The following is a 114,022-nucleotide window of genomic DNA, read 5'->3' on the forward strand; positions in this document are numbered from 1 at the left end:
TAGACCAGCCCACTACTCAGGTGGCTCCGGTACGGCCTTACCCCGAGCGCACGGGGGCCAAGGGGTCGTTCATCTACAAGATGTTGACGACCACCGACCACAAACTGCTCGGCATCATGTACTTGGTTGCCTGCTTCGCGTTCTTCCTCATCGGTGGCCTGATGGCACTGCTGATGCGCTCTGAGCTGACCGTTCCGGGTCTGCAGTTCCTGTCGACCGAGCAGTACAACCAGCTGTTCACCATGCACGGCACCGTGATGCTGCTGATGTACGCGACGCCGATCGTCATCGGTTTCGCCAACGTCGTGCTCCCGCTTCAGATCGGCGCCCCGGACGTGGCGTTCCCGCGGTTGAATGCCTTCAGCTTCTGGCTGTTCGTGTTCGGCTCGACAGTGGCCGTGGCCGGATTCATCACCCCCGGCGGCGCCGCTGACTTCGGCTGGACCGCCTACACCCCATTGACCGACGCCGTGCACTCTCCGGGTGCGGGCGCCGACATGTGGATCCTCGGCCTGGCCGTCTCCGGTCTGGGCACCATTCTGGGTGCGGTCAACATGATCACCACCGTGGTCTGCCTGCGCGCTCCCGGCATGACGATGTTCCGGATGCCGATCTTCACCTGGAACATCCTGGTCACCAGCGTCCTGATCCTGCTGGCGTTCCCGTTGCTGACCGCCGCTCTGATGGGTCTGGAGGTCGACCGACAATTCGGCGCCCAGCTCTACGATCCGGCCAACGGTGGCGTGATCTTGTGGCAGCACCTGTTCTGGTTCTTCGGTCACCCCGAGGTCTACATCATCGCGCTGCCGTTCTTCGGCATCGTCTCGGAGATCTTCCCCGTCTTCAGCCGCAAGCCCATCTTCGGTTACAGCGGTCTGGTCTACGCAACCCTGGCGATCGCTGCGTTGTCGGTGGCGGTGTGGGCGCACCACATGTATGCCACCGGCGCGGTCCTGTTGCCGTTCTTCTCGTTCATGACGTTCTTGATCGCGGTGCCCACGGGTGTGAAGTTCTTCAACTGGATAGGCACGATGTGGAAAGGTCATATGACCTTTGAGACACCCATGCTCTTTTCCGTCGGCTTCATCATCACGTTCCTCTTCGGTGGTCTGACCGGCGTCCTGCTCGCGAGCCCGCCGCTGGACTTCCACCTGTCCGACAGCTACTTCGTCGTCGCGCACTTCCACTACGTGCTCTTCGGCACCATCGTGTTCGCGACTTACGCCGGTATCTACTTCTGGTTCCCGAAGATGACCGGACGCATGCTCGACGAGCGGCTGGGCAAGATGCACTTCTGGCTGACGATGATCGGCTTCCACACCACGTTCCTGGTGCAGCACTGGGTCGGTAACGAGGGCATGCCGCGTCGCTACGCCGACTATCTGTCGTCGGACGGGTTCACCACGTTGAACATCGTGTCGACAGTGGGTGCGTTCATCCTCGGTGCCTCGACGCTGCCGTTCCTGTGGAACGTGTTCAAGAGCTACCGCTACGGCGAGGTCGTGACCGTCGACGACCCGTGGGGCTTCGGTAACTCGCTGGAGTGGGCGACCAGCTGCCCGCCGCCGCGACACAACTTCACCGAGCTCCCGCGCATTCGGTCGGAGCGGCCTGCGTTCGAGTTGCACTACCCGCATATGGTGGACCGCATGCGCGACGAAGCCCACGTTGGCCAGAAGAGTCATAAGGCCGAAGAGATCAAGGAAGAGCCGTTGACGGTCGGAAGTCACGAATCGTCGGCCGAATCAGATTCCGGTTCGAACTGAGGTGACCACCGATATCAACCCCGGCCGCGCCGACACCGCGGGGCCGGAGGGTACGTCTGTGCTCATCACCGTGACCGGACACGACAAACCGGGCGTCACGTCTGTCCTGTTCGGGGCACTGTCCACCCGCAACGTGAGCATCCTCGATGTCGAGCAGGTGGTCATTCGCGGCCGCCTCACGCTCGGTGTCCTGGTTCGGTGCATCGGTGACAGCGAGGAGCTGCAGGAGGTCATCGAGCAGGCGATGGACTCGGTGGGCGTCGACGTCACCGTCGAGGTCGGCGCCGAGAACGGCGACCGCAGGCTCTCCACGCACGCTGTGGTTGTCCTCGGAAGTCCGGTCAGTGCAAAAAGTTTCAGTGCACTCGCCGGTGAGCTCGCCCGCCAGGGTGGCAACATCGATTCGATCCGGGGCATCGCTGACTACCCGGTGACCGGCCTGGAGCTGCTGATCAGTGTCGACCGCGACAGCGTTGCGGCGGACGCCGCGCTGCGTAAGGGGCTGGCGGGCGTCGCCAGCAAGTACGGCATCGACGTCGCGGTCGAGCGCGGTGGCCTGGCCCGCCGGGCCAAACGTCTCATCGTCTTCGACGTCGACTCGACGCTTATCCAAGGCGAGGTCATCGAGATGCTCGCCGCTCGCGCGGGCCGCGAAGCCGAGGTCGCCGCGGTGACCGAGGCTGCCATGCGCGGAGAACTCGATTTCGCCCAATCGCTGCACGAGCGCGTCGCGGCACTGGCCGGACTCGATGTATCCGTGCTCGACGAGGTCGCGAACGAACTGGAATTGACGCCGGGCGCGCGGACGACGATCCGGACCCTGCACCGGATGGGCTATCACTGTGGCGTGGTCTCCGGCGGGTTCCGCCAGGTCATCGAACCGCTGGCCCACGAGCTCGAACTCGACTTCGTCAAGGCGAACACGTTGGAGATCGCCGAGGGCAAACTCACCGGCAGGGTGGTGGGCGAGGTCGTCGACCGCGCCGGAAAAGCGAAGGCGCTCAGAGCGTTTGCCGACAGTGTTGGCGTGCCGATGGAGCAGACGATTGCCGTCGGTGACGGTGCCAACGACATCGACATGCTGACGGTCGCCGGGCTGGGTATCGCGTTCAACGCCAAACCCGCGCTGCAGGAGGTCGCCGATGCGGCCCTGTCGCATCCGTTCCTCGATGCCGTGCTGTTCATCCTCGGCGTCACGCGGGACGAGATCGAGGCCGCGGATGCGATCGACGGCGTCATGCGCCGGGTACCACTGAACTGACCATGGATTCGGAACCGGTCGACGCCTCGGAGGCCCACGACGCCGAAGCGCGGTCATCGACCTTCGCCGAACGATATGACCGTTTGGTCGGATACGTTGGTGGCCACAGTGATCCAGAGGATCCACGGCAGGTGCTCGCCATGCAGATGGTGCTGCACATACCCAAGGCGGAGCAGCCCGACCGGACAGATCTTCTCAATGCGGCGGCGTCGGCGGTCGCACTGCTGTGTCTGGACGAGCGCAGCGGTGGCGACGGCCCATGGGCGGGTCCGATGGATGCCTGGTGCGATGCGCGGATCAGGAAGATTGCGCGGCGTGCGCGCGGTGCTCACTGGGAAGCCGCGCAGGACGTTCCAGGGGTCACAGCAGGCTGTGGGACGGCGTCCGCCAGGGCCATCGTGCCGGGCCCGGTAGGAGAGACCGACAAACGCATCGCGCGCCTGCAGATCGGTGGCACCGAGATATCGGGGGAAGCAGCCGGCAGCCAGGCTCCGGCCGGGCCCATGCTATGGGTCAACCCCACGCTCGAGATGACCGTCGGCAAGCTCGCGGCACAGGTCGGGCACGCCTCGATGCTGGCCGTCAAACTGATGGACCGAGACCAAGCGGCCCAATGGTTTTCTGCCGGCTGCCCGGTGTCCGTCAGAGACGCGTCGAGAAGCGACTGGGATCGGCTCCTCACCGCAGATGCGGACGGAACGGCGGTCGCAGTCCGGGACGCGGGCTTCACCGAGATCGCGCCCGGTTCGGTCACCGTGATCGCCGAGACGAGCCGGGCGGCCCGGACGACGTCGGACTAATCTGGGCGTATGACAGATCTGCCGGAGTGGGCCGTCGACCTCGCATTGGAACCCCACCCCGAGGGCGGTTTCTACCGGCAGACCTGGGTCAGCGATCTGGCCATCCCGAAATCGGTGTTACCGGACGGATATCCCGCAGAGCGCGCCGCCGGTACCGCAATCCTTTTCTTGCTCTTGCCCGGCCAGCATTCTGCGTGGCACACCGTGCGCAGCGCGGAGATCTGGCTGCACCACCGTGGATCTCCGGTCGCTCTGGGGCTGGGTGGTCAGGGCAGTGCGCCGGCGGACGAACACACGGTGCTGGTCGGCTCGGACATCCTGGCCGGGCAGCGTCCGCAGTACGTGTTGTCCCCGGGCCAGTGGCAACGTGCCACCCCGCATGGTGACGAGCCGTCGTTGGTGAGTTGTATTGTCGTGCCGGGCTTCGATTTTGCCGACTTCACGATGGGCTGACGCCCCACACCGTCGCATACGGGATTCGCGGATTCGGCGACACTCTCGGCATCGGACGGTCAGTCGCCCCGCGGTGCGGCACGATAGGGGGGTGCGTGAAACGGACCCAGACCTGCTGATCGACTTCGAGGACGTGGCGTTGCGACGCGGCGGAAATACCCTCGTCGGGCCCATCTCCTGGAAGGTCGAGCTCGACGAACGGTGGGTCATCCTCGGCCCCAACGGTGCGGGCAAGACCTCCCTGATGCGGATGGCGGCTGCTGAAACCCACCCTTCCAGTGGCAGTGCGTTCCTGCTCGGTGAACCCGTCGGCCGCACGGAGGTCCGCGAGCTGACCACCAGGATCGGCGTCACCTCGGCGTTGCTCGGTGAGCGGATCCCGGAGCAGGAGATCGTCAGCGACCTCGTCATCTCCGCCGGTTACGCGGTGCTCGGCCGTTGGAAGGAGGCGTACGACGACGTCGACCGGGAACAAGCCCTCGAGATGCTCGAGTCGATGGGGGCGGAACATCTCGCCGACCGCACATTCGGCACGTTGTCGGAGGGCGAACGCAAACGCGTACTCGTCGCACGAGCTCTCATGATCAATCCGGAGTTGCTGCTGCTCGACGAACCCGCCGCAGGCCTGGACCTCGGCGGTCGGGAGGAACTGGTGGCCCGGCTCGCAGTCCTGGCCGCCGACCCCGACGCCCCGGCGACCGTCCTGGTGACGCATCATGTCGAAGAGATCCCGATCGGGTTCACTCACGCGATGCTGCTCAAGGAGGGTCTGGTCGTGGCTCAAGGCCTGATCGAAGACGTCATCACCGCCGAGAACTTGTCCAGCGCGTTCAGCCAGTCCATCGCTCTGGACAAGGCCGACGGCCGGTTCTTCGCCCGGCGGGCACGTGCTGCCGGCGGCCACCGGAGGCGCGCCGAATGACGTTCACCATCGTCGACGACCCGGAATCAGTTCCGATGCGCGACGCCGCGACTGTCGTGCTCGTACGGCCGGGGGCGAGCGCACCGATCGAGGTGTTCCTGATGCGTCGGGTGAAACAGATGGAGTTCGCCGGCGGTATGACGGTGTTCCCGGGCGGCGGTGTCGACCCTCGTGACGCCGAAGTCGATCTCGCCTGGACCGGTCCCGATGAGGACTGGTGGGCAGCACAGTTTCACACCGAGCCCGCGACGGCCCAGGCGCTGGTCTGCGCAGCGGTTCGCGAACTCTTCGAAGAATGTGGCGTTCTCCTGGCCGCCCGCTCGGACGGCAGCTTCCCCGACACGTCGCAACTGACGGCTGAACGCGCCGGGCTCGTCGACAAATCCCTGTCGTTCGCCCAGTTCCTGCGCGAGGCCGGCCTCTCGCTGCGTGCGGACCTGCTGCGACCGCTCGCGCACTGGATCACCCCGCTCGGAGAGAAGCGTCGCTACGACACCCGGTTCTTTCTTGCCGTCCTGCCGGAGGGGCAGACCGCCGACGGGGAGACCACCGAGGCGTCCGAGACCGGTTGGGCAACCCCTGCTGCGGCGATCGCGTCGTGGGACGACGGTAAACACTTTCTTCTGCCACCCACCTGGACCCAGCTCAAGGAACTGTCGAAATACGACAGTGTCGACGCTGCGCTCGCGGCCGACCGGGTGGTCGAGAGCATCACCCCGAACTTCGTATCCACTGGAGAGAAGGTTCGGATCGAGTTCGACGGCGAAGAGGAATACCGTCGGGTCAACGATCTCTTCTGACCCTCCGACCACCGCCGACCGGGCCCTTATCACCGCCGATCGTGCCCTTACCACCGCCGATCGTGCCGTTACAGACGTCCACTGTGCCGTTATGACGCTGGACCTGTCGGTGTGATGCTCGCTGTTCCACAGCGGGGCACGGTCGGCGCCCAAAAAGGCACGTTCGATGCCCGAAACGGCACGGTCGGCGCCCGAAACGGCACGGTCGGCGAACTCGGTCAGGCGTCGGGATCGGGTGTCGGTTCAGCACCTTCGCGTTCGTCGCGGTCGGCCCACTCGAGCAGGGTGTCGAGGCGGTAGGCGCGATCGTCGATTTCGGCGTGGAGGTCACCGAGTTCGGCGAAGCGAGCGGGCACGGTTGCGATGGTCAGACTCGGCGGGTCGACGTCGTCGATCTCGTCCCAGCTGATGGGTGTCGAGACGGTGCCTTCGGGGTTGCCGCGCACCGAGTACGCACTGGCGATGGTGTGGTCTCGAGTGTTCTGGTTGTAGTCGACGAACACGGCGCCGGGGTCGCGGTCTTTGCGCCACCAGGTGGTGGTCACTTCGCTCGGAGCCCTGCGTTCGACCTCTCTGGCGAAGGCATGCGCGGCGCGGCGGACGTCGGCGAAACCCCACTCGGGTTCGATGCGCACGTAGATGTGCAGACCTGATCCGCCTGACGTCTTCGGGAATCCACGTATGCCGAGCTCGTCGAGGACCTCGTTGGCGACGTGAGCGGTGCGCCGCACCTTGTCGAAGGAACAGTCGGGCATCGGATCGAGGTCGATGCGCCACTCATCGGGCTTTTCGGTGTCGAAGCGCCGAGAGTTCCAGGGATGGAACTCGACAGTCGACATCTGCACCGCCCAGATCACGCTGCCGAGTTCGGTCACACAGACCTCATCGGCGGTCCTGCCGAACCGCGGGAAGTAGATGTTGACGGTCTCGAGCCAGTCCGGGGCGCCCGCGGGGATCCGCTTCTGGTGGACCTTCTGCCCGGCGACGCCCTTGGGGTAGCGATGCAGCATGCACGGCCGATCGAGGAGCGCGCGCACGATTCCGTCGCCGACCGCCAGGTAGTAGTTGACGAGGTCGAGCTTGGTTTCACCGCGGGCCGGAAAGTACTCACGCTGTGGGCTCGAGACGCGCACCACGCGGCCACCGACCTCGATCTCGACTGCCTCACCGTGTGGGGTCGCTGCCATCCCCCGACAGTAGGGGATCACCGGTGCACCCGGTAGCCTGCGGAGCATGCCTGAGTTCGTGACGTTGCAGACCTCCGACGAGTTTCCCGGGGTCGCGACCATCCTGCTGAACCGCCCCCCGATGAATGCGCTGAGCCGGCAGGTCCAGGCAGAGCTGGCCGAGGCCGCACGGGAAGCGACCGTGCGCGATGACATCAAGGCGGTTGTCGTCTACGGCGGCCCGAAGGTCCTGGCTGCGGGTGCCGACATCAAAGAACTCAACGATCTGACGTTCTCCGAGGTCCAGAAGGTCGCAGGCCGCCTGCAGGCCGACCTCGGTTCCATCGCCGCCATCCCGAAGCCGACCGTTGCGGCCATCACCGGGTACGCACTGGGCGGCGGACTCGAGGTGGCACTCGGCGCTGACCGGCGGATCGCCGGGGACAACGCCAAGCTGGGAGTGCCGGAGATCTTGCTCGGCGTGATTCCCGGTGGCGGAGGTACTCAGCGCCTTGCTCGGCTGATCGGCCCCGCGAAGGCCAAGGATCTGGTGTTCACCGGGCGTTTCGTCGGTGCCGCAGAAGCACTGGAGATCGGCCTGGTGGACGAGGTCGTCGCGCCGGACGAGGTCTACAACGCTGCGCTCAAGTGGGCGTCGAAGTTCAATGGTGCAGCGAGCGTCGCGCTCGCCGCCGCCAAAGCCGCCATCGACGAAGGCCTCGACGTCGATCTGGCCACCGGACTCAAGATCGAAGAGCATGTCTTCGCGGCGCTGTTCTCCACCGACGACCGGAAGATCGGGATGGCATCCTTCGTCGAGAACGGCCCGGGCAAGGCCCAGTTCACCGGTAAGTAGCCTCCCTCTACGGAAAGTGGTTGTAGACCAATGACTTCGTCTCCCAGCGATCCCGCTCCCAACCCGCACGCGAGTGCCGATGAGGTGCAGGCCGCGCTCAAGGACACCAAGCTCGCCCAGGTGCTCTACCACGACTGGGAAGCGGAGACCTACGACGACAAATGGTCGATCAGCTACGACGAACGTTGCATCGACTATGCCCGCGGCCGGTTCGACGCGGTCGCCGGTGACCAGCCGTTGCCCTATGGGCGCGCCCTGGAACTCGGTTGTGGCACAGGATTTTTCCTCCTGAATCTCATGCAGGGCGGGATCGCCACCAAGGGGTCGGTCACCGATCTCTCGCCCGGTATGGTCAAGGTCGCCCTGCGCAATGCCGAGAACCTCGGCCTCGACGTCGACGGCCGGGTTGCCGACGCCGAGACGATTCCGTACGAAGACAACACCTTCGACCTCGTCGTCGGGCATGCGGTCCTGCACCACATCCCCGACGTCGAGAAGTCGTTGCGTGAGGTGCTGCGTGTCCTCAAGCCCGGCGGCCGTTTCGTGTTCGCGGGTGAACCGTCGACCATCGGCGATTTCTACGCCCGCTGGCTCTCGCGCGCCACCTGGGCCGCGACCACGAACATCACCAAACTCGGTCCGTTGCAGGACTGGCGCAGGCCGCAGGCAGAACTCGACGAATCCTCCCGGGCCGCAGCACTGGAAGCCGTTGTCGACATCCACACCTTCGACCCCGCAGATCTCGAGATGATGTCGCGGTCGGCAGGCGCCGTGGAGGTCAAGACCGCGACCGAGGAGTTCGCCGCAGCGATGCTGGGTTGGCCCGTCAGAACCTTCGAGGCGGCGGTGCCCCCGGAGAAGCTCGGTTGGGGCTGGGCCCGGTTCGCCTTCGGTGGCTGGAAGCGGCTCACCTGGGTGGACGAGAACATCCTGCGAAGAGTGGTGCCGCCCAAGTTCTTCTACAACGTGATCGTCACCGGTACCAAGCCGAATTGAGTTCCGTCTGAAGGCACAGAAGAAGACCCCCCACCATCTCCGGTGGGGGGTCTTTTTCGTCTTGGCGCGACCGATCAGACGTCCTCCGCGGTTAACGCATTGGAAACGAACGCCTCGACGCGTTGCCTCAGCCCTGCCACGGCCTCGGCTCGCAACGCCTCGAGGTCGGTGGCTTTGTGAAAGGCCGGCGGAAGTCGGCGAGCGTTCCGTGGACAGCTGAAGTCCTCGCACGCGAGGACGCCGATCGTGTCGCCGCGACGCCCGGCCTGCCCCGCCCGGCGGGTCGAGAACATCACTGCCGCGCTGGTGAGGTTGACGTCGCGGCACCAGGCGCACATCGCTCGCCTTTTTGGTACAGCGTCGGCCTGCGTCAGCAGCAGCGTGACGAGGTCGCCCTGATGGGGCACACAGATGTACCCGCGGCGCGGGATCTTGCGGTCCCGCCATCCGTAGAAGTCGAGAGCGTCGAAATCGGTCTCGGCGAAATCGGTCGGAAGAGTGACCCGCTTGATCTCGCTGCGCGTCGCGCCACGAAATGAGTCGATGATCTGTTGGTGAGTGAGGTGCTGCATGGTGCATCCATCCCGGCAAGCACTGCTGATGCGCATTACCTGCCATCGGAGAGCCGCGTCCGTGACGCGGTGAGTCGAATCCCCGACGGAGTCGGGGCGAGGACATGGCTGCGCAGCCGACCGGAAGGGACGGCTGCGGGGCGCGGTCATCTCGATGCGGCGCGCGGGGCGCCGGCACCTGCTTCGTCTCGGTGGATCACGTGGCCACCGTACCGCGGGGCGGGACGGTGATGCATCCCCATTACCGACCGCCGCCGACCATCACTCGAGCATCGCATCGGCATAGACGGCCATCGCGTCGCGGTAGTACGCCGCCAGCCCTGGGGCGATCTTGTCGTATGTAGCGGTGAACCGCGGATCATCGACGTACATGTCTCCCAGACACTTGAACGCTGTGGCGTCCGGGGTCCACATCGTGCAGATCGTCCGGTAGGCCGCATCGATCTCTGCCTGGACTGCGGGATCGCCGACTTCGGTTCCGGCGCCCATGAGTTCGGCCATGCGAATCATCGCGGCGGTCTGCTCGTGTTGTAGCCGCTCGATGTCCGCGGGTGTCATCGCAGCGGTACGGTCCTTCGACTCCTGCCACTGTTCGGGCCAGCGCTGCCTGGCCTCGTCGTCGTACTCGGTGGGGTCGAACCCTTCGAAGAGATTTTCCGGTCGGTTGATACGTGACATCTCGTTGTCTCCTGCGTGTTTTTCGAGTTCTTCGATGGTGCGCGCAACGGTGTGCGCCACCAGCGTGAGCCGGTCGCGTTCGCGCAGCAATCTCGCGTGGTGGCCGCGCAGGGCCTGCACCTGGTCGGACTGCTCGTCGAGTATCGCCTGGATCTCGGCGAGCCCGAGATCGAGCTCCCGGAGCACTCGAATCTGCTGCAGCCGCAACAGATCATCGGCTTCGTAGTAGCGGTAGCCGTTGCTCTGCACGCCGGCGGCCGGCAGCAGCCCGATCTCGTCGTAGTGACGCAGGGTTCGCGACGTCACGCCGGACATCCGGGCGACCTCCACGATCGACCACGACATGCGACCCACCTCCACCTGAACTCGGCCGGAATCTCCGACAATCATGACGGTAGACGTTGACGCCGCGTCAACGTCAACCCCGAAAATGGTGGGTTCTGGCGGCCGCCACCTGGGGAAACGCTCGCCAGAACCCACCAAGATCGGGTCAGCAGGTGGAGAGGACCTTCGTCATGGCGTCCTTTTCTGCAGCGGTGACCCAGAGTCCGTACCGGGCTTTGACGTCGATCTGCCTGCTGACGTAGGTACAGCGGTAGGCCTTGTTCGGCGGTAACCAGGTGGCGGTGTCGCCGTTGCTCTTCTGCTGATTCGTCGGGCCATCGGTGGCCTGGAGGTTGGCCGGGTCATTGGCGAAGTCGGTGCGCGTGGCCGTGTCCCATTGTGCGGCGCCCTTCTGCCAGGCGTCTGACATCGCGACCACGTGGTCGATCTGCACTGCGGGAGAGGTCTTTTCGCCACGGAGGAAGTCGATGGTCTTACCGGAATAGGGGTCGACGAGGACTCCGGAGAGCACCACGCACCCCCGGGACCCGGGTTTGACGGAGACGGCTGTGAGGTCGCGGCGCAAGATGTCGTTGCGGGTGTCGCACCCGTTGTGGCCGTCGGGGACGTTGACGTCGTCGGTCCAGGCCTGCCCGAACTCGCTGCGTTCATAACCGGTTCTCGGGGCGCGTCCCTTGACGTCGAGCGCGGCGAGTTGTGTCCGGGCCGAGGAGGGCGAGGCCGGGGCCGTCGGTGCGGCTGCCGTCGGCGATGAGAGTGGGGGAGAGGCTGATGTCGTCGGTGCCGCGGCCTCGTCCCGGTCGCCGCCTCCGGCGTTCAGGCCGGCCCAGGTCAGGCCGGCGATGACCACCAGCGCGATCAGCCCCACCGGCCCGGCGACCCGGCCTCGCGGACGGTGTGATCGGGGTTTGCGTCGGTTCACGTTCTCCTCTGTGGTGGCATCGATACTGTTATACCTGTGGGCTACGACTTCACGATCGACGACGTTGCATTCTTGCGTTCCGAATCCGGGCGCAGGGCTCTGGAATTCGCTGTTTCGCTTGCGCTCCAATCCGATACGATGCTCGCCGACATCGAGAAGCTGTCGCGCCGATTTCCCGACCATCAGGCTGCGCTGGCAGAGACCGTCACTTGTCGTCGTAAGGCGGCCGGGAAACTCCGCGATCCCGGACGGCTGTTGCTCACGAACGATGCGCTTCAACAGGCCACCGCGTATCCGGTTGCCGAACACCGTGCCGCCGAGATCGCGGACCGATATCCGGGTGCCACCGTCCACGATGTCACCTGTTCCATCGGCGCCGATCTCGCAGCGCTGACGGCGGCCGAAGGCATCGCCGGAGCGATCGGCAGCGATCTCGACCTGGTCCGGCTCGCGATGGCCGCACACAACGTCCCTGCCGCGACGCTGGCCCGCGCCGATGCGCTGACACCGACTTCCGACGCGGATGTCGTGATCGCCGATCCGGCCCGCCGCAGTGGTGGGAGGCGCAGTTTTCGGATCGAGGACACCGAACCTCCGCTCTTGGAGGTACTCGCGGTGTACGCCGGCAGGCCGCTCGTGGTGAAATCAGCGCCGGGCGTGGACTATCGGCTCCTGCGGGACCGATACGGATTCGCAGGCGAGGTGCAGTTGGTGTCGTTGAACGGGGGTGTCCGAGAGGCCTGTCTGTGGTCGCACCCCAGCCCCGGTGTGCGCCGCCGCGCAACGGTGATCCGCACGGGTGGAGGTAGTTTCGAGATCACCGACGCCGCCGACGATACGACGGATGTGGATGACGCCGGAACCTGGATCATGGATCCCGATGGCGCCGTGATCAGAGCCGGTCTGGTTCGCCACTTCGCAAAGATGCACGGTCTGTGGCAACTCGATCCGCAGATCGCCTACCTCAGCGGCGACGCACTACCGGTCGGGGAGCGTGGCTGGCGGGTGATCGAGCAGATGGGGTTCTCCGAGAAGAACCTCAAGCGACGACTGGCCGAATTGGACTGCGGCACTGTCGAGATCATGGTGCGCGGCGTCGACCTGGACCCCGATCGGCTGCGTAAGCGACTCAAGCTCACGGGGTCCCGATCGCTGGCAGTCGTGATCACCCGCATCGGCAGGGCCGGTGCGATGTTCATCTGCGAGGCCGGGGTGCGGCAGACCTAGTCTTTCCCGCACACGCTCCACCTTTACCAAGACGCGCCACTTATTTCTGGAGCGTCTTCGTATTTCTGGAGCGTCTGCGGGTGTAGGGAGCTCGCTACTGCTGCTTCGGCAGGTCGTAGAAGTAGACCTCGCCGAGGTTGGTGGCGGTGGCGACCTGACCGGACGCCGACACCGCGACCCCGGTGGTGAAACCGACCGAACCCGGAATGGCCAGTTCGCGTTTGGTGGTTCCGTCGGCGGCGTTCAGTTCCATCAGGGTGAGCACGTCCTCGCCAGGCTTCCGGACCACGGTCCAGGCGGTGCCGTAGTTGGTCAGCGCCGAGAGGCTGACCGACCGTAGATCGGTGCGCTGCCACACCGGGACCGCTTTGTCGCCTTCGTCTTTGAACGCCCTGACCGGGGAGTCGAGAACTCCGGTCGGTATGAGCAACCCGTCCGGTGTGATGGTCATGGTCGCGAACCCGTAGTTGTCGACGAAGTAGTCCCACTTCGGGGTCCCGGTCAAGGCGTCGAGTGCGTAGATGCTGCCGAGCCGGTTGAAGACGTAGACGGTGCGACGGTCCGCGGACAGGGTGGGCGGGCCGATGACACCGCCGGGGATCTCGGTCTGCCACGATTCCCGGATACCACGTTCACCGTCTTGCTCGGCGTATTCGTAACCGCGCACCTGGGAGGCGATGGCACCCTCGGGCCAGTAGTTCAGGTAGAAGCGTTCCCGATCCGAGTCGACGGCGGGCGGTGCCTGCACGGGGCAGCGAGGGCCGCCGGACACGCAGTCGCCGAGACCGTACAGCGGCTGGCTCGGATCGGCATCGGGACGTAGGCCGATGCCCGGTGCCGCGAGTTTGCCGGTCTGCGAATCGAACAGCAGGATCTGCCCCAGGTGACTGACCATCAAGACCAGACCGGGGGCCGCGAACTTCGCCGAAAGCGGGACCCCCACGGTGCCGAAGCGCCATCGGACGTCCCCGGATCCGGTGAGCCCGAAGAAGGTACCCGCCTCGCCGAGATAGATGTTCTCGTACTGGTCGACGAGCATTGCATTGAGCTGAACGCCGCCGGCGAGGTGCTTGCAGAAGTTCTTCCGGCCGGCACGGGGGTCGAACAGGAATGTATTGCACCCCGAATCGGTGCCGGCGGTGACGCCGACACTCGAGCGTCCAGAGATGGTCAGCGGAGCCGAGATCGGTCCTCCGACCGGCCGCGACCAGGACAGTGTGAGTTCGTCGCTGACCTCGGGGTAGACGAAGTTCGAGTTCTGGGCATTGCCGCCGAAACTTGACCACCCTGCGCTCGGGATCGAGCGGACGTCGTCGACGCCGTCCGAGCAGGAACTGATCAGCACCGCGAGTAGTGGCACCAGCACCAACAGGGCGCGTGTGGTGGTCCGGCGGCGCATCGTGCTCCTCATCGTCACTCGCACTTCTCTTCGATCGCCCGTGAGCCTATCGCGAACGACCAGCACGACCCGGAAACGGTGTCGATTAGTGTTCCTAGACATGACGAGCATGTGGAATGCCCCGCTCCATCGCCGATGGCGGGCAGGCCGGCGCCGAGACAAGGCGCAGGCCAGGTTCCTGACCCGGGAGTCGTTGCGCTGGGTGATCACCCATCGGGCGTACTCGCCCTGGTACCTCGTGCGCTATGCCCGCCTGTTGCGATTCCGGCTGGCCAATCCGCACGTGGTGCTGCGGGGAATGGTGTTCCTGGGCAAGGACGTCGAGATCCACGCGACCCCGGAGTTGTCGCGGATGGAGATCGGGCGCTGGGTGCACATCGGTGACGGGAATTCGATCCGATGCCACGAGGGCTCCCTCAAGATCGGTGACAAGGTCGTCTTCGGCGAGAACAACGTCGTCAACACCTACCTCGACATCGAGATCGGCGCGTCGACGCTGGTCGCCGATTGGTGTTACATCTGCGACTTCGACCACAAGATGGACGACATCACCGTCGCGATCAAGGATCAGGGGATCGTCAAGGGTCCGGTCCGGATCGGTCCCGATACGTGGATTGCCGCGAAGGTCTCGGTCCTTCGTAACACGGTGGTCGGCCGCGGGTGCGTGCTCGGTTCACACGCCGTCGTCAAGGGCGTGATCCCCGATTACTCGATTGCGGTCGGCGCGCCGGCGCGAGTGGTCAAGAACCGCAAGGACGACTGGGCCACGAACGCGCAGGAGCGCGCCGAACTGGAACGGGCCCTGGCCGACATCGAGCGCAAGAAGGCTGCTGCTAAGGGGGAGTGATGTCGACCGGCTTCGCCGGATCTCTCTCGGGTAGCGGACGTTCGACGATATTCGGCCGTCCCAGTGGACGGCGGATCCGGCGTTTGGCGCCGAGGTACACCCCGGCCGTGCGTTGGGCGACCTGATCCCACGCGAAGCCTTCCGCGACACGATGGCGTGCGGCGATCGCGCGATTCTGTGCGGCCTCGGGGTCGGTGAGGGTGCCGCGGATGGCTGCGGTCAGGCCCGTGACGTCGCCGGGGGCGAAGCTCATGCCGGTGACCCCGTCGGTCACCGCCTCGCCGAGCCCGCCTGCTGTGGAGGTCACCAGCGGTGCCCCGGTCGCCGCCGCCTCCAGCGCGACGATTCCGAAGGGTTCGTACCGGCTGGGGAGCACGATGGCGTCGCACCGGTGCAGCAGGGTGGTCAGACCTGTGCGGTCGACGCTCCCGACGAAGCGGACCGCCCGCGAGACACGATGTTTGCGGGCGACCTCCTGTAGCCAGGCCAGCTGGGTTCCGTCCCCGGCGACGGTGAGCGTGGTGCCCGGGTGCGTCCGCCGAACGCGGGCAAGCGCTGCGATCGCGTCCTGCAGGCCCTTCTCGTATTCGAGCCGGCCTGCGAAGAGGAGTTCTGGGCCACCCGTATGTCGAGTCCGCGAGGCGAACGGCCACGCGTCGACGTCGATGCCGTTGTGGATGGTGTGGATCTCGGCGAGTTCGGGCCCGAACAGCCGGTTGACCTCATCGTGCATCGACACCGAACACGTGATCAGAGCGTCCGATTCCGCGGCGAGCCACCACTCGACCGAATGGACCTGTTTGTTGACCCGACCACTGACCCACCCGCTGTGCCTGCCGGCTTCGGTGGCGTGGAAGGTACTCACCAGGGGGACGTCGAAGTGTTCGGCGAGTGCGATCGCCGGGTGCGCCACCAGCCAGTCGTGGGCATGGACGACATCGGGGATCCAAGGGCCCTTGGCACCAAGGTTTTTCGAGTCGCCGAGCGTCAAACCTGCGCGGATGAGTGAGTGGCCCATCGCCAGTACCCAGGCCATCATGTCCTCGCCGAACACGAAGTGCGGGGGATCCTCGGCGGCTGCGATCACGCGAACGCCTTCGCAGGCGCGGTCGCTGGCGGGATGGCTCAGACCGTCGCTGCCGCTGGGCTGGCGGGAGAGCACCACCACGTCGTGGCCGGCGCCCGCCAACTCCACCGCCAGGTGATGGACATGACGGCCGAGGCCGCCCACGACCACCGGCGGGTACTCCCAGGACACGATCAGGACTCTCATGCAACCCCCAGTCGGCGGGCGTCGAGGCCGGGGAAGAGATTGTCCGCGGCGTTCCAGCGCGTGGAGAGTTTGTCCGCCAGCTGTTCTCGGCCGCGATCGGCGGCGTCGCAGATCTCGCGAGTCGCATGGGCGTGGGTGTACAGCCGGTTGCGGGCGTAGTCGGCGGCAGTGTCCTTGGAGACCATGAACGGCCAGTCCGACGACGCCGTCAGCAGTGCCTCACGCAGAATCTGATCGCTGACCCGGTCCCGCGCCACCCGGCCGCGGTCTCCGCGCTTGGTGACGGTGGCGAGCGCGCTCTGCACGACCTCGGCATTGATCCGCACCAGGTCGGCGACCCCGGGTCCGTTCCACACGCGCCAATCCTTGCCCGATCCCCATGAGGATTTCTGCAGCGCAGCGGGTGGGCCGACGTATCCCTGCTCACGCGCGGTCTTGAGCGTGCCGACCCGGATACCGGCTTCGGGGAGTGCACGGAGCACTGCCTCGAGCCATTGCGGTCCCTCGTGCCACCAGTGCCCGAACAGTTCGGTGTCGAAGGCGGCCACCACCAGGGCCGGCCTGCCGATGCGAGCGTTCTCGTCGAGCAGGCGGGCACGGACGCAGTCCACGAAGTCGGCGACGTGCCGGGCCAGCACTGCCGTGGTGCGTTCGGGTTCGTACGGCTTCTTGTCGCCACCGGCGACCCCGCGGCCGGTGACCCTGGCCGGTTTGAGTCCGAAGTGATGGTCGTAGGTGTGGAAGTCGCGGTACGCCGCGTGGCCCGGGTAACCGGATTTCGGGGACCAGACCCGGTAGGACACCTGCAGGTCGCGGCCGAAGGCGATGACGTCGCTGTCGTGGACGGGTCTGCCCAGTGATGTATCCCCGTGCAGCGCAGGACCATCCACCATGAAGTGGCCCACGCCTGCCTGCTGGTAACCGGTTTCCATCCCAGGGGCGTAGGCACACTCTGGTGCCCAGATCCCGGTAGGTCGGGAGCCGAATCGCTGCTCGGCGTCCGCCAGGCCCTCGCGCAGTGAGAAGTCGCGGAGCCGCGGATCGAGCAGCGGGCCGAAGGGGTGGGCGAGTGGGCCACCGAGGAGTTCGATGGTGCCGGTGTCGACCATCGAACGGACCAGGGCCGAACCGCCGTGGCGCCAGTGGGTCTCGAAATCGTTGAGTGCCGCTGCCGCAGCACGGTATTCACGTTCGCCGAGGGTGTTGATCGTCGGTGCCGGCCGAGCGGTGGTGCCGGCCTCGTCACCGGCCACCGCCGCCTCACTCGCGCGCAGTTGCCAGTCGCCCAGCCATTGGTGCATCGCAGACAGGCAGTGCGGATCGTCGAGCTGGGCGGCGAGAACCGGGGTGATTCCGAGGCTCAGTTGGTCGGTGAAACCGTCCGCAGCCAGCCGGCGCAGCGCCGCGAAGACAGGTTGATACGACCCCGCCCACGATTGGTAGAGCCATTCCTCGCCGACCGGCCACCGACCGTGGTTTGCGAGCCACGGCAGGTGAGAGTGCAGCACCAGTGAGAACATCCCCGGCACCGGATGACCATCTGCGGTCAAGGTTTCACCGCGACGAACAGCAGGTCCAGGCTGGCCTCGAGGTCGCGATCACTGATGGCGAAGTCGGCGGTCCGGATGCCCGCGACGTCGGCGGTCAGCTCCTGTGGCCACGGCTGCCCCGACAGGGCCCGCTCGATCTGAGCATCGATGAACGACCCACCCCAGGTCGCATCGAGTTCGCGCAAAGTTGTGTCATGCGCCACACCGAGGGTCTCTGTCACGACCAGTCCGGCGGCGGTCAGGAGTTCCCGCAGTTCTTCCGGATCGAGCTCGCGGGTATGGAACGGATTGAGCGGGGTGTCGCGGCCGGGGGAGAAGGTGATGCGGTTGGGGGTGGAGATGAGCAGCTCACCGCCGGGGCGCAGCACCCGCAGGCATTCGGAGATGAAGGCCTGCTGGTCCCACAGATGTTCGATGACCTGGAAGTTGACCACGGTGTCGATGGAGGAGTCCGGCAGGGGCAGGTCGATCAGGTTGGCCTGGTGAATCGTCAGGTGTGAGTAGCGCGCCCGGGTGTGTTCGACCGCCGAGAGGTCGTAATCGACGCAGGTCACGGCGGTTGCGACGGTGGAGATGAGATTCGCCCCGTACCCTTCACCGGATCCGGCTTCGAGCACCACACGGTCGCGGCACCGTTCGAGGATGTACTCGTACGCCACCTCGTGCCGCCGGAACCAGTAGTTTTCTTCGGCTATGCCGGGCACCGTCCTTTCGCCGGTCAGCGCGAGCGTTTCCTGCTCTGTTTGCACTGGCTGCGGCGTTGAAATGGTGTCGTGTGATCCACGCGGTCCTCTGGCCATGAGGGGAGCCTAGTGGGCGGCGAACGAGAGCTGAAGCAGCAGCTAGAACCCGAGTACAGAACGCAGGAAGAACGGCGTGAATGTGACACACCTCATTGCGCGCGTAATCTGGTGTTCGACCTGGCATTAGGCCGCGCTAAGGTGGGTAAGACCCCGGAGTACTTACCGCTTAGTAAGTTCCTTTCGGTAAGTTGTCCAGAACCCTACGCAGGAGGTCGACGAAGACCCATGACAAACATTGTCGTTCTGATCAAGCAGGTCCCTGACACCTACTCCGAGCGCAAGCTCAGCGATGGTGACTACACCCTCGATCGCGAAGCTGCCGACGCCGTTCTCGATGAGATCAACGAGAAGGCCGTCGAAGAGGCGCTGAAGATCAAAGAGGCAGGCGAAGGCGAGGTGACGGTGCTCGCAGTCGGACCCGACCGCACCACCGATGCCATCCGCAAGGCCCTTTCGATGGGCGCCGACAAGGCGATCCACATCAAAGACGACGCGATCCACGGTAGCGACGCGATCCAGACCGCCTGGGTCATCGCCCGCGCCCTGGGCACCGTCGAAGGCGTCGAGCTGGTCATCGCAGGCAACGAGGCGACCGACGGCCGCGTCGGCGCCGTACCCGCGATCATCGCCGAGTACCTCGAACTGCCGCACCTGACCCACATGCGCAAGCTCAGTGTCGACGGCGACAAGCTGTCCGGTGAGCGCGAGACCGACGAGGGCATCTTCCACCTCGAGGCCACCCTCCCGGCCATCGTCAGCGTCGGCGAGAAGATCAATGAGCCCCGCTTCCCGTCCTTCAAGGGCATCATGGCTGCGAAAAAGAAAGAGGTTCAGGTTCTTTCGCTCGCGGACATCGGTGTGGAAGCAGAAGAGGTCGGACTGGCCAACGCCGGTTCGACGGTCACCAGCTCGACCCCGAAGCCGCCGAAGACCGCGGGCGAGAAGGTTGTCGATGAAGGTGACGGCGGCTCGAAGGTCGCCGAGTACCTGGTCGGTCAGAAAATCATCTGACGGCCGGCCACACCAACCATCGACCACAGTCCCAAGGAGTAATCACCATGGCTGAAGTACTTGTCCTCGCTGAGCTGGACGCCGAAGGTGCCCTGAAGAAGGTCACCTCTGAGCTCATCACCGCTGCCCGTGCGCTGGGCAGCCCGTCGGTCGTCGTCGCGGGTAAGCCCGGCACCACCGACAGCATCGCCGACGCACTGAAAGAAGCCGGCGCAGAGAAGATCTACGTCGCCGAGTCCGATGACGTCGCCGGCTACCTGATCACCCCGCAGGTCGACATCCTCGGCACCGTCGTGGAGCAGGCGTCGCCCGCAGGCGTGATCGTCGCCGCGACCGCGGACGGCAAAGAGATCGCCGGCCGTCTCGCGGCGCGTCTGGGTTCAGGCGTGCACGCCGACGTCATCGAGGTGAAGGAAGGCGGCGCCGGTGTGTACTCGATCTTCGGTGGCGCCTTCACCGTCGAGGCGACCGCCGGCGGCGACGTTCCGGTGTACTCGGTTCGTCCGGGTGCCGTCGAGGCTGCACCGCAGGCCGGAGCCGGCGAGCGCGTCGACGTCGAGGTGCCCGCAGCGCCTGAGAACGGCGTCAAGATCACCAAGGTCGAGCCCAACGTCGGTGGCGATCGCCCCGAGCTGACCGAGGCCACCATCGTGGTCTCCGGTGGCCGGGGTGTCGGCAGTGCCGACAAGTTCACGGTTGTCGAAGAGCTGGCCGACTCGCTCGGTGCCGCTGTCGGTGCCTCGCGCGCCGCAGTCGACTCCGGGTATTACCCCGGTCAGTTCCAGGTCGGTCAGACCGGCAAGACGGTCTCGCCGCAGCTGTACGTGGCGCTCGGTATCTCAGGGGCCATCCAGCACCGCGCAGGCATGCAGACCTCCAAGACGATCGTGGCGGTCAACAAGGACGAAGAGGCCCCGATCTTCGAGATCGCGGACTTCGGCATCGTCGGCGACCTGTTCAACGTCGCCCCGCAGCTGACCGAAGCGGTCAAAGCACGCAAGTGACACCGCTCGGCTGCTGACAGCCTGAACACTCGAACGACCCCCTGGCCACTGGCCCGGGGGTCGTTTGCTGTTCACGCACCTTGCATCGACGCGTCACGCCGCCGCTGCCGCGAGGTTCACCTGGGTCGATACACCTGTGCTCATGAGGACCAAAGCAGCACGTGAGTCTGCCGCACTCGTAGCCGGCACCGCCTACAGCCTGTATCTGAGCACCGACCTCCATGACATCGACACCATCGCCCGATTGCGTTATCGCGTCTTTTCGGACGAGCCCGGTTTCGCCACCGCGATGGCGGGCGTGACCGACGGCCGCGACACCGACCGATTCGACGAACACTGTGACCACCTGATCGTGCGCCACAACCTCACCGGAGAAGCGGTCGGCTGCTACCGGCTGCTGCCACCGCCCGGCGCCATCGCGGCCGGAGGTCTCTACACAGCAACGGAATTCGACCTCACCGAACTCGATGGCCTCGCTCCGCAGACCGTGGAGATGGGTAGGGCCTGTGTGGCGGCCGAGCACCGCTCCGGCGCGGTGCTGGCGCTGATGTGGGCGGGGATCCTCGTCTATCTGGAGCGCACGGACTACCGCTACCTGATGGGCGCGACGTCGGTCCCGGTCCTGCGGGACGTCGACGGCGGGGTTGCAGGTTCTCAGATCCGGGGAATCCGCGATTTCGTCTCCGATCGCCACCGCGGGCCCTGGCAGGTTCACCCCCACCGGCCGGTGTTGCTCGACGGCAAGCCTCTCGATGAGATAGCTGCCCCTACGCGGCTGGCGTTTCCGCCCCTGCTGACCGGATACCTGCGCATGGGTGCCTGGATCTGCGGAGAGCCCGCACACGATTCGGACTTCGGTGTCGCCGACTTCCCGACCGTGCTCGACCGCAGGCGGGCCAACACCAGGTATCTCGAACGTCTGCGCCAGATCACGGCAGGTGCGCGATAGTGGGCGCGCGAGCGACACACAGCTGGTTCCCGTCCAGCTCGTGCGACAACAGTTGCCTCGCCGATGAGTCGGTGGCCGGCCGGGTCCGGCAAGGATGGAGGGTGTTCGCTCTGCTGACCACCGCGGCCGTGGTGGTGTCGGTGGGGATGGCGATCGGCCTGCTGCCCCGCAGCGCCCGCGCGCGCTACGTCCGGACCGCTGCTCACCTGCTGATCAACTCGCTCGGCATGCGGATCGAGGTCTGTGATGAACGATCGAGCCACGTGGATCACCCGAGCCGGCACGATCGATCGGACCATGGTCTGATCGTGTCCAATCACATCTCGTTCCTCGACGTGCTCGCGATCGCCTCGGTGAGGCCGGCACGTTTTGTGGCGAAGGCGGAATTGGCAACCTGGCCGGTCATCGGCCCCATCACCCGCAGGCTCGCGGTGATCCCGATCCGGCGGGAATCATTGCGCGAACTTCCCACGGTCGTCGACACCGCACGCAGCGGTCTGCTCGCGGGGGACAACGTGGGCGTCTTCCCGGAGGGCACCACGCGCTGCGGGCGGGGCGGCGGCCGTTTCCGGCCCGCACTTTTCCAGGCGGCGGTGGATACGGGTGTGCCCATACATCCGGTGGTGGTGAGTTTCCACACATCCACCGGCGGGCTGAGCACAGCCCCCTGCTTCATCGGCGCCGATGACATCGCCGACACGATGCGCAGAGTCCTGGCGGCGAAGGGTCTGATCGTTCGAATACAGATGTGCGAGCAGCAGCTTCCCGGGGACGACCGTCGTGAGCTGGCGCTGCGTTGCGAACGGGCCGTGTTCGGCCATCCGGTCTCGCTGACCTCGGCGGACGCCACCTCGGTGGCCTTGGCGGCCTGATCCGGGTACGGCAGCGACCAGCGGGAACAGACCACCCGCCGATGTGGTTATCCTTGGTTGGTCATGTTCTCAGCCGATCGAAGCCCGATTTACCTCGACCACGCCGCCGCGACCCATATGGTTCCCGCCGCAGTCGTGGCGATGAGCCAGATCCTGGGCAACGCCGGTAACGCCTCCTCGCTGCACGGATCTGGTCGCCGGGCCCGCAGACAGCTCGAGGAATCTCGCGAATCGATCGCCGCGTCGCTGGGTGGGCGTCCGTCCGAGGTGATCTTCACCGGCGGTGGAACAGAGAGCGACAACCTGGCCGTCAAGGGAATCTTCTGGGCCCGCAACAAGCCCGACGCCGCACGACCGAACGGCAGGCCGCGCATCATCGCCTCGGCCATCGAGCATCACGCGGTGCTGGACCCGGTGCTGTGGCTGGCCGATTATGCAGGCGCGGAGGTGACCTGGTTGCCTGTCGACAGTCGTGGACTCGTCGATCCCGCGGACCTGCGCGCCGAACTCGCCGGGCGCGCCGACGAGACGGCTCTGGTCAGCGTGATGTGGGCCAACAACGAGGTCGGAGCAGTCCAGCCGGTCGTCGAACTCGCCGCGATCTGCCGCGAGTTCGGTGTGCCGATGCATTCGGACGCCATCCAGGCTGCCGGCCACCTGCCGATCGATTTCGCAGCGAGCGGCCTTTCGGCGATGAGCGTCGCCGCCCACAAATTCGGAGGTCCCCACGGTATCGGTGCGCTGATGCTGGGTCGGGATGTCGATTGTGTACCGCTGTTGCACGGAGGCGGACACGAACGTGACGTCCGGTCCGGCACTCCGGATGTGGCAGCTTCGGTCGGAATGGCTGTAGCGCTTGATCATTCGGTTCGGGAGCTGACCACGACGATGCCTGCGGTCGCGGCACTGCGGGACAGGCTCTTCGACGTGCTCACGCGGTCCACGGATAACTGCGTGATCAACGGGCCGCTCGGCGATGACAGACTGCCCGGCAACGTGCACGTCTCGTTCCCCGGCTGCGAAGGTGATTCGCTCCTGATGTTGCTCGACGCCAACGGCATCGAGTGTTCCACGGGGTCGGCGTGCACGGCGGGCGTGGCGCAGGCCAGCCACGTACTGACCGCAATGGGTGTCTCGACTGCGCGCGCCCGCAGCTCGCTGCGGTTCTCGTTGGCCCCGTCGACGACCGCAGAGGAGATCGACGCCGTCGGAGCGGTCATCGGCGAGGTGGTGTCCAGGGCACGGGCGGCAGGAATGGCGACGGCTATGGCAGGAGAGCGCTGATGCGGGTACTGGCGGCGATGAGTGGCGGAGTCGACTCTGCCGTGGCGGCGGCACGTGCCGTCGACGCCGGTCACGACGTGGTCGGCGTGCATCTGGCGCTGTCCACCGCTCCGGGCGCCCTGCGCACCGGTTCGCGGGGTTGCTGTTCACGCGAAGATGCCGGAGACGCGCGCCGCGCCGCCGACGTGCTCGGAATCCCTTTCTACGTATGGGATTTCGCGGACCGCTTCAAAGACGACGTGATCGACGAGTTCGTGGCGGCCTATGCGGCCGGGCAGACGCCCAATCCGTGCCTGACGTGCAACGAGAAGATCAAGTTCTCGGCATTGTCCGAGCGTGCGATCGCGCTGGGATTCGATGCCGTGGCCACCGGACACTACGCGCGGCTCGAGAACGGGGAACTCCGCCGGGCCGTCGACGAGGACAAAGATCAGTCCTACGTGCTGGCTGTGCTGACCCCTGAGCAGCTCGCGCGCGCGATGTTCCCCATCGGTGACACCCCGAAGGAACAGATCCGCGCCGAGGCGGCAGCCCGCGAGCTGTCGGTGGCGAACAAGCCCGATTCCCACGACATCTGCTTCATCCCGACCGGCGACACCCGAGCCTTCCTCGGTGCCACCATCGGTGTCCGGCCCGGCAAGGTGGTCGACGCCGACTCCGGCGCCGAACTCGGCGATCACGAGGGTGTGCACGGATTCACCATCGGCCAGCGCAAGGGGCTGGGTATCGATGCCCCGGCCGCGGACGGCAAGCCTCGCTACGTCACCGAGATCGACCCGGATTCCGGCACCGTCACAGTGGGATCGTCTGAGCACCTGCAGGTCTGGACGATTGTGGCGCGCCGTGCCATCTGGACCTCGGGCACGACGCCGACCGAACCCTTCGAGGCGATGGTCCAGGTCCGCGCGCATGGTGGGCTGGCTCTCGCAGACGTCGAACCGATGGACGGCGATGGCACCGATGGCGTGGAGGGACCGGCCTTCCGGATCAGGCTCCGAAGCCCGCTGACCGGAGTCGCGCGTGGGCAGGCGGCAGTGCTCTACCGGCCCGACGCCGACGCGGGCGATCTGGTGCTCGGCAGCGGCCGGATCGCGGTCACCGGTTCGGTCCCAGGCGAACTCGCCACCAGCGCGGGCACGTGAGTTCCATCCCGGTGGGCACCGGGACCGGGGTCGGGTCGATGCCGGGTCTCGACCCTCTTCGAGCCGCCGAGATCAGCGTCGGCGAGTGCGAATTGGCGTTCCTCCCCGAACTGCCAGCACGTGGGCTCGGGGCAGACATGGTCGGCCGTGCGGCGGCCCTGCTCGTCGACATGCCGATGGACTATGCCGCCTCGGGGTACCGACTGTCGGCCAGGCAGTCGGTCATGGGCAGGCGAAGTCGTGACTTTCTCAGCGCCGACCTCGACGCATTCGAAGAGGCGTGGGAGAGGACGGGCCTGCGAGGCACCGATCGGACGGTGAAGGTGCAGGCCTGTGGGCCGTTCACTCTCGCGGCGTCGGTCGAACTCACCAACGGGCACAAGATCCTGCACGACCGTGGCGCCTGGACCGATCTCGTCGAGTCGCTGGCCGAAGGCCTCCGTGTGCATGCCGGTCAGGTCGAGAAAAGGACGGGCGCCACGGTGGTCGTGCAGATCGACGAGCCGATGATCAGCCGGGTGATCGAAGGTTCGGTGACTCCGCTGACGCGGTTCAACATCATCAACCCGATCCCCGAGCAGGTGCTCGCCGAACAGTTCGACAACTTCATGACCGTGGTCGACAGGCCTGTGATCCTGCATGACTGCTCGGCGAACGTTCCCTGGAATCTGCTGGCACGCACTCGTTTCACCGGCGTCAGCGTCGATCTCGCGCAGATACGGACGGCAGACCTCGACGGCATCGGTCAGCTCCTCGACGAGGGCCGGGACGTGATCATCGGGGCAATACCCGGAACCGCCCCGGACCCCTTACCCGCGGCAGAGCAGGTCGCTGCCGCATGTGCAGAACTGACCGACCGGATCGGGCTGCCGCGCACGGTGCTTGCCGAGCATGTCGTCATCAGTCCGGCCTGCGGCCTGGCCAGGGCGGACGAAGAATGGGCCAAAACAGCTCTCACGTTGTGTTCGACTGCGGCGCAAGGGCTACTGGCAGACCCGACCGCGGTGTAGAGCCCTCGCCGGGAACATTTCACCGCCGAGTCGACTCTGACCTGTATGAGCTTTCACGAACGGACCTGCGGTCGCCCGTCGAGGTGCCGCCCGCGCCGCCGGTCAGGCGGCCGAGCGCTTTTTGTACCAGAGCCACCCTGCGGTCACCAGTATCGCGCCCACCAGCGAACCGATGATGCCGCTGGGCCGGAAATCGAGGCCGTCGCCGGCGATGAGGCTGATGAGCAGACCGCCGATGAATGAGCCGACGAGGCCGGCGACGATCGCCAGGCTCCAGTTGATCCGGCCTTCGGGTCTACCGACGATGAGTTGGGCGCCGGCGCCGATCAGCATGCCGAACAAGATGAGACCGATGATGAGCATGCGAGGAGTATATGCAGGTGAGGTCGGGTGTCCTGTCGCCGCCACACCCGATGATCAGCGAAGTTCGGCGGGTCGTTCTCCGTCATCGAGGCGGGCGATCAGCTTTTTGGGGGCGATCAGGCGGTAGCTCGCGTCGAGCAACTCCGCCACCTCCCGCCAATCCGGCTTCTTCGACAGGTCCAGACCCAGCCAGCCGTACGGACCCACATATGCCGGATAGAAGAACCGGGCATCCTGCTCCAGGGCGGCGCGATCGTTCTCCCCGACCTTGAACAGCAGGGAGGTCTCGAACTGTGGCCCGCCCTTGACCCCACCGCCGTACATCCCGAACATCTTGCCGCCGCGAAAGGTGGGCCGACCGTGTGCGACGACCTCCGTCGCGTCGGGGAACGCGAGTGCGACCTCGCGCAGTCGGTTCAGGACCGGGTCGTCGTCGGAGAACATGATCGGGTGCGGCATGGAACCAGGGTAAAAGACCTCGGATGATCTGTCGGTCCACTCGACTATCTTGGTTGAGTGGCCGACAGTGCAGATATCACCGAAGACACGCCTGCTGAACCGACGCCGTCCGCGGCCAGGGAGACGTGGTCGAAGCTGGCGGAAGAGCTGCGTGATCACCAGTTTCGCTATTACGTGAAGGATGCGCCGGTCATCACCGACGGCGAGTTCGACACGTTGCTGCGCAACCTCCAGGCGCTCGAAGAGCAATACCCGGAGCTCGCCGTCGCCGATTCGCCGACAAAGCTCGTCGGTGGTGGTTTCGCGACCGAGTTCAAGGCGGTCGATCATCTCGAACGCATGATGTCGTTGGACAACGTCTTCGACGCCGACGAGATGCGGGCGTGGGTGGCCAGGGTGGAGGCGGACGCAGGCACCGGCCTGGACTACCTCTGTGAACTCAAGATCGACGGGGTCGCACTGAGCCTGGTGTACGAGAAGGGTGTCCTGGTGCGCGGCACCACCCGCGGCGACGGACGAACGGGGGAGGACGTCACCCTCAATGCCAAGACCATCGACGACGTCCCGCACCGACTTTCCGAATCGGAGGAGTACCCCATCCCCGACCTGCTCGAGGTCCGTGGCGAGGTCTTCTTCCGGGTCGAGGACTTCGAGGCGTTGAACGCGTCCCTCGTCGAGGCAGGCAAGGCGCCGTTCGCCAACCCCCGCAATTCTGCCGCAGGTTCCCTGCGACAGAAGAACCCGCAGATCACTGCACGGCGCCGGCTCGGCATGATCTGCCACGGGCTGGGGCGCCTGGAAGGCATGACGCCGAAGACCTTGCACGACATCTATCTGGCGCTGGGGGCCTGGGGGCTGCCCGTGTCGAAGCACACCACCAAACTCGTTGGCGCCGATGCCATCCTGGAGAAGATCGAGTATTGGGGCGAACATCGCCACGACGTCGAACACGAGATCGACGGCATCGTGGTCAAGGTCGACGACTTCAGTCTCCAGCGCCGCCTCGGGTCCACGTCGCGAGCACCACGGTGGGCCATCGCCTACAAGTACCCGCCCGAGGAAGCGACCACGAAGCTGCTCGACATCCTGGTGAACGTCGGCCGAACCGGCCGGGTGACCCCGTTCGCTTCCATGACCCCGGTGTTGGTGGCCGGATCCACCGTCTCGATGGCAACGCTGCACAACGGATCCGAGGTCAAACGCAAAGGCGTGCTGATCGGTGACACCGTCACCATCCGCAAGGCGGGCGATGTCATCCCGGAGGTGCTGGGCCCCGTCGTCGATCTGCGAGACGGCACCGAGCGCGAGTTCGAGATGCCGACGCACTGCCCTGAATGCGGCACCGAGTTGGCGCCGCAGAAAGAGGGTGACGCCGACATCCGTTGCCCCAACAGTCGATCCTGCCCGGCGCAGCTACGTGAGCGGCTGTTCCACATCGCCGGCCGCGGTTCCTTCGACATCGAAGCGCTGGGTTACGAGGCGGCGTCGGCGTTGTTGACCAACAATGTGCTCGACAACGAGGGCGATCTGTTCAGTCTCACCGAGGACGACCTGCTCAAGACCAACCTGTTCACCACCAAGGCCGGCGAACTGTCGGCCAACGGGAAGCGGTTGCTGGCCAACCTCGCGGCCGCCAAGAAGGTACCGCTGTGGCGAGTGTTGGTGGGTCTGTCGATCAGGCATGTCGGGCCGAGTGCAGCGCGGGCGCTGGCCACCGAGTTCGGCAATCTCGCGGCGATCGAGTCCGCGACGGTCGAACAGTTGGCTGATGTCGAGGGTATGGGAAACACGTTGGCGCAGAGCGTCGTCGACTGGTTCGAGGTGGATTGGCACCGGGAGATCGTCGAGAAGTGGCGTGCCGCGGGCGTGCAGATGGAGGACGAGCGTGATGCATCCATCCCGCGCAACCTCGAGGGTTTGAGCATCGTCGTCACCGGGTCACTGCAAGATTTCTCGCGAGACGGGGCGAAGGAAGCGATCCTGGCCCGCGGCGGCAAGGCGTCGGGGTCTGTGTCGAAGAAGACCGCGTTTGTCGTCCTCGGTGACTCGCCTGGTTCCAAGGCCGCCAAGGCGGAGCAACTCGGGGTGGCGATCCTCGACGAAGACGGATTCAAGAAACTGCTCGCCGAGGGGCCCCCGGCGGTGGACGATCAGGACGATATCGATGCAGAAGGCGCCGAGGCCTGACGTCTGCTTCCCAGGCCGACCGCCTAGGGCGTGTCTCCCGAAGGTGCACTAACTCGCGAGTCCGTGGTCGCGACAGCACTGACGGAGTCAGGCTGTGTACAAGCGCGCTAGATGGGAATGTCCGACGGCTTCGAATGCCTGGTCTCCCACCATGAACGCCCAAGCTGCGGTGCCCACCGCTTCGGCCACGTTCATCCTGCGCCACATCCCTCGGTCTCGAGGATCGCTGCCGTAGCCATCCAGGAAGGCCGCCTCTAGGGCTGGGTCCGAGAGGAAGTCTTGACGACCTAGACGGACGAAGTCTTCTTCCGGTACCCGGAAATCGAATCGCCCAAGGTCGATCACCCGCAGCACGCCACCGTCATTCAGCCAATTCCTGGGTTGCCAATCACCGTGGGTCGGTACTGTCATCGCTCCGCCAGTTGGCCACCCTGCCAACTCGGAACGCACTCGTTTAACTGTCTCCGACGCAATGCGATGAGGCATATCCAGGAAGCGGAGGACACGTTTGCGCAGGTTGTCGTTCCACTGAAGGTCAAAAACCTGTTGTTGAGAGTGAAAGTCGGCCAGCCTTGTCCCAGCTTGCCGATACATATCCGGATCCTGTTGGGCCGACGAACCCTCAACGAGAATGCCCGGCAAGTACGTCGTGACCAGCACTCGGGCAGCCTCGTCGGCGCCGATAAGCCGAGCCGCATGGCCCTTGGAGACCCACGGCCCCGTCCAGCGCCGGTGAGCTCGGATCTCCCGAGCAATATGCCCGTTCTTCTCTCCGCCGGCCTTCACAATGAAGCGCGCAGCTTGCGACTCGACCTCAATCACAACGGTGTCGGTCTGCCCCCATGAATGGTCAGCGATGACACGTACTTCGCCAAGCCAACTATTCACGCACGCACGCTGTTCGACGCTCAGTGCCCCTGCGTCAGTAATCACAACGCAACACTAAGTTGTGCCTCTTAGTCGGCGTAGCCAAGTCAATGTTGCAGAGGGTGACTACGGCGCGGTAGGCGATCGCAAAGTTGTCGTACCGGGTGGCCAGGGTCGGGCTACTGCTTGGCCAGTGCGAAGAATCCCTCGACGACGTTTCGGTCGAGTAATTTGGAAGCCGCCAAATAGAAGAAGGAAGCGTCCGCACTTCCGCTTGGTCGAGGTTCGAGGTTCGAGGTTCGAGGACTAGGGCTGGGCCAGCACCGTCGTCACGATCTTCGACAAATAACCCAGACGGGTGATCTCGGAGGGGCGGAAGTCGGGCCCGCCGGGACGGCCCAGGAGCAGCGCCTTGCCGGGCGAACCGATCGGTGCTGCGGCCAGGCGGGTGTCCATGTCCCGCCACAGTGCGGGCACCCAGTCCGATTCCGGGTCGAGTTCCTGGGCGTGGGTGATCGGCAGCCAACTGGCGTCGGTGACCTGGGTTTCGGGGGCACTGGAGCTGCCGAACAATTGAATGGCGCCGGCACCGCCCGAGGTGATGATGGTCGCCCAGGCCACGCGCAGTACACCCGGGGCTGCGTCGACGAGCACTTGCAGCCGTTCGCGGCCCGCACCGGCAATGTCGTTGACGAGTTCGAGTTCTCGATGGGTCTCGAGGACCCCGGTGTACGGCCGGATCGAATCGACCCGCACACCGTCCACCTTTTCGGCCGCGGTGATCAGGGTGTCGGGTAGGGCGCCGCGCGGTACCTCCACGACGATGTCATCGACCGCGTAGCCCTCGCCTCGCTCGACGACATCGAGCGACAGGATGTCGGCACCGATGGAGCCGAGCGAGACAGCGAGCAATCCGAGAGATCCGGGGCGGTCCTGGAGGTAGACGCGCAAGAGGTATGACACGCCGGATATTGTCGCACCGCGCGGTCACCCGCGCCGCGCACCCGGTCGCGACCGGCGTCGGACCCGGTCAGAACTCGCTGGGTCCGGGGACGGTTCCGGGCAGGGGTTCGATGGCGACCGCGGTCCCGTATGCGCAGACCTCGATACCGGTACCGCCGAACTCGGTGGTCTCGAAACGGAACGCTGTGACGGCGTTGGCGCCGCGTTGCTGGGCTTCGTTTGCCAGGCGCTGCAGCGCTTCCTGCCGGCAGTCGTGCAGCAGTTGAGTGATGCCTTTGAGCTCACCGCCTGCCATGGCCTTGAATCCGGCGCCGATGTTCGAACCGATGTTCCGGGAGCGAACCGTGAGGCCGAAACACTCGCCGAACGCGTAGTTGATCCGGTAGCCGGGGATTTCATTGGATGTGACGATGATCATCAGGCGACCTTACCGACCAGGGACGTTGTCAGCAGGGTTATGCGCTGGCCCCCAGAAGGCGGGACCATGACGTCATGGTTACCGAACGCAGTCCACAAGACTCCGGTGATCCGAACGAGCAACAATCGAATCTGCCCGATCGGCAGGACGATTCAGATGTGACCACATCCGTTGCCCGAAGGATCGAACCCGAGCGCGAACACGACTTTGTCGCCTGGACCGACGCCGGCATCGCGTTGGCCCGGACCTTTCCAGGATTCCTCGGTGGCGGCTGGGTCCGCTCGTCCAAGATTCGCGACGAGTACTACGTGATGTACCGATTCGAGACCCACGCACAGGTCGACGACTGGGTGTCCTCACCGGTCCGTAAGGCGTGGTTGTCGCGCGGGGAGGGTATCGCCGTCGAGTACGCGACCCATCGACTGTCGGGCATCGAGGGTTGGTTCGAGCCGCAGTCGACGTTGACGAACGCGGTTCGGATCCTCAATGCCCCGCCGCCGCGCTGGAAACAGGCGATCACCATTTGGCTGGGCTTCTTTCCGTTGAGTCTGGCCATCAACTTCCTGGTGATCGCTCACCTGGGCGCCCTGCCGTTGGTGGTCAAGACCCTGATCGCGACGCTGATCAACACGCCACTGATGGTGTACCTGGTCCTACCGTGGATCACCGCCCGGCTAAAACGGTGGTTGTGACCGGACGGCCTGCCGGGGGAGTGCGCTCGGCGACTAGTCTGGTTCGGGGTCCGGCCCACGGCCGTGAGCCACTCCACCGACTTTAGAAAGGGTGCATCTGCGTGTCTGCCATCTCGCGCGATGAGGTTGCGCATCTGGCCCGGCTGTCGCGGCTGGCGCTGACCGACGACGAACTCGACCACTACGCAGGACAGCTCGATTCGATCCTGTCGCACGTCGCCACCATCTCCGAGGTCGCCGCTGCCGACATCCCTGGAACCGCGCACCCGGCCGATCTGGCCAACGTGCTGCGGCCCGATGTCGTCGTTCCGGGTCTGACCACGGACGAAGCGCTGTCGGGCGCGCCCAACGTCGAGCAGGGCCGATTCGCGGTACCGCAGATCCTCGGAGAAGACGAATGAGCACCCCCACACGTGAGTCCGGCGCCATCACGGGACAGTCCGCTGCCGAACTCGCCGAGAAGATCCATTCCGGCGACCTGTCCGCCGTCGAGGTCACCCAGGCCCACCTGGACCGTATCGGCGAGATAGACGGCGAACTACATGCCTTCCTGCACGTGAACTCCGGCGAAGCGCTCGCCGCCGCCGCCGCGGTCGACAAGGCTGTGGCGTCCGGACAAGCGCCTGCCTCGCCTCTGGCGGGTGTTCCGCTGGCCCTGAAGGACGTGTTCACGACCACCGACGCGCCGACCACCTGTGGCTCGAAGATGCTCGAGGGTTGGGTGCCCCCGTACGACGCGACCGTCACCGCACGGCTGCGCGCCGCCGGGATTCCGATCCTCGGCAAGACCAACATGGACGAGTTCGCCATGGGGTCCTCCACGGAGAACTCGGCGTATGGCGTCACCCGGAACCCGTGGGACACCACCAAGATCCCCGGCGGCTCCGGGGGCGGCAGCGCTGCGGCACTGGCGTCGTTCCAGGCGCCGCTCGCGATCGGCACCGACACCGGCGGCTCTGTGCGTCAGCCCGCGTCGGTCACCGGCACCGTCGGCGTCAAACCGACGTACGGCACGGTCTCGCGATACGGCCTCGTCGCCTGCGCGTCGTCGCTGGATCAGGGTGGGCCGTGTGCACGCACCGTGCTCGACACCGCGCTGCTGCACCAGGTGATCGCCGGCCATGATCCGCGTGATTCGACGTCGATCGACAAACCCATCGCCGATATGGTGGCGGCAGCGAAAGCCGGTGCGGCCGAAGATCTTTCCGGGGTCAAGGTCGGGATCGTCACCGAACTGCAGGGCGAGGGCTATCAGGCCGGCGTGCTGAGTTCGTTTAATGCTGCCGTCGAGACCCTCAAAGAGCGTGGCGCGGAGATCGTCGAGGTCTCGTGCCCCCACTTCAGCTACGCGCTCGGCGCCTACTACCTCATCCTGCCGTCGGAGGTGTCGAGCAACCTCGCACGGTTCGACGCCATGCGGTACGGACTTCGGGTCGGCGACGACGGCAGCCACAGTGCCGAGCAAGTGATGGCCCTGACGCGTGAAGCAGGCTTCGGTGCAGAGGTCAAGCGGCGCATCATGATCGGAACCTACGCACTGTCGTCGGGTTACTACGACGCGTACTACGGCCAGGCCCAGAAGGTCCGGACGCTGATCGCCCGCGACTTCGCCAAGGCTTATGAGTCGGTGGACGTCCTGATCTCACCGACCACCCCGACGACCGCATTCGCGATCGGCGAGAAGGTCGACGATCCGCTCGCCATGTACCTCTTCGACCTGTGCACCCTGCCGGTCAACCTCGCAGGAAACTGCGCGATGTCGGTGCCGTCGGGCCTGTCGGCCGACGATGGTCTGCCCGTCGGATTGCAGATCATGGCCCCGTCGCTGGCCGACGAGCGGCTCTACCGCGTCGGTGCCGCCTACGAAGCAGCCCGAGGCCCGATAGTCTGACCCCCCGCACCCCCGAAGATGGGGCCTTTTGGCGGTGCCCACCTGGGCATATGGTCGCCAAAAGGCCCCATTTCCGGATCTACCGGGGGCAACTGGGAACGGTGAGTCCCTGTTCTGTGCCGTATTGGTGTCCATGTCCGGCGGGGTACGACAGCGCCCCGATCAGGTCGGCGCTCGCCTGGACAAAACTGGCCATCGGGAACCACGGCGGCGCCGGCAGGTCTGAACTCGTCGTCGGCGGGAGATCCGGTGGCTGCCACAGCAGGCGCGGCGACCATCGCACGACAGGATCTGAGCCGTTCGCGACCACGGTGGTTTTCGCTGCTGCGAGCGTGGCCGAACCGGCAGGTGCGCCGACCAGCACCGTGTGGCAGAGGGACTCCGGGGCGTGGCGCTCCGCCCATGATCGCGCCGAGTCGGCACCGACCGCCCCGAGGCTCTGGCCGTAGACGTAGATGCTGGGCCGCGCCGATTCCGGAGCGGCCCCGATGGCGCGCACGAGCGCGGACACCAGCGCGACGGCGCTTTCACGGGCCGGTTCTGGACTGCTCACAAAGGCCTGCCAGGACGGGATGTCACTGTATTGCAGCGCGATCACGCTGACGTCGCCACCGAACCGCGACTCGAAACCCTTCATCGCGTCGCCGTCGACCCAACCCGATCCGGTCGGCACCGCGACCACCACCGCGCCGCGTTCCATGCCTCCCGCGGTCTGCCAGCGGTGCACGGTCGCCGCGGCGCGGGCGTCGAAATCCCTGTCGGCGCCCTCGAGTGAGCCGTAGATCCGTAAGGAGGAGGGCTGCGCGTCGGCGGTGACAAAAGTGGTCGCCACCGCGGGGTTCGCGCCCGCGGGTGACGGCATCGCCGTGAGCGCCACGGCTGCGGCGAGTACCGCACCCGCAGCGCGGCTCCGGCGGCCGAGCGTGCATGCTGCCGCGAGGATCACCGACGGGGCGAGCGCGGTCGCAATCCACCCGGCGCCGACCGGTGGCACACCCAGCGCGCCACGCAGATCGTTCTGCCACAACACCATCGCGGTGAAGAACGCGACACCGAGGGTGCCTGCGAGGGCGGCCACGATCCGGCGCGACCGGTGGCCGCACTGCCACCGGTGACCCGCCATCGCGCCGAGCAACGCGCCCAGGCCGCCGAACGCCGCGAGCAGCAGTCCTGCGATCAGACCGGTGCGCGGCAGCGAGCCAGGCGCCAGCGCAACAGCGGCGCCGACCAGAGCGCCGATGCTGACGAGGGGATGAGGCCACCGCGGCGCGCTCATCGCAGGCCTGCCAGCACCATGATCTCGTCGCCGCCGCGGACGAACGTCGACGCGATGATCGCCGTCGTCGACTCCTTCGCCACCGGCGCGCTGTCCCGCTGGCGCCAGGTATTGAACGCAACGCCGGTGTACGCCAGATCGGCTGCCCAGTCGCAGACCGGGTTACTGCAGGTCTGATGCATTCTGTCGCCCAGCATGCGGTCCAGGGCCACCCGGGCCCATCCGCCCAACGGCGTGCCGTTCCCGGCGGCAAGCCGCAGCAGGTCGTACCCGAAGTCGTGGACCTTGCACGGTTCCTCGAACCGGCCGGGCAACGGGACCGGCGATGAGCAATCGCCTGCGGGGTCGGTGGGCGTGCCGTCGACCAGAGCCGGGCGGTAGCCCATCTTCGCCTCGAAGTCCGCGGGTAGAACGGCCAGGGCGACCGCGGGGTCGGGGCCGACGAGCGCCGCTACTGCGGCACCGACCGGTGTGCGGAGATCAGCGTCGTCCGCATACGGACCGGCCGCCGCCGCCGCTGGCGCGGGCCACATCCCGAGTCCGACGACAAAGGAGATGGCCAAGCTGGACAACAACATTCGACTTCGTGCTGCGTGCATGGAACCAAACTAGGAATGGACGCCACGAGCGCACATCGGTCGGATGTGTGATCACGGGCCGACCTGCCCGCGTGAGGTCGGCCCGACGGTCTGCGCCGAAAGTCAGACCATCATCTCCCTCTCAGGTATGAGGACCGACGAGGAATGGGTGGCTACCGTGAACGCAATGAGACTGTGGAATGCCGCCACCGACTACGTGGTCGACGAGGCGAAGAAGTTGCCGATCGCCACCGAACCCGCGGTCGCGCACTTCCTGGGCCAGAAGATCAACCTCTTCTTCACCGTCCTCGCATTGATCCTGTACTCGATCGCCTGGCCGACTCTGGCCGTGACGCACGAGGTGCAGCCGGCCATGTTGCCGATCATCTCTGCCTTCGCCGCCCTGCCGATCATGTTCGGCTGGTCGAACCCCACCCTGGGGTGGGCCATCTCGGTGATTTCAGCGCAGGTCATCGGTCTGACCGTCGACCGCATCGACGACTGGAACTACACCATCCAGGTGGTGCACCTGATCGAACTGCTGGTGTTGACGGTGTTGGCATACTTGCGGGCCCCACTGCGGTTGTTGCCGGTGTTCTGGGCGGTCTCGTGTCTCGTGATCTACATGGCGGCGCCGCCGGAAGCCGAGGACGGCTGGGTGGTGGGGCTGACCATAGCGGCAGTGATCTGCGTCCTGATCCGGATCATCCTGCGGTCGCGTGCCCAGTTGGCCCAGCAGACCATGTTGAAAGACACCGAGAAGTCGAAGAACGCCGTACTCGAAGAGCGTACGCGGATCGCCCGGGACCTTCATGACGTTGTGGCGCACCGGATGTCGGTGGTGGTGGTGCAGTCGCAGACCGCGAAATACCGGATCGACGGCGTGGGGGAGGCGGCAGCTGCCGAGTTCGACGCCATCGCCGATGTGGCTCGAGAGGCACTCGACGAGGTCCGGGTGATGCTGGGAGTGCTTAGGCTCGAGGATGATTCACCTCGCGCGGAAGCGTATGCGCGCAACCCCAACCCCGGGATCGCAGACATCGACGGGATCGTTGCCGCGACCAGGGGTGCCGGTGTCGACGTGACCTATCGACCGTTCGACACCGGCGAGCACGTCGGGGATGCCTGCGCGCTGGTGGCGTACCGCATCGTGCAGGAGTCGCTGGCGAACGTCACCCGCTATGCCGCCGGCGCCCGGGTCGACGTCGTCTTGTCGGTGTCGGGCGACGATCTGGACGTGGTGGTGTCGAACACCGTGCCGACCGCCAGTCCCATCAACCTGGAATCGGCTGGCGGTCAGGGAATTCCGGGAATGCTCGAACGCGCCAAGGCCGTCGGCGGGGTGCTCTCGGCGGCACCGCAACCCGACGGGGGCTTTGTGGTCCGAGCCCGGCTGCCGCTCCGGGCAGTCGGCACGCCCGGTCTCGGGCAGTGGGGTCCCGTCGCCGAGTCGGCCTGAAAGTAGGGTGGGGGCGTGTCGATCACGGTCTTCATCGCAGACGATCAAGCGATGGTGCGGCAGGGCTTCGGTGCTCTGCTGGGCGCGCAATCCGATATCTCGGTGGTCGGTGACGCAGCGGACGGCCAGGCGGCCGTCACCGCGATCCGGCAATTGCACCCCGATGTCGTGTTGATGGATGTCCGGATGCCCAAACTGGACGGTCTGGCCGCTGCCGAGCAGCTGTTGACCGGCCCCGGCAAGGTGCACAGCAAGATCTTGATGCTGACCACCTTCGACATCGACGACTACGTCTACCAGGCACTCCGGATCGGTGCCTCCGGCTTCATGCTGAAGGATGCGCCCGCGGAGGAGCTCGTCCGGGCGGTACGGGTCGTGGCCGCGGGGGAGGCCCTGCTCGCACCATCGGTCACCCGCAGGCTCATCGCAGAGGTGACCAGCAGACACAGGCCCCGGAGAGCAGAACCCGGCGAGCTCGCCGGCCTGACCCCGCGCGAACGGGAGGTGCTCGAACAGGTCGCCGAGGGTAAGTCGAACGCGGAAATAGCCGGACATCTGTTCGTGGCCGAACAGACGGTCAAGACCCATGTCAGCAATGTGCTGTCCAAGCTGCATCTGCGCGACCGTGCCCAAGCAGTGGTCTATGCCTATGAAAACGGAGTTCGCTGACCTCGTCCGACGCCGGTAGCCGAGCGGAGAACCGGCGATGAGTTGCACAATTGAACACGGCGGTAGCAGATGCCCGCCCGACCCGAACGATGATCGTCAGACGAGGAGCGGGACACCACATGCGCATTGGAGTGCTTACTGGCGGCGGCGACTGCCCGGGCCTGAACGCGGTCATCCGCGCCGTGGTCCGGACCAGCGAGGTGCGGTACGGCTCGGCGGTGGTCGGATTTCTCGACGGCTGGCGCGGACTGCTCGAGGACCGGCGCATCCATCTCGCTGCCGACGACCGCAACGATCGGCTGCTCGCCAAGGGCGGCACCATGCTCGGGACCGCTCGGACCCACCCCGACAAACTTCGGGCCGGTCTCGATCAGATCCGTCAAACGCTCGACGACAACGGCATCGATGTCCTGATCCCCATCGGCGGCGAGGGGACGCTGACCGCGGCCACCTGGCTGTCGGATGAGGGAGTGCCGGTGGTCGGGGTGCCGAAGACCATCGACAACGACATCAACTGCACCGACGTCACGTTCGGCTTCGACACCGCGTTGACGGTCGCCACCGATGCCATCGATCGCCTGCACAGCACCGCGGAATCGCATCAGCGCGTGATGCTGGTCGAGGTGATGGGACGGCATGCCGGTTGGATCGCCCTGCATTCGGGGATCGCCTCGGGTGCACACATGATCCTCATCCCCGAACAGCCCTTCGACGTCGAAGAGGTCTGCCGGTTGGTCAAACGACGGTTCCAGCGCGGAGATTCGCACTTCATCTGCGTCGTGGCCGAGGGTGCCAAACCCAAGGAGGGCACTTTCTCGATGGCTCAAGGCGGTATCGACGAGTTCGGCCATGAGCGTTTCACGGGCGTTGCGCAGCAACTGGCGATCGAGATCGAGCGCCGGATCAACAAGGAAGTCCGCACGACCGTGCTCGGGCACGTTCAGCGCGGCGGTAAGCCGACCCCGTACGACCGGGTGCTGGCCACGAGGTTCGGTGTCAACGCTGCCGACGCCGCGCACAACGGCGACACCGGGATGATGGTCAGCTTGCAGGGGCCGAACATCGGACTCGTCCCGATCGGTGAGGCGACCAAGGAACTCAAACTCGTCCCACAGAACCGTTACGAGGATGCGGCGGCCTTCTTCGGCTGACCCCACCCCCCGATCTTGGTGCCTTTTGGCGAGGCCGACCTGGTCTTTTGTTCGCCCGAACCCACCACTTCCGGGCCGCGGGAGCCGGTTAAACTCGTGGCATGACTGACTTGCTCGACTATGACGACGTGATCGCGGAGTTCGACCCGGTGATGGGTATGGAGGTCCACGTCGAGCTGGGCACCAACACCAAGATGTTCTGTGGTTGCCCCACCACGTTCGGCGCCGAGCCCAACACCCAGGTCTGCCCGGTCTGCATCGGACTGCCCGGATCGCTACCCGTGGTGAACGAGAAGGCCATCGAGTCGGCGATCCGGATCGGCCTCGCCCTGAACTGCTCCATCCGGCCGTCGAGCACATTCGCGCGAAAGAACTACTTCTACCCGGATCAGCCGAAGAACTACCAGATCTCGCAGTACGACGACCCGATCGCGCACGACGGGTACCTCGACGTCCTTTTGGACGACGGCAGCACGTGGCGCGTCGACATCGAGCGCGCCCACATGGAAGAGGACACCGGCAAGTCCCTGCACATCGGCACCACCGGGCGGATCTCCGGGGCCAGCCACTCACTGCTCGACTACAACCGGGCCGGCGTGCCCCTCATCGAGATCGTCTCCAAACCCATCGAGGGTGCGGGTGCCCGAGCCCCCGAGGTCGCCCGGGCGTACGTCACCGCACTGCGTGACCTGCTCAAGTCGCTCGACGTGTCGGATGTGCGCATGGATCAGGGTTCGATGCGCTGTGACGCGAACCTGTCGTTGATGCGCAAGGACGCCACCGAGTTCGGTACCCGTACCGAGACGAAGAACGTGAACTCGCTCAAGAGCGTCGAGGTCGCGGTGCGGTACGAGATGCGTAGGCAGGCAGCGCTTCTGCTCGCCGGGACCGCCATCGTCCAGGAGACCCGGCACTTTCAGGAGACCGACGGGTCGACCTCCGCGGGCAGACGGAAGGAAACCGCGGACGACTACCGGTACTTCCCCGAGCCCGACCTGCCGCCGGTGCAACCCGCCGCGGACTGGATCGAAGAGATCCGCGCCACCCTGCCCGAGCTGCCCTGGCTGCGCCGGGCACGTATCCAGCAGGAATGGGGCGTCTCCGACGAGGTGATGCGCGACCTCGTCAACGTCGGTGCGGTGGATCTGATCATCGCCACCGTCGACGCCGGTGCGCCGGTCGAGGCGGCCCGCGGGTGGTGGGTGTCGTTCCTTGCGCAACAGGCCAATTCCCGCGACACCGAACTGGCTGATCTGCCGATCACCCCGATCCAGGTCGCCAAGGTCGTTGCCCTCGTCGAGGAAGGCAAGCTGACCAACAAGCTTGCCCAGCAGGTGGTCACCGCGGTTCTCGACGGTGAGGGCGAGCCCGAGCAGATCATCGCGGACAAGGGCCTGGAAGTGGTGCGCGACGATTCGGCACTGCAGAAGGCCGTTGACGAGGCCTTGGCCAACAACCCCGACATCGCCGAGAAGATCCGCAGCGGCAAGGTCGCCGCGGCCGGCAAGATCGTCGGAGACGTCATGAAGGCCACTCGCGGCCAGGCCGACCCCGGCCGCGTGAAAGAGCTTGTGCTGGCTGCCTGTCAGTAGCTCAGACGTTGGTGTCGGCGGGACCCTGCGGCATCGGGATGATGATCACCCGATCATCGGTGGGGCCCGCGGTACCGGTCTGCTTGTTCACCGTGCCGACCTGGAAGAGTCCCGCGGGAACCGCGGTCAACCGCCCGAGTGCGCCGTAGCGCCGTTCCAGCACGGTGATGGGCTCGGCCGTGGTCGGCTTCTCCTCCGTCGGCGCGGTGATGGCCTGCAATCGCTGAGTCCTGGTCTGCGAGACCATGATCACCCCGTTGACGGCGGCGCAGCCCGCGGTCTCGGGCTTGTCGGGCCAGGTCCACAGCGTGCGTCCGACGCCGGTCGGGCTGATCAACTGCAGGCGATCCTCGGCCGGTGCACGATCACTCAGGTACAGGGCGCCGGTGACCACGTCCGGACACAGCGCGGGATTCTGGCCGAGACCGCTGGTGAGCACCCTCGGCGGAGTGTTGCCACCCGACGACAGATCGGTCACCGACAAGAGTTTTCCGGCCAGTGAGCCCGGATCTGCGGCGGCCGCGGGATCGCCTGCGTCGCCGGTGGCCACCAGCAGTTCGCCCGGACTCTTGAAATGGATCGTGCCCATGTTGCCGGTGTCGCCCTTGGGGATACCGGTGAGGATCGGCTTCGGTACGTCGCCTGGGGCCAGCCGAACCACCCGATTGTCGGTGGGGGTGGTGATGTACGCGTACATCAACTGGTCCTGCGCGTAGTCGGGGGATGGTGTGAAGTCGAGCAGGCCGCCGTCACCGGAAGCGTCGACGTCGAACGAAGCGATGTCCACCGTCGGACCACCCCGTTTGGTGCGGACGATCTTGCCGCTCGTGCGCTGGGCCACCACGGTCGACGTGGCGTCCGCGCTGGCAGCGATGAGACCGCTGGTGGCGTCCAAGCAGGTGGCGATCACGGTCGGATCCGGATCGGGGCAGGGGCCCGTGGGGGCGCCTGGATCCGCGGGCGGTGTGCTCGGCGGCGTCTGTTCCGGCTGCTGCATCGGGGGATTGACGTTGGTGGAGAAGTCGCCGGCCTCTCGGTTGCGGTCCTGCTCGGCGAACCCGTCGGAACATCCGGTCAGCACCACGGCGGCCGCCACCAGCATGATCACGATCCGCGCGATCGCAGACCGGTGGGGCGTTGTCATGGCGTCCACACTACTGATCGGCCGGCGCGAGACGTCTGATCGGGCGCGCCGTGCCCAGGGCAGAGATGCGTTCGACCGACATGCCTCTAAGGTCACTAGGGTGACCGAACGAGATCCCGACGGCCAAGGGTCGAGCCCATACGACGAGCCCACCGAACAGATCGAGTTGCCCGTGACGCGGGCAAACGAGCCTTATCCGGCCGAAGGTGAGACCGGCGCCTACGGATACGCCCCGTACCGGTCGAACAAGGCCGGCCAGGACGAGGCGGCCCGATTCGACGAGGATCTCGAGGAGACCGAGCAGATCCCCACCCTGCGCAAGCAGGCGGCGAACGATTCTTCCCGGCCGACGTCTGCTGGTTCCGATCCTGCCGACGCGGACCCGGTCGTGCGCGAGGACATCGCAAACCAAGACACCGATGTCGTCGGCGCCCCGTCTGGCCACACCACCCGGATACCGGCGGGGGTCGTCGACCGCGACGACTTCCACCGCGAGTACGGACCCCCGCCGCGCTATGACGATGACGACGACTTCGCGCTGAAGGGCCCTGCCGAACCCGAACCCATCGAGCCGCTCGTCACCGAGGTTCCCGCCCGCCGCGGCACCCTCGATCTCGGGTTGCTGCTACTTCGCGTCGGCGTCGGTCTGATCGCGATGGCGCACGGCAGTCAGAAGCTGTTCGGCTGGTGGAATGGTCCGCGCCTCAGCGGATTCGAGGACTACCTCCTGAACGCCGCGAACACCAACATCGGGTTCAGTTCCGATGCCGCGAAGCCACTGGCGATCCTGGGTGCTCTCTCGGAGACCATCGGTGGCCTCATGCTGGTGCTCGGCCTGTTGACCCCGATCGCAGGCTCGGCGGTGTTGGGCGTGATGACCGTCGCCGCGGCCTACAAGGCGACTCTCGCCGGCGGCGTGTGGTTCTTTGCCGCCGACCCCGACTTCACCGGCGGCGGAATCGAGTACGAACTGTTCCTGGGTCTCGCTGCCGCGGTCATCATCCTGACCGGGCCGGGACGCATCTCGCTCGACTTCGGGCGGGGCTGGGCGACGAGGCCGTTCATCGGTTCGGTCGCCTGGCTGATTGTCGGTATCGCAGCGCCGGTCGTCATCTGGTTCCTCTTCAACGGCACCAACCCGTTCGAATCGCCGGGCAACCCGGTCCCGTAGTCCGAAAGTGGTGGGTTCTGGCGACCGCGACCTGCGTAAACAGTCGCCAGAACCCACCACAATCGGGTCAGTCGACCTGTCGGACCGCACCCTTGTCCGCCGAGGTGGCGAGCTTCGCGTAGGCGCGCAGGGCTGTGGTCACCTTGCGTTCGCGATGCTCTCGCGGCTGCCATGGCCGTTCGGCAGCGTCCATCTTCGCGCGGCGGTCGGCGAGGACGTCCTCGTCGACGAGGACTTCGAGCTTGCGAGTCTTGACGTCGATCAGGATCTGGTCGCCGTCTTCGATGAGCCCGATGACCCCACCTGCAGCGGCTTCGGGGGAGATGTGTCCGACCGAGAGTCCGGACGAGCCGCCGGAGAATCGGCCGTCGGTGATGAGCGCACACTTCTTGCCCATGCCGGTGCCCTTCATGAACGCGGTCGGGTGCAGCATCTCCTGCATTCCCGGACCGCCCGCGGGTCCTTCGTAGCGCACGACCAGGACCTCGCCGGCCTTGATGGTCTTGCTCAGGATCACCTGCACGGCCTCGTCCTGTGATTCCACGACGCGGGCCGGGCCCTGGAAGTGCCAGAGGTCCTCGTCGATACCGGCGGTCTTCAGCACCGCGCCGTCGACTGCGAGATTGCCCTTGAGTACGCACAGACCGCCTTCGACGGTGTAGGCGTGCTCGAGGTCGCGGATGCAGCCACCCGCAGCGTCGGTGTCGAGGGAATCCCAGCGATTCTCGGTCGAGAACGGCGTCGTGGTGCGCACCCCTCCCGGAGCGGCGTGGAACAGTTCGAGCGCCTCGTCGGTGGCGGTGCCGCTGCGGATGTCCCAGTCGTCCAGGAACGTCGCAAGGGTCGGCGAGTGAACGGTACTGGTGGTGTCGTCGATGAGACCCGCGCGGCGAAGCTCGCCGAGGATGGCCGCGATTCCACCGGCCCGGTGAACGTCCTCCATGTGGTAGTCGGAGTTGGGTGAGACCTTCGACAGACACGGGACCTTGCGGCTGATGTCGTCGATGACGCCGAGGTCGAAGCCCTCGACCTCGCCCTCCTGTGCGGCGGCGAGTACGTGCAGGACGGTGTTGGTGGATCCACCCATGGCGACATCGAGGGCCATGGCATTCCGGAAAGCTGTGGGGGTGGCGATGTTTCGGGGGAGCACCGACTCGTCCTCGTCGCGGTAGTAGCGCAGTGCTGCCTCGACGATCACCTGGCCTGCCTTGGTGAACAGTCCCCGCCGCGCTTCGTGCGTGGCCAATGTCGAACCGTTGCCCGGCAGGGCCAGACCCAGTGCCTCGGTCAGGCAGTTCATCGAGTTGGCGGTGAACATGCCCGAGCACGATCCGCAGGTGGGGCATGCTGCCAGCTCGACTTCGCGGAGGGCGGCCTCGTCGACGGCGTCGTTGGCCGACGCGGAGATCGAGGTGATCAGGTCCGAGGACGGATGGACGGTGCCATCGACGACGACGGCCTTGCCCGCCTCCATGGGCCCACCGGACACGAAAACGGTGGGGACGTTGAGCCGCATCGCGGCATTGAGCATCCCGGGGGTGATCTTGTCGCAGTTCGAGATACAGACCAGGGCGTCGGCGGTGTGCGCGTTCACCATGTATTCGACGGAGTCCGCGATGATCTCACGGCTCGGTAGCGAATAGAGCATCCCGTCGTGGCCCATCGCGATCCCGTCGTCGACGGCGATCGTGTGGAACTCCCGGGGCACACCACCGGCGGCGCGGACGGCATCGGCGACGATCTCACCGACATCCTTGAGGTGGACGTGGCCGGGTACGAATTGGGTGTACGAATTGGCTATCGCGACAATCGGTTTGCCGAAGTCGTCGTCGGTCATGCCGGTGGCGCGCCAGAGCGAGCGCGCTCCGGCTGCGTTACGACCGACGGTGGTTGTGCGTGACCTCAACTGCGGCATGGCTATTCGTTCCTCGACTGGCTCGGGTCGACTCCGCCCACGGGCTGCGAGGGGGAGAACTTGCGCAGTTGAGGCTACTCCGAGGTCTTGTCGACGCCTTTCTCGGCCGGATCGGTTGCTCCCGTCTCGCGCTGCCGCGTCGCGGCCGGGTCGGGAGCGGCACCCGATTTCGATGTCGGCACGGACTTGTCCGCCGCCTTCTTGTTCGTCGCCTTCTCGGGCGGCGCGTCGACGTCGATGCGCTCGGCGTCGGGACTGTCGATGGCGTAGGGGTCAGGAATGCGGCCGCGGCTTGCAGCCGACAGTCGCGGCAGATCCCGGAAACTGATGGCGGGCAGGATGAGGTGCGACTTGTCGTCGAGCACAGCGCGGACGGCACCCCATCTCGGGAATTGCAGTCCTGAGATCTGATCCCACGTCGCTGACCTGCGTCCGCGCAGCGTCACCGACGTCACACCGTCTTCGGTGACGATGGTGCGCAGTCGCCGCACCCAGATGGCCACCACGATCGGAAGGGCCAGCGTCCAACCGAGGTAGGGCAGTGACACACCGGCCAGGACAAGCGCGGATACGCCCATCATGAAGACGGCGAAGTACGCGATCGGGTGAATGCGGAACTCCGCGGGCAGCTCGACGGCTTGGGGCTCAGACACATCCTCATTGTTTCATCCCGCGCGGGGCGTCCCATCATGTGGGATACACGGTGGTCAAGTTTGACTCACTGCAGCACACAGTCCTAGCCTGACTCACTGTGATGCAAAAACAGATTCTCGTACTCGGCCGGCGCGTCAACGCCTGACCGAGTACAACGAGTACTCACAAAGCATCGACGCGCCACCCTCGCACAGCACCTGCTGTCGGGGGTTTTTTGTTGTCCACCGACGTGCGCGGCCCCAGGCCGCGGCGTCAGAGCAGAGGGAAGTGCAGTGAGCGCACCAGCAGCACGCACCCAGCCGGGGTCGCACCCAGGCGGTCCGGGATCGCAGCAGGCCAAAGGGCCCGCAGCGCCGCGGCGCCAGTCAGGTAACGGCTCGCCAGTAACGGCGGCCGCGGCCGCAACCCGGCGCACGGTGGCGCCGGAACGTGTCAGCGGCGCGAAGGCGGTAGTGCGCGCCCTCGAGGAGCTCGGCGTCACCTCTGTGTTCGGTATTCCCGGCGGCGCGGTGCTCCCGGTCTACGATCCGCTCCTCGACTCCGAACAGGTTCGCCACATCCTCGTCCGCCACGAGCAGGGCGCAGGCCACGCGGCCACCGGATACGCCCAGGCGACCGGTCGTGTCGGAGTGTGCATCGCGACCTCGGGTCCCGGCGCCACCAACCTGGTGACCCCGCTCGCGGATGCCCAGATGGATTCGGTTCCCGTCGTCGCGATCACCGGCCAGGTGGGCCGGTCGCTCATCGGGACCGACGCCTTCCAGGAGGCCGACATCTCCGGCATCACCATGCCGGTCACCAAGCACAACTTTCTCGTCAACAGCGGCGCCGAGATCGCCAAGGTGATGGCAGAAGCTTTCTACATCGCCGAAAGTGGTCGTCCCGGAGCGGTTTTGGTGGACATCCCCAAGGACGTGCTGCAGGCGCAGACCACGTTCTCGTGGCCGCCGCAGCTCGACCTCCCGGGCTACCGGCCCGTCACCAAACCGCACGGCAAGCAGGTTCGGGAGGCGGCGCGGCTGATCGCGGCAGCCACCTCACCGGTGCTGTACGTCGGCGGCGGGGTCATCAAGGCCAATGCCTCCGAACAACTTCTCGAACTCGCAGAACTGACAGGCGTCCCCGTGGTCACCACCCTCATGGCCCGCGGCGCTTTCCCGGACAGCCACAAGCAACATCTGGGAATGCCAGGAATGCACGGCACCGTCGCCGCAGTGGCGGCGCTACAACGCAGCGATCTGCTGATCACCCTCGGCGCTCGCTTCGACGACCGTGTCACCGGCATGCTCGACTCGTTCGCCCCGGACGCCAAGGTGATCCACGCGGACATCGATCCTGCTGAGATCGGTAAGAACCGGCATGCGGATGTGCCCATCGTGGGCGACTGCGGTGCGGTGATCTCGGAACTGATCGAGGCAGTGCGCGACGAGCGCGCCACCACCACCGCGGCGCCCGACCTGAGCACCTGGTGGTCGTACCTCGACGGTATCCAGCGGACCTACCCGCTGAGTTACGACCGTCCGGCCGACGGATCGATGTCGCCGGAGTTCGTCATCTCGGCGATCGGCAAGACCGCCGGACCCGACGCGATCTATTGTTCGGGTGTCGGACAGCACCAGATGTGGGCAGCGCAGTTCATCTCGTACGAGAAGCCACGAACCTGGCTCAATTCGGGTGGTCTGGGCACGATGGGGTACGCGGTGCCCGCAGCGATGGGCGCCAAGCAGGGCATGCCCGACGCCGAGGTGTGGGCCATCGACGGCGACGGCTGTTTCCAGATGACCAATCAGGAATTGGCCACCTGTGCCATCGAGGGCATCCCCATCAAGGTCGCCGTCATCAACAACGGCAACCTGGGCATGGTCCGGCAGTGGCAGACCCTCTTTTACGAAGAGCGGTACTCCAACACCAACCTCTCGACCCACAACACAGAGACGTCGGTGCGGATCCCGGACTTCCTGAAGCTGGCCGAAGCGCTGGGCTGCGTCGGATTGCGTTGTGAGCGTGAGGAAGACGTCGATGCTGTGCTCGCAGAAGCGCGGGCCATCAACGATCGTCCGGTCGTCATCGACTTCGTCGTCGGCGCCGACGCACAGGTGTGGCCGATGGTCGCCGCAGGAACTGGCAACGACGAGATCATGGCAGCCCGTGGAATCCGGCCGCTGTTCGATGACGACGAGGCCGCTTCCACTCATCCGGACGAGATCCACCAGACCATGACCCGCAGTGTCGGTGGGGTCGAACAGGTCGGTTCGCAGCGCGAGTCCGACGAGAAAGGCGAGCAGCAGTGACCGTCACCCATCACACCCTGAGCGTGCTCGTGGAGGACCGCCCGGGTGTCCTCGCCCGCGTGTCCTCGCTGTTCTCTCGTCGCGGCTTCAACATCGAGTCGCTCGCCGTCGGCGCCACCGAGCTTAAGGGCGTCTCTCGGATGACCATCATGGTCTCGGTCGAGGACTTCCCGCTGGAGCAGGTCACCAAGCAGCTCAACAAGCTGATCAACGTGATCAAGATCGTCGAGCAGGATCCGGAGACCTCGGTCGCTCGCGAACTGATGATGATCAAGGTGCGGTCCGACGCATCAGCGCGCGGAGAGGTGATCGAGGTCGTCAACCTGTTCCGTGCGAAAGTTATCGACGTGTCGCCCGAATCGATCACCGTCGAGGCGACCGGCACCCCGGACAAGCTCGAGGCGCTGCTGAAGATGCTCGATCCGTACGGCATCCGGGAGATCGCCCAGTCGGGCATCGTCGCCCTGGGCCGCGGACCGAAGAGCATGTCGGCAACGCGCTAGATATCGAAACCAAGTACTGATCCCTGGCCAAAGAGGGCCGGGAGATTCACCGAAGAAGGGAAGTCAAGTGGCAGTCGAGATGTTCTACGACGACGATGCCGACCTGTCGATCATCCAGGGCCGCAAGGTTGCGGTCATCGGATACGGCAGCCAGGGACACGCACACTCGTTGAGCCTGCGTGATTCGGGTGTCGAGGTCGTGATCGGTCTGCGCGAGGGCAGCGCATCGCGCGCCAAGGCCGAGGAGCAGGGCCTCAAGGTTCTGACCGCGTCCGAGGCCGCCGCCTGGGCCGACGTCATCATGGTGCTCGCCCCGGACACCTCGCAGGCGAAGATCTTCAAAGACGAGATCGAGCCCAACCTCAACGACGGCGACGCGCTGTTCTTCGGCCATGGCCTGAACATCCACTTCGACCTCATCGAGCCGGCCGACAACATCACCGTCGGAATGGTCGCCCCCAAGGGCCCCGGACACCTCGTGCGTCGTCAGTACGTCGACGGCAAGGGTGTGCCCTGCCTCATCGCGGTCGATCAGGACCCGAAGGGCAACGGCGAGGCGCTGGCACTGAGCTACGCGGCCGCCATCGGTGGAGCCCGCGCGGGCGTCATCAAGACCACCTTCAAGGAAGAGACCGAGACCGACCTCTTCGGCGAGCAGGCCGTGCTCTGCGGCGGCACCGAAGAGCTCGTCAAGATCGGCTTCGAGGTCATGGTCGAAGCCGGCTACGCACCCGAGATGGCGTACTTCGAGGTGCTGCACGAGCTCAAGCTCATCGTGGACCTCATGTACGAAGGCGGCATCGCCCGCATGAACTACTCGGTCTCCGACACCGCCGAGTTCGGTGGCTACGTCTCCGGACCTCGCGTGATCGACTCGGGCACCAAAGAGCGCATGCAGGGCATCCTCAAGGACATCCAGGACGGCACCTTCGTCAAGCGCCTCGTCGCCAACGTCGAAGGCGGCAACAAGGAGCTCGAAGGCCTGCGCAAGCAGAACGCCGAGCATCCCATCGAGGTCACCGGCCAGAAGCTGCGTGATCTGATGAGCTGGGTCGATCGCCCGATCACCGAAACTGCCTGATCTGCAGTAGCTTTCAAAACAGCCCCGGGCAAGTTTGCCCGGGGCTGTTTTGTTTTCGAAATGACACCGGGGGTTTTGTTTGAAACTGGCACCGCCCGTGTGTGGCCCCGCGTGCTCTGGACGGAGGAGCGAGGGAGCGCAGCGACTGAGTCGACGTAGGAAGAGCACGCGAGAGTGGGCCGCACACCCGCGTAGCGAAGCGGAGCGAAAAAACACAGCTGGTGAGACGAACACATAAAGCCCCAGAGCACGCGGGCCGCACGCGGGCGGTGTCAGTTCTCAAGCCCTCCCGCGCGGTGCCAATTCAGGCCAGCGTGAAGCCCGTGACACCTCGGGCTTTCAAATCCTTCATGATCGGGCCGATGTTGGTGCCCTTTTCCGGGCCTGCACAGGCGACCTCGAAGTACGCATTGACCATCCCGACGAGTCGGTCGCCGAGAACCACCGGAGCACCCGAGTCACCTTCGATGACGCACATCTGCGATATGTGGACCTCGTGGCCGGAGATCCAGACGACGCCGCAGGTGTGTCCGGTGGTCCGGCCGTCCTTGCAGGCGATGTCGGGGAATTGCGGCGGCGCCATCTGAACCGAGTCGATGGTCACCCGGCCCACTGTCCGAAGGGGTTCGACGCGGCGTTCATCGAAACGGATCAGCGCGTAGTCGAGGTCGGTGTCGACTTCCGCGATGACGCCGAGTGGGTGCTTCAGTGGCCACAGTTCCGAGAGGACCGATTGCCCCGGGTCCCCGCAGTGGCCGGCGGTGAGACCGATCAGATTGCCGTCCTGATCATGGCCGATGGTGGTCAGCGTGCAGATGGCTGCCGTGCCGTCCCACTGCTCGATCACGATTCCGGTGCCGCCGCCGAGTGGTGCCTTCGCCTGCGAGGGGATCGCGGTGGCCGGGGCGATCGCGGAACCGCTCAACACGGCGAGCGCGCCGATCATTGCCACTACCGCCCTGCGAACCATTGGTCTGCTCGATTCCCGACGCCGAGCCCCCGACGGCGCGGGGGGTGTGATGACCGTAACCGAGGTCGCCGCAGCTCGCCGGTTGTCCGGGCCGGCGAATACCGATCAGTAGACGCGGAAGCCGTCGACGCCGCGTTTGGGCAGGTCCATCAAGATCGGGTTGATGTTGGTGCCGGTCTCGGGGCCGATACATCCGACGAAGTAGTACGCGTTGACCATGCCGATGAGTCTGTCGCCGACGACGACCGGGCTTCCGGAGTCTCCCTCGGTGACGCAGATCTGGCTGATGTGCTCGGCGCCGTTGGAAAACCACGTGACCCCACAGGTGTTGCCGGTGGTCCGGCCTTCCTTGCACGCAATGGTGCCGAAGTTCGGGGGAGTGGTCTGTACCCCGCGGATGGTCACACCGCCGACTGTTCGGGTGGGCACAACCTTGTCTTGATCGAACGAGATGATCGCGTAATCGAGTTTGTGATTGGAGAAGGTGATGCGACCGAGCACACCGCGGTTCTGTTGCTGTTCGGAGGCGACGCGCTGTCCGCCCTCGCCGCAGTGCGCTGCCGTCAGGCCGTACAGCCCGCCCTTGTTGTCGTAGCCGATGGTCGTCAACGTGCACGCCGACGCACTGTTGCCGCCTCTGAGGACGAGGATTCCCGATCCGCCGCCCAGCGCCACCTTCGATGGAGCCGCGTTTGCGGTGCTCACCCCGCTCAGCAGGAGCAAAGCAGTCGCGAGTGCCGCGCACAGAGCGAGCAGTTTCCTGAGCATTCGATCCCCATTCGTCTACGGGCGTCCTCGCGGATCGCGGCAATTACGGTCGAACTGCGCTGCGTTCCGTCCCCCGGCCCGGTTGCAATATAACGGTAATGCATGTCACACACGGTCGGTTTACCTCTGAGCGAATCGTTATGCGGCATCGGCGCAGGTCCGCGCGGGTCGGCGAGCATGAGGCCGGGGGCGAACGCACCACAGGCGGCCACTAAGCTGATCGCTGGAGTTGCCACCATCGTGAGTCCGGCGTAATGCGCCGGACATTGCCTGACCGCAGGAGAAAAACCGTGAGCCCCACCGGCCGCCCAATCGTCTTGATCGCCGACAAACTGGCACAGTCCACCGTTGCCGCCCTCGGTGAGGATGTCGAGGTGCGGTGGGTCGACGGGCCCGACCGGCCCAAGTTGCTGGAAGCAGTGAAGGACGCCGACGCCATCCTGGTGCGTTCCGCAACGCAGGTCGATGCGGAGGTCCTCGCGGCCGGACCGAACCTCAAGATCATCGCCCGCGCGGGTGTCGGTCTCGACAACGTCGACGTCCCGGCCGCGACCGAGCGTGGCGTCATGGTCGTCAACGCCCCGACGTCGAACATCCATACGGCCGCCGAGCATGCGGTGAGCCTGCTGCTGTCCGCGGCGCGTCAGATCCCCGCCGCCGACGCCACCTTGCGCGAGCACACCTGGAAGCGTTCGAAGTTCAACGGCGTCGAGATCTTCGGCAAGACCGTCGGCGTGGTCGGCCTCGGCCGTATCGGCCAGCTGTTCGCGCAGCGTCTGGCCGCGTTCGAGACCAACATCATCGCCTACGACCCCTACGTGTCCCCGGCGCGCGCCGCGCAGCTCGGCATCGAGCTGGTGACGCTCGACGAACTGCTCGAACGCGCTGACATGTTCTCGGTGCACCTGCCCAAGACCCCGGAGACGCTGGGTCTGATCGGTGCAGACGAGCTGGCGCGCACGAAGAAGGGCGTCATCGTCGTCAACGCTGCGCGCGGTGGACTGATCGACGAGCAGGCCCTTGCCGACGCCATCAACTCCGGACACGTCTTCGGCGCAGGCCTCGACGTCTACGCAACCGAGCCGTGCACCGATTCGCCGCTGTTCGAACTCCCGCAGGTCGTGGTGACCCCGCACCTGGGCGCATCGACGTCCGAGGCGCAGGACCGCGCGGGCACCGATGTCGCAAAGAGCGTGCGGCTGGCGCTGGCGGGCCACTTCGTCCCCGACGCCGTAAACATCACCGGTGGCACCGTGGACGACGAGGTCGCGCCGTGGCTCGAACTCGTCCGCAAGCTCGGTGTACTCGTCGGTGCCCTGTCCGGTCAGGTGCCGGCCAACCTCACCGTCGACGTCCGCGGTGAGATCGCCGTCAAGAGCGTCGACGTCCTGGGCCTCTCCGCGCTGCGAGGTCTGTTCTCTGCGGTCATCGAAGAGCCGGTCACCTTCGTCAACGCGCCGTCGCTGGCTGCCGAGCGTGGTGTCACCTCCGAGGTGACCACCGCCTCGGAGAGCCCGAACCACCGCAACCTCGTGGATCTGCGAGCAGTGTTCGGCGACGGCACGGTCCTCAATGTGGCGGGCACCCTGTCCGGCCCCGCTGAGGTCCAGAAGATCGTCAACATCAACAGCCGCAACTTCGACCTGCGAGCCGAGGGCCTCAACCTCGTCGTCTCCTACGGCGATCAGCCCGGCTCGCTCGGTAAGATCGGCACCCTGCTCGGCAACGCCGGGATCGACATCCAGGCCGCCGGTTTGTCTCAGGATGCCGAGGGCGAAGGCGCCACCATCCTGTTGCGCGTGAGTCAGCAGATCCCGGATGCCGTCATCACGGCCATCGGCGAGGCCGTCGACGCCACCCTGATCGAACAGGTCGACCTGTCATGAAACTCGCTGTCATCAAGGGCGACGGCATCGGCCCCGAGGTCATCGACGAGGCGTTGTCAGTCCTGGATCTGGTGCTGCCCGGCGTCGAGACCACCGAGTTCGACTTGGGCGCACAGCGTTACCACCGCACGGGCGATCTCTTGACCGACGACGATCTCGATGCCATCCGCGGCCACGACGCAATTCTGCTGGGTGCCATCGGCGATCCGTCGGTCACGCCGGGCATTCTCGAGCGCGGGCTGCTGCTGAAGATGCGGTTCGCCCTCGATCACCATGTGAATCTGCGTCCGAGCAAGCTCTTCCCGGGGGTCGCGTCACCGCTGGCAGGCAATCCCGAGATCGACTTCGTCGTGGTCCGCGAGGGCACCGAAGGCCCGTACACCGGCAACGGTGGCGCCATTCGTGTCGGTACGCCGCACGAGATCGCCACCGAGGTCAGCGTCAACACCCGGTTCGGTGTCGAACGGGTTGTCCGGGACGCCTTCGCGCGTGCACAGAGTCGTCGCAAGCATTTGACGCTGATCCACAAGACCAACGTGCTCACGTTCGCCGGCTCGATGTGGAAGCGGACTGTCGATGAGGTCGCGGTCGAGTTCGAAGATGTCACCGTGGCGTACAACCACATAGACGCGGCCACCATCTACATGGTCACCGATCCGGGCCGCTACGACGTGATCGTCACCGACAACCTGTTCGGCGACATCATCACCGACATCGCGGGTGCGGTCAGCGGCGGCATCGGCCTGGCGGCATCAGGCAACATCGACGCCACCGGCACCAATCCGTCGATGTTCGAGCCGGTCCACGGCAGCGCACCGGACATCGCCGGGCAGGGCAAAGCCGATCCGACTGCAGCAATACTGTCGGTCGCGCTGCTCCTGCGTCATCTCGGCCACGACGCCGAGGCAGAACGGATCGACCAGGCCGTGTCCGCCGACCTGGCAGGTCGCGGTGACACCCCGGTGACCACGACCGAGGTCGGCACCAGGATCCGCGCCGCACTCGGCTGAACCCCACTTCACGAATTCGCGCCACCTCCGTGCGTTCGCGCCAGTTGCAGCTGGCGCGTCCGCATGCAGGTGGCGCGAATTTTTGGGAGACGGAGCTCGACCTGAGTTCGGTCGCTCAGGACACGGTGACCGCGGTCTTGCGTTCTTCGTCTGCCGGTACCAGACCGACCGCGACCGCGGGCGCGGCGGCGGAGAGCAGGAACGCCGCCGGATAGCCGAACGCGCCGATCGCCAACCCGAAGACCGGGGTGGACGCCGCCATCCAGAGGTACTGCCCGGTGTTCTGTATCGCCAGGCCACGGCCACTCCATTGGGGGCCGGCGAACTCGGCGATGGCCGTGAACGCCAACCCGTTGTCTGCCACCGTGATCACGCTTGCCACGACCATGACGAGGGCCGCGGTCGGGCTGTCGAGCCAATCGGTGAACGCCAAGAGTCCGACGGATGCCGTTGCGCCGATCGCGATCAGGCGGATGGGCTTGGTCCGAGAGCCCCAGGAGTCCGACCATCGGCCTGCCGCGATGCGACCGAACGCGCCGAGCACCTGGCTGATCGTGACCAGGACACCGGCGGTCAGCGCCGACCACTCGTGCTGCACGATCAGCCACGCCGGAACGAACGTCCAGAGCATCGACTGGGGGATCGACAGCAGGATGCTCACCCCGTGCACGCGCGGCAAGAAGGTGCTTCCCCGGTAGGGGTTCGGTGACGTGATCGCCGATCCGTCGGCCATCTTCTCGCGGGGCGGGTCGATGATCACCGCGGTGACAAAGATCGTGGCGAGGATCGTCACGACAAAGGGCACAGCCAAACCCGCTGTTACACTGTATTTTTCGGCGAGAACGGGCATGGTGAGAGCGCAGACTCCGATACCCAGCGGTTGCGCCATTTGCCGTACGCCCATTGCCGTCCCGCGACGCTCGGGCGGGAACCAGCCGACCACGATCCTGCCCCCGGCGCCGTTGGTGGCTGCGGAGGTGATGCCCGCGACGAGCAGCAGGGCGCCCAGGACGAACTCCGACGCGTCGAGTGCGTCTGCCAGGCATGCCGATCCGGTCGCGGCCACCGTCAGGGTCAGCGACAACAACAGGATTCGGCGTTCACCGAAACGGTCCAGCGCGAATCCCCACGCGATCGTCGACAGCAGTAGTCCGACCATGGGTACCGCTGCCAGAGTGGATGCCTGAGCCAGCGACAGCCCCTCGGTCCTGTGCAGTTCCGGGATCAGAAATGCGACTCCGCTGACAACGCAGGTGGTCGCCATCGCGCCGAGGAGGGAGGCTGTGAGCATCACCCAGCGTCGGGTATCGGTGGGCATGATGCAAACCTCCTCGTATCTCAAAATATGAAACAATATGACCACATACTAAAACAATGAGCGTGCCTGTCCCAACCGGCCTCCCGCAGGTTGAGACACCGCTGGTGCGATAGTGTGGCGATCATGCGTCTAGGTCGAATTGCCAGCCCCGACGGGGTCGCGTTTGTCAGTATCGAAGGTGAGGACGGTGCCGAGACGGCACGCGAAATCGCCGAACATCCCTTCGGTACACCCACCTTCACCGGGCGGAGTTGGCCGCTCGCCGACACCCGGTTGCTGGCCCCGATTCTCGCCAGCAAGGTGATCTGTATCGGTAAGAACTACGCGGCCCATGCTGCGGAGATGGGTGGCGAGGCGCCGGAGAACCCGGTGATCTTCATCAAGCCGAACACCTCGATCATCGGACCGCAGGTACCCATCCTGCGTCCGAAATCGTCCGATCGCGTCGATTACGAGGGCGAATTGGCGATCGTGATCGGCAGGCCGTGCCGCGACGTGAAGGCTTCGGCGGCCAAGGACGTGATCCTCGGGTACACGGTCGGCAACGACGTCACCGCGCGCGATCAGCAGAAAGCCGACGGTCAGTGGACGCGCGGCAAGGGGCACGACACCTTCTGCCCGCTGGGCCCGTGGATCGAAACCGAGCTCGACCCCAGCGATCTGGAGATCCGCACCGAGCTCGACGGTGAAGTGAAGCAGCGGAGCCGTACGAGCCTGCTGCTGCACGACGTCGGTGAGATCGTGGAATGGATCAGTGCGGTCATGACACTCTTGCCCGGCGACGTGATCCTCACGGGGACCCCGGAAGGTATCGGACCGATGAACGCCGGTCAGAAGGTCAGCGTGACGATCGAAGGTATCGGAACGCTCACCAACCCGGTCGCCGATAGGGGGTAGAGGAGTGCGTCAGCAACCCAAAACCGCTCAGGTCAACGGTATTACGATCAGCTACGAGGACTCCGGCGAAGGACCGCTCGTGGTCATGGTGATGGGCACCGGAAGTCCTGGTCGCGTATGGAAGGCCAACCAGCAACCGGCTCTGGTCAAGGCCGGGTATCGGGTCGTCACGTTCGACAACCGGGGTATCGCGCCGTCGAGTGAGTGCCCCGGCGGATTCACCATCGCCGACATGGTCGCCGACACCGCGGCGCTCATCGAGCATCTCGATGCGGGGCCTGCGGCGGTGATCGGAACGTCTCTGGGCGCCAAGATCACTCAGGAGCTCGCGCTCGCCCGGCCCGATGTCGTGAAGTGTGTCGCGATGATCGCGACGTACGCGCGCAGCGGTCCGCTACAGGAGTCGATCTCCATCGGGGAGCGCGAACTGTACGACCAGAAGATCACACTGCCGCCGCGCTATCACGCCGCGATCACCGCGCATCTCAATCTGTCCCGGCACACGCTCGACGACGACACGAAAGTGCGCGACTGGCTCGACGTCATCGAGTTCTCCGGCCAGGAGGTCACCGCCGGCGTGCGGGCCCAACTCCAGCTGCACGAGGGCGAGGCGAACCGGACCGCCGCGTACGCCGGGATCACCCGGCCGGCGCTGGTGATCGGTTTCGCCGACGATCGGACGCTGCCGCCGCACCTCGCGAAAGAGGTCGCCGACGCGATACCCGGTGCGACGTACCGGGAAGTCGCCGAGGCCGGGCATTACGGCTACTTGGAACAACCGGACGAGGTCAATGCGTTGCTCATCGACTTCCTCCGGGCGAACGTGGGGTGAGTGTGCCCGGTCGGTGAAGCGCCGGGCCGCGGGCGATAGCCTGGGCATCATGAGTGATTCGCAGGTCCGCGTTCGTTTCTGTCCGTCCCCGACCGGCACCCCGCATGTCGGGCTGGTGCGCACCGCGCTGTTCAACTTCGCGCATGCAAGGCACACCGGCGGCACGTTTGTCTTCCGCATCGAGGACACCGACGCCGCCCGCGACAGCGAGGAGTCGTACCAAGCGATTCTGGACGCTCTGCGCTGGCTCGGTCTGGACTGGGACGAGGGGCCCGAGGTGGGTGGCCCCTACGAGCCGTACCGGCAGTCGCTGCGCAGGCCGCAGCACCTCGAGGTCGTTGCAAAGCTCCTCGACGCCGGTGAGGCATACGAGGCGTTTTCGACCGCAGAGGAGGTCGAGGCCCGCCACCTCGCCGCGGGCCGCAACCCGAAACTGGGTTACGACAACTTCGATCGGGAACTGACGGCCGATCAGAAGCAGGCGTATCGCGACGAGGGCAGGCCCGCCGTCGTGCGGCTCCGGATGCCCGATCACGACATCGAGTGGGATGATCTCGTGCGCGGAACAACCACCATCAAGGCGGGCACCGTGCCCGACTTCGCGCTCACCCGCGGCAACGGGGATCCGTTGTACACGTTGGTCAATCCCGTCGACGACGCCCTGATGGACATCACCCACGTGCTGCGCGGTGAAGACCTGCTCTCCTCGACCCCACGCCAGATCGCCCTCTACGAGGCTCTCACCCGTATCGGGATCGCCAAGGGGACACCGCAATTCGGCCACCTCCCGTTCGTGATGGGGGAGGGCAACAAGAAGCTGTCCAAGCGAGATCCGCAGTCGAACCTGTTCCATCATCGCGATCGCGGGTTCATCCCGGAGGGGTTGCTGAACTACCTGGCGCTGCTCGGCTGGGGGATTGCCGACGACCACGACATCTTCAGCCTCGACGAGATGACCGCCGCCTTCGACGTTCGTCAGGTCAATTCGAACCCGGCACGCTTCGATCAGAAGAAGGCAGACGCGATCAACGCAGAGCATCTGCGCAGGCTCACGCCAGAAGACTTCGCCGGTCGCCTGCGAGCATTTCTGATCAACGCCGGGCAACTGAGTGAGCCCATCGACGACACCCAGTTCGCGGTGATCGCGGATCTGGTGCAGACCCGAATCCAAGTTCTCGGCGACGCGTGGGGACTCATCGCGTTCCTCTATGTCGACGATGCCGATTTCACCATCGACGAGGCTGCCGCGCGGAAGAACCTCGGAGCGGATGCGGGGCCGGTACTGGACGCGACCATCGAGGCACTGTCGGCAGTCGATGAATGGGCCACTGAGGGCATAGAGAGCGCCCTCAAGGACGCTCTGGTGGACAAGCTCGAACTCAAGCCGAGGAAGGCCTTCGGTCCGGTGCGTGTCGCGGTGACGGGGTCGCACATCAGTCCGCCGCTGTTCGAATCCCTCGATCTGCTCGGGCGCGACCGGACCCTCGCCAGGCTTCGGGCCGCACGCGCGGACATCGCCTGAAAAAGGGCCTCTGAACTGGCGATTGTGGGTTCAGCCGAGGGGTTTGATACTCTTCTTCTCGGCACTTTTCAGCGCAGCGCGAGCGGGTGAGAAGTACTTATTGGGGTATGGTGTAATTGGCAACACAGCGGTTTCTGGTACCGCCATTCTAGGTTCGAGTCCTGGTACCCCAGCGACTACAGCGTAAGCTGAGTCAGCTTGGCCCCGTCGTCTAGTGGCCTAGGACGCCGCCCTCTCAAGGCGGTAGCGCGGGTTCGAATCCCGTCGGGGCTACAACAGAGAGACCCTCGCCTGCACTGCAGGCGAGGGTCTCTCTTTGTCTTGCCGGGCGTTGGGAATGAGTGATGCCGATCGGCCGCTGGTAGTGCCATCTCCCACGGTGTGGCCACTGGTGTGACTCTCTCGCCGGGGAGGGCCTTGCGATCACGTCGGGTCAGGGCAGGCAGACGCTACCAAAGCAATCCGGCCCCGGGTCCTGTTCGGGAGTGGTGTCAATGGTGAATGTCACCGGGGGGTGGGATGGAATTGTGGCCGGCGTGGCCATGAAGTTCGAATAGCCGAACAGGTCGAAGGTTCCCACAACATTGCCGACACAGGTGAAGTAGACCGCGTAGTCTCCGTCTGCCAGATCTCCGTGTGGCCGAGACTCGACTGGCGCCGTCGACGCATCAAATGACCCGGCGAACACGGGAGTGCCAGGGTCTGCTGCGGTAGGGGGAGGCGAAGATGCCAGCATGCCCGAGTATCCGCAGGCGAGTTGCACCTGCGGGGAGCGGAGATTCGTAAACGTCACGGTCACCGAGTCAGCGCCTGGTGCCACTGGGGCAGTGACAACAAGTTCATCGGTAGGCGCCGCTGTCGCGAGTCCTGCGCCCACTGACGCACCAGTGATTGCTGCTGCTGAAATAAAGGTGATTACAACGGATTTCAGTGTCTTTCGCATGATTTCGCGCCTCGGTATCTCCCCGACCGAACGTGCCACTGATTGTGAACCAACCGGCACGACCTCGGGCCGTTTTGCGAAAGATTGCCGCCATCGCTTTTCGGTAGCGAAGCTCGACCAGGGTTGATGGGCCGGCATGTTCTGCTCGTGATGCTCGCGACCCGGTTTCGGCGGCCTGTTGTGGGATCCCATGACTATTGCGAGTTTGTGATCGATGGCGGCTTGCGGCGCTTACGATCCGGTCGGGCAGACGCCCGTGCCACAGAGGAGAGGTCTCTAATGAAACGCATCGTGCTCGTCTTCGCGGCAACCGGACTTCTCCTCGCGGGTTGCTCCGAGGACGGCGGGTCCGAGGACGGCGGGTCCGAGGTGGCCGGGACTGCCACCTCCACGAGGACGAGCGCCGCTCAATCGCCGGTGGCGTCCTCGTCGCCGGCACCCTCGACAGGCGTGGCTGAGGCGACCTCGCTCCAGGAGAGGGCACAATCGCTCGTCCAGCTCACGTCAGCGGGGGCGCCACTCGACGAGATCTCCGTCTATCTCGAGCCGTCGTGCACCGACTACCTACGTCAATTCGAATCCCAGATGGGGCCATCGCCGTCGACGGTTACGTCTGTGGACGAAGCGACCGGCGCGGTCACGACCCTGACGACCGCGTCCGGTACATCGGACACCATGATCTGGACCAAGGCGAGTGGCACCTGGCTGATGACCTGCCCCTGAGCGTATGTGGTGACGTTCACATAGCATCCGCTGTAATTCGGACATTCTGATTCTCACGATCACCCTTGCGTCCTTTACGGCAGATCGCCTGTGGCGCAGGTGGTTAGGCCTGATCACGAGTAGTTGTCGACGACGTGTTTGTGTGACAATTCCGAACATGAAGCTCCTGCTCAGGTTGTTGGTCGTCGCCGCAGCGGCCCCGTTGCTCGGCGCGTGCGGCGACAACACCGGTGAGCCGATTTCGCTCGGGTCGTCGACTGTCGGCACCGTGATGACACCGGAAGCACTCGCCGCGCAGTACGCCGCCGACCTCGAACTCGACAAGGCGATCTGTCAGAACACCGGCGCGCGTGGTGACTGCCTGGCGAAGCGTGACGCGGTCATGCACGAGATCAGGGCGAGCGCTGGGGGCTTGGAGCCTTCGCTGCTGCGGTCCGAGCTGTTCGAGTCGATTGCCGGCTGGGACATCGCATACGACGAGTGGAAGGCCGCGGGCTGCACCAACAGTTCGATCGAACCCGAATGTTGGACCCTGCCCTTGGATGGGCAGTGGACAGAGGTTCGTGTGCAACTGGGTTTCTGAACGCTCGTCGCCGATGGAGCGTGTCCACCTGAGGTCGACTCGGAGGTCGTCGGCCATCTCGTCTGCTGCGATGGCCTCTGGCGTGCGAAGGCGCCCGGTTGAACTATCGCCGTGCCGTGGCGCAGGATTGAGCGATGACCAAGAAGCTGACAAAAAACGAGTTGCTGGCCGAACTCGACCTGAAGGTCGAGTCGGTGTCACCGGACATGGCGTCGGACGAAGCCGGTAACGAGACGTCGGACACCTCGGCCGAGATCCGGTCACGTGACGCGCAGGTGCGGCAGTGGCGAGATCAGGTGAAAGCGGCGGCCGACGACGATCCGATCATCGATGAGATCGCAGCGAAGCTCGACAGCTGACCCTCGTCGCCGAGCAACAGCGCCCCGCCCATCGATCGATGGGCGGGGCGCTGTGGTGAGACGGAGCCGACCTATTTGAGGTCGAGGAACTCGGCCGTGCTGCCGGCGATGGGGATCTCGGGGAGCCCGAGCTTGCGGTGATCCCAGCTACGGGTGCGGTCGGGCACGACGCGCACGGCGACGCGCTTGTTCATCATCTGGTCGACGAAGGGGCGGACCTCCTCGCTGTACGGACCGTTGTAGCGTTCCCACACACTGATCCCGCATTTGAGGATGGAATCGGGGTCGTCGAGAATCTCGGCAGTTCCCTCGATGGACACCCCGCGCAGGGTGTCGTAGGTGTGACCGTCCTCGATCATCACGGTGCATATCGGGTTGCGCCGGATGTTCACGGCCTTCTGGGACTTCGCCTTGGTCTCGAACCAGATCTCGCCATCGATGACGGCGTACCACATGGCCACCAGGTGTGGCCTGCCCTGAGCCGACACCGTCGCCATCGTGGCGGTGCGGCTGCGGACGATGAACTCGGTGATCTCGTCCTCGGCCATGACGATCTTGCCGCGCTCGTTGGTTCCCACAGGTGTCCTCTCGCTTTCGGTACGTGAGTTCACCGGGTAGGTGGCTCACTCACATCGTGTTGTGATCTTTGCTACTCACAGTATTGCTGTGAGTCCCTCGACACCCGACACTAGAGCCGCTTGTTGATGGCGTCGGCTGCGGCCAGGAGATCGGCGGCCCATCGGGACCCGGGCCGGCGTCCCATGCGGTCGATGGGTCCGGACACCGAGATCGCCGCGATGACCTCACCGCCGTTGTCGCGCACGGGCGCCGAGACACTCGCCACGCCGGGTTCGCGCTCCCCGGCACTCTGCGCCCAGCCGCGCCGACGGACCTCGAGCAGGGTGCGCTCGCTGAAGCCGTTCTCGCCCAGAAGGAGCCGGGCGGTGGCCGGATCGGCCCAGGCGAGCAGGACCTTGGCGCCCGAGCCTGCGTTCATCGGCAACCGCGCACCGACGGGCACGGTGTCCCGAAGGCCCGATGGCGGTTCGATCGCTGCGACACAGACCCTGTCGGCGCCTTCGCGGCGGTACAGCTGCACGCTCTCTCCGGTGATCTCGCGCAAGCGCGGCAATACCAGCGCCGCCGCCTCGCGAACGGTGTCGGTGGCCCCGGCCGCCAGCTCGCCCAGAACCGGTCCCGGACACCACAACCCGGAGGTGTTCCGGGAAAGGAGCCGATGCGTCTCGAGGCCGACAGCCAGGCGGTGTGCGGTGGCGCGCGGCAGTCCGGTGCGCGCGCAGAGCTCGTTCAGGTTGCACGGACCCTCGGCGACGGCGTGCAGAACGGCCACGGATTTGTCCAGAACACCGATTCCACTGGCCACCGGAGATGCGGTATCATTTCTCACAAGCCGATACTATGCTCTCGCATACTGAGATGCCAGCCCCAACTCGGTACTTCAAGAAAAGTGGTGATCACGATGAGCGAACGTCCGTTGACCCTGGCCGAAAAGGTGTGGGAAGAACATGTGGTGGTGCGCGGTGAGGGAGACGGTGTCTCTCGCAAGCCCGATCTCATATACATAGACCTGCACCTCGTCCACGAGGTGACGAGCCCACAAGCGTTCGACGGCCTCCGCCTCGCGGGCAGGCCGGTGCGGCGTCCGGATCTCACGATCGCCACCGAAGACCACAACGTGCCCACCGTCGACATCGATCAGGTCATCGCGGACCCGGTGTCGCGCATCCAGGTCGACACGCTGCGCCGCAACTGCGAAGAGTTCGGAATCCGTCTGCACTCCATGGGCGATGCCAGTCAGGGCATCGTGCACATCATCGGTCCGCAGCTCGGGCTCACGCTGCCCGGTATGACGGTCGTCTGTGGTGACAGCCACACATCGACGCACGGTGCGTTCGGTGCGATCGCCATGGGAATCGGCACCTCTGAGGTCGAGCACGTGATGGCGACGCAGACCCTGTCGCTCCGGCCCTTCAAGACCATGGCCATCACCGTCGACGGTGAACTGCCGCCCGGCGTGACGAGCAAGGACCTCATCCTGGCGGTCATCGCGCAGATCGGAACCGGTGGCGGGCAGGGCTACGTGCTCGAGTACCGCGGATCGGCCATCGAGAAGCTGTCGATGGAGGCCCGAATGACCGTGTGCAACATGTCCATTGAAGCGGGTGCCCGGGCAGGGCTTATTGCACCCGATGACACAACTTTCGACTACATCAAAGGTCGCCCACACGCGCCCACCGGTGCCGACTGGGATGCCGCCGTGGCCAACTGGCGTGAGCTCCGCACCGATCCCGACGCGGTGTTCGACGCCGAGGTCCATATCGATGCGTCGACTCTCACCCCGTTCGTCACCTGGGGGACGAACCCCGGCCAGGGGGCGCCGCTGGGTTCATTGGTGCCGGACCCCTCTGAAATGGTCGATGCGGACAAGGCAGCAGCCGCTGAGAAGGCGCTGCAGTACATGGATTTGAAGCCCGGAACGCCGCTACGGGACGTCCCGGTCGACACGGTCTTCGTGGGTTCGTGCACCAACGGCCGGATCGAGGACCTGCGGGCGGTCGCCGAGATCTTGGAGGGCCGAACGGTTGCCGACGGCATCAGGATGCTGATCGTGCCGGGTTCCACCCAGGTTCGGGTGCAGGCCGAGGAGGAGGGGCTCGGTGCGATCTTCGACGCGGCCGGCGCCGACTGGCGACAGGCCGGGTGCTCGATGTGCCTCGGGATGAACCCGGATCAGCTCGCACCCGGTGAGCGTTGCGCGTCCACCTCGAACCGCAATTTCGAAGGGCGGCAGGGTAAGGGCGGACGCACTCACCTCGTCTCACCTGCGGTTGCGGCCGCGACCGCCATCCGCGGCCGCCTGTCCGCGCCGACGGATCTGCCCGATCTCGTGACCACGGTCTGAACCCCGGCGACAAGGAGAAACAACGATGGAACCGATCAACAGCCATACCGGCATCGGCGTCCCCCTGCGCCGGGGCAACGTCGACACCGACCAGATCATCCCCGCGGTCTACCTGAAGCGAGTGACCCGCACCGGGTTTGAAGACGGCCTGTTCGCCGCCTGGCGCAACGATCCCGACTTCATCCTGAACACCCCGCCGTACGACCGTGGCTCGGTCCTGGTCGCCGGCCCCGACTTCGGTACGGGGTCGTCGCGCGAGCACGCCGTGTGGGCGTTATCGGACTACGGCTTTCGGGTCGTGATCTCATCCCGGTTCGCCGACATCTTCCGGGGCAATGCCGGAAAAGCCGGTCTGGTGGCCGCCCAAGTCGACCAGTCCGACGTCGAGTTGCTCTGGAAACGGCTCGAGGAGCAGCCCGGATTGGAATTGACGGTGAGCCTTGAGGATCAGACGGTCACCGCTGCGGACTTAGTGGTGCCCTTCGCAATTGATGACTACACAAAGTGGCGTCTGATGGAGGGTCTGGACGACATCGGACTGACATTACGGCAGGTCGAGGCCATTTCTGAGTTCGAAAAGGTAAGGCCCGTATGGAAACCAAAGACCCTCCCGATACCCGGTTCCGGGGCCTGAGAGCGGGCCCTGTCGTAACCTGTTAGGCGGCTTACCTTTCGCCACGCCGAGCAAATTTGGCGTCGGACGTGGACGTTTTGCGATTTGACGTTTACCGTGTCCTGTAGCTGGCCCAAAGTGGGCCAACAGTCTGCGGAGGTTGAATCCATGAACAAGGCAGAGCTTATCGAGGAACTGACAACGAAGTTGGGGACCGATCGGCGCACGGCGACAGACGCCGTCGAGCACATCGTAGACACGATCGTGCGCGCGGTGAACAAAGGCGAGAGCGTCACCATCACCGGTTTCGGCGTTTTCGAGAAGCGGCGTCGCGCCGCACGGGTTGCTCGCAACCCGCGCACCGGCGAAACCGTCAAGGTTCGTCCGACCTGGGTTCCGGCATTCCGTCCCGGCGCTCAGTTCAAGTTGGTCGTGGCCGGAAAGCAGAAGCTGAGTGCTTCGGGCCCTGCGGTGAAGCGAGGCAGTGCAACTGCTTCGGCTGCGCCGGCCAAGAAGACGGCAGCCAAGAAGGCGGCCCCGGCCAAGAAGGCGGCACCCGCCAAGAAGGCCGCTCCTGCCAAGAAGGCGGCACCGGCCAAGAAGACCGTGGCGAAGAAGACCGCCCCGGCCAAGAAGGCTGCACCTGCCAAGAAGGCGGCACCGGCCAAGAAGACCGTGGCGAAGAAGACCGCCCCGGCCAAGAAGGCTGCACCGGCCAAGAAGGCCGCTGCACCTGCCAAGAAGACTGCAGCCAAGAAGGCTCCGGCGAAGAAGGCTCCGGCCAAGAAGCGCTGAACCGACACATCACAAGCCCCGGCGGACCTTCCCTCTGCCGGGGCTTGTTTTGTCTGTCCCGCCGTCGTAGCCGTCTGGTCAGTGGTGGGTAACCGATCTCAGTGGTCGGACGAGGCGAGCGGACTGTCGACGTGGCTCGCCGCGACCAGCTTCCCGTCGAGGAGCGCGAGCACCCAGAAACTACCCTTGCGATTGCGTGCCGCCGGGAGCTTGAGCTCGTCGTGCGCCGCCCACCACTTCAGTAGCGGCGGAATCACCTTGCCCTGACTGCAGACCACGTGGGTACCGGCGGACTGCCCGATGTCGCGGATTCGGCGTCTCCCGCTCTTCGCATCGTCGGCGAACGCCTCCTCGGACAGGGTCGGCTCGTCTTCGATGACGACCCCGAGCTCGTCTGCCAAAGGTGCAACCGTCTGGCTGCACCGCACCCGATCTGCCGAATGCACGGCTGTCGGGCCGAACGCGAGCAACTGGGAGAGCAAGGCTTCAGCTTGCGCCCGGCCCACCTTGTCCAACGGTCGCAACCGGTCGTCACCGTGGTACCGAGACTTTCGTCCTGCTTTCGCGTGCCGCACGAGCAGCAGTATGTCGAGTCGCGCGGGCAGTTTCCTGAAGGTGCCCAGGACCTGTCGGTCGAGTCGGTACGAGAGCATGTCTTCTGCCGAACCGACTGAAAGCCAACGCAATTCGTCCACTTCATGGTTGGGCTCGAACGATCCTGAGGTGACTTCGGCCGACCAGTAGTGCACGTGTTTACGGCCAGGACCGCGCAGATCGTAGCTCACCATACGGAGGTGGCGACCAAGCTGAACGTGGTAGCCGGTCTCCTCACCGATCTCGCGAACTGCCGCGGAGATCAGCGTTTCCCCCGGTTCGACCTTGCCTTTCGGCAGGGTCCAGTCGTCATATCGCGGGCGGTGCACCAGCGCCACCTCGACGTCGCCGGCGGGGGTCTCGCGCCACACGACCCCACCGGCCGCGTACACGACGGCGGCGGTGCGTCCTGCCGATTTGCTCACTGGATCAGGTCGGCCCGGCTGCGGTTACGGCGCATCATCTGGCGCTGATGATCGCGCACGTCCTCGCCGGCGGCGGGCGAAGCAGTCCAGCTTCCGTTTTCGCCGAGGACCCAGCAACGGGTCGCCGGGTTCATCGCCGAGGCGAATACGTCGTCGAGTTCGCGGGTCAGGCGCGGGTCGCGAACCTGCGCCATCACCTCGACTCGACGATCGAGGTTGCGGTGCATCATGTCGGCGCTGCCGATCCAGAACTCGTCGAGGGCCGCGAAGTGCAGCACTCGGGAATGCTCCAGGAACTGTCCGAGGATCGAACGGACGGTGATGTTCTCGCTCATCCCGGGCACCCCGGGCCGCAGAGCGCAGATGCCGCGGACGACGACCTCCACCGGGACGCCTGCCTGCGACGCACGATAGAGCGCGTCGATGACTTGTTCGTCCACCAACGCGTTGGCCTTCAGCCTGATCCGAGCGTCGGAGTGTCCGTTGAGGTGTCGCTCGCTCTCGGCGAGGATTCGCCCGACGATTCCCGCTCTGACCCCGTGCGGTGCGACGAGAAGGTTCCGGTAGGCAACCTTTCGTGAGTAACCGGTGAGGGTGTTGAACAGGTCGGTCAAGTCGGCACCGATGTCGGGGGAGGCGGTGAACAAACCCACGTCCTCGTACAGTCGCGCGGTTTTCGGATTGTAGTTACCGGTGCCGATGTGGCAGTACCGGCGAATGGTCGAACCTTCCCGGCGTACCACCAGACATGTCTTGCAGTGGGTCTTGAGGCCGACGAGTCCGTAGACCACATGCACCCCGGCCTGCTCGAGTTGTCTGGCCCACTTGATGTTGGCCTGCTCGTCGAAGCGCGCTTTGATCTCCACCAGTGCGACAACCTGTTTACCGGCCTCGGCTGCGTCGATCAGTGCGTTGACGATCGGTGAGTCGCCTGAGGTCCGGTAGAGCGTCTGCTTGATGGCGAGCACGTTGGGGTCCGCGGCAGCCTGCTCGATGAAGCGCTGGACGCTGGTGGAGAAGGAATCATAGGGATGGTGGACGAGGACATCACCATCACGCAGGGTGGAGAAGATGCTCTTGGGAGTCTCTCGCTCGCCGAAGGCCGGATGAGTGGCGGGGACGAACGGGGGGTCCTTCAATGCCGGCCGGTCGATACCGGCGACCTGGAACAGGCACGAGAGGTCGAGCAGTCCGGGGACCTCGATCACGTCACCGGGATCGACATCCAGTTCTCGCAGCAGCAATTCGAGCATGTGCTCGGTCATGTCGTCGGCGACCTCGAGCCGCACCGGGGATCCGAAGCGGCGTCGGGCCAGTTCGCGTTCGAGCGCCTGCAGCAGGTCCTCGTCGCGGTCTTCCTCCACCTCGAAGTCGGCGTTGCGGGTGATACGGAAAGCGTGATGCTCGACGATTTCCATGCCGGGGAACAGCTGGTCGAGGTGGGCCGAGATCAGGTATTCGAGCGGCAGCAGCACTGCTTTCGCCGGTGTCGTCGCCGTCTTCGCGTACCGATCGCGGTATTGCGCGGGCATCAGCCGATCGACTCGGATGAACCGGTCGACGTTGTCGGGGACCTTGACACGGGCGAAGTGCTCGCCGCCCTCGCCGACGTCCTTCACGGTCACAGCGAGATTGAGACTCAGACCCGAGATGTAGGGGAAAGGGTGTGCGGGATCGACGGCGAGGGGAGTGAGGACCGGGAAGATGACCTCGTGGAAGTACTCGTCCATACGCTGACGTTCTTCCGTCGAGAGCGCATCCCAGGTGACAACGTGAATGTTGTTGTCGGTCAACGCCGGTCGTACCGAATCGAGGAAGACTCCGGCGTGCCGTTCGGCCAGCACCTGAGTGCGCTGACCGATCAGCGCCAATTGCTCGCGCGGCGACAGCCCGTCGGCGGAGCGCACCGAGAGGCCGGTCTCGTGACGACGCTTGAGCCCGGCCACGCGCACCATGAAGAACTCGTCGAGGTTCGACGCGAAGATGGCGAGGAACTTGGCCCGTTCGAGGAGCGGCAGTGAGGAGTCTTCGGCCAGCGCCAGTACCCGGGCGTTGAAGTCGAGCCAACTCAGTTCGCGGTTCAGGTAACGGTCTTCGGGCAGATCTGCGGTCTCGGTGGGCAACGCCGTCGCGGCGGGCGGCGCTGTGGGCATCGACGACGATGGTGACGGCGGGGGTGACGCGTGCTGACTGCTCGGTTCTGCTGTGCTCACGTACCCATCATGGACCATCGGCAGGAGCCGTGGCACCGGGTGTTTGAGTTTGTTCACGCAATTGCAAGCGTGAGACGACCAGTGAGGTCGCCTGTCCGACGCCGATGTCCTGTGCGGCCAGCAGATCGTCGACGGTATCGACGTCCATCCGGAGATCGGGCCATCTGTCCACACCGGCGGTGAGGTCGACGGCCCCGCGGCCGCGATGCTCGGACGCCGAGTTCGGCCCGAAGCGCAGGACGTCGGCGCCACCGGGCTGGTGAGCGTTCAGGAACAGGGCGGTGGTCCCCGTTCCGGAGTGGTCGGGGATGTACGACCGGTCGTGCTGTGCCGAGTGGTCGACCGCAGCCCTCAGGCTCGCCGGGCGAGCGGCCGGTAGGTCGGCCTGCAACACCAGGATTCGATGTCCTGGCCACAGAGTCAGGGCGTGCTCGATGCCGAGTGCGAAGGCATCGTTGAGAACCTCTCCGTCGTCGACGACCGTGCTGGCGCCGGCGTCGAGCGCGACCGCGGCCACCGAGCTGTCAGGACTGACGATGACCAGCTGATGCAGACCGGCGGCCCGCGCGGCGGCGATCGTGTCGGTGAGCATCGCGAGCACCAGCGCGCGCCGGTCGTCCGCCGCGATGGTCGGAGTCAGCCGCGTCTTGGCTGCGTCGAGCCGCTTGACCGCGATGACCACTGCCACCGCCCGCATATCCATGGACTCCATCATGGTCGTCGGCGAGGGGCGGGGGAAACTGCACCCCTGTCCGGCGGCCCTCCCGTGACACTAGGCTTGGGGCGTCCGGGGTCGGATTCGGACATGGTGCGCACGAAACAGAGGTGGTGGAGTTATGCGGGCGGTCGTCATGGGCTCGGGTTCATGGGGCACGGCGATGGCCAAGGTCTTGGTCGATGCCGGGACTCCCACGGTGTTGTGGTCTCGGCGAGCTGAACTGGCGGCGGCGATCAACGAGACGCACACCAATCCGGACTATCTGCCGGACGTCCCTCTTCCGGAGGCCCTGCGTGCCAGTGCCGATCTCGCGGAGGCGCTCGAGCAGGCCGAGTTGGTCGTGTGCGCGGTGCCGTCTCAGTCCCTCCGCGGGAGCATGGAGACCTGGCTACCGCATCTGAGTGACACCGCGACGTTGATGTCGTTGTCGAAGGGTGTCGAGACCGGCACGCTGCTGCGCATGTCGGAGGTCATCGCGCAGGTGACCGGGGCACAGACCGGCCGGGTGGCGGTTCTGTCCGGTCCGAACCTCGCCCGGGAGATAGCGGTGGGTCAGCCCGCCGCGACCGTGGTGGCGTGTTCGGACGAGGACCGGGCCAAAGAGATTCAACATGCTTGCAGCACAAGGTATTTTCGCCCCTACACGAATACCGATGTGGTCGGATGCGAGATCGGTGGGGCAGTGAAGAACGTCATCGCGCTGGCGTGCGGGATGGCATCGGGAGTGGGCCTGGGTGAGAACACGCTCGCGTCGATCATCACTCGTGGACTGGCCGAGACCATCCGGCTGGGGGTCGCACTCGGGGGCCGTCCGGAAACGCTGGCGGGACTCGCGGGCGTCGGCGACCTGGTTGCCACCTGCTCGTCACCGTTGTCACGCAACCGGACCTTCGGCAGCCGGCTGGGTGAGGGCAAGACGTTGGCGCAGGCTCAGGAAGCCACCAACGGCCAGGTCGCCGAGGGGGTCAAGTCGTGCACCTCGGTGCGAGCGCTGGCTGAACAGCACGGGGTGGACATGCCGTTGACCGAAGCCGTCCACCAGGTATGCCACGAGGGACTCACGGTCACAGAGGCGATCTACTCACTGCTGGGCCGGCGTACCAAGCCCGAGTAGCAGATCGCCCTCGGCGGGCCGGTCACCCGAGATCGATCGGTGCCGTCGGCAAGTTCTGGTCGATGAGGGTCGAAATCTGTTGGATGGGGCCGTTACCCACATTTTCGGGTAGCCAGATCGCGACGTAGGGGCGATGGTCGACGGCGTACCACAGGAAGCCTTTGGCCTCGGTCTCCGCCGAGACGAGGAACCACTGCACGGGATCGACGACCTGCAGCCCGGAGGTGGGAGAGAGTGATTCGGGTCTGTCCACGCCGCAGCGGACCTGTACCGGCCCGGGCACCTGATCGCCGGGAGGCCAGCTGACCATCCCGTCGTCGCCGGTCTCGCGGGTACCGAATCCCTCGAAGGTCTCCGGGAGGGCCGCGATCAATTTCGCGCAGTCGGGAGAGGCCTGCTCCGGCGCGGCCATGGCTTTGAGCGGGGTGTCCGCCGACGTCACGTCATCGGATTTCAACACCGCGTAGGTGATGAAGCCCACGATCACCATCACCGGGATGGTGATGATGCTCGCGATGACTGCGGGGCTCAGACGCCGGGGGGAACCTTCGCTCACGGGTGCCTAGGGCCGCCGGTGACGACCGGGCAGGTCAGAGTTCTGGTGATGCCGTCGACATTTTGGATCTGTGGCACAACCTGTTCGGTCAGGTGCGCGGCATCGGTGGCGTCGACCCTGACGATCACGTCATATGGGCCGCTGACCTCCTCCGATGAGGCGACGCCGTCGATACCGGCGATCGTCGCAGCGGCCACGGCAGCTTTACCGACCTCGGTTTGGATCAGTATGTAAGCCTGAACCACGGCGTTCCTTTCGTTCACGACGACGATCAGCCGGTGGCTGACCCAAATACACTGGCACATATTCTCACCGACAACGGTGCGCAGTGGCGAATCAAAGAGACCGATGAGCTAGTGGAGAGGGTGGTGAGAGCAGTGTCGGACGACCCGGTCCGCACCGTCGGTGACGTCGGTGAGCTCGAACTGATCGACCTCATCGCCGGTCACCGGTCCGTGGACGGCACCGACACCGGAGTGCTCGTCGGTCCCGGCGATGATGCGGCGGTGCTGGCCGGTGGTGGCCCCGTGGTCGTCAGTACCGACGCTCTCGTCGACGGTCAGCATTTCCGCCTCGACTGGAGTACGCCGATCCAGGTCGGGGCGAAGGCGATCGTGGCCAACGCCGCAGACGTGATGTCGATGGGCGGAAGAGTCACCGGGTTCGTGGTCTCACTGACCTGTCCGAAGGACCTCGGGGTGGACACGCTCGTGGGCCTGCGGGACGGGATGCGCACGGCGGCCGCGAGGTACGGCGCACAGGTGGTCGGCGGAGACCTGACCGCCGGAAGCCAGCTCGTCATCGCGGTGACAGCGATCGGAGCAATGGATTCCCGCTCGCCGGTGCGCCTGTCGACTGCGCGGGAGGGTGACGTACTCGCCGTGTCAGGCCCGTTGGGTGCCTCCGGCGCCGGACTCGATCTCCTGCTCGCAGGCGTCACCGGGTTTCCCACGCTGGTCGCCGCGCATTGCGAACCCTCCCCGAATCTGTTCTTGGCCGCAGGAGCGACGAGTGCCGGTGTTCATGCGATGACGGACGTCTCCGACGGTCTGATCAGTGAACTCCGCACGATGGCACGGCAATCGGGATGCGCCATGACCGTCGACCCGACCCGGGTCCCGGTGTTGCCCGAATTGGCGGCCGCCGCCGCTGCGCTGCACACCGATCCGCTCCGGTGGGTGCTCGGTGGCGGCGAAGATCATGAATTGCTCGCGAGTTTCCCGGCCGGGGCGGTCCCTGTCGGGTGGACGGTCATCGGAACCGTGGAACACCGAACCGGGGGTCCGGCGGTGGCGGTCACGGGGATCGACGATGTCGACCTCGACGCCGGCTGGCGAACCTTCTGACGCTCGCTTGGTTGCGGGACCGATCGTGATCGCCTCAGGGCTACCGATACTGTGATCTGCATGGCGATCTACGCACTCGAAGACAGGGCACCGCACTTGGGCGAAGGTGCATATGTACATCCCGATGCGGTGGTGATCGGCAACGTCACCCTCGGCGCCGGCGTCTCCGTCTGGCCGGGTGCGGTCTTGCGCGGTGACTACGGCACCATCACCGTGGGCGATCGCACGAACATCCAGGACGGCACGGTCATCCACTGCACCCCGATCGATCCGACGGTCATCGGCGCCGGTTGCGTCGTGGGGCACAACGCCCACATCGAAGGCGCCGTGATCGGGGACAACTGCCTGATCGCGTCAGGATCGGTGGTGCTCAACGGGTCCCGGATCGGCGCGGGAGCGATCGTCGGTGCGGGTGCTGTGGTGCCGTTCAAGTTCGAGGTTCCCGAGAGGGCGATGGCGCTGGGCGTGCCCGCGAAGATTCGGGCGGGTTTCGAGGTGCCGGAGGGCCATATCGAGATGAACGTCGAGATGTACGCGCAGAACGCCATCTACTACCAGACCGCATTGCGTCGGCTCGACTGAGCGGGAGGGAGGATCATGCCTGACCCACAACCACTCTCAGAACTCATCGACCCCGGCTGGGCGAATGCACTCGAACCGGTGGCGCCGGACATCGCCAAGATGGGGGAGTTCCTGCGCGGTGAGCTGGCTGCCGGTCGTTCCTATCTACCCGAGGGTGCGAACGTGTTGCGCGCCTTCACCAATCCGTTCGAGGACGTGCGGGTACTCATCGTCGGCCAGGATCCGTACCCAACGCCCGGACACGCCGTCGGATTGAGTTTCTCCGTGGCCGAGGACGTACGTCCCGTGCCGCGCAGTCTGGTCAACATCTTCACCGAATACTGCGACGATCTCGGCTATCCGCGGCCGTCCAACGGTGACCTGACGCCGTGGGCGAAGCAGGGCGTGCTGCTGCTGAACAGGGTGCTCACCGTCGCGCCGGGGGCAGCCGCAAGTCATCGCGGAAAAGGGTGGGAAGCGGTGACCGAGTGCGCCATCAAGGCGCTGGCCGCCCGTGATCAGCCGCTCGTCGCGATTCTGTGGGGTAAGGACGCCGCGTCTCTCGAACCGTGGTTGCCCGGGGTGACCACCATCACCTCGCCCCATCCGTCGCCGCTGTCAGCGCGCCGGGGATTCTTCGGATCGAAGCCGTTCTCGCAAGCCAATGCCGCGCTCAGAGAGCGCGGCGGTGTGGAAGTCGACTGGCGTTTGCCGTGAGAGGTCGGGTGCCGCCGGCCGAGGATCAGTTGCCGTTGAGGCTCGAGTAATCGGGCGAGCGCTTCTCGATGAAAGCGTCGACACCCTCGATGCCTTCCGGAACCCCGGACAGGGCGGAAATGGACCGCGCCTCAGCGTCGAGTTGTTCGGCAAGCGTGGCGGTCGGTGAATCAGACAGCAGCGACCGGGTCGCGGCGAGGGTCCGCCAGGGTCCGGTGACCAGATCGGCTGCGGCTGCCTCCGCGGTCGCGAGCACCTGCTCGTCGTCGACCACTCGTGACAGCAGACCGATCTCCAGCGCTTCGGTGGCGCCCAGGATGCGGTTGGTCAAGATGATGTCGCGGGCGCGGGCAGTGCCCACGACCCGTGGAAGGGACCACGTCAATCCGCCATCAGGGGTGAGCCCGATGCCGACATACGCCGGGCGCATCTTGGTGGCCGTTCCGCCGATGGCGACATCGCAGTGGGTCACCAGGCTCATGCCCGCGCCCGCCGCCCATCCCTGGATAGCGCCGACCACGGGTAGGTTCGCGCCGACGAGGGCCTTCACGAACTCGTGGAAGTCGCCCGCGAGACCTGAGAGGAAGACGGGCCGATCGGGGGCAGCTGCGAACGAACGCACGTTGCCACCGGCGCAGAAGTTCGCCCCGGTGCCGAGCAACAGCACCGCCCCGGCCTTAATCTCGCCGCGTGCGACTTTCAGCAAAGCCTCGGTACCGCGGTTGAAGCAGTCACGATCGAGCGAGTTGCCGGCCTTCTCGGTGGCCACGGCGATACGCAGCACACCGTCAGCGGTGAGTTGCACCGAGTCGGACTCGGAGGCAACGCTCAGCTGTGAATCAGGCACGGAGTTCAGCCTCGGGAGACTTTGCCGGCCTTCAGGCACGAGGTGCACACGTTGATGCGCTTGCGGTTTCCGGGGGCGACCTGCGCACGCACGGACTGGATGTTCGGGTTCCAGCGCCGGTTGGTGCGCCGGTGTGAATGCGAGACCGACTTACCGAAGCCGGGGCCCTTGGCGCAAACGTCGCAGACGGCAGCCATCGTCGAACTCCTTCAATGAGAAAATGGTGGTCATGGCCTCTCGGTGTTCGGCATGCACCGGTGTCCGATAGGCAACCCTGCAAGAATAGCCGCTCCGGAGACGATGATCAAAATGGTCGGGTCTCGCTGCGCAGCGGAGCAGGGCCCGGCCACCGGCAGATTAGGCTGTGTGTCAGACCACACGGAGGAGGCGGGCAGGTGACAGAGCAGGTTGGGGCGCCGGCGATGGACCCAGGTCTGCTGCGCGATTGGATCCACGGCGCCGTATCCAGCCTGGACGGTGTGCGCGCCGAGATCAACGATCTGAACGTCTTCCCGATCCCGGACTCCGACACCGGCAGCAACATGCTGCACACGATGATGGCGGCGGCCGACGCCGTCGATCAACTCGATCCCGATGCCGACACCGCGCAGGTGGCGCGGGCGATGGCCGACGGGGCCGTCGCCAAGGCGCGGGGTAATTCAGGGATCATCCTCTCGCAAGTGCTGGTGGGACTGGCCGACGCCGCCGAGGTCAATCAGCTGGACGGGAGTGTCTACTTCAACCGGCTGTGGGTCGCCGGACTGCGACTCGGTTCGCTGGCCGCGACACGTGCGGTCAGTGAGCCACGAGAGGGCACCGTCCTGACCCTGCTCCGTCGCGCCGGTGAGAACGCTGCGCAGCACGCCGATGCCACCCCATCGGACCTGGCCCGCGCAATCGCCGACGGCTGCGCCGACGATCTCGATCTGACGCAAGGGCAGCTCGATGTCCTCGCGCAGGCCGGTGTCGTCGATGCCGGTGGCCGTGGATTGTTGGTCCTCTTCGATGAGTTGGTTCGGGTACTCACCGGCGTCTCCGTGCGACGGCGCCGGTATCAGGGCGCGTTGGCCGGGGGCGGCGACCGATCGGGGCATGAGATCGGCGAGCCCTGCGAGAGCGACGATGAGATGGATTTCGAGGTGATGTATCTGCTGGAAGGAGCTGTGGCCGAACAGATCTCGACGTTGCGAACCACGCTCGACGACCTGGGTGACGCGGTGGTCATCGTGGGAGACAGCGCCGACGCCGTGGCAGGTGAGAAGTTCTCCATCCACGTCCACACCTGCGAGCCGGGTCTGGCCGTCGAAGCGGGGCTCGCATTGGGGACGGTCAGCGACATCCGGATCAGCTGCTTCCTTCTCGACGCTCACCGCGGACAAGAAGAGAAGGCGGGCCACCCGCCGCGCCGCAAACGCGCGGTCGTGGCCGTGGTGACCGGTGACGAGGCGGCCGAACTGTTCGAGCAGGAGGGTGCCGTGGTGGTTCGGGCGGACTCGGGAGGGGCCGGCGAGCTGGACGCGGACGCACTGGCCAAGGCGATCATCGAGGTCGACAGCGCCCATGTGATCCTCATGGGCAACGGCGCGCTGCCGGCCCAGGATCTGGTCGCCGTCGCCGCGGCGGCCCGATCACGTGAGCGTTCGGTGGTGATCCTGCCGGGTGGCTCGATGGTGCAGAGCCTGTCGGCGATGGCGGTGCACGATCCGGGTGAACTGCCGGATGACGACGCATACGCGATGGCGGAGGCCGCTGCCGCCACCAGGTTCGGTGCGGTGGTCACCGCAACCGAACGGGCGCTGACCTTCGCCGGTACCTGCGAGCCCGGTGACCAGCTGGGGCTGATCGGCGACGGGGTGCTGGTCATCGATCCCGAAATCTTCGGGGCTGCAGCAGGTCTGATCGATCTTCTGCTCAGTACCGGCGGGGAGATGGTCAGCGTGCTGGCCGGCCGCAATCTCGAGCCGCGTATTCTCGAACAACTCGAGGAGTATGTGAACAGCACTCACCCGGGTGTCGAGTTCGCCAGCTTCCCTGGAGGACAGGTAGGCGAATTGTTGCAGGTGGGTGTCGAGTAGTGGTGGCGCAGTAGTGGGTTCACGGGAAGGTCGGGCCACCGCCCCGTCGGTGACGCTGTCGGATTCATTGGAGTCGGTACTCGGTCCCAAAGCTGCCGACATGCTGGACGAGCAGATACATGTGCAGACCGTCGGTGAATTGCTGCGGTACGTGCCCGATCGCTACGTCAAACAGGGGGACCTGTCCGGGGAGCGCAAACCCGAACCCGGGGAACGGTTGACGGTGGTCGCCCGGGTCGAGGACAACAAGACGATCCCTATCCGCAACTCGCGCCGGAAGATGGTCAAGCTCGTCGTGTTCGACGGCAAGTTCCGCATCGCCGTGACATTTTTCAATTCTCCCTGGATCGCCGCGAAGCTGCCGAAGGGCTCGCGGGTGATGATGGCGGGGGAGGTCAAATACTTTCGCGACGAACTCCAGTTGACCCATCCGAACTGGCTCAAGCTGCCCGAGGACGGAACGTCGATAGAAGCAGACGATGCCGTCGGGTCGGTGCTGATGCAAGGTATTGCCAAGGCGTTGGCGACCGATGCCGGTGACGGTGACAGCTCGGACGGCACCCTCGACTTCTCCGACTTCCTGCGTGATGTGATCCCGGTGTACCGCGGGACGGCGAAGCTCCAGGCGTGGACCATCTGGCAGTGCGTTCGGGCCGTGCTCGGCGAACTCGCGCCGATCGAGGATCCCCTTCTCGACGACGAACGGGAGGCGCGCGGACTGATCGGATCGGACGAGGCGCTTCGTAAGATCCACGTCCCGGAGGGCCAGCACGATATCGATCAGGCCAGTGCCCGACTGAGATTCGACGAGGCCCTTGCGCTTCAGCTCGCACTCGCACAGCGCCGGTACGTGGACCGGGGTGCCAGCGGGCCGTCGTGCCCGTATGTACCGGGCGGGCTCGAGGACAAGCTGCTGGACCGGTTGCCGTTCACCCTCACCGACGGCCAACGTGTGGTAATCGAGGAGATCACCGCCGACCTGCAGGCTCCGCACGATGCGGAGCCTGCCGCGGCCGTGTCGCCGATGAGCAGGTTGCTGCAGGGTGAGGTGGGCTCCGGAAAGACGTTGGTAGCTCTGCTCGCGATGCTCAGGGTGATAGACAACGGTTACCAGTGCGCGTTGCTCGCGCCTACCGAAGTGCTTGCAGCGCAGCATTTTCGAACCCTCGAGACCATGCTGGGGGGACTCGCGAAAGAGGGTGAGCTCGAGGGGGAAGAGGGTGCGACCAGGGTCGCCCTGATCACCGGATCGATGAAGACGGCAGCCAAGCGCACCGCGTTGCTCGAGACCGTCACCGGTCAGGTGGGCATTCTCATCGGAACCCATGCACTGCTGCAGGACAACGTCGACTTCTTCAATCTCGGTTTTGTCGTCGTCGACGAGCAGCACCGCTTCGGAGTGGAACAGCGCGACACCCTGCGGTCCCGCGGCCGGGACGGTGTGGTGCCCCACCTGCTGGTGATGACCGCGACCCCGATCCCTCGGACGGTCGCCATGACGGTCTTCGGTGACCTGGAGACCTCGACCCTTCGAGAATTGCCCCGGGGGCGCCAGCCGATCACCACGAGCGTGGTGCCCCGCGGCAATCCGAAGTGGGTTCAGCGCGTGTGGCAGCGCGTCGGCGAAGAGGTCGAGGCGGGCCGTCAGGTCTATGTGGTGTGCGCGCGCATCGGAGATGACGGAACGCCCGCAGGTCAGCGGTCGCAGCAGAAGTCATCAGAGGGTGCGGCCGAACCGGCGACAGCCGCGGTGGACATGTTCAAGACCCTCAGCGAGGGACCACTCGGGGGGCACCGCATCGAATTGCTGCACGGCAGGCTTTCACCTGACGAGAAGAGCGAGGTGATGGCGGACTTCACCGCCGGCCAGGTCGACATCCTCGTCTCGACGACGGTGATCGAGGTGGGTGTCGACGTCCCGAATGCCACCACCATGGTGATCGTCGATGCCGACCGATTCGGGGTCAGCCAGCTCCATCAGCTCCGAGGTCGTGTGGGGCGTGGCGGGTTGCCCGGATTGTGCTTGCTCATCACCGGATCCTCGGAAATGTCGCCGTCGATGGAACGACTGCAGGCGGTCGCTGCGTCCAACGATGGGTTCGAGTTGTCGTACGTCGACCTCCGGCAGCGAAGGGAAGGTGATCTGCTTGGTTCGCTCCAGTCCGGGCAGACCTCCTCGCTCCGTTTCCTCTCGCTCCTCACCGATGCCGACCTCATCGACGACACGCGGGCCCTCGCCGACGAGGTCGTCGGCGGCGACCTCACGCTGGTCGAACACAAACCGATGGCGGCCCTCGTCGACTCGATCCTGGGTCCGGTACGCCTGGCGTTCCTGGACAAGTCCTGACGGCGTAGGTCTCTCAGCCCGCTGGTGGTTGCTGCTGGCTGCATTCGCAGCCACCGCGACGCTTGCTGCAGGCGCCGGGGTGGTGTCGCACGGTGGCGGGGAGTCGTCTGATGACGCCCGACGAATGCTCGGGGAATTGGCGCTTGTGCCGGTCCTCGCGCAACGCCCGGACGCGCCCGATTATGAGCGCAGCGCGTTCGGCCAGGCGTGGACCGACAGCACTGACGCCGCCGGGGCGAACAACGGGTGCGACACCCGTAACGACATCCTGAACCGCGACTTGAGCGACAAGGTCATCGCGGCGGTCGACAGTTGCACGCGCGGGGTCGCCTCGGGTGAACTACGCAGTCCCTACAGTGGTCACTGGATCGTGTTCAAGCGCGGCAAGGGTTCTGGCGCGAAGGTGCAGATCGACCACATCGTGCCGCTCGCGTACGCGTGGGCCATGGGTGCCCGTACGTGGGATGCGTCGCTGCGGCAACGTTTTGCGAACGACCCGGCCAATCTGGTGGCCGTCGATGGTGAGGCGAACCAGGACAAGAGCGACTCCGCACCGTCGCGCTGGATGCCCGCCAACTCGGGCTTCCACTGTCAGTACGCGGTCCAATTCGTCACCGTGCTGCGGACCTATGGCCTCTACCTCGATCGGCCTTCGGTGCCCGTGCTCCGGCGGGCCCTCGAAAAGTGTTGAGCCTGAACCGCACACCCAGCCGGTTCAGGAAGACCCAGCTGCTGCAACACCTGGGACTTCCGAATTCGCCTGGGTTTGCGGACGGCGAACGCGCGGGTCAGCCGGTCGTGGTGTCGAACGAGACGGCAGCCTCACCGGTGTAGACGAGGAAGGTGAACGTCTCTTGCAGGTACAGGCTGACCGTCGAGGCGTCGTGGGAGTCGTAGCCGATCGAGACATCTTGTCCGATGGTCAGATCGAAGTCGCCGCCACGGGTGCTGAGGAGGAACGCGGAGTCGATGGCAGGGGCCCAGATGATGTCCCCGTCGATCACGCGCTGCAGGTGCTGGATGATCGGATATCCGTGGTTGGACGTCTCGTTCACCTTGAGCCAGACCTCGGCGCTGAGCGCGAGGGAGTACGGGCCCGCCACGGATGAGAGTCGAAGTCGACTCAGCGCCTGGCTGATCGCTTCGGGGTACTCGCGCACGTCGTCGGGGAGCTTGATGGGATCACCCGGGGATTCGCTGCGGATGCCGGTGATGCCCGCGGCCTGATAGCCCTCGAACACCGCCCGGTCCTCGGCCTGCGCCAGTGTCCGGGCGGCATCGATCACGGGGTCCCAGTCGGAGTCCTGTGCGCCGCGATCGACGTTGTCGACGGCGTCTCGACTCACGATGAAAGGCACCTTGAACTCGACGATGGATTGCGAGGTGCGGCTACTGGCCTGGATGCCGGCGACAGGTGCGTCGATCGGGGTGCGTTTGCCGGTGGTCACCGCAGCGAGTTTTAGTCCGAGAGGGCCGTTCACGTCCACGATGCGACGGGCAGCACTGTTGCGCTTGAACGATCGCGCCGCCTCTTCCTCGATGGCCTCCCAGGCCGCCGTCGAGATGGGTGCCAGTTCGCGGTGCAGGTTGTTCATTTTTCCTCCGTCGTCAGCTGGCGTCGCCGGTGCAGCGCGCCGATACGCAACGAACCCATGGTGGGTGCGGGTGGTGTGATGTCCGAGTCGGGCTCGGCTGTGACATAGGCGGCTTCGCCGCGGGCGTCCGCGGCGTCGCCGCGAGCTTCTGCGGTCGCGCCGCGGAATTCCGGTGGGTCGTCGAGAAAGTCGATGGTGGGCACGAAATAGCGGCTGCCCGTGACTGCGGTGGAGAAGTCGAGGAGTCGGTCGTAGTTGCCTTCGGGCTTGCCGAGGAACATGTTTCGCAGCATCTCGTCGGTGACCTCGGGGCCGGCGGAGTAGCCGATGAAGTACGTACCGTATTCGGCTTGTCCGACCCGCCCGAACGGCATGTTGTCGCGCATGATCTGCACCTGCTGACCCGCGTCGTCTTCGATGACTGTCAGCGCCGTGTGCGAATTGGTGGGTTTCGTTTCGTCGTCCATCTCGATGTTGTCCGACTTCGACCTGCCGATGGACTGTTCCTGTTCTTCGGTCGTGAGCGCATTCCAGGCCAGCATGTCGTGCAGGTACTTTTGCACCAGGACGTAGCTGCCGCCCGCGAAGTCGGGGTCCTCGTCACCGGCGGTGACCGCGGCAACGGCTGCGGGGCCGTCCGGATTCTCGGTGCCGTCGACGAAACCGATGATGTCGCGCATGTCGAAGTAGCGGAATCCATGGACCTCGTCGACCATTCGGGCGGCGTCGCCGAGTTGCGTGGCAATCTGCGTGGCCAGCTCGAAACAGACGTCCATGGTGCGGGCCCTGATGTGGAAGAGCAGATCGCCCGGTGTCGCCGGTGCGCTGTGCACGGCGCCGTCCAAGGGCACGAATGGTGCGAGTCCGGCCGGGCGGGGCCCGATGAACAGTCGGTCCCACGCTCCTGATCCGATCCCGATGACGCAGGTGGGCCGGGCGTCGGGGGCGCGAGAGGCCACTGAACGGATCAGACCGGTGACACCGGACAGAAAGTCCCACGTGTCGGATTCCCCACCGGGTTCGACCGTTGCCACGAGGAAGATCGCAGCCTCTGTCAGCGGCGACAGGATCGGCTGCGGGGTGGGGTTGTCGGTGGGTGAGATGAGCTTGACCTTCCGCCTGCTTTTCGACGTACTCGGCTACATTATCTTCTTCGAGGCGACGCCGCCCGCATCGGTGACCGCGGGTCGACTCTTGCAGATCCAGTTGCGCCCGGCCACGGGCCTCTCGCCCCAACTCTGCTGGCACGCAGCCGCAAAGATCTCGTCAAGACTTCGCTCCGAACCTGTCGATGCGGGATCGGACTGCGTAAAACGGAGCGGTGATCAATGTTGAAGGCTTTGGTGAACGCGATGTCCACGTTGATGTCAGGGGTAACCGGCGATGACCCTCACCGCGATCTTGCCGACCCTGCGTGCGAGCATCCCCGATCCCCTGGACAAGGCTTTGTGGCCCGCGAACACCCGCGTAACCCTGACCGACGTCGTGATCGACGACGTCTCGATGTGTCATCTGAACGAGTTGTCGGGTACTCCCGCTGTCTATCGGAGCCGGACGTCGCACGGAGTCGTCGTGGTCATGCGGGTACTGGATGCGGCGACCACAGGCCACCGACGCCGCTCGCTGTCTGTCGACCCGATGATCGAAGGCGCCGCTCCGGTGTGGTCCGAACTCCGGTTGATCGGTCGGGTGTCGACGGCAAGAGTCGAGGCGACCACTGTGTGTGAATCGTCTGGTCGCCGGTCTGGTCCGGTGATGTTGCCTGCTGACATTTCCACAGGCGACATCGTCGTGGTGCCCTGCGCGGCGGAGGATGGCCAAGACCTGCCTCGTCATCGATTCTCGCAGCCGGTTGAATCTGCCCCGGCAGCATCGGGTGTCGGGTTAGGTTCGGTGCATCCCGTGTCGGAAGGTGAGTAGATGTCGCTCAGTCCAGACGTGTTGGTGAGCCACGACGGCCCGATCACCACGATCAGCATCAACCGGCCGCAGCGTCGCAACGCTGTCGATGGCCCGACCGCGCAGGCTTTGGCCCAGGCGTTCCGTGACTTCGACGATGACGACGGAGCAGCCGTCGCAGTACTTCACGGCGAAGGCGGAACCTTCTGCGCGGGAGCCGATTTGAAGGCGATTTCCGCCGGCGAGAACGCGAACAACGTCGATCCCGACGGCGACGGGCCCATGGGGCCGACCCGAATGCGGTTGTCCAAACCGGTCATTGCGGCGATCGCCGGACACGCGGTCGCGGGCGGTCTCGAGCTGGCGCTGTGGGCGGACCTCCGGGTCGCCGACGAAGACGCCGTCTTCGGCGTCTTCTGCCGCCGATGGGGCGTCCCGTTGATCGACGGTGGCACCGTGCGACTGCCGCGCCTGATCGGGACGTCGCACGCGATGGACTTGATCCTGACAGGCCGGGAGGTTCGCGCGGACGAAGCGCTTCGAATGGGTCTGGTCAATCGTGTTGCGCCGCAAGGTGACGTGGTGCGGTCTGCGAAGGAGCTGGCTCACGAGATCGCGGCCTTCCCACAGACATGCATGCGCCAGGACCGACTTTCGGCTCTCGAACAAGAGGGCCTCGATGAAACCGCCGCAATGAGGAATGAGTTCCGGCGTGGCATGACGTCGTTGAGCGCCGATACCGTCGCCGGCGCGACGCGCTTTGCGGGCGGTGCGGGTCGGCACGGATCGTTCGACGCGTAGCTCGTCGATCAAGAAATTCGCGCCACCTGCACGCGGACGCGACAGTTGCAACCGGCGCGAACGTACGCAGGTGGCGCGAACTCACCGCGTACGCCCACGACACCTGACTGTCGGTCGCTGAGAACTCAGATGTCAGGACCACCTATCCTGGGACGATGAGTGCTCCTACCACCACTCCTGCTGACGTCGAGCAGATCGTGTGCACGCAGGCCACTGCGTCGAAAGCTGCCTCTCGTGTCCTGGCAGGGCTGACCACCGACCAGAAGAACGGCGTCCTGCACGATGCCGCCGAGGCGTTGCTCGCACAAACCGGATCGATCCTCGCCGCGAACGCCGACGATGTGGCCCGTGCTGAGCTGGCCGGCACCGAGGCGAGCCTCATCGACCGGCTGCGTCTGACGGCCGACCGGATCGACGGTATCGCGGCCGGACTCCGTCAGGTTGCAGCGTTGCCGGATCCGATCGGCGACGTGCTCCAGGGCAAGACGTTGCCGAACGGGATGCAACTCCGGCAGGTCCGGGTGCCCCTGGGCGTCGTGGGCATGGTCTACGAAGCCCGCCCCAACGTCACCGTCGATGCCTTCGGTATCGCGCTGAAATCGGGCAACTCGGCGCTGCTGCGGGGATCGTCGTCGGCCGCGAGTTCCAATGCCGAGCTGGTCCGGATTCTCCGAGACACCCTCACCGCCGCAGGACTTCCCGCGGACGCGGTGCAGTTGCTGCCGTCCGAGGATCGCTCGAGTGTCACCTATCTCATCCGTGCCCGCGGCCTGGTCGACGTCGTCATCCCGCGCGGTGGCGCAGGACTGATCAAGGCGGTCGTCGAAAACGCGACCGTGCCCACCATCGAGACCGGTACGGGTAACTGTCACATCTACATCCACGCCGCTGCCGACCTCGACATGGCCGAGGATCTGGTGATCAACTCCAAGACCCGTCGGCCCAGCGTCTGCAACACCGCTGAAACGGTGCTCATCGACCGGGCGATCGCCGAGACGGCGCTGCCGCGGCTGACCCAGGTGCTGCAGAGCGCCGGAGTGATCATCCACGGCGACGAGCCCGGCATGGTCCCGGCCACCGAGGAGGACTGGTCCGACGAATACCTGAGCCTCGACATCGCGGTGAAGATCGTCGGCGGGCTCGACGAGGCGGTCGAGCACATCGACCGTTACGGGACGAGCCACACCGAGGCGATCATCACCGATGACCTGGCGGCGGCCACCGAGTTCACCAATCGCGTCGATGCGGCGGCGGTCATGGTCAACGCATCCACCGCGTTCACCGACGGGGAGCAGTTCGGATTCGGCGCCGAGATCGGCATCTCGACCCAGAAGTTGCACGCCCGCGGACCCATGGGTTTGCCAGAGCTGACATCGACCAAATGGATCGCGTGGGGCAACGGGCAGACCCGGCCGGTGTGACCGACAAAGTCCAGGGCCAATCGATCAATTCTTAGGAGAACCAATGGGCGTACAGCCTAGTTTCACCGACGTGCCGGGCGTGCGCGAGACCCTCGCCGGCGTTGGTTACCTGGCCGACGAGGCGACGTCGACATCGGTCTTTTTGGCGGACCGTCTCGGCAAGCCGCTGCTCGTCGAGGGACCTGCCGGCGTCGGCAAAACCGAACTGGCGCGGGCGATCTCGCAGTCGACCGGCGCCGACCTGGTACGGCTGCAGTGCTACGAGGGCATCGACGAGGCCCGAGCGCTCTACGAGTGGAACCACGCCAAGCAGATCCTCGCCATCCAGGCGACCGGCCAGCGTGGATGGGATGAGACGAAAGCCGACATCTTCTCCGACGAGTTCCTGCTCCCGAGGCCGCTGTTGAAAGCGATCTCGCAGCCCGGACCGACGGTGCTGCTGATCGACGAGGTCGACAAGGCCGACGTCGACATCGAAGGTCTGCTCCTCGAGGTACTCAGCGATTTCGCGATCACCATCCCCGAGATGGGCACCGTGGTGGCCGACCGCCGCCCCATCGTCCTGCTGACGTCCAATGCGACGCGAGAACTCTCCGAAGCTCTCAAGCGCCGCTGCCTCTACCTCTACATCGATTTTCCCGATGCAGCCCGCGAGCGCGACATCCTTGCCAGCAGGGTTCCCGAACTCGACGAATCGGTGGCCAAGGAATTGGTCCGGATCATCGGGGTATTGCGCACGCTCGACATCCGCAAGAAGCCATCGGTCGCCGAGACCATCGACTGGGCGCACACGTTGCTCGCGCTGGGGGTCGGGGAGAAGCCCGGGTCGACCATCGACGAAGGCGTCATCGCACGCACGCTCGGGGTGGTTCTCAAACACCGTCCCGACCTTGCGACCGCCCTCAAGGAACTGAAGCTCGGCTGACGCTCGTGAACACCCCGATCGAGAGTTCTCCGTTCATCACACAACTCACCGGCTTCGTCGACGACCTGCGAGGCCGGGGAATCGTGGTGGGCCCGGCGAACCTGATCGACGCCGGGCAGGCGACGTCGGTGCTCGATCTCCTGGATCGCAACAGCTTTCGTGAAGGCATGGCGTGCACGCTGCTGCACGACAATGGTCACCGTCGGGTCTTCGACGCGGTCTTCGATCTGTGGTTCCCGCTCGGCATGGGGGAGCGCAGCGGCGATCAGGACGACGCCTTCGCTCTGGACGCGGACGGGAATGTCGACATCGAGGCGGTGCGTGAACGACTGGCCGAACTCCTCGCGGATGATTCGAAGGAGGCCGAGGCCGAACTGGCTTCGTTCGCGGCGATGGCCGTTGCGCAGCTCGGCAGCTACCGGTCCTCACGCGGTCCGGCATTCTCGACCTATCAGGCGATGTCGACGATCAATCCCCAGACCCTCATCGCGCAGATCGCGGCGGCGATGGCCGGTTCGTCCGGTGACGAGGAACGCTCGGGGACCGAGCCGGTGTTCCGGCGCGCCGCCGCCGACCGCGTACGCCAGTTCCGCTCGCTGATCGAGAGTGAGACCAAACGACGGATGGCCCAGCGCAACGGCAGGGAGCAGGTGTCGCAATACGCGGTCCCGAACCTGCCCGAGCGGGTCAACTTCTTGTCCGCCGGGGCTGCCGACCTCGCCGAGGTGCGCCGTACCATCGCGCCGCTGGCGCGATTGCTGGCCGCCCGGCTAGAGGTCCGGCGACGACGCGCCCACCGTGGATCGATCGACGTACGCAAGACATTGCGGGCCTCCATGTCGACAGGGGGCGTCCCGATCGACCTGGTGCGACGCAAACCCCGGCCGGGCCGCCCTGAACTGGTGGTCCTGTGCGACGTCTCCGGTTCGGTGGCCGGGTTCTCCCAGTTCACCCTGCAGCTCGTCTACGCCCTGCGACAGCAATTCTCCAAGGTTCGGGTGTTCGCATTCGTGGACACGGTCGACGAGGTGACCGAGTTCTTCGACGGCCCTGACCTGGACTTCACGACCGCGGTGCGCGAGATGCTCAGCGAGGCCAGGTTGATCACCCGTGACGGTCACTCCGACTACGGGAACGCATTCAGTGGCTTCGCGAGCGACCACCTGGACGCGCTCACCCGGCGTGGGGCTCTGCTCATCCTGGGTGACGGCCGGAACAACTATCACGACCCGAAACTCGATGCCCTGACCGAAATGGTCGACAGCACGAGGCACGCCTACTGGCTCAATCCGGAAGCCGCCCGCAACTGGGACACGGGCGATTCGGTGGCCTCCACCTACTCCGGGGTGATCGACATGCACGAGTGCCGCAACGCGACGCAACTCGGCAAGGTGATCGCCAACCTGCTGCCCGTGTGAGCTGATCAGTAGACTCACTGCTCATGTCCGACACCACACCCGATACCCGAGTCTCACGTGGTCGGCGCATCGGTGTGATGGGCGGTACGTTCGACCCCGTTCACAACGGTCACCTGGTGGCCGCGAGTGAGGTCGCGGACCGGTTCGACCTCGACGAGGTCATCTTCGTGCCCACCGGACGGCCATGGCAGAAATTCAAGGCCGATGCCGGTGTGAGCCCGCCGGAGGACCGCTACCTGATGACGGTCATCGCGACGGCATCCAATCCGCGGTTCTCGGTCAGCCGGGTCGACATCGACCGAGACGGGGACACCTACACCGTCGACACCTTGCGTGATCTGAAGGCCGTCAATCCCGACGCGCAGTTGTTCTTCATCACCGGCGCCGACGCGTTGGCATCGATCCTGTCGTGGCAGGACTGGGAGGCGCTGTTCGAGTTGGCGAGTTTCGTCGGCGTCAGCCGCCCGGGCTACGAACTGGGGGCGGCGCACCTCGAGCGGCACCTGAAAAAGCTACCCCCCGATACGTTGCACCTCATGGAGATCCCGGCGCTCGCGATCTCGTCGACAGACTGCCGCAAACGTGCTGAAGGCGGACGTCCGGTCTGGTACCTGGTACCTGACGGGGTGGTGCAGTACATCAGCAAACGAAAGCTCTACCAATCGAAAGGCATTTTGTGACAGCGTCATCCGAGGCAGTCTCCATCGCCACCGTGGCCGCCCAAGCGGCGGCCGAGAAGTTGGCAACCAACGTCGTCGTGATCGACGTGTCGGAACAGTTGGTGATCACCGACTGTTTCGTGATCGCCTCCGCCGACAACGAACGTCAGGTCGCCTCCATCATCGACGAGATCGAAGAGAAATTGCGGGAAGCCGGTACCAAACCGGTTCGCCGCGAGGGCACCCGTGAGGGGCGCTGGACGTTGCTCGACTACATCGACGTCGTCGTCCACGTCCTGCACGAGCAGGAGCGCGAGTTCTACGCCCTCGAGCGACTGTGGAAAGACTGCCCCGTCATCGACATCCCCGGCATCGAGTCCAAACCCCTCAGCAGTTACGACGGCAGCGACGACGCGGCAAACCGGGAGGACGTTGGTGAGTGAGTCGCTCCGTCCCGACGGCCACGACTCCAGCGTCGAGCGGATGACGCCGGTCGTACGACGTCTGCTGCTGCTGCGGCACGGGCAGACCGAGTACAACGCCGCAAGCCGGATGCAGGGGCAACTCGACACCGACCTGTCGGCCCTCGGGATCAAGCAGGCCGAAGCCGCGGCGAAGGTGCTGGCCGGTCGTGAACCGCGCCTGATCGTCTCGTCCGATCTGCGCCGCGCCCGCGACACCGCGGCAGCTCTGGCCGCACAGGTCGGGCTCGAGGTCGGCACGGACAAACGTCTGCGTGAGACCCACCTCGGGTTGTGGCAGGGCCTGACCCATCACGAGGTCGACGACCAGATGCCCGGTGCCAGGCGTATCTGGCGCGACGACGCGACCTGGCGGCCTCCCGAGGGTGAGAGCCGCACCGACGTGGCCACCCGCAGTGTGCCGGTCGTCGAAGAACTCGTTGCCGATCTGGGCGACTGGGGTCGCGGCGAGAATGCCGACGCCCCGGTGGTCCTGGTGGCGCACGGCGGAGTGATCGCGGCGATGACCGCAGGCCTGCTGGGGCTGCCGATCAGTCACTGGCCGGTGTTCGGGGGACTGGCCAACACGAGCTGGGTCCAACTCAGCGGGCACGGCGCCGACGACGAGACGACCTGGCGGCTCGACGTGTGGAACGCGTCCGCCGAGGTCGCGGACGCTGCCGTGCAATGACGGCACCGAAGCGTGATTCGCTGTTGGTGTTGTCGGACTCGCTCGCCTACTACGGACCGAAGGGTGGGCTGCCTGCCGACGACCCGAGGATCTGGCCGACGCTCGTCGCAGATGAACTCGGCCTCGAACTCGAACTGTTCGGTCGGATCGGCTGGACCAGTCGGGACGTGTGGTGGGCGCTGACCCAGGACCCGAGGATCTGGGCCGCGGTTCCACGTGCCAGGGCGGTGGTCTTCGCGTTCGGCGGCATGGATTCGCTGCCGTCGCCCATGCCGACCGCCCTGCGGGAGCAGATTCGGTACATCAGGCCACCGTGGCTGCGGCAGCGGGTACGTGATGGGTACGGCTGGCTGCAACCCCGGCTGGCGCCCACCGGATGGCCGCTCGCCCTGCCGCCCGCGCTGACCGGTGAGTACCTGGGGAAGATCCACGAAGCCCTCGTCGCGATCCGTCCAGACCTCCCGATCGTGGCCTGCCTACCGTCCACCCACCGCAGTCCGTACTACGGAAACGTGCATTCGGGCCGGCCGAAAACTGTTGCGGCCATGACCACCTGGGCTGAAGAGGCTGGGGTGCCACTGGTCGATCTGCTGCCGCCGACCGCGGCACACTTCGATCGCGGAGAGGGCAACCCCGATGGCATCCACTGGGGATTCGGGTGCCACCGCGACGTCGCCGATCTTGTGCACGACGTCCTCGCGAGGACCCTGGCGTCTACCGTGGTGTCGTGACCGTCGTCATCGTCACCGACTCCTCGGCCCGCCTGCCTGCAGGGATCCGCGAGCGGTATCGCATCGAACAGGTGCCCATGCATGTCTTGACCGCCGACCGCGACCTGCTCGAGGACGTCGACGAGATCGGCCCGGACATCTTCAACGACCCCCAGACGACCACGTCCGGGGTGACCCCCGCCGATCTCGAGGTCGCGTACGAGAAGGCGATCGAGGCCAGCGACGGCGACGGCGTGGTGGCCGTGCACCTGTCCCGGCGCTTCAGCGGCACCTGGGGATCGGCCCGATTGGCCGCAGAGAAGTTCCAGGGACGCATCCGGGTGGTCGACTCCCGCACCGTCGGCCTCGGTGTCGGCTTCGCCGCCATCGCCGCGGCGCAGACCGCGGAGTCCGGTGCGGACATGGACCGCGTCTACGAATCGGCGATCAGGGTCGGTTCGACCACCGAGTGTCTCCTGTGCGTCCAGCAACTGGAGAACCTGCGTTCGAGTGGTCGTATCGGTGCGACCACACGCTTGTTCGCATCCGCGCTGGCGATCAAACCCATCCTGCGGGTCGTCGACGGTTCTCTGGTTCTCAAGGAGAAGCAGCGCACGATGTCGAAAGCGATCGCGAAGATGATCGACACGGCGGTCGAGGTCGCCCAACGTAGGCCGGTCACCCTAGGGGTCCAGCACTGTGAGGCCCCCGAACTGGCCGCGGAGATCACCGAGTCGCTCCGGTCCAAGCTCACCATCCAATCGTTGGTCGAGTCCGACCTCGGTCCGGTCCTGTCCCGCCACGTCGGGTCCGGTGCGGTGGGCATCGCACTGACGACGTCACTCGGCCCGATCGACGTCGACCCCGAGTAGTCCACAGTTCGGGAGTTGTCCACAGGCGGCGACCGGCATCGCGTATCAGCGGCTTGCCCCAGGGGTCCGGCTCACTAGGTTTCCCGCTATGAGTAGCAACCTGGACCGGTTGGCGGCGTCGGAACCTGAGCCGCTCGGACCGCCGCAGCCCTCCGCGCCCGATGCCGCCGTGCCCGCCTGGCTTGGTTCTGCGCAGTGGCTGCACGACAGCCCGGTGGACGACTCCGCCGCAGAACGCAGGTGGAGTGATGAGTCCATCGACGACCCCTTCGATCCCGGTGACCCGGATTCCGACGGACCTTTGCGACGTCGGTGGCGGTCGACGCCTGCCGCGGCAATCGGTTTGGTGATCGTCGGCGTCCTGGCCACGCTGGTGGCGCTCTACACCGCCTTCGCTGACGGTGCCACTGGCGCAGATGTTCCGGTTGCGTTCCCCGAGTCCGCAGGCGCTGCAACGAGTTCGACGGTGAGCGTGCAGACAGCAGATCCGCCTGCGGAATTGGTGATCAGCGTCGTCGGACTCGTACACCGGCCGGGTTTGGTGCGACTTCCACCGCAATCTCGTGTCGCCGACGCGCTCGAGAAGGCCGGCGGTGCGCGAAGCGGAGCCGACCTTCTCAGCTTGAATCTTGCCCAGCCGCTGCGCGACGGGGATCAGGTCCTCGTCGGGTTCGCGGACCCCGCCGGTGGACCGCAGATGCGTAGCGCTGTGGTCGCGGTCGATGGCGCCGGGGGAGCGCCGCCTCCGAGTGCCGGTGCCACGACGGGTGCGCTCCCACCGGCTGCCGCCGAGCAGCCGCGGGTGGACCTGAACACCGCCACCGAAGCCGAGTTGGACACCCTGCCGGGAGTAGGTCCGGTGACCGCTGCCGCGATCATTGCCTGGCGCAACGCGAACGGCCGGTTCAGCTCTGTAGATCAGCTCGCAGAAGTGGACGGCATCGGCCCTGCGCGTCTGGAGAAGCTGAGGGACCGGGTCACGGTGTGAGTGCCGTTGTGGTGCCGGGGGTCGCGCCCCTTGATCTTCGGCTCGTTCCGGCGGCCCTTGCCGCGTGGCTGTCCACGGTGATCGGGATCCTTGCGCCGGTGGGCATCACCGCCGCACTTGCGCTGTGTGCGTCGCTCATGACCCTCGTTGTGGTGGCCACGCTGATGCGTGGTGGACGAGCGTCGATGATGCCCGTTCTTCTCGGGATCGGCGGCGTGATCGCAGGTTTCGGCTGGGCACTGGTGCTCCGCCAGCACCATCTCGAGCTGAACCCTCTGTCTGATCACTCCGTTCGTGGTGGCAAGGTCACGGTCGGATTGCGGGTGGCCGATGATCCGAAAGCAATGCCGCGCACTGATCGGATGGTGGTCGCGGTGACCGTCACCTCGGTCCGCCGGCACGAGGTGTCGACGGCGGCGGCGACGGTGCTTGCCCCTGCCGACGGCTGGATGGATCTGGTTCCGGGGCAACATCTGTCGGCATTGGTGACAGTGTCTGCGCCGAGCCGACCAGACCTCACCGTCGCCACGCTGACCGCGTCGGGACCGCCGTCGCAGGTTCGCGCTCCGCCCTGGTATCAGCGGGGCGCGACGCACGTCCGCACCCGGTTCCTGGAGCTCGCATCACGTGCGCTCGGCACCCCGGAATCAGGGCTGCTCCCGGGGCTGGTGCTCGGCGACGTCTCGGCCCTCGACGAGGATCTGAAGGAGGACTTCCGGACCGCAGGACTTTCGCATTTGACCGCGGTGTCGGGGGCCAATTTTGCGATCATCATCGGGGCGCTGTTGCTGACCGTGCGGGCGCTCGGGGCGGGGCCGCGCACGACGGTGGCAGTGACGGGGGTCGTGATCGTGATCTTCGTGATCTTGGTGCGGCCCAGTCCCAGCGTGGTCCGTGCGGCGGTGATGGGTGCGGTCGGGTTGTTGGCGCTGCTGGTCCGCAGGCGTGCTCAGGCCATGCCGGCGTTGTGCGCCGCGGTTGTCATCCTGTTGCTGGTGTGGCCGGCGTTCGCGGTCCAGCCGGGGTTCGTCCTGTCTGTCGTCGCCACCGCCGGACTGATCGTCATCGCGCCGGTGATCGTCGAATGGCTGCGGCGCCATCATGTTCCGCGGGGGCTTGCCGAGGCCCTTGCGGTGGCGTTCGCGGCGCAACTGGTGACCACGCCCGTGGTCGTGATGTTCAGTGGCCGGCTCAGTCTGGTCGCGGTGATCGCGAATCTGGCGGTGACGGTGGTCGTCGCGCCCATCACGGTGCTGGGCACCACGGCGGCGGCCGTCAACCTCGTCTGCCCGCCGGTGGCGTTCCTGTTGGTCCGGTTCGTCGGTCCGGAGCTGTGGTGGATGGTGTTCGTCGCGCAGAAGTGCAGTGCGTTGCCTCTGGCGACGGTGACGCTGTGGTGAGTGCGCGGGTCGACTGCTCGTGGTGGGGATGGGGGTGTCACCGGTCTCTGGCACCATGACGACTGTGAACAGCGTGCATCTGGTCCTCGGCGACGACGAATTCCTTGCCGAACGTGCGACGGGTGCCATCGTCGCCGCAGTTCGGGCGACGGTCTCCAATCCGGAAGACATCCCGGTGACGCGACTGCGGGCCGGAGACGCGACGGCGCCCGAATTGGCGGAGCTGTTGAGTCCGTCGTTGTTCGCCGAGGACCGGATCATCGTCTTGGAGGCCGCGGCCGAGGCGGGTAAGGAGCCGGCAAAGCTTGTCGCAGAGGTGGCGGTGGACCCGCCCGAGGGCGTCACCCTGATCATCGTGCACTCAGGGGGCGGCCGGGCGAAGTCGATGGTTGGCGCGCTACGGAAAAGTGGTGTCGAAGAGCATGATTGCGCAAGCCTGAAGGGCAGTGCACGTGCCGACTTCGTCAGAAGTGAGTTGCGCCGGCATGGGGTCAAGGCGGGGCCGGACGTCATCGAGAAGATTCTGGATTCGGTACGAGCCGACCTGCGTGAGCTGGCGTCGGCCTGCAGTCAGCTCGCGGCGGACACGGACGGCAAGGTCGACGTGGCCGCGGTCGCGCGGTACTACTCCGGGCGTCCCGAGATCACGGGCTTCGAAGTGGCAGACAAGGCGGTGACGGGCGATCGGGCGGGCGCTTTGGAGTCGCTGCAATGGGCGCATCACCACGGCGTCGCGCACGTCCTGCTCGCCGACGCCCTCGCCGAAGCGGTGCACTCCATCGCGCGCGTGCGCGGCATCGGCCGCATGGATCAATACGCGGCTGCCTCCGAACTGGGTATGCCGCCGTGGAAGGTCAAGAAGGTGCAGGGGCAGGCGTCGGCATGGGATTCGGATTCGATAGCCAAAGCGATGTCGGTGGTGGCGACCCTCAACGGTGAGGTCAAAGGACAGGCGGCCGACGCCGACTACAGCCTGCAGCGGGCCGTGGCTGCCGTCGCTGATCTGCGTCCGTCGCGGAGACGGTGACTCCAGTTCCCCGAAGTCGGAGGATCTGCCATTTCCTCCGACTGTTGTCAGTTCCTCCGGTTGGAGCGGGAGGATGTGGTCGAAGTCGGAGGGAGTCGTAGGTCCTCCGGTTTCAGCAGGCGCAGGAGCAGCTGCACGACAAACACCGATCACCCCGGGCGACTGCGTGGGAGTCTCCGGGGTGATCGGTATGTATCAAGTTGTGGGTGCCCGTCGCCGGGCGGGTAGATCAGAGCTTGTTGAGCGAGAGAGCCATCGCCGACTTCTTGTTGGCGGCCTGGTTGGCGTGGATGACACCCTTGCTGGCAGCCTTGTCGAGCTTCTTGCCGGTGCTGACCAGGAGCTCGGAAGCCTTGTCCTTCTCGCCCGCGGAAACAGCCTCGCGGAATGAACGGATCGCGGTACGCAGCGACGACTTGGTCGACTGGTTACGCAGCTTTGCAGCCTCGTTGGTCTTGTTCCGCTTGATCTGGGACTTGATGTTTGCCACGCGTGTATTTTCCTTAGCTTCAAAGACAATGGTTTGGCGCGAGACGAAGCCGAAAACAGTGCTCGACCGTTGACTCAGCGCCAGCGAATGATGTTACCAGCCGCACCGATGGCGACCCAAATCCTGACACACTCGCCCTGGTGTATCTGAGGCAATCCTGCGCTCAGGACTGCCGAGAGCAGCCTCTTGCGGCAACATGTGTCACATGAGTGCCGCAACAGCAGCAGGTTCAAAGCGCGCCGTGGCCAACCGCGCCACTGCGTCCAAGGTGTCCGGTGAGACGAAGAACGGCAAGAAAAAGCCTGCCAAGGTTGCCGGGTCGCAAAGTAGTGGGAGCGCCCCGGCGAAACGCGCTCCCACCAAGGCTGACGGCCGGCCGACTGCGGCGTCGGGAATCTTCAACGGTTACGCCACCGGTCCGTACGGCGCCGCCTACGACGAGATGTTCGATCAGGCCGATGTGCGCGGTCCGTACAAGGGGATTCACAAGGCACTGGGCAGCTACGACGGGGCCGACTTGGAAACCCGGGTCGACGCACTGGGTCGCGCGTTCATCGACCAGGGCATCACGTTCTCTCACTCGGGACAGGAACGTCCCTTCCCGCTCGACGTCGTCCCGCGAGTGATCTCCGCCGGAGAATGGGCGAAACTCGAACGCGGCATCACCCAGCGCGTGAAGGCTCTGGAGATGTTCCTCGACGATGTCTACGGGGAGCAGGAGATCTTGCGCGACGGGGTCGTGCCGAAACGCCTCATCACCTCGTGTGAGCATTTCCATCGCCAGGCGATGGGCATCAAACCGCCCAACGGGGTGCGTATCCACGTGGCCGGGATCGACCTCATTCGCGACGAGCACGGCGACTTCCGGGTTCTCGAAGACAACCTGCGCTCACCGTCAGGTGTTTCTTACGTGATGGAGAACCGCCGCACCATGGCCCGGGTCTTCCCGGATCTGTTCGCCTCGCACCGGGTCCGTGCGGTGGGCGACTACTCGACGCACCTGTTGCGCGCACTGCGCGCGTCGGCGGCCTTCAACGAGGCGGACCCGAACATCGTGGTCCTGACGCCAGGTGTCGCCAACTCGGCCTACTTCGAGCATTCGCTCCTGGCCCGTCAGATGGGCGTCGAGCTCGTCGAGGGTCGAGATCTGTTCTGCCGCGACAACGTGGTCTACATGCGGACCACCGAAGGTGAGCAGCGCGTGGACGTCATCTATCGGCGCATCGATGACGACTTCCTCGATCCCATGCAGTTCCGCCCCGACTCCATGCTGGGCGTGGCCGGATTGCTCAACGCTGCGCGCGCAGGAAACGTCGTGATCTCCAGCGCGGTCGGCAACGGTGTCGGCGACGACAAGCTCACCTACACCTACGTGCCGGAGATCATCGAGTACTACCTCGGCGAGAAACCCAGTCTCGGCAACGTCGACACCCTGCGCTGCTGGCTCGACGACGAGCGCGAAGAGGTTCTCGATCGTATCGACGAACTCGTCGTCAAACCCGTCGAGGGTTCAGGGGGCTACGGCATCGTGTTCGGTCCGGACGCCACTGCCGACGAGTTGAATGTGTTGGCGCGCAAGGTCCGACTCGATCCGCGCGGCTGGATCGCCCAGCCGGTGGTGCAGCTGTCGACGGTTCCGACGAAGATCGGTGGCAAGCTCGCGCCGCGGCACGTGGACCTGAGGCCTTTTGCGGTCAACGACGGCGAATCGGTATGGGTGTTGCCGGGTGGGCTGACTCGAGTCGCCCTGCCGGAGGGGTCACTGGTGGTCAACTCCAGTCAGGGTGGTGGTTCGAAGGACACGTGGGTGCTCGCGTCCCGGACATCGGCCGAAGAGCGGGAACTCTCGGGTGAAGAACTGGTGAGCAGTGACGCCCTACAGGCGCCGAGCACCCCGACTGAACAGGGTCCGGACACCTCGTCGCAACAGGAACAGCAACAGCAGCAACAACAACAGCAGCAGGGTGGTGTGCGCCGATGATGCTCGCCCGTAACGCCGAATCGCTCTACTGGATCGGCCGCTATGTCGAGCGCGCCGACGACACCGCCAGGATCCTCGACGTCGCGGTTCACCAACTGCTCGAGGACGCCACGGTCGATCCCGACCGTCGCTGTCGGTTGGTGCTGCAGGTCCTCGGGATGGAATTGCCACCGAAGGACGAGGAACTCGACGCATGGTCGCTCACCGATCGGGTCGCCTATTCGAAGAACAAGCCGGGCTCTATCGTCGACAACGTCGGGCAGGCACGCGAAAACGCCCGTGGTGCACGAGAAGTCACCTCCAGTGAGATGTGGGAATGCCTGAACACCACCTACAACGGTCTCGGAGATGCCGAGCGGCAGGCCCGGAAACTGGGTCCCTACGAGTTTCTCTCGTACGTGAAGAACCGCGCCGCGATGTTCGCCGGACTGGCAGATGCGACGCTCAGCCACGACGACGGATATCGCTATCTGCTCCTCGGTCGTTCGGTGGAGCGCGTGGACATGACGATCCGAATGCTGTTGTCGCGGGCCGGGGACCGGTCGGGCTCGCCGGCGTGGGTCACCGTGCTCCGCTCGGCAGGTGCCCACGACACCTATCTGAGGACGTACCGCGGTGCCCTCGACGCGACGAGGGTCGTCGAGTTCATGTTGTTGGACAGACTCTTTCCCCGATCGGTCTTCCATGCGATCAGTCTGGCCGAGCAGCAACTCCTCGAACTCGACAACCGGCCGAGCCGGGTCGGCGCGCAGGCAGAGGCGCAACGTCTGCTCGGCCGTGCCCGTAGCGGCCTCGAGTTCATGCAACCGGGAATGTTGTTGGACGACTTGCAACCACGACTGATCGACCTCCAGGAAACCTGTCGCGAGGTCAGTGAGGCGGTGACCGCTCAGTACTTCCACGTGTCGCCCTACGTCGCGTGGGCCGACGCCTCGGCGAGCGATTCCGTCGACCGATTCATCGAGGAGAGTGAACTGTGAGCTGGCGCCTGAGGGTCGTGCATTCCACCGGTTTTGCCTACAACGCAGCGGTGACCTCGTCATACAACGAAGCCCGGCTCACGCCGCGCAGCGATGCCCGGCAGAACGTGATCATCAACCGGGTCGAGACGATCCCGGCGACGAGGTCGTACCGCTACACCGACTACTGGGGAACGGCCGTCACCGCCTTCGACCTACACGCTCCTCACGAAGAGCTCGAGGTGTCCGGGCTGTCGGTGGTCGAGACCGAGCCCGACGAGATGCCGACCGAGGAAGAACAGGTCGACTGGGAGGGCCTGGGCGCCTACGAGGTGCTCGATCGATACGACGAGGTGCTCAGCAACACCGGGTATGTACCGAACAGCAGGCAGTTGGCGCAGGTCGCCAAACGCCTCACCAAGGGCATGAATCCCCAGGACGCCGTCCTCGCGGTCTGTCAGTGGGTCCATCAGGAGATGGAGTACGTGCCCGGCACCACCGGCGTACACACCTCCGCAGTGGAGGCCTGGAAAGAGAAGAAGGGCGTCTGTCAGGACTACGCCCATCTGTCCCTGGTGATGTTGCGGAGTCTGGGCGTTCCGTCCCGCTACGTCTCCGGCTACCTCCATCCCAATCGCAAGGCGACGATCAACCGCACCGTCGAGGGCCAGAGCCATGCCTGGATCGAGGCCTGGACCGGCGGCTGGTGGGGTTATGACCCGACGAACGACGTGTCGATCTCCGAGCAGCACGTGTCGGTGGGTGTCGGCCGCGACTACTCGGATGTCACGCCGCTCAAGGGCATCTACACCGGCGCCGGCGCCAAGGACCTCGAGGTGAAGGTCGAGATCACGCGGCTGGCCTGAGGACCAGCAGTGGAATCTGGTTGGGTTTAAGGCGGCGCTGTCGGTCGGTGGTCTGTCAGTCTCGTGTAATGACCACCGCAGCAAAACAATCCGTTGTTCCCTTTGTCGTGTCCGCCACCGGTGCCGGGGTCGCCCAGCATCTGGTGACCTCGGGCAAAGGCCACGAGTTCGACACCGACGCCTACCCGGCGTTCGGCGGCAAAGACGAGGCACCGAGCCCCCTGTTCTACGCACTGGGCGCGCTGACCTCGTGCAATCAGGTGACGGCGTCGTTGGTCGCCAAAGACCTGGGAATTTCTCTGGGTCAGTTCTCTTTTGAGGTCCAGGGCGACCTCGACACCGCGGTCTTGGTGCAGGGCGCCGACGGCAACGCCAACTTCGACAAGGTGACCGTGCGAGCCACCGTCGAGTCAGACGCGACCGAGCAGCAGTTCGCCCGGTTCGTCTCCGAGACCGAGCGTCGCTGCCCGGTCAGTCAGTTGTTCGTCCGCAGCGGGCTCGAGTTCGTCAACGAGTGGACGCTGGCGCCGCTGGCCTGAGGGCCCGGGGGCTCACTGCCAGTTGTAGCTGCGTCGCAAAACATCGGCGACACGATCGAACTGACCGCGGGGCAGGATCGCACCTTCGCGGCGGATGCCGTGCTCGGGGATGTTGAGTACGCGGTCGAGGCGCACGAAACTTTCGCGTCGCTCGCGATCCCAGTCGCCGGCGCCGATGTTGACCCAGTTGTTGTCGCCGCGGTGATGATCCTGGCTCGACAGCATCAACCCGAGCAGGTCGGCGCCGTCGCGGCCGACCACCAGGACTGGTCGATCCTTGCCCTGGGTGGTGTCGTCCTCGAATTCGACCCAGGTCCAGACGATTTCGCCCGGATCGGCCGCGCCGTCGAGGGCGGGGGAGTAGGCGATGCGGCGGGCCCGGTTCTCGGTGGGTGCGCTGCGAGATGGTGCTGTCCTACCCGATGGAGCAGGCCGCTCGGTCGGCGTGCTGCTCGACTTCGTCAGTTCTCTCAGCAGACGTGGACCGTGCCGGCGGGCCAGGGACATCGCGAGCGAGGTGAATTTTCCAGCCATTCCGACAGCCTATGCACCGACCCCGAAGAACTCGATGACGGCGTCGGCGGTGAGCGCCGGCGCGCCGGAACGGTCCGGTTTGAGGTCGTGGCCGACTTTGGGCAGGTCGATCAGCCGCGTCGGCGCCTCGATCAGGCCGAGTGCGGAGGTCAACTCGTCGGTGGAGCCGAACGGGTCACTGGCCCCGTGAACCACCAGCGTCGGCCGACTGATCGAGGGCAGATGCTCGGTGCGCAGGCGGTCCGGTTTGCCCGGGGGATGTAGCGGATAGGAGGTGAGCAACAGACCGTCGGCGATGTCGGCGTTCTCGGCCACCGCCATCGACGCCTGCCTGCCACCGTAGGAGTGTCCGCCGACGATGAGCGGACCGGAGGACTCGCCGCGGAAGGCCTCGCACGCGGCGACGATCCCTGCGCGATCGGCGGCCGCACCTGACGGGCTGGGCGGCCCCTTGGGGCGTTTCTGGCGGTAGGGCAGATCGATGCGCGCCACCGCCACGTCGCGTTCGGTCAGGGCCTCCGCGAGCGCTCGCAGGATGACGGCGTTGTGGTTGCTGCCTGCCCCATGGGCCAGCACAACCACTGCTGCGGCGGTCCCGGACGGTCGATGCAGCGCCCCGACCACGCCTTCGGAGTCCCAATCGATGACGGCCATGTTCTCACGCTAACCGCTCTCCGGGCGCACCGAATGGCAGAAGCAGGCGCGGGTCATGAGAAACTGGGGGTCACGCGTTCCACACGAGGAGTGAGTTCAATTCCCAGGCTTTCCGATACCACGTTCACTGATCCGGCCAAGATCAGGAACTTTTGCATCATCGCCCACATCGATCACGGCAAATCGACGTTGGCTGACCGGATGCTCCAGGTCACCGGGGTCGTCGAAGGTCGCGACATGCGCGCCCAGTATCTCGACCGCATGGACATCGAGCGCGAACGCGGCATCACGATCAAGGCCCAGAACGTCCGGCTGCCGTGGAATGTCGACGGCACCGACTATGTGATGCATCTGATCGACACCCCGGGCCACGTCGACTTCACCTACGAGGTGTCGCGCGCCCTCGAGGCCTGTGAAGGTGCGGTGCTTCTTGTCGACGCCGCCCAGGGCATCGAGGCCCAGACGCTCGCGAACCTGTACTTGGCGCTGGACAAGGACCTGACGATCATCCCGGTCCTCAACAAGATCGACCTGCCCGCTGCCGACCCCGATCGCTATGCCGCCGAGATCGCGCACATCATCGGCTGCGAACCCGGCGACGTTCTGCGGGTGTCGGGCAAGACCGGAGTCGGCGTCACCGAACTGCTCGATGAAGTGGTCCGGCTCATCCCCGCGCCGGTCGGAGAGTCCGACGCTCCGGCCCGCGCGATGATCTTCGACTCCGTCTACGACACCTACCGCGGTGTCGTGACCTACGTCCGTGTCGTCGACGGCAAGATCGTGCCACGCGAGAAGATCAAGATGATGTCGACGGGAACGACACACGAACTGCTCGAGGTGGGCATCGTCTCGCCTGACCCGAAGCCGTCGAAGGGCCTCGGGGTCGGCGAGGTCGGCTACCTGATCACCGGTGTCAAGGACGTCCGGCAGTCCAAGGTCGGTGACACGATCACCCTGGCCAAGAACGGTGCCGTCGAGCCGCTGACCGGTTATCGCGAACCGCGTCCGATGGTGTACTCCGGCCTGTACCCGGTGGACGGCTCCGACTATCCGGTGCTGCGCGAAGCGCTCGACAAGCTCCAGCTCAACGACGCCGCGCTGGCCTATGAGCCGGAGACCTCGGTGGCCCTCGGGTTCGGTTTCCGCTGCGGATTCCTGGGTTTGCTGCATATGGAGATCAGCCGGGAACGGCTGGAGCGCGAGTTCGGGCTCAACCTGATCTCGACCGCGCCGAACGTCGTGTATCGGGTCGAGATGGAGGATGGCGCCGAGCACGTCGTCACCAACCCGTCGGACTGGCCGGAGGGCAAGGCCCGCAACATTTACGAGCCCATCGTGAAGACGACCGTCATCGCGCCCAGCGAGTTCGTCGGCTCGATCATGGAACTGTGCCAGTCCCGCCGCGGTGAACTCGGTGGGATGGACTACCTCTCGGAGACGCGCGTCGAACTGCGGTACACGCTGCCGATGGCAGAGATCATCTTCGACTTCTTCGACTCACTGAAGTCGCGCACCCGCGGTTACGCCAGCCTCGACTACGAGGAGGCGGGTGAACAGATCTCGAGCCTGGTGAAGGTCGACATCCTGTTGCAGGGCGAGGCGGTGGACGCGTTCAGCGCGATCGTCCACAAGGACGGCGCCGCCGGATACGCCAACAAGATGACGACCAAGCTCAAAGAGCTGATCCCGCGTCAACAGTTCGAGGTGCCGATCCAGGCTGCCATCGGGTCGAAGATCATCGCCCGCGAGAACATCCGCGCGATCCGTAAGGACGTGCTCGCCAAGTGCTACGGCGGCGACATCAGCCGTAAGCGCAAGCTGCTCGAGAAGCAGAAGGAAGGCAAGAAGCGGATGAAGACGATCGGCCGCGTGGAGGTCCCCCAGGAGGCGTTCGTCGCCGCGCTGTCCTCCGATGCTGCGAGCGACAAGCCGAAGGGCAAGTAGCGACACTAGGATCGGGTTCATGTCTTCGAACCCGGTTCTCGCCCCGAGCCCGCACCTGCACGGCCTGCCTGATTTCCCGTCGATCAGTGACGACGACTTCTTGCCTGCTTTCGACGAGGCGATGGCCGCACACCTGCGGGAGGCCGAGAAGATCGCGGGTGACAAGGCGCAGCCGACGTTCGCGAACACCATCGAAGCGCTCGAGACCAGCGGTCAGTTGCTCGCGCGGGCGGCCGGCATCTTCTTCAACCTCAGTGGCGCTGACACCAACCCCGAGCGCAACAACATCTCCACGGTGCTCGCGCCGAAGTTGACCGCGCACGGCAACACCATCGCGCTGCATCCAGGCTTGTTCGCCCGGATCAACACGCTGTTCGAGAACCGGGAATCCCTCGACCTCGACGAGCCGTCACTTCGGTTGCTCGAGAAGCGGCACCGGGGATCGATCCGCGCAGGCGCCGGCCTCGATGACGCGGGCCAGGTCCGGATGAGAGAGATCTCCGAACGACTGGCCACGCTGACCACTGCATTCGGCCAACGGATCCTCGACGACAGCAACGACTCTGCGGTCTTGGTCGACGACGTGGACAAGCTCGCCGGCCTCTCGTCCGGACAGATCGCCGCTGCACGCCGCTCGGCGGCCGAAGCAGGGCACGACTCCGGGTTCCTGCTCGCCATCGAGTTACCGACGAGTCAATCCACCGTGGCGTCGCTCGAAGATCCGGAAACGCGTCGACGAGTGTTCGACGCATCGGTGAACCGTTGTGCGCGAGGCGGTCCGAACGACACCCGGGAGATGGTTCTCGAGATCGTCCGGCTCCGCGCCGAACGTGCCCGGTTACTCGGCTATCGCGATCACGCCGAGTTCGTCATCGCGGAGGAGACCGCACCGAGCCCGGAGGCGGTCGAAGATCTGTTGACCGACCTGATGTCATCGGCGATGCGCGCCGGTGGCCGTGAACTCACCCGGCTCGCAAAGGATGTCGGTACGGACATCAGTCCCTCCGATCTCACCTACTGGTTGGCCAAGGACGAGCAGCAACGCTCGGCGGTCCCGCTGGGTGGGTTCTCCGACTACCTCGAACTCGACAGGGTGCTCACCCAGGGTGTGTTCTTCGCGGCCGGTCAGCTCTACGGCCTGCGGTTCATCGAGCGAGCTGGTCTGCCGACGTATCACCCGGATGTCCGCGTATGGGAGGTCTTCGATCGGTCAGATGCGTCCATCGGTCTGTTCCTCGGGGACTTCTTCGCCAGGCCCAGCAAACGGGGTGGGGCGTGGATGAACAATTTCATCGACCAGAGTCTGCTGCTCAAGACCAGACCGGTCATCGTCAACGTTCTCAACCTGACGAAACCCGAAGCAGGGCAACCGTGTTTGCTCACGATGGACCAGTTGACGACGCTGTTCCACGAGTTCGGTCATGCCCTGCACGGGCTCCTGTCCACCGTGCGCTACCCGTCGCAGTCGGGAACTTCGGTACCCCGTGACTTCGTCGAGTTCCCGTCACAGGTGAACGAGATGTGGGCGTTGCACCCGAAGGTGTTGCAGCAGTATGCCAAGCACCACGAGACAGGTGCCCCGATTCCGCAGGAACTGGCGGACGCCGCCCGTGCGAACGCAGATGTGGAGTCCGCGCACGGAACCATCGAGTACCTGGCGGCGGCGATCCTCGACATGGCGTGGCACCGGGTCACCGTCGACGACGACATCACCGACGTCGAGGCCTTCGAAAAAGCCGCCCTGACCAAGGCGGGCGCCGCAGCAGACCTGATCCCACCGCGGTACCGCAGCGCGTACTTCAACCACATCTTCGGCGGTGGGTACTCGGCCGGGTACTACTCGTACATCTGGTCCGAGGTCCTCGACGCGGAAACCGAACAGTGGTTCCTGACCGGTGGCGGCTTGTCGGCAGAACTGGGTCAACGATTCGCCGAGACCACCCTGTCCCGCGGTGACAGCGTCGATCCGATCGTGGCGCATCAGGAACTGCTCGGCCGCCCCGCCGAGATCGACCCCCTTCTGCGCCGCCGAGGCCTGCTACCCACCTGATCCCGAAAGTGGGGCCTTTTGGCGAGCAAAAGCCCTGGTGGGCGTCGCCAAAAGGCCCCACTTTCGGGGGCGGGAGTCAGTTTGCGGGGATGAAGGTGCCGTGCCCCTGAGCTTCTTCGGCGCGGATCACGTGCATGACCGCGTTGATCAAGGCCAGGTGGGTGAACGCCTGCGGGAAGTTGCCGAGGTGGCGACCGGTGTGCGGTTCGATCTCTTCCGCGTACAGCTTGAGCGGGCTCGCGAAAGACAACAGCCGCTCACAGAGCACCTTGGCGCGCGGTAGCTCCCCGATCTCGACCAGGGCCGAGACCAGCCAGAACGAACAGATCGTGAACGTGCCCTCCTCGCCGGAGAGCCCGTCGTCGGTCTCTTCGACTCGATAGCGCAGGACGAGGCCGTCCTCGCTGAGTTCGTCGGCGATGGCGAGGACGGTGTTGCGGACCCGCGGATCCTCGGCGGGGAGGAAACGTAGGAGCGGTACGAGCAGTAGCGAGGCGTCGAGGGCATCGCTGCCGTAACGCTGGGTGAAGATGCCGCGATCGTTGACCCCGAACTCGAGGATGTCGGCTTTGATCTCCTCGGCGATCTCGGTCCACTGCACCACGTACGACTTCTCGCCGTGGATGGCGGCGAGTTTGGCACCCCGGTCCAGGGCGATCCAACACATCACCTTCGACGAGGTGAAGTGCTGGGGCTCGCCGCGCACTTCCCAGATGCCGCGGTCGGGCTGGCGCCAGTGCTTGATCGCCTCTTCCACCTGAGCTTTGAGGACGGGCCACAGGGTCTCCGACACCGTCTCGGTGGCCTTGGTGTTGAGGTACACCGAGTCGAGCATGGTGCCCCAGATGTCGTGTTGCTGTTGGTCGTAGGCGCCGTTGCCGATGCGGACCGGTCGCGCGCCGTCGTACCCGGACAGGTGGTTGAGCTCGGACTCCTCGAGGGTGCGCTCGCCGCCCACGCCGTACATCACCTGCAGCGGATGGTGTTCGCCGTTGTTCGCGCCGGAGACGTCGGCGATGAACGAGAAGAAGTCGCTGGCCTCACGGTCCAGTCCCAGCGTGTACAGGCCCCAGAGTGCGAAGGTGGAGTCGCGCACCCAGGCGTAGCGATAGTCCCAGTTACGTTCTCCGTGTGGAGTTTCCGGCAACGATGTCGTGGCTGCCGCGAGCAGGGCGCCGGTTGGGGAGTAGGTGAGCCCCTTCAAGGTGAGAGCGCTGCGCTGCAGATAGTTGCGCCACGGATGGTCCGGGAACCGGCCGACGTTGATCCACTGCCGCCATGACTCGGACGTCTCCCACATCATCTGGGCTGCTTCGGCCCAGTCCTGCGGGGCAGCAGGGCTTCCCCAGCTCATCGCGACGAACTCGTTGTCGCCCTCCACCATTCGAGTACGGGCCCGCGCTTCCCGGCCCTCGAGACCGAGTTTGAGACTGGTGGTCAACCGCAGTGACTGGGCGTCACCCTTCACGCCGGTGGCGGTTGCGATCGCTTCGCCGTACGCCGGGCCCGAGTATTCCCACTTGGTGCCGCCCCGGTGGTAGTCGAAGGCCGGCTCGCAACTGAGTGCCAGTTCGACGGTGCCGTTCACACAGCGCACCGTCCGGAGCAGGATGTGTTTGGCGTCCCAATCCGTCGGGGTCCGGCGGTGTGTGCGCGAGCGCGCCTCGTTGTCATGCCACGGACCCATCACGAGTGCATCGCGAACGATCAGCCACCCGGTATCGGTCTGCCAGGTGGTCTCGACCATCAGGCTGCCGGGCAGGTAACGACGATCGACCGGCACGTTGACCCCGTACGGCGCCAGCTTGAAGTGACCGGCACTGCGATCGAGCACTGCTCCGAAGACGCTCGGCGAATCGGGGCGTGGGACACACATCCACTCGACTGAACCGTTGCGAGCGATCAGACAGTTGCACTCGCAATCGGAGAGGAACGCGTAGTCACCGATCGGTGGGAACGCGTTTTGCGCCACCGGGGGCGCCGAGGCCGGCGACGGGCTGTTCAGTGGTGAGTTGCCACCGTGGGACGCTGTTCTCGGTCCGGCGGCGGTGAGGTCAGTGTTACTGCTGCCCTCGGATGTGGTTGTCATGGATCTATCATGCTGTCGGGCGATGCCGTCTGCCACCGATGCGACAATTCTCGTCACAGCCATTTTCTGGCGATCCGGCGGCCAGGTCAGGGCGGTGCAGGATTTTGAATCACCGTGAACAAAAGTCGAGGCGGTAGGGTGACGGAGTGGATGAAGTGACCCGATGGTGGGACGGCGTCGAGGAATGGTTGACGTCGTTGTCCTTCGTTCCGCAGATCCTGGTGTCCGCCGCGATCGTCGTACCACTTGCCATCGGACTTTCGTATCTGATGAACCTCCTGGTAGACGGCTCGTTCCGGCTCCTGGACCGCCGCGAATCCGCTGACGTCGACCCCGGAGAACAGTGATGCCCCGCTCTAAGGTGACCGTGGCGTTGATCGCACTGATCGTGCTCGTCGTCGTGGCTTGGTTGTTGCTGCGCTGAATGCGACGTGAGCAAGGCCTCACTCGTAGCGTTCTGACCCGAATTTCAGCTGCTAATGTTCCGCCTATGTCAGCACCCGGCGGTTACCGCGTGCGCCACACCCTGGCGCTGTTCGCGGTCGACTATCGCTGCGTTTTTGACGTTCTGTGTCGCTGATCGACATTCTCGCGGGCTTCGTTCTGCCGCCGATCAGCATCTGAAGACTCTGACCTGAACACAACTGATTCCGACCTGAACAAAACTAGGGGACACAACCGTGTTTTTTCGATCCGCTCGATCCGCACCGCGAAAGCGAGGGCGGAGCCGGCCAGGTAGATCCGCCGCCGCTTCGGTCATCGTTCTCGCCGTCTCCGCGCTGGTGCTGTCCGGCTGCGGTGGCGGCTCCACCGATGAGCCCGGCGGCCAGGACATCTCCAGTGGCTCCAAGCACCTGAATCTGTACGCGTATGCGGTGCCCAAGATCGGTTACGACGAGATCATCCCGGCGTTCCGCGACACCGAGGAAGGAAAGGACATCGGCTTCGCCGCGTCCTACGGCGCGTCCGGAGATCAGTCTCGGAAGGTCGCGCGCCGGGTTCCTGCCGACGTCGTCAACTTCTCGGTCGCTCCTGACATCACCCGCCTGGTGAAAGCAGGTGTGGTGGACAAGGACTGGGCCGAGCAGTATCCGAACGGCAGCACCCCGTTCGGATCTGTCGTGGCGTTGGTCGTTCGGGAGGGAAATCCCCTGAACATCCGGACGTGGGACGACCTGCTCAAGCCGGGTATCCAGGTGGTGACCCCGAACCCGGGTAGTTCCGGCTCCGCCAAGTGGAATCTGCTCGCTCCGTTCTCCGCCAAGAGCAATGGTGGCGTCGACGAGCAGGCGGGTTTGGATTACGTGGCCGAGCTGGTGCGTGACCACACCCGTATCCAGCCGAAGTCGGGTCGTGAGGCGACCACCGCGTTCGAGCAGGGGCAGGGCGACGTGTTGATCAGCTACGAGAACGAAGCGATCTTCCTCAAGAACCAGAACGCGACCGCGAAGCCGGGTCAACGGGTCGACTACGTCATCCCTCCGGAGACGTTCAAGATTGAGAACCCGGTCGCGGTGGTGAACTTCAGCAAAGAGAAGGAAGCCGCCAACGAGTTCGTCAGCTACCTCTTCACACCTGCCGCGCAGCGGATCTGGGCGGAGCAGGGCTTTCGGCCGGTCGACGAGACCGTCATCGAGGAGACCAAGGACCTGTTCCCCGGTGAGATCGCAAAGCTGTGGACGATCAAGGAACTCGGTGCGGTGCTCGGGGAGGGCACAGCCGAGGAGAACAAGGGCAAAGACCTCAAGGGGTGGCCCGCGGTGGACAAGGCGCTGTTCGGAACATCGGGCGCAATCACGGAGATCTATGACGCCGGAGGCAAGGTATGACAACCACGGTTACACCGCTCAAACCGCTGCCGTCGGGGCCGGCAAAACGCACGTGGGGCAGCGTCGGACCGCTCGGCGTGGGTGTCGCGGGTCTGTGGCTGAGCATCATCGTGCTCCTGCCGCTCGCCGCGATCACCAGTGAGGCGTTCGACGACGGATGGAGCGGGTTCTGGACCGCGATCACCGACGAGAACGCGATCGCCACGCTCAAGGTGACCGTTCTCGTGTCGCTGGTGGTGGCTCTGATCAACGTCGTGATGGGCACCCTCATCGCCTGGGTTCTCGTCCGCGACGAGTTTCCCGGCAAGCGGTTCGTCAACTCGCTCATCGACCTGCCGTTCGCGTTGCCCACGATCGTCGCCAGCCTGGTGCTGCTGTCGCTCTACGGACCGAACAGCCCGATCGACATCGAACTGAATGCGACCCGGCCGGCGCTGGTCATCGCGCTCGCCTTCGTCACCCTGCCGTTCGTGGTGCGCCAGGTGCAGCCCGTGCTGATCGAGATCGACAAAGAGGTGGAGGAGGCCGCAGCCTCTCTCGGCGCCACCAACTGGGTCATCTGGTGGAAGATCATCTTCCCCGCGCTGGCTCCTGCAGTGCTCTCCGGTGCCGGCCTGGCATTCACCCGCGCGATCGGCGAGTTCGGTTCGGTCGTCCTGATCGGCGGCAACATCCCGGGTGACACCCAGGTGGCGTCGCAGTACATCCAGCAGCAGATCGAGATCGACTCACCCGTCGACGCCTCTGCCATCTCGGTGGTGCTGTTGCTCATCGCCTTCGTGGTGCTCCTGGTGCTGCGCATTGTCGGTCGCCGCACGTCCAAGCGCGAGGAGCAGAGCCGATGAAACTGTCCACATTCCCCCGACTCACCCTGCGCACGATTGCGCTCCTGTATCTGTTCGTCCTCCTGGTCGTGCCGGTGGCGCTGATCTTCTACCGCTCCTTCGAACACGGCATCGTTCAGTTCTGGGAGTGGATCACCACCCCTGCGGCGATCTCGGCACTGCAGCTGAGTCTGTTGATCGTCGCGATCGTGGTCCCGCTGAACGTGGTCTTCGGTGTGTTCACCGCGCTCGCCATCGTCCGCGGACGATTCCGCGGCCGCGGGGTCGTCGAGGCCATCGTCGACCTGCCGTTCGCGGTCTCGCCGATCGTCGTCGGCGTTGCGCTGATCCTGCTGTGGGGATACGGGGGCTGGTTCGGCGGTCTGGAGAGCGCCGGGTTCACCGTCATCTTCGGGCTCCCGGGCATGGTGCTGGCGACCCTGTTCGTGACCTTGCCCTTTGTGGTCCGCGAGGTCGAGCCGGTGCTCCGTGAGATCGGGACCGAGCAGGAAGAGGCCGCTGCGACCCTCGGTGCCAGTGGCTGGCAGACGTTTTGGCGGATCACCTTGCCGGCCATCCGGTGGGGCCTGTCCTACGGTGTCGTCCTCACCGTGGCCCGGGCACTCGGTGAATACGGGGCCGTGATCATGGTGTCGTCCAACCTGCCGGGCGTCTCGCAAACCCTCACGCTGCTGGTGTCGTCGCGGTACACCGACGATTACAACGAGTACGGCGCCTATGCGGCCGCGACTCTACTGATGATGATCGCAATCCTGGTGCTGCTGCTCATGACCCTGGTCGAAAAGCGCACCGGTACCAACAAAATCGAACGTCGCAAGGCGAGCAACGAGACCGACGCGGTCACCGCCCCGAGCGAGACAGCCCCGAAAACGCAGGAGAGTGAACTGGTATGACGATCTCGGTGATTGATGCGAACAAGCGATACGGCGACTTTGCCGCACTCGACAATGTCTCGATCGACATCCCGGTCGGCTCCCTGACAGCGCTTCTCGGGCCGTCGGGTTCGGGAAAGTCGACCCTGCTGCGGGCCATTGCCGGTCTGGATCAACTCGACTCGGGCACGGTGCTGATCAACGGCGACGACGTGACGACGGTCTCGCCGCAGCGCCGCGACATCGGATTCGTGTTCCAGCACTACGCCGCGTTCAAGCACATGACGGTGCGCGACAACGTCGCCTTCGGCCTGAAGATCCGCAAGCGTCCGAAGGACGAGGTCAAGGCCAAGGTCGACGAACTCCTGGAGGTCGTCGGACTCGCAGGCTTCCAAACCCGCTACCCCGCACAGCTCTCCGGTGGTCAGCGGCAGCGCATGGCGTTGGCCAGGGCACTCGCGGTCGACCCCAAGGTGCTCCTGCTCGACGAGCCGTTCGGTGCCCTCGACGCCAAGGTTCGTGAGGACCTGCGGGCGTGGCTGCGGCGGCTGCACGACGAGGTGCAGGTGACGACCGTGCTGGTCACCCACGATCAGCAGGAGGCGCTCGACGTCGCCGACCGGATCGCGGTGCTGAACAAGGGCCGCATCGAGCAGATCGGTTCTCCGGCCGATCTCTACGACCGCCCCGACAACAAGTTCGTCATGTCATTCCTCGGGTCTGTCGCCAAGCTCAACGGAGTCCTGGTGCGCCCGCACGACATTCGCGTCGGACGTACGCCTGACCTGGCGCTGGAGTCTGCAGAGCCGAACGCGGCCGAGACGGGCGTGCTCAAAGCCCGCGTCAAGCGCGTGGTGTACCTGGGCTTCGAGGTGCGCGTCGAGCTGGAGAACGGTGCCACCGGCGAGGACTTCCACGCGCAGATCACCCGCGGCGATGCGTCCGCGCTCGGGCTGAACGACGGTGACGAGGTCTACGTTCGCGCGACCCGGGTTCCGGACGCCGCGCTCGCCTGACCCACCGCTTTCGCATACGCTCCACAAATACGAAGACGCGCCACAAATACGTGGCGCGTCTTCGTATTTCCGGAGCGTTTGTCGGTCAGGTGGATTGCAAGAACTCACTGATGAGCTCGGCGGTGCGCTCCGGCTGATCGAGCATGATCAATACGTAGGCGTCGTCGACCTCGGCGAGGCTTCCTTTGGGGAGTAGTTTCGCGAGCTGCTCGCCGTGCTCGCGACGCATCACGTTGGTTCTCGGTGCCCAGATCACCAGAGCCGGTCCGGTGAAGTCGCGCAGCTTCTCGGTATCGGCGATGAGCGCCGCCTTGTCGAACCTTGTTTTGCAGTAGGCGAGTACGTCGCGGCGAACGCCCGCCGACGCTATCCCTGGGTCGGTCCACTTCCGGATGATCTCGTGGGAGATAGGTTTCTTGGCCATCAGGCCCAGCACCATCGGTGTCCGGCGAAGGACGCGGTTGCGAAATTGGTGGAGCGCGAACAGGATCCCGCCGGGTACCGAGGTTGCCACCTTGACGACCTTGCCGGGGAACCCGGGAGGGAAGTTGTCGTAGGCCTCGGCGGGACAGATCACCAGGCGGCTGATTCGTTCGCCGTTCGAGAGCTCCGGCAGAAACAGGGGACCGCCCCAGTCGCTGAGTACCAGTGTCACATCCTGCAACTTCAGGGAACTGAGGAACTCGGACAGGATGGCGACCATCCCCGGCATCGTCAGATCGGTGCCGGCGTTCATCGGTATCCGGTGCGCACCGAGTGGCAGTACCGGCAGCAGGTAACGAAAACCGTTGGGAAGCAGAGGCAACACGAGATCCCACTGATGGTCGTTCATCAGCAATCCGTGCGTGAACACCACCGGCGGCCCGTTCGGATCGCCTTCTTCGCGGTACTCGATGGTGCCCGCCTCGAGCTCAACCGTGCGCATCGGACCTCCCAGAAACTAGAGCGACTGTTCTAGAGTGACTGTTCTAGTATGGGAGGAAGGAGGTAAGGATGGCAAGAGATACGCGAGAAACGATCTTGACGACCGCGATCGAACTCATGCGCGTCCACGGCTACTCGGCCCTGAGTATGAAGCAGATCGTGGCTGGCTCCGGCGCTCCGATCGGCTCGATCTACCATCATTTCCCTGAAGGGAAGTCGCAGATTGCGCGGGAGGCCCTGGTCAATGCGGGCATCGCGTATGCAGCTGTCATCCCGGCGGTGCTCGCCGATCAGGTCGATCTCGGAGCGGGAATCAGGGCTGCGTTCGCCCAGGCCGCCGAGGTCACCGAGCAGACCGGTTTCGCCAACATGTGTCCGGTGTCGACGGTCGCGGGGGAGGTCGCGAACTCCGACGACTCGCTTCGGCGTGCGGCTGCAGGGGTGTTCACCGACTGGATCACGTTGGGGCAGGCGTACTTCGAGAGCCGCGGTGTGGAATCGGAGATGGCCGAAGAGGCGATTACCGCGATCGTCTGTTCGCTCGAGGGTGCGTTTGTGATGGCACGGACGCTGCGCAACACGAGACCGCTGATCGCTGCTGGGACCGCGCTGTCGGCGCGGTATGAGGGTGTTGCGCTCGCGCTCGTCGAACATGATCACATCGGCGGCTGACGTGGCGGTCACAGCCTCTGGTGGCCGTGTTCAGCTCAGTCGTCCTCACGTTCGGCCCGCTGCTGCATCAGAGTTGGTATCGCCGCCGCTGTCGGTCTTCTGATCTCACTCACGTGGAGCCGTGCTTGACAAAGGCCGAGATGGGTTTGCCTTCGTCGACGCGAAGTTCTCTGAATGCCGCTTCGGCAACCGAGTACGAAGGATCTTGTGTCGAGGACGCGTCAGGATCTGCAGCGGGAACCGGCATCGGCAAGATAGGTGTCGCTATATCTGCCAACGCGGTCCGTGCTGCGATCCGCCAATGACCGTCAGCACCTCGCTCAAATCGATCTACGTATCGGCCGTGGCCAGCAAAGTTTCTCTCCCGGTCATCGTACGGCTCCTGCCAGTGGTAGGCGAGAACGTACGACTCTGCCACGGCAACATCGCCATTCACCTCGCATAGATGGTTCGCGATCACATGGCGTGTACCGCCGAGCTCCCTGAGGAGCGGAAAGCACCAACTTATGAACTCATTTACGGTTCCGGTGAAGCCTATGTGATGATCAACAGCGCCTTCGTGGTAGCAACTGCGAACGAGGTCCGCATCGATTCGATCAATACCGCGGCAGTATCGCGACACTACGTCGAGAATCGCCTGGCGGTCGGCCAAGTACCGCACTGTCTCAGTTGCGTGTGCTGATTCGGGCCCGTTATTCACAGATTGAACCTCTCGGCGACCTCGTCCATGATCCGGAAAGCTTCCTCTTCGGAGCCGCCTCCGACTCCCCAAACAGCATCAGTGACACCCGCGGCCTCATACTCGTCGATCAGGTCAGGGTCTGGTGCGAGTGCCCGAATGATCGGACTACCACTACGACCAGCCGCCTGCCACGCCTGATTGAGTTCTCCGGCACGTGCCAGGACGTCATCGGTGCGTGGAGTGCTCATCCAGCCGTCTGCATTCGCCGCGATCCACTCGATGGTCTTGGGACCCGCTTCAGCGCCAATTATCAACGGTATGTGTCCCTTGGGCTTCGGCCATGCCCACGATGGCCCAAAGGAGATGAATTCACCGTCATACGATGCCTCGTCCTGAGTCCACAAAGCCCGCATCGCCTCCACATACTCCCTGAGTACCGTGCGCCGCCGCTTGAACGGAACATTGTGATTGGTCAGTTCGTCAGCATTCCATCCGAAGCCGGCACAGATGCTGACCCGGCCGCCTGAGAGATGATCGAGTGTGGCGATCGTCTTGGCCAGAGCGATGGGATCGTGTTGCACAGGGAGCGCGACGGCAGTGGACAGGTGGATTGTTTCGGTGACGGCAGCAGCTGTCGCCAAAGCGATCCAAGGATCAAGCGTTCGCATGTATCGGTCGTCCGGCAGGGATGCGTCACCCGTTCCCGGGTGCGGAGCCTCCCGCTCAACTGGGATATGGGTGTGTTCTGGGACGTATATTGCGTCAAAACCCCGTTCTTCTGCTGCCACCGCCAGCTGTGCCGGCATGATGCCTCGATCGCTGGTGAAAATCACAACTCCATGTTTCATGGCTCGGAGCCTTTCAGAAAGCCCGACGGTTGCGAAAAGGGCTCTCCCACGTGGTGGACGCTCGTCGAGGCACTCGTCGCGCATTTCATACAAGAGCATTGTCGTCCACGAAGGCTGAATCGTTTCGTGAAATATAGGCGCCCTGGCCTTATTCAGACGGCGGTGGCAATAGCTTTCGCGCGGCGTCGCGGGCTTCGAGCATCAACTCGGCCCGGTTGTGACCGCTGTTACGCTCGACGGCGTCTTCCCAACCCCGCACGACGACGACTGGCCCATTGGCGAGTTCGGCCAGCCCCTGGGCGGCGACGTCCCTGGGTTCGGAGACCTTCAGGCCGGGCGCATCCATTTTGAGACCGGCACGGTCCATGGCGGGGGTGCGCGTCAGACCCAGCACGAGTTCCAGGACGTCGACGTTGTGGTCCTGCATCTCGAGCCATAGGCCCTCGGCGAAGGTGCGGCAGAACGACTTGACGG

The 114,022-nt window shown here is 65.3% G+C and carries 112 protein-coding genes and 2 tRNA genes (1 of these 114 cut by a window edge); 74 read left to right on the forward strand and 40 right to left on the reverse strand.

The window, feature by feature from the left end:
• The 6 genes from ctaD to BH683_RS12655 form a co-directional block, all read left to right on the forward strand.
• Nucleotides 1-1,766, forward strand: a 1,766-nt coding sequence (ctaD, locus tag BH683_RS12630; RefSeq protein ID WP_246833347.1) for a cytochrome c oxidase subunit I, incomplete at its 5' end; no start/stop codon positions are given.
• 1 nt (nt 1,767) lies between these two features.
• The gene (gene serB / locus BH683_RS12635) at nt 1,768-3,027 is read left to right on the forward strand and encodes a phosphoserine phosphatase SerB (protein ID WP_084836620.1); all 1,260 of its coding nucleotides are present in this window, start codon (nt 1,768-1,770) and stop codon (nt 3,025-3,027) included.
• 2 nt (nt 3,028-3,029) lie between these two features.
• Nucleotides 3,030-3,827, forward strand: coding sequence for an aminoacyl-tRNA hydrolase (locus BH683_RS12640; protein WP_084836621.1), 798 nt, complete (start codon nt 3,030-3,032; stop codon nt 3,825-3,827).
• A 9-nt stretch (nt 3,828-3,836) separates the two neighbouring features.
• Nucleotides 3,837-4,280 carry a cupin domain-containing protein gene (locus BH683_RS12645; RefSeq protein WP_084836622.1) on the forward strand — a complete coding sequence of 148 codons (444 nt, stop codon included), beginning with the start codon at nt 3,837-3,839 and terminating at the stop codon, nt 4,278-4,280.
• 91 nt (nt 4,281-4,371) lie between these two features.
• Nucleotides 4,372-5,202, forward strand: a complete 831-nt coding sequence (locus tag BH683_RS12650; RefSeq protein ID WP_084836623.1) for an ABC transporter ATP-binding protein — start codon at nt 4,372-4,374, stop codon at nt 5,200-5,202.
• Complete coding sequence (locus BH683_RS12655) at nt 5,199-6,002, forward strand: NUDIX domain-containing protein (protein WP_084836624.1); 804 nt, start codon at nt 5,199-5,201, stop codon at nt 6,000-6,002. Before BH683_RS12650 ends, BH683_RS12655 begins: the two co-directional genes overlap by 4 nt.
• A 218-nt stretch (nt 6,003-6,220) precedes the next feature.
• On the opposite strand, the gene ligD is transcribed toward BH683_RS12655, so the two are convergent.
• A complete protein-coding gene (gene ligD, locus BH683_RS12660; protein ID WP_084836625.1) occupies nt 6,221-7,189 on the reverse strand; it encodes a non-homologous end-joining DNA ligase in 969 nt (322 codons plus the stop codon).
• Nucleotides 7,190-7,235: 46 nt separating this feature from the next.
• Here ligD and BH683_RS12665 point away from each other — a divergent pair, with 46 nt between their 5' ends.
• Both BH683_RS12665 and BH683_RS12670 read left to right on the forward strand, forming a co-directional pair.
• Nucleotides 7,236-8,024 carry an enoyl-CoA hydratase-related protein gene (locus BH683_RS12665; RefSeq protein WP_084836626.1) on the forward strand — a complete coding sequence of 263 codons (789 nt, stop codon included), beginning with the start codon at nt 7,236-7,238 and terminating at the stop codon, nt 8,022-8,024.
• A 30-nt stretch (nt 8,025-8,054) separates the two neighbouring features.
• Entirely contained in the window at nt 8,055-9,020 is a 966-nt protein-coding gene (locus BH683_RS12670) for a class I SAM-dependent methyltransferase (RefSeq protein WP_084836627.1), read from the forward strand.
• Between the two features lie 74 nt (nt 9,021-9,094).
• Here the strand turns inward: BH683_RS12670 and BH683_RS12675 are convergent, their stop codons facing one another.
• The 3 genes from BH683_RS12675 to BH683_RS12685 form a co-directional block, all read right to left on the reverse strand.
• Entirely contained in the window at nt 9,095-9,592 is a 498-nt protein-coding gene (locus BH683_RS12675) for an FBP domain-containing protein (RefSeq protein ID WP_084836777.1), read from the reverse strand.
• A gap of 261 nt (nt 9,593-9,853) precedes the next feature.
• A complete protein-coding gene (locus BH683_RS12680; protein ID WP_084836778.1) occupies nt 9,854-10,615 on the reverse strand; it encodes a MerR family transcriptional regulator in 762 nt (253 codons plus the stop codon).
• 145 nt (nt 10,616-10,760) lie between these two features.
• Nucleotides 10,761-11,537 (reverse strand): HNH endonuclease family protein, encoded by a 777-nt coding sequence (locus BH683_RS12685; RefSeq protein ID WP_348639223.1) that lies wholly within the window; start codon nt 11,535-11,537, stop codon nt 10,761-10,763.
• Between the two features lie 36 nt (nt 11,538-11,573).
• Here BH683_RS12685 and BH683_RS12690 point away from each other — a divergent pair, with 36 nt between their 5' ends.
• Nucleotides 11,574-12,764, forward strand: coding sequence for an SAM-dependent methyltransferase (locus BH683_RS12690; protein ID WP_084836628.1), 1,191 nt, complete (start codon nt 11,574-11,576; stop codon nt 12,762-12,764).
• Nucleotides 12,765-12,858: 94 nt separating this feature from the next.
• On the opposite strand, the gene BH683_RS12695 is transcribed toward BH683_RS12690, so the two are convergent.
• Complete coding sequence (locus BH683_RS12695) at nt 12,859-14,163, reverse strand: PQQ-binding-like beta-propeller repeat protein (protein WP_084836629.1); 1,305 nt, start codon at nt 14,161-14,163, stop codon at nt 12,859-12,861.
• Nucleotides 14,164-14,263: 100 nt separating this feature from the next.
• Between BH683_RS12695 and BH683_RS12700 the strand changes: the two genes are divergently transcribed.
• The gene (locus BH683_RS12700; RefSeq protein WP_084836630.1) at nt 14,264-15,010 is read left to right on the forward strand and encodes an acyltransferase; all 747 of its coding nucleotides are present in this window, start codon (nt 14,264-14,266) and stop codon (nt 15,008-15,010) included.
• On the opposite strand, the gene BH683_RS12705 is transcribed toward BH683_RS12700, so the two are convergent.
• From BH683_RS12705 to BH683_RS12715, 3 genes are read right to left on the reverse strand one after another with little or no spacing between them, the layout of a single operon-like run.
• Nucleotides 14,997-16,283, reverse strand: coding sequence for a glycosyltransferase family 4 protein (locus tag BH683_RS12705; protein WP_084836631.1), 1,287 nt, complete (start codon nt 16,281-16,283; stop codon nt 14,997-14,999). The genes BH683_RS12700 and BH683_RS12705 overlap by 14 nt on opposite strands.
• On the reverse strand, nt 16,280-17,803 hold the full coding sequence (locus BH683_RS12710) for a glycoside hydrolase family 57 protein (RefSeq protein WP_084836632.1): 1,524 nt from the start codon (nt 17,801-17,803) through the stop codon (nt 16,280-16,282). Before BH683_RS12710 ends, BH683_RS12705 begins: the two co-directional genes overlap by 4 nt.
• Nucleotides 17,804-17,829: 26 nt before the next feature.
• Nucleotides 17,830-18,633 carry a class I SAM-dependent methyltransferase gene (locus BH683_RS12715; RefSeq protein WP_084836633.1) on the reverse strand — a complete coding sequence of 268 codons (804 nt, stop codon included), beginning with the start codon at nt 18,631-18,633 and terminating at the stop codon, nt 17,830-17,832.
• A gap of 228 nt (nt 18,634-18,861) precedes the next feature.
• Between BH683_RS12715 and BH683_RS12720 the strand changes: the two genes are divergently transcribed.
• The 7 genes from BH683_RS12720 to BH683_RS12750 all read left to right on the forward strand — a co-directional run bounded on the left by BH683_RS12720 (nt 18,862) and on the right by BH683_RS12750 (nt 25,908).
• Nucleotides 18,862-19,647 carry an electron transfer flavoprotein subunit beta/FixA family protein gene (locus tag BH683_RS12720; protein ID WP_084836634.1) on the forward strand — a complete coding sequence of 262 codons (786 nt, stop codon included), beginning with the start codon at nt 18,862-18,864 and terminating at the stop codon, nt 19,645-19,647.
• 47 nt (nt 19,648-19,694) lie between these two features.
• Nucleotides 19,695-20,651: an electron transfer flavoprotein subunit alpha/FixB family protein gene (locus BH683_RS12725; protein ID WP_084836635.1), complete on the forward strand. Its 957-nt coding sequence runs from the start codon at nt 19,695-19,697 to the stop codon at nt 20,649-20,651.
• Nucleotides 20,652-20,793: 142 nt separating this feature from the next.
• Nucleotides 20,794-21,600 carry a GNAT family N-acyltransferase gene (locus tag BH683_RS12730; protein ID WP_084836780.1) on the forward strand — a complete coding sequence of 269 codons (807 nt, stop codon included), beginning with the start codon at nt 20,794-20,796 and terminating at the stop codon, nt 21,598-21,600.
• Nucleotides 21,601-21,701: 101 nt separating this feature from the next.
• A complete protein-coding gene (locus BH683_RS12735) occupies nt 21,702-22,472 on the forward strand; it encodes a lysophospholipid acyltransferase family protein (protein WP_246833348.1) in 771 nt (256 codons plus the stop codon).
• A 63-nt stretch (nt 22,473-22,535) separates the two neighbouring features.
• Entirely contained in the window at nt 22,536-23,756 is a 1,221-nt protein-coding gene (locus BH683_RS12740; protein ID WP_084836637.1) for a cysteine desulfurase family protein, read from the forward strand.
• A complete protein-coding gene (mnmA, locus tag BH683_RS12745; protein ID WP_084836638.1) occupies nt 23,756-24,898 on the forward strand; it encodes a tRNA 2-thiouridine(34) synthase MnmA in 1,143 nt (380 codons plus the stop codon). The genes BH683_RS12740 and mnmA overlap by 1 nt, the downstream gene beginning before the upstream one ends.
• A complete protein-coding gene (locus tag BH683_RS12750; protein WP_084836639.1) occupies nt 24,895-25,908 on the forward strand; it encodes a vitamin-B12 independent methionine synthase in 1,014 nt (337 codons plus the stop codon). Before mnmA ends, BH683_RS12750 begins: the two co-directional genes overlap by 4 nt.
• Before the next feature lie 102 nt (nt 25,909-26,010).
• On the opposite strand, the gene BH683_RS12755 is transcribed toward BH683_RS12750, so the two are convergent.
• Both BH683_RS12755 and BH683_RS12760 read right to left on the reverse strand, forming a co-directional pair.
• The gene (locus tag BH683_RS12755; protein WP_084836640.1) at nt 26,011-26,271 is read right to left on the reverse strand and encodes a hypothetical protein; all 261 of its coding nucleotides are present in this window, start codon (nt 26,269-26,271) and stop codon (nt 26,011-26,013) included.
• Nucleotides 26,272-26,325: 54 nt separating this feature from the next.
• Nucleotides 26,326-26,730, reverse strand: a complete 405-nt coding sequence (locus tag BH683_RS12760; RefSeq protein WP_084836641.1) for an MmcQ/YjbR family DNA-binding protein — start codon at nt 26,728-26,730, stop codon at nt 26,326-26,328.
• 57 nt (nt 26,731-26,787) lie between these two features.
• Here BH683_RS12760 and ligA point away from each other — a divergent pair, with 57 nt between their 5' ends.
• Nucleotides 26,788-28,917 (forward strand): NAD-dependent DNA ligase LigA, encoded by a 2,130-nt coding sequence (gene ligA, locus BH683_RS12765; protein ID WP_084836642.1) that lies wholly within the window; start codon nt 26,788-26,790, stop codon nt 28,915-28,917.
• 87 nt (nt 28,918-29,004) lie between these two features.
• Here the strand turns inward: ligA and BH683_RS12770 are convergent, their stop codons facing one another.
• The 3 genes from BH683_RS12770 to BH683_RS12780 form a co-directional block, all read right to left on the reverse strand.
• A complete protein-coding gene (locus tag BH683_RS12770) occupies nt 29,005-29,850 on the reverse strand; it encodes an aminoglycoside phosphotransferase family protein (RefSeq protein ID WP_210405206.1) in 846 nt (281 codons plus the stop codon).
• A 240-nt stretch (nt 29,851-30,090) separates the two neighbouring features.
• Nucleotides 30,091-30,756 (reverse strand): amino acid-binding protein, encoded by a 666-nt coding sequence (locus BH683_RS12775; RefSeq protein WP_084836643.1) that lies wholly within the window; start codon nt 30,754-30,756, stop codon nt 30,091-30,093.
• Between the two features lie 58 nt (nt 30,757-30,814).
• The gene (locus BH683_RS12780; protein ID WP_084836644.1) at nt 30,815-31,165 is read right to left on the reverse strand and encodes a YbjQ family protein; all 351 of its coding nucleotides are present in this window, start codon (nt 31,163-31,165) and stop codon (nt 30,815-30,817) included.
• A 74-nt stretch (nt 31,166-31,239) separates the two neighbouring features.
• On the opposite strand from BH683_RS12780, the gene BH683_RS12785 reads away from it, so the two are divergent.
• The 3 genes from BH683_RS12785 (at nt 31,240) to gatA (ending at nt 33,748) form a co-directional block, all read left to right on the forward strand.
• The gene (locus BH683_RS12785; protein WP_084836645.1) at nt 31,240-31,857 is read left to right on the forward strand and encodes an antibiotic biosynthesis monooxygenase; all 618 of its coding nucleotides are present in this window, start codon (nt 31,240-31,242) and stop codon (nt 31,855-31,857) included.
• A 101-nt stretch (nt 31,858-31,958) separates the two neighbouring features.
• Nucleotides 31,959-32,258: an Asp-tRNA(Asn)/Glu-tRNA(Gln) amidotransferase subunit GatC gene (gene gatC, locus BH683_RS12790; RefSeq protein WP_210405207.1), complete on the forward strand. Its 300-nt coding sequence runs from the start codon at nt 31,959-31,961 to the stop codon at nt 32,256-32,258.
• Nucleotides 32,255-33,748 (forward strand): Asp-tRNA(Asn)/Glu-tRNA(Gln) amidotransferase subunit GatA, encoded by a 1,494-nt coding sequence (gene gatA, locus BH683_RS12795; protein WP_084836647.1) that lies wholly within the window; start codon nt 32,255-32,257, stop codon nt 33,746-33,748. The genes gatC and gatA overlap by 4 nt, the downstream gene beginning before the upstream one ends.
• Before the next feature lie 79 nt (nt 33,749-33,827).
• Here gatA and BH683_RS12800 read toward each other — a convergent pair whose 3' ends face one another.
• Both BH683_RS12800 and BH683_RS12805 read right to left on the reverse strand, forming a co-directional pair.
• Complete coding sequence (locus BH683_RS12800) at nt 33,828-35,024, reverse strand: alpha/beta-hydrolase family protein (RefSeq protein WP_084836648.1); 1,197 nt, start codon at nt 35,022-35,024, stop codon at nt 33,828-33,830.
• Complete coding sequence (locus BH683_RS12805; RefSeq protein WP_246833349.1) at nt 35,021-35,623, reverse strand: hypothetical protein; 603 nt, start codon at nt 35,621-35,623, stop codon at nt 35,021-35,023. The genes BH683_RS12800 and BH683_RS12805 overlap by 4 nt, the downstream gene beginning before the upstream one ends.
• A 166-nt stretch (nt 35,624-35,789) precedes the next feature.
• Between BH683_RS12805 and BH683_RS12810 the strand changes: the two genes are divergently transcribed.
• From BH683_RS12810 to gatB, 4 genes are all read left to right on the forward strand, one after another.
• A complete protein-coding gene (locus BH683_RS12810) occupies nt 35,790-37,061 on the forward strand; it encodes a histidine kinase (protein ID WP_168187037.1) in 1,272 nt (423 codons plus the stop codon).
• Between the two features lie 15 nt (nt 37,062-37,076).
• Nucleotides 37,077-37,730: a response regulator transcription factor gene (locus tag BH683_RS12815; RefSeq protein ID WP_084836650.1), complete on the forward strand. Its 654-nt coding sequence runs from the start codon at nt 37,077-37,079 to the stop codon at nt 37,728-37,730.
• 119 nt (nt 37,731-37,849) lie between these two features.
• Nucleotides 37,850-38,881 carry an ATP-dependent 6-phosphofructokinase gene (locus BH683_RS12820; RefSeq protein ID WP_084836651.1) on the forward strand — a complete coding sequence of 344 codons (1,032 nt, stop codon included), beginning with the start codon at nt 37,850-37,852 and terminating at the stop codon, nt 38,879-38,881.
• 101 nt (nt 38,882-38,982) lie between these two features.
• Nucleotides 38,983-40,473 carry an Asp-tRNA(Asn)/Glu-tRNA(Gln) amidotransferase subunit GatB gene (gene gatB, locus BH683_RS12825; protein WP_084836652.1) on the forward strand — a complete coding sequence of 497 codons (1,491 nt, stop codon included), beginning with the start codon at nt 38,983-38,985 and terminating at the stop codon, nt 40,471-40,473.
• A gap of 1 nt (nt 40,474) precedes the next feature.
• On the opposite strand, the gene BH683_RS12830 is transcribed toward gatB, so the two are convergent.
• Nucleotides 40,475-41,617, reverse strand: a complete 1,143-nt coding sequence (locus tag BH683_RS12830; RefSeq protein ID WP_084836783.1) for a PQQ-dependent sugar dehydrogenase — start codon at nt 41,615-41,617, stop codon at nt 40,475-40,477.
• 100 nt (nt 41,618-41,717) lie between these two features.
• Between BH683_RS12830 and BH683_RS12835 the strand changes: the two genes are divergently transcribed.
• Complete coding sequence (locus BH683_RS12835; RefSeq protein WP_246833350.1) at nt 41,718-42,788, forward strand: DoxX family protein; 1,071 nt, start codon at nt 41,718-41,720, stop codon at nt 42,786-42,788.
• A gap of 67 nt (nt 42,789-42,855) precedes the next feature.
• On the opposite strand, the gene ilvD is transcribed toward BH683_RS12835, so the two are convergent.
• Together ilvD and BH683_RS28980 are read right to left on the reverse strand one after the other, a co-directional pair.
• On the reverse strand, nt 42,856-44,703 hold the full coding sequence (gene ilvD / locus BH683_RS12840; protein ID WP_084836653.1) for a dihydroxy-acid dehydratase: 1,848 nt from the start codon (nt 44,701-44,703) through the stop codon (nt 42,856-42,858).
• A 74-nt stretch (nt 44,704-44,777) separates the two neighbouring features.
• The gene (locus tag BH683_RS28980; protein WP_246833351.1) at nt 44,778-45,356 is read right to left on the reverse strand and encodes a PH domain-containing protein; all 579 of its coding nucleotides are present in this window, start codon (nt 45,354-45,356) and stop codon (nt 44,778-44,780) included.
• 273 nt (nt 45,357-45,629) lie between these two features.
• Here BH683_RS28980 and BH683_RS12850 point away from each other — a divergent pair, with 273 nt between their 5' ends.
• The 3 genes from BH683_RS12850 to ilvC all read left to right on the forward strand — a co-directional run bounded on the left by BH683_RS12850 (nt 45,630) and on the right by ilvC (nt 49,232).
• The gene (locus tag BH683_RS12850; protein WP_084836654.1) at nt 45,630-47,648 is read left to right on the forward strand and encodes an acetolactate synthase large subunit; all 2,019 of its coding nucleotides are present in this window, start codon (nt 45,630-45,632) and stop codon (nt 47,646-47,648) included.
• Nucleotides 47,645-48,151, forward strand: coding sequence for an acetolactate synthase small subunit (gene ilvN / locus BH683_RS12855; RefSeq protein WP_084836655.1), 507 nt, complete (start codon nt 47,645-47,647; stop codon nt 48,149-48,151). Before BH683_RS12850 ends, ilvN begins: the two co-directional genes overlap by 4 nt.
• 79 nt (nt 48,152-48,230) lie before the next feature.
• Nucleotides 48,231-49,232, forward strand: coding sequence for a ketol-acid reductoisomerase (gene ilvC, locus BH683_RS12860; protein WP_030172040.1), 1,002 nt, complete (start codon nt 48,231-48,233; stop codon nt 49,230-49,232).
• A 304-nt stretch (nt 49,233-49,536) separates the two neighbouring features.
• Here ilvC and BH683_RS12865 read toward each other — a convergent pair whose 3' ends face one another.
• Both BH683_RS12865 and BH683_RS12870 read right to left on the reverse strand, forming a co-directional pair.
• Nucleotides 49,537-50,178 (reverse strand): peptidase S1 family protein, encoded by a 642-nt coding sequence (locus BH683_RS12865; protein WP_094647451.1) that lies wholly within the window; start codon nt 50,176-50,178, stop codon nt 49,537-49,539.
• A gap of 129 nt (nt 50,179-50,307) precedes the next feature.
• On the reverse strand, nt 50,308-50,970 hold the full coding sequence (locus BH683_RS12870) for a peptidase S1 family protein (RefSeq protein WP_084836657.1): 663 nt from the start codon (nt 50,968-50,970) through the stop codon (nt 50,308-50,310).
• Between the two features lie 290 nt (nt 50,971-51,260).
• On the opposite strand from BH683_RS12870, the gene serA reads away from it, so the two are divergent.
• Both serA and BH683_RS12880 read left to right on the forward strand, forming a co-directional pair.
• Nucleotides 51,261-52,856, forward strand: a complete 1,596-nt coding sequence (serA, locus tag BH683_RS12875; RefSeq protein ID WP_084836658.1) for a phosphoglycerate dehydrogenase — start codon at nt 51,261-51,263, stop codon at nt 52,854-52,856.
• Nucleotides 52,853-53,866, forward strand: coding sequence for a 3-isopropylmalate dehydrogenase (locus BH683_RS12880; RefSeq protein WP_084836659.1), 1,014 nt, complete (start codon nt 52,853-52,855; stop codon nt 53,864-53,866). The genes serA and BH683_RS12880 overlap by 4 nt, the downstream gene beginning before the upstream one ends.
• A gap of 115 nt (nt 53,867-53,981) precedes the next feature.
• On the opposite strand, the gene BH683_RS12885 is transcribed toward BH683_RS12880, so the two are convergent.
• Nucleotides 53,982-55,184 carry an MFS transporter gene (locus BH683_RS12885; RefSeq protein ID WP_084836660.1) on the reverse strand — a complete coding sequence of 401 codons (1,203 nt, stop codon included), beginning with the start codon at nt 55,182-55,184 and terminating at the stop codon, nt 53,982-53,984.
• 123 nt (nt 55,185-55,307) lie between these two features.
• Between BH683_RS12885 and BH683_RS12890 the strand changes: the two genes are divergently transcribed.
• The 8 genes from BH683_RS12890 (at nt 55,308) to BH683_RS12925 (ending at nt 61,043) form a co-directional block, all read left to right on the forward strand.
• Nucleotides 55,308-56,081 (forward strand): fumarylacetoacetate hydrolase family protein, encoded by a 774-nt coding sequence (locus tag BH683_RS12890; RefSeq protein ID WP_084836785.1) that lies wholly within the window; start codon nt 55,308-55,310, stop codon nt 56,079-56,081.
• Between the two features lie 4 nt (nt 56,082-56,085).
• Nucleotides 56,086-56,913, forward strand: coding sequence for an alpha/beta hydrolase (locus BH683_RS12895; RefSeq protein ID WP_084836661.1), 828 nt, complete (start codon nt 56,086-56,088; stop codon nt 56,911-56,913).
• Nucleotides 56,914-56,962: 49 nt separating this feature from the next.
• A complete protein-coding gene (gltX, locus tag BH683_RS12900; RefSeq protein ID WP_084836662.1) occupies nt 56,963-58,435 on the forward strand; it encodes a glutamate--tRNA ligase in 1,473 nt (490 codons plus the stop codon).
• A 101-nt stretch (nt 58,436-58,536) separates the two neighbouring features.
• Nucleotides 58,537-58,608: transfer RNA gene (locus BH683_RS12905), tRNA-Gln, on the forward strand.
• Nucleotides 58,609-58,635: 27 nt separating this feature from the next.
• Nucleotides 58,636-58,708: transfer RNA gene (locus BH683_RS12910), tRNA-Glu, on the forward strand.
• Nucleotides 58,709-59,657: 949 nt separating this feature from the next.
• Nucleotides 59,658-60,101, forward strand: a complete 444-nt coding sequence (locus tag BH683_RS12915; protein WP_084836663.1) for a hypothetical protein — start codon at nt 59,658-59,660, stop codon at nt 60,099-60,101.
• 157 nt (nt 60,102-60,258) lie between these two features.
• Nucleotides 60,259-60,684: a hypothetical protein gene (locus BH683_RS12920; RefSeq protein ID WP_084836664.1), complete on the forward strand. Its 426-nt coding sequence runs from the start codon at nt 60,259-60,261 to the stop codon at nt 60,682-60,684.
• Nucleotides 60,685-60,818: 134 nt separating this feature from the next.
• Nucleotides 60,819-61,043, forward strand: a complete 225-nt coding sequence (locus BH683_RS12925; protein ID WP_084836665.1) for a hypothetical protein — start codon at nt 60,819-60,821, stop codon at nt 61,041-61,043.
• Between the two features lie 71 nt (nt 61,044-61,114).
• Here the strand turns inward: BH683_RS12925 and BH683_RS12930 are convergent, their stop codons facing one another.
• Both BH683_RS12930 and BH683_RS12935 read right to left on the reverse strand, forming a co-directional pair.
• On the reverse strand, nt 61,115-61,621 hold the full coding sequence (locus BH683_RS12930) for a PPOX class F420-dependent oxidoreductase (RefSeq protein ID WP_084836666.1): 507 nt from the start codon (nt 61,619-61,621) through the stop codon (nt 61,115-61,117).
• A 110-nt stretch (nt 61,622-61,731) separates the two neighbouring features.
• Nucleotides 61,732-62,451 carry an IclR family transcriptional regulator gene (locus BH683_RS12935; RefSeq protein ID WP_084836667.1) on the reverse strand — a complete coding sequence of 240 codons (720 nt, stop codon included), beginning with the start codon at nt 62,449-62,451 and terminating at the stop codon, nt 61,732-61,734.
• A gap of 72 nt (nt 62,452-62,523) precedes the next feature.
• Here BH683_RS12935 and leuC point away from each other — a divergent pair, with 72 nt between their 5' ends.
• The 3 genes from leuC (at nt 62,524) to BH683_RS12950 (ending at nt 65,374) form a co-directional block, all read left to right on the forward strand.
• Entirely contained in the window at nt 62,524-63,966 is a 1,443-nt protein-coding gene (gene leuC / locus BH683_RS12940) for a 3-isopropylmalate dehydratase large subunit (RefSeq protein WP_084836786.1), read from the forward strand.
• 25 nt (nt 63,967-63,991) lie between these two features.
• A complete protein-coding gene (leuD, locus tag BH683_RS12945; RefSeq protein WP_084836668.1) occupies nt 63,992-64,600 on the forward strand; it encodes a 3-isopropylmalate dehydratase small subunit in 609 nt (202 codons plus the stop codon).
• 147 nt (nt 64,601-64,747) lie between these two features.
• Nucleotides 64,748-65,374, forward strand: a complete 627-nt coding sequence (locus tag BH683_RS12950) for an HU family DNA-binding protein (protein ID WP_084836669.1) — start codon at nt 64,748-64,750, stop codon at nt 65,372-65,374.
• 98 nt (nt 65,375-65,472) lie between these two features.
• Here BH683_RS12950 and BH683_RS12955 read toward each other — a convergent pair whose 3' ends face one another.
• From BH683_RS12955 to cofC, 3 genes are all read right to left on the reverse strand, one after another.
• Nucleotides 65,473-66,393: a bifunctional NUDIX hydrolase/histidine phosphatase family protein gene (locus tag BH683_RS12955; protein ID WP_084836670.1), complete on the reverse strand. Its 921-nt coding sequence runs from the start codon at nt 66,391-66,393 to the stop codon at nt 65,473-65,475.
• Nucleotides 66,390-68,546 (reverse strand): RNA degradosome polyphosphate kinase, encoded by a 2,157-nt coding sequence (locus tag BH683_RS12960; RefSeq protein ID WP_094647453.1) that lies wholly within the window; start codon nt 68,544-68,546, stop codon nt 66,390-66,392. Before BH683_RS12960 ends, BH683_RS12955 begins: the two co-directional genes overlap by 4 nt.
• A 67-nt stretch (nt 68,547-68,613) precedes the next feature.
• A complete protein-coding gene (cofC, locus tag BH683_RS12965) occupies nt 68,614-69,309 on the reverse strand; it encodes a 2-phospho-L-lactate guanylyltransferase (protein WP_168187038.1) in 696 nt (231 codons plus the stop codon).
• A 133-nt stretch (nt 69,310-69,442) separates the two neighbouring features.
• On the opposite strand from cofC, the gene BH683_RS12970 reads away from it, so the two are divergent.
• Nucleotides 69,443-70,438, forward strand: a complete 996-nt coding sequence (locus BH683_RS12970; RefSeq protein ID WP_084836673.1) for an NAD(P)H-dependent glycerol-3-phosphate dehydrogenase — start codon at nt 69,443-69,445, stop codon at nt 70,436-70,438.
• A 22-nt stretch (nt 70,439-70,460) separates the two neighbouring features.
• On the opposite strand, the gene BH683_RS12975 is transcribed toward BH683_RS12970, so the two are convergent.
• Nucleotides 70,461-70,994 carry a DUF3515 domain-containing protein gene (locus BH683_RS12975; protein WP_084836674.1) on the reverse strand — a complete coding sequence of 178 codons (534 nt, stop codon included), beginning with the start codon at nt 70,992-70,994 and terminating at the stop codon, nt 70,461-70,463.
• Complete coding sequence (locus BH683_RS12980) at nt 70,991-71,299, reverse strand: Lrp/AsnC ligand binding domain-containing protein (RefSeq protein WP_084836675.1); 309 nt, start codon at nt 71,297-71,299, stop codon at nt 70,991-70,993. The genes BH683_RS12975 and BH683_RS12980 overlap by 4 nt, the downstream gene beginning before the upstream one ends.
• On the opposite strand from BH683_RS12980, the gene BH683_RS12985 reads away from it, so the two are divergent.
• Genes BH683_RS12985 through BH683_RS12995 form a run of 3 tightly spaced genes read left to right on the forward strand, consistent with a single transcriptional unit; the run spans nt 71,273 to nt 73,618 of the window.
• On the forward strand, nt 71,273-72,340 hold the full coding sequence (locus tag BH683_RS12985) for a thiamine-phosphate kinase (protein WP_246833352.1): 1,068 nt from the start codon (nt 71,273-71,275) through the stop codon (nt 72,338-72,340). The genes BH683_RS12980 and BH683_RS12985 overlap by 27 nt on opposite strands.
• A gap of 60 nt (nt 72,341-72,400) precedes the next feature.
• Complete coding sequence (locus BH683_RS12990) at nt 72,401-72,922, forward strand: gamma carbonic anhydrase family protein (protein ID WP_084836677.1); 522 nt, start codon at nt 72,401-72,403, stop codon at nt 72,920-72,922.
• A gap of 15 nt (nt 72,923-72,937) precedes the next feature.
• Entirely contained in the window at nt 72,938-73,618 is a 681-nt protein-coding gene (locus BH683_RS12995; protein ID WP_084836678.1) for a uracil-DNA glycosylase, read from the forward strand.
• Nucleotides 73,619-73,643: 25 nt separating this feature from the next.
• On the opposite strand, the gene BH683_RS13000 is transcribed toward BH683_RS12995, so the two are convergent.
• Complete coding sequence (locus BH683_RS13000; RefSeq protein ID WP_246833353.1) at nt 73,644-74,465, reverse strand: enoyl-CoA hydratase-related protein; 822 nt, start codon at nt 74,463-74,465, stop codon at nt 73,644-73,646.
• A gap of 5 nt (nt 74,466-74,470) precedes the next feature.
• A complete protein-coding gene (gene rpmB / locus BH683_RS13005) occupies nt 74,471-74,662 on the reverse strand; it encodes a 50S ribosomal protein L28 (protein WP_084836679.1) in 192 nt (63 codons plus the stop codon).
• 225 nt (nt 74,663-74,887) lie between these two features.
• Between rpmB and BH683_RS13010 the strand changes: the two genes are divergently transcribed.
• From BH683_RS13010 to BH683_RS13020, 3 genes are read left to right on the forward strand one after another with little or no spacing between them, the layout of a single operon-like run.
• Nucleotides 74,888-76,540, forward strand: coding sequence for a DAK2 domain-containing protein (locus BH683_RS13010; protein WP_084836680.1), 1,653 nt, complete (start codon nt 74,888-74,890; stop codon nt 76,538-76,540).
• Nucleotides 76,541-76,553: 13 nt separating this feature from the next.
• A complete protein-coding gene (recG, locus tag BH683_RS13015; protein ID WP_281492308.1) occupies nt 76,554-78,887 on the forward strand; it encodes an ATP-dependent DNA helicase RecG in 2,334 nt (777 codons plus the stop codon).
• A 28-nt stretch (nt 78,888-78,915) separates the two neighbouring features.
• Entirely contained in the window at nt 78,916-79,578 is a 663-nt protein-coding gene (locus tag BH683_RS13020; protein ID WP_246833354.1) for an HNH endonuclease family protein, read from the forward strand.
• A 97-nt stretch (nt 79,579-79,675) separates the two neighbouring features.
• On the opposite strand, the gene BH683_RS13025 is transcribed toward BH683_RS13020, so the two are convergent.
• The gene (locus tag BH683_RS13025) at nt 79,676-80,482 is read right to left on the reverse strand and encodes a family 1 encapsulin nanocompartment shell protein (protein ID WP_084836681.1); all 807 of its coding nucleotides are present in this window, start codon (nt 80,480-80,482) and stop codon (nt 79,676-79,678) included.
• Nucleotides 80,479-81,585, reverse strand: coding sequence for a Dyp-type peroxidase (locus BH683_RS13030; protein WP_281492310.1), 1,107 nt, complete (start codon nt 81,583-81,585; stop codon nt 80,479-80,481). The genes BH683_RS13025 and BH683_RS13030 overlap by 4 nt, the downstream gene beginning before the upstream one ends.
• Before the next feature lie 280 nt (nt 81,586-81,865).
• On the opposite strand from BH683_RS13030, the gene BH683_RS13040 reads away from it, so the two are divergent.
• The 13 genes from BH683_RS13040 to holA all read left to right on the forward strand — a co-directional run bounded on the left by BH683_RS13040 (nt 81,866) and on the right by holA (nt 93,754).
• A complete protein-coding gene (locus tag BH683_RS13040; protein WP_084836684.1) occupies nt 81,866-82,402 on the forward strand; it encodes a hypothetical protein in 537 nt (178 codons plus the stop codon).
• The gene (locus BH683_RS13045) at nt 82,403-83,182 is read left to right on the forward strand and encodes a crotonase/enoyl-CoA hydratase family protein (RefSeq protein WP_084836685.1); all 780 of its coding nucleotides are present in this window, start codon (nt 82,403-82,405) and stop codon (nt 83,180-83,182) included. It abuts the gene before it with no gap.
• 155 nt (nt 83,183-83,337) lie between these two features.
• Nucleotides 83,338-84,603, forward strand: a complete 1,266-nt coding sequence (locus BH683_RS13050; RefSeq protein ID WP_084836686.1) for a glutamate-5-semialdehyde dehydrogenase — start codon at nt 83,338-83,340, stop codon at nt 84,601-84,603.
• 43 nt (nt 84,604-84,646) lie between these two features.
• Entirely contained in the window at nt 84,647-85,528 is an 882-nt protein-coding gene (locus BH683_RS13055) for a MoxR family ATPase (RefSeq protein ID WP_084836687.1), read from the forward strand.
• A 5-nt stretch (nt 85,529-85,533) separates the two neighbouring features.
• The gene (locus BH683_RS13060; protein WP_246833356.1) at nt 85,534-86,946 is read left to right on the forward strand and encodes a VWA domain-containing protein; all 1,413 of its coding nucleotides are present in this window, start codon (nt 85,534-85,536) and stop codon (nt 86,944-86,946) included.
• A 23-nt stretch (nt 86,947-86,969) separates the two neighbouring features.
• Nucleotides 86,970-87,626 carry a nicotinate-nucleotide adenylyltransferase gene (gene nadD / locus BH683_RS13065; protein WP_084836688.1) on the forward strand — a complete coding sequence of 219 codons (657 nt, stop codon included), beginning with the start codon at nt 86,970-86,972 and terminating at the stop codon, nt 87,624-87,626.
• On the forward strand, nt 87,623-88,048 hold the full coding sequence (gene rsfS, locus BH683_RS13070) for a ribosome silencing factor (protein WP_084836689.1): 426 nt from the start codon (nt 87,623-87,625) through the stop codon (nt 88,046-88,048). Before nadD ends, rsfS begins: the two co-directional genes overlap by 4 nt.
• A 40-nt stretch (nt 88,049-88,088) precedes the next feature.
• Nucleotides 88,089-88,757, forward strand: coding sequence for a histidine phosphatase family protein (locus BH683_RS13075; protein ID WP_084836791.1), 669 nt, complete (start codon nt 88,089-88,091; stop codon nt 88,755-88,757).
• Entirely contained in the window at nt 88,754-89,488 is a 735-nt protein-coding gene (octT, locus tag BH683_RS13080; RefSeq protein WP_084836690.1) for a diglucosylglycerate octanoyltransferase, read from the forward strand. The genes BH683_RS13075 and octT overlap by 4 nt, the downstream gene beginning before the upstream one ends.
• Nucleotides 89,485-90,339, forward strand: coding sequence for a DegV family protein (locus BH683_RS13085; RefSeq protein ID WP_084836691.1), 855 nt, complete (start codon nt 89,485-89,487; stop codon nt 90,337-90,339). Before octT ends, BH683_RS13085 begins: the two co-directional genes overlap by 4 nt.
• An 88-nt stretch (nt 90,340-90,427) precedes the next feature.
• On the forward strand, nt 90,428-91,327 hold the full coding sequence (locus BH683_RS13090; protein ID WP_084836692.1) for a ComEA family DNA-binding protein: 900 nt from the start codon (nt 90,428-90,430) through the stop codon (nt 91,325-91,327).
• Entirely contained in the window at nt 91,324-92,727 is a 1,404-nt protein-coding gene (locus BH683_RS13095; protein WP_084836693.1) for a ComEC/Rec2 family competence protein, read from the forward strand. The genes BH683_RS13090 and BH683_RS13095 overlap by 4 nt, the downstream gene beginning before the upstream one ends.
• A gap of 55 nt (nt 92,728-92,782) precedes the next feature.
• Nucleotides 92,783-93,754 (forward strand): DNA polymerase III subunit delta, encoded by a 972-nt coding sequence (gene holA, locus BH683_RS13100; RefSeq protein WP_084836792.1) that lies wholly within the window; start codon nt 92,783-92,785, stop codon nt 93,752-93,754.
• Between the two features lie 229 nt (nt 93,755-93,983).
• On the opposite strand, the gene rpsT is transcribed toward holA, so the two are convergent.
• Nucleotides 93,984-94,244 (reverse strand): 30S ribosomal protein S20, encoded by a 261-nt coding sequence (gene rpsT / locus BH683_RS13105; protein ID WP_084836694.1) that lies wholly within the window; start codon nt 94,242-94,244, stop codon nt 93,984-93,986.
• 205 nt (nt 94,245-94,449) lie between these two features.
• Here rpsT and BH683_RS13110 point away from each other — a divergent pair, with 205 nt between their 5' ends.
• The 4 genes from BH683_RS13110 (at nt 94,450) to BH683_RS13125 (ending at nt 98,589) form a co-directional block, all read left to right on the forward strand.
• Nucleotides 94,450-96,225, forward strand: coding sequence for a circularly permuted type 2 ATP-grasp protein (locus BH683_RS13110; protein ID WP_084836695.1), 1,776 nt, complete (start codon nt 94,450-94,452; stop codon nt 96,223-96,225).
• Nucleotides 96,225-97,205, forward strand: a complete 981-nt coding sequence (locus BH683_RS13115) for an alpha-E domain-containing protein (RefSeq protein ID WP_210405209.1) — start codon at nt 96,225-96,227, stop codon at nt 97,203-97,205. The genes BH683_RS13110 and BH683_RS13115 overlap by 1 nt, the downstream gene beginning before the upstream one ends.
• A complete protein-coding gene (locus BH683_RS13120; RefSeq protein ID WP_084836697.1) occupies nt 97,202-98,050 on the forward strand; it encodes a transglutaminase family protein in 849 nt (282 codons plus the stop codon). The genes BH683_RS13115 and BH683_RS13120 overlap by 4 nt, the downstream gene beginning before the upstream one ends.
• 68 nt (nt 98,051-98,118) lie before the next feature.
• The gene (locus BH683_RS13125) at nt 98,119-98,589 is read left to right on the forward strand and encodes an OsmC family protein (protein WP_084836698.1); all 471 of its coding nucleotides are present in this window, start codon (nt 98,119-98,121) and stop codon (nt 98,587-98,589) included.
• 12 nt (nt 98,590-98,601) lie between these two features.
• On the opposite strand, the gene BH683_RS13130 is transcribed toward BH683_RS13125, so the two are convergent.
• Together BH683_RS13130 and BH683_RS13135 are read right to left on the reverse strand one after the other, a co-directional pair.
• Nucleotides 98,602-99,123, reverse strand: a complete 522-nt coding sequence (locus BH683_RS13130; RefSeq protein ID WP_084836699.1) for a type II toxin-antitoxin system PemK/MazF family toxin — start codon at nt 99,121-99,123, stop codon at nt 98,602-98,604.
• A gap of 9 nt (nt 99,124-99,132) precedes the next feature.
• Entirely contained in the window at nt 99,133-99,777 is a 645-nt protein-coding gene (locus tag BH683_RS13135) for an alpha/beta fold hydrolase (protein WP_084836700.1), read from the reverse strand.
• Nucleotides 99,778-99,810: 33 nt separating this feature from the next.
• Here BH683_RS13135 and lepA point away from each other — a divergent pair, with 33 nt between their 5' ends.
• Both lepA and BH683_RS13145 read left to right on the forward strand, forming a co-directional pair.
• Entirely contained in the window at nt 99,811-101,721 is a 1,911-nt protein-coding gene (lepA, locus tag BH683_RS13140; RefSeq protein WP_084836701.1) for a translation elongation factor 4, read from the forward strand.
• A gap of 19 nt (nt 101,722-101,740) precedes the next feature.
• Nucleotides 101,741-103,771, forward strand: a complete 2,031-nt coding sequence (locus tag BH683_RS13145) for a M3 family metallopeptidase (RefSeq protein ID WP_084836702.1) — start codon at nt 101,741-101,743, stop codon at nt 103,769-103,771.
• 76 nt (nt 103,772-103,847) lie between these two features.
• Here the strand turns inward: BH683_RS13145 and BH683_RS13150 are convergent, their stop codons facing one another.
• Nucleotides 103,848-105,860, reverse strand: coding sequence for a glycoside hydrolase family 15 protein (locus BH683_RS13150; RefSeq protein ID WP_084836703.1), 2,013 nt, complete (start codon nt 105,858-105,860; stop codon nt 103,848-103,850).
• 146 nt (nt 105,861-106,006) lie between these two features.
• Here BH683_RS13150 and BH683_RS13155 point away from each other — a divergent pair, with 146 nt between their 5' ends.
• The 5 genes from BH683_RS13155 (at nt 106,007) to BH683_RS13175 (ending at nt 110,422) form a co-directional block, all read left to right on the forward strand.
• Nucleotides 106,007-106,207 (forward strand): hypothetical protein, encoded by a 201-nt coding sequence (locus tag BH683_RS13155; protein ID WP_084836704.1) that lies wholly within the window; start codon nt 106,007-106,009, stop codon nt 106,205-106,207.
• A 411-nt stretch (nt 106,208-106,618) separates the two neighbouring features.
• On the forward strand, nt 106,619-107,689 hold the full coding sequence (locus tag BH683_RS13160) for a sulfate ABC transporter substrate-binding protein (RefSeq protein ID WP_094647469.1): 1,071 nt from the start codon (nt 106,619-106,621) through the stop codon (nt 107,687-107,689).
• Nucleotides 107,686-108,534: a sulfate ABC transporter permease subunit CysT gene (gene cysT / locus BH683_RS13165; protein WP_084836706.1), complete on the forward strand. Its 849-nt coding sequence runs from the start codon at nt 107,686-107,688 to the stop codon at nt 108,532-108,534. Before BH683_RS13160 ends, cysT begins: the two co-directional genes overlap by 4 nt.
• Nucleotides 108,531-109,427: a sulfate ABC transporter permease subunit CysW gene (gene cysW, locus BH683_RS13170; RefSeq protein WP_084836707.1), complete on the forward strand. Its 897-nt coding sequence runs from the start codon at nt 108,531-108,533 to the stop codon at nt 109,425-109,427. The genes cysT and cysW overlap by 4 nt, the downstream gene beginning before the upstream one ends.
• Nucleotides 109,424-110,422 carry a sulfate ABC transporter ATP-binding protein gene (locus BH683_RS13175; protein WP_084836708.1) on the forward strand — a complete coding sequence of 333 codons (999 nt, stop codon included), beginning with the start codon at nt 109,424-109,426 and terminating at the stop codon, nt 110,420-110,422. Before cysW ends, BH683_RS13175 begins: the two co-directional genes overlap by 4 nt.
• An 85-nt stretch (nt 110,423-110,507) precedes the next feature.
• Here BH683_RS13175 and BH683_RS13180 read toward each other — a convergent pair whose 3' ends face one another.
• Entirely contained in the window at nt 110,508-111,347 is an 840-nt protein-coding gene (locus BH683_RS13180; RefSeq protein ID WP_084836709.1) for an alpha/beta hydrolase, read from the reverse strand.
• A 68-nt stretch (nt 111,348-111,415) separates the two neighbouring features.
• Between BH683_RS13180 and BH683_RS13185 the strand changes: the two genes are divergently transcribed.
• Nucleotides 111,416-112,018 carry a TetR/AcrR family transcriptional regulator gene (locus tag BH683_RS13185; protein ID WP_084836710.1) on the forward strand — a complete coding sequence of 201 codons (603 nt, stop codon included), beginning with the start codon at nt 111,416-111,418 and terminating at the stop codon, nt 112,016-112,018.
• Nucleotides 112,019-112,127: 109 nt separating this feature from the next.
• Here the strand turns inward: BH683_RS13185 and BH683_RS13190 are convergent, their stop codons facing one another.
• The 3 genes from BH683_RS13190 to BH683_RS13200 form a co-directional block, all read right to left on the reverse strand.
• Nucleotides 112,128-112,670 (reverse strand): nuclear transport factor 2 family protein, encoded by a 543-nt coding sequence (locus tag BH683_RS13190; RefSeq protein WP_168187039.1) that lies wholly within the window; start codon nt 112,668-112,670, stop codon nt 112,128-112,130.
• 44 nt (nt 112,671-112,714) lie between these two features.
• Nucleotides 112,715-113,548 (reverse strand): LLM class F420-dependent oxidoreductase, encoded by an 834-nt coding sequence (locus tag BH683_RS13195; protein ID WP_084836712.1) that lies wholly within the window; start codon nt 113,546-113,548, stop codon nt 112,715-112,717.
• A gap of 148 nt (nt 113,549-113,696) precedes the next feature.
• Nucleotides 113,697-114,022, reverse strand: partial view of an SDR family NAD(P)-dependent oxidoreductase gene (locus tag BH683_RS13200; RefSeq protein ID WP_084836713.1) — the final stretch only. The gene runs 469 nt beyond the window's last position; 326 of the gene's 795 nt are visible here — the last part of the coding sequence; the start codon falls outside the window, past its right edge — the gene reads right to left on this strand; its stop codon occupies nt 113,697-113,699.

Source organism: Williamsia sp. 1138 (assembly GCF_002095435.2).
GTDB lineage: Bacteria > Actinomycetota > Actinomycetes > Mycobacteriales > Mycobacteriaceae > Williamsia.

Excerpts from the sequence above, each read along its gene's own strand:
- gatB (WP_084836652.1), top strand. The coding sequence starts at position 38,983 with ATGACTGACTTGCTCGACTATGACGACGTGATCGCGGAGTTCGACCCG.
- cysT (WP_084836706.1), top strand. The coding sequence starts at position 107,686 with ATGACAACCACGGTTACACCGCTCAAACCGCTGCCGTCGGGGCCGGCA.
- octT (WP_084836690.1), top strand. The coding sequence starts at position 88,754 with ATGACGGCACCGAAGCGTGATTCGCTGTTGGTGTTGTCGGACTCGCTC.
- BH683_RS13055 (WP_084836687.1), top strand. The coding sequence starts at position 84,647 with ATGGGCGTACAGCCTAGTTTCACCGACGTGCCGGGCGTGCGCGAGACC.
- gatA (WP_084836647.1), top strand. The coding sequence starts at position 32,255 with ATGAGCACCCCCACACGTGAGTCCGGCGCCATCACGGGACAGTCCGCT.
- BH683_RS12915 (WP_084836663.1), top strand. The coding sequence starts at position 59,658 with ATGAAACGCATCGTGCTCGTCTTCGCGGCAACCGGACTTCTCCTCGCG.
- BH683_RS12995 (WP_084836678.1), top strand. The coding sequence starts at position 72,938 with ATGCCTGACCCACAACCACTCTCAGAACTCATCGACCCCGGCTGGGCG.
- BH683_RS12780 (WP_084836644.1), bottom strand. The coding sequence starts at position 31,165 with ATGATCATCGTCACATCCAATGAAATCCCCGGCTACCGGATCAACTAC.
- BH683_RS12700 (WP_084836630.1), top strand. The coding sequence starts at position 14,264 with ATGACGAGCATGTGGAATGCCCCGCTCCATCGCCGATGGCGGGCAGGC.
- nadD (WP_084836688.1), top strand. The coding sequence starts at position 86,970 with ATGTCCGACACCACACCCGATACCCGAGTCTCACGTGGTCGGCGCATC.
- BH683_RS13150 (WP_084836703.1), bottom strand. The coding sequence starts at position 105,860 with ATGACAACCACATCCGAGGGCAGCAGTAACACTGACCTCACCGCCGCC.
- BH683_RS12800 (WP_084836648.1), bottom strand. The coding sequence starts at position 35,024 with ATGAGCGCGCCGCGGTGGCCTCATCCCCTCGTCAGCATCGGCGCTCTG.
- BH683_RS12785 (WP_084836645.1), top strand. The coding sequence starts at position 31,240 with ATGGTTACCGAACGCAGTCCACAAGACTCCGGTGATCCGAACGAGCAA.
- BH683_RS13025 (WP_084836681.1), bottom strand. The coding sequence starts at position 80,482 with ATGAACAACCTGCACCGCGAACTGGCACCCATCTCGACGGCGGCCTGG.
- BH683_RS12870 (WP_084836657.1), bottom strand. The coding sequence starts at position 50,970 with ATGCTCAGGAAACTGCTCGCTCTGTGCGCGGCACTCGCGACTGCTTTG.
- BH683_RS12830 (WP_084836783.1), bottom strand. The coding sequence starts at position 41,617 with ATGACAACGCCCCACCGGTCTGCGATCGCGCGGATCGTGATCATGCTG.
- BH683_RS13185 (WP_084836710.1), top strand. The coding sequence starts at position 111,416 with ATGGCAAGAGATACGCGAGAAACGATCTTGACGACCGCGATCGAACTC.
- holA (WP_084836792.1), top strand. The coding sequence starts at position 92,783 with ATGACGACTGTGAACAGCGTGCATCTGGTCCTCGGCGACGACGAATTC.
- cofC (WP_168187038.1), bottom strand. The coding sequence starts at position 69,309 with ATGGATATGCGGGCGGTGGCAGTGGTCATCGCGGTCAAGCGGCTCGAC.
- gltX (WP_084836662.1), top strand. The coding sequence starts at position 56,963 with ATGAGTGATTCGCAGGTCCGCGTTCGTTTCTGTCCGTCCCCGACCGGC.
- BH683_RS12950 (WP_084836669.1), top strand. The coding sequence starts at position 64,748 with ATGAACAAGGCAGAGCTTATCGAGGAACTGACAACGAAGTTGGGGACC.
- ilvD (WP_084836653.1), bottom strand. The coding sequence starts at position 44,703 with ATGCCGCAGTTGAGGTCACGCACAACCACCGTCGGTCGTAACGCAGCC.
- BH683_RS12990 (WP_084836677.1), top strand. The coding sequence starts at position 72,401 with ATGGCGATCTACGCACTCGAAGACAGGGCACCGCACTTGGGCGAAGGT.
- BH683_RS12740 (WP_084836637.1), top strand. The coding sequence starts at position 22,536 with ATGTTCTCAGCCGATCGAAGCCCGATTTACCTCGACCACGCCGCCGCG.
- BH683_RS13110 (WP_084836695.1), top strand. The coding sequence starts at position 94,450 with ATGAGTGCCGCAACAGCAGCAGGTTCAAAGCGCGCCGTGGCCAACCGC.
- BH683_RS12725 (WP_084836635.1), top strand. The coding sequence starts at position 19,695 with ATGGCTGAAGTACTTGTCCTCGCTGAGCTGGACGCCGAAGGTGCCCTG.
- BH683_RS12655 (WP_084836624.1), top strand. The coding sequence starts at position 5,199 with ATGACGTTCACCATCGTCGACGACCCGGAATCAGTTCCGATGCGCGAC.
- BH683_RS12710 (WP_084836632.1), bottom strand. The coding sequence starts at position 17,803 with ATGTTCTCACTGGTGCTGCACTCTCACCTGCCGTGGCTCGCAAACCAC.
- BH683_RS13045 (WP_084836685.1), top strand. The coding sequence starts at position 82,403 with ATGTCGCTCAGTCCAGACGTGTTGGTGAGCCACGACGGCCCGATCACC.
- BH683_RS13130 (WP_084836699.1), bottom strand. The coding sequence starts at position 99,123 with ATGGCTGGAAAATTCACCTCGCTCGCGATGTCCCTGGCCCGCCGGCAC.
- BH683_RS12705 (WP_084836631.1), bottom strand. The coding sequence starts at position 16,283 with ATGAGAGTCCTGATCGTGTCCTGGGAGTACCCGCCGGTGGTCGTGGGC.
- BH683_RS13125 (WP_084836698.1), top strand. The coding sequence starts at position 98,119 with ATGACCACCGCAGCAAAACAATCCGTTGTTCCCTTTGTCGTGTCCGCC.
- rpmB (WP_084836679.1), bottom strand. The coding sequence starts at position 74,662 with ATGGCTGCCGTCTGCGACGTTTGCGCCAAGGGCCCCGGCTTCGGTAAG.
- BH683_RS12890 (WP_084836785.1), top strand. The coding sequence starts at position 55,308 with ATGCGTCTAGGTCGAATTGCCAGCCCCGACGGGGTCGCGTTTGTCAGT.
- lepA (WP_084836701.1), top strand. The coding sequence starts at position 99,811 with ATGGCAGAAGCAGGCGCGGGTCATGAGAAACTGGGGGTCACGCGTTCC.
- BH683_RS12760 (WP_084836641.1), bottom strand. The coding sequence starts at position 26,730 with ATGCCGCACCCGATCATGTTCTCCGACGACGACCCGGTCCTGAACCGA.
- BH683_RS13175 (WP_084836708.1), top strand. The coding sequence starts at position 109,424 with ATGACGATCTCGGTGATTGATGCGAACAAGCGATACGGCGACTTTGCC.
- BH683_RS12820 (WP_084836651.1), top strand. The coding sequence starts at position 37,850 with ATGCGCATTGGAGTGCTTACTGGCGGCGGCGACTGCCCGGGCCTGAAC.
- BH683_RS13090 (WP_084836692.1), top strand. The coding sequence starts at position 90,428 with ATGAGTAGCAACCTGGACCGGTTGGCGGCGTCGGAACCTGAGCCGCTC.
- BH683_RS13135 (WP_084836700.1), bottom strand. The coding sequence starts at position 99,777 with ATGGCCGTCATCGATTGGGACTCCGAAGGCGTGGTCGGGGCGCTGCAT.
- BH683_RS12720 (WP_084836634.1), top strand. The coding sequence starts at position 18,862 with ATGACAAACATTGTCGTTCTGATCAAGCAGGTCCCTGACACCTACTCC.
- BH683_RS12645 (WP_084836622.1), top strand. The coding sequence starts at position 3,837 with ATGACAGATCTGCCGGAGTGGGCCGTCGACCTCGCATTGGAACCCCAC.
- cysW (WP_084836707.1), top strand. The coding sequence starts at position 108,531 with ATGAAACTGTCCACATTCCCCCGACTCACCCTGCGCACGATTGCGCTC.
- BH683_RS12715 (WP_084836633.1), bottom strand. The coding sequence starts at position 18,633 with ATGGCCAGAGGACCGCGTGGATCACACGACACCATTTCAACGCCGCAG.
- BH683_RS12960 (WP_094647453.1), bottom strand. The coding sequence starts at position 68,546 with ATGCCCACAGCGCCGCCCGCCGCGACGGCGTTGCCCACCGAGACCGCA.
- BH683_RS12730 (WP_084836780.1), top strand. The coding sequence starts at position 20,794 with ATGAGGACCAAAGCAGCACGTGAGTCTGCCGCACTCGTAGCCGGCACC.
- BH683_RS12755 (WP_084836640.1), bottom strand. The coding sequence starts at position 26,271 with ATGCTCATCATCGGTCTCATCTTGTTCGGCATGCTGATCGGCGCCGGC.
- BH683_RS12980 (WP_084836675.1), bottom strand. The coding sequence starts at position 71,299 with ATGTGCCAGTGTATTTGGGTCAGCCACCGGCTGATCGTCGTCGTGAAC.
- BH683_RS12805 (WP_246833349.1), bottom strand. The coding sequence starts at position 35,623 with ATGCACGCAGCACGAAGTCGAATGTTGTTGTCCAGCTTGGCCATCTCC.
- BH683_RS12865 (WP_094647451.1), bottom strand. The coding sequence starts at position 50,178 with ATGATCGGCGCGCTCGCCGTGTTGAGCGGTTCCGCGATCGCCCCGGCC.
- ilvC (WP_030172040.1), top strand. The coding sequence starts at position 48,231 with ATGTTCTACGACGACGATGCCGACCTGTCGATCATCCAGGGCCGCAAG.
- BH683_RS13010 (WP_084836680.1), top strand. The coding sequence starts at position 74,888 with ATGGACCCAGGTCTGCTGCGCGATTGGATCCACGGCGCCGTATCCAGC.
- leuC (WP_084836786.1), top strand. The coding sequence starts at position 62,524 with ATGAGCGAACGTCCGTTGACCCTGGCCGAAAAGGTGTGGGAAGAACAT.
- BH683_RS13040 (WP_084836684.1), top strand. The coding sequence starts at position 81,866 with ATGACCCTCACCGCGATCTTGCCGACCCTGCGTGCGAGCATCCCCGAT.
- BH683_RS13050 (WP_084836686.1), top strand. The coding sequence starts at position 83,338 with ATGAGTGCTCCTACCACCACTCCTGCTGACGTCGAGCAGATCGTGTGC.
- leuD (WP_084836668.1), top strand. The coding sequence starts at position 63,992 with ATGGAACCGATCAACAGCCATACCGGCATCGGCGTCCCCCTGCGCCGG.
- ligD (WP_084836625.1), bottom strand. The coding sequence starts at position 7,189 with ATGGCAGCGACCCCACACGGTGAGGCAGTCGAGATCGAGGTCGGTGGC.
- BH683_RS12920 (WP_084836664.1), top strand. The coding sequence starts at position 60,259 with ATGAAGCTCCTGCTCAGGTTGTTGGTCGTCGCCGCAGCGGCCCCGTTG.
- BH683_RS12885 (WP_084836660.1), bottom strand. The coding sequence starts at position 55,184 with ATGCCCACCGATACCCGACGCTGGGTGATGCTCACAGCCTCCCTCCTC.
- BH683_RS12640 (WP_084836621.1), top strand. The coding sequence starts at position 3,030 with ATGGATTCGGAACCGGTCGACGCCTCGGAGGCCCACGACGCCGAAGCG.
- BH683_RS13115 (WP_210405209.1), top strand. The coding sequence starts at position 96,225 with ATGCTCGCCCGTAACGCCGAATCGCTCTACTGGATCGGCCGCTATGTC.
- BH683_RS12925 (WP_084836665.1), top strand. The coding sequence starts at position 60,819 with ATGACCAAGAAGCTGACAAAAAACGAGTTGCTGGCCGAACTCGACCTG.
- BH683_RS13075 (WP_084836791.1), top strand. The coding sequence starts at position 88,089 with ATGACGCCGGTCGTACGACGTCTGCTGCTGCTGCGGCACGGGCAGACC.
- BH683_RS12665 (WP_084836626.1), top strand. The coding sequence starts at position 7,236 with ATGCCTGAGTTCGTGACGTTGCAGACCTCCGACGAGTTTCCCGGGGTC.
- BH683_RS12675 (WP_084836777.1), bottom strand. The coding sequence starts at position 9,592 with ATGCAGCACCTCACTCACCAACAGATCATCGACTCATTTCGTGGCGCG.
- mnmA (WP_084836638.1), top strand. The coding sequence starts at position 23,756 with ATGCGGGTACTGGCGGCGATGAGTGGCGGAGTCGACTCTGCCGTGGCG.
- BH683_RS13195 (WP_084836712.1), bottom strand. The coding sequence starts at position 113,548 with ATGAAACATGGAGTTGTGATTTTCACCAGCGATCGAGGCATCATGCCG.
- BH683_RS12810 (WP_168187037.1), top strand. The coding sequence starts at position 35,790 with ATGAGACTGTGGAATGCCGCCACCGACTACGTGGTCGACGAGGCGAAG.
- BH683_RS12880 (WP_084836659.1), top strand. The coding sequence starts at position 52,853 with ATGAAACTCGCTGTCATCAAGGGCGACGGCATCGGCCCCGAGGTCATC.
- BH683_RS12680 (WP_084836778.1), bottom strand. The coding sequence starts at position 10,615 with ATGTCGTGGTCGATCGTGGAGGTCGCCCGGATGTCCGGCGTGACGTCG.
- BH683_RS13180 (WP_084836709.1), bottom strand. The coding sequence starts at position 111,347 with ATGCGCACGGTTGAGCTCGAGGCGGGCACCATCGAGTACCGCGAAGAA.
- BH683_RS13145 (WP_084836702.1), top strand. The coding sequence starts at position 101,741 with ATGTCTTCGAACCCGGTTCTCGCCCCGAGCCCGCACCTGCACGGCCTG.
- BH683_RS12970 (WP_084836673.1), top strand. The coding sequence starts at position 69,443 with ATGCGGGCGGTCGTCATGGGCTCGGGTTCATGGGGCACGGCGATGGCC.
- BH683_RS12670 (WP_084836627.1), top strand. The coding sequence starts at position 8,055 with ATGACTTCGTCTCCCAGCGATCCCGCTCCCAACCCGCACGCGAGTGCC.
- BH683_RS12695 (WP_084836629.1), bottom strand. The coding sequence starts at position 14,163 with ATGCGCCGCCGGACCACCACACGCGCCCTGTTGGTGCTGGTGCCACTA.